This is a genomic window from Dietzia sp. NPDC055340, assembly GCF_053645335.1.
Genome location: NZ_JBSHML010000012.1, coordinates 1 through 115,343, shown reverse-complemented (window position 1 = coordinate 115,343; position 115,343 = coordinate 1). Strand labels below are relative to the sequence as shown.

100 protein-coding genes, 7 tRNA genes and 1 other RNA gene (1 of these 108 running past the window's edge) are annotated in these 115,343 nt (G+C 69.3%); 70 read left to right on the top strand and 38 right to left on the bottom strand.

Annotated elements, in window-relative coordinates:
- The 3 genes in view from ACWIFB_RS10900 to ACWIFB_RS10890 are tightly spaced (at most 46 nt apart) and all read left to right on the top strand, a layout consistent with a single transcriptional unit that may run on beyond the window.
- Window positions 1-585, top strand: the final stretch of a protein-coding gene (locus ACWIFB_RS10900) for an aldehyde dehydrogenase (protein WP_454058249.1). Its footprint begins 888 nt before the window's first position; only the last 585 of its 1,473 coding nucleotides appear in the window; the start codon falls outside the window, past its left edge; the stop codon is at window positions 583-585.
- Window positions 586-597: 12 nt separating this feature from the next.
- Complete coding sequence (locus tag ACWIFB_RS10895) at window positions 598-1,410, top strand: enoyl-CoA hydratase/isomerase family protein (RefSeq protein WP_452099260.1); 813 nt, start codon at window positions 598-600, stop codon at window positions 1,408-1,410.
- A gap of 46 nt (window positions 1,411-1,456) precedes the next feature.
- Window positions 1,457-2,629 carry an FAD-dependent oxidoreductase gene (locus ACWIFB_RS10890; RefSeq protein ID WP_454058248.1) on the top strand — a complete coding sequence of 391 codons (1,173 nt, stop codon included), beginning with the start codon at window positions 1,457-1,459 and terminating at the stop codon, window positions 2,627-2,629.
- A gap of 96 nt (window positions 2,630-2,725) precedes the next feature.
- On the opposite strand, the gene ACWIFB_RS10885 is transcribed toward ACWIFB_RS10890, so the two are convergent.
- A complete protein-coding gene (locus ACWIFB_RS10885) occupies window positions 2,726-3,886 on the bottom strand; it encodes an acyl-CoA dehydrogenase family protein (protein ID WP_452099262.1) in 1,161 nt (386 codons plus the stop codon).
- A 143-nt stretch (window positions 3,887-4,029) separates the two neighbouring features.
- Here ACWIFB_RS10885 and ACWIFB_RS10880 point away from each other — a divergent pair, with 143 nt between their 5' ends.
- A complete protein-coding gene (locus ACWIFB_RS10880) occupies window positions 4,030-4,644 on the top strand; it encodes a TetR/AcrR family transcriptional regulator (protein WP_454058247.1) in 615 nt (204 codons plus the stop codon).
- 132 nt (window positions 4,645-4,776) lie between these two features.
- The gene (locus ACWIFB_RS10875; RefSeq protein WP_452099264.1) at window positions 4,777-5,487 is read left to right on the top strand and encodes a peptidase S1; all 711 of its coding nucleotides are present in this window, start codon (window positions 4,777-4,779) and stop codon (window positions 5,485-5,487) included.
- 180 nt (window positions 5,488-5,667) lie between these two features.
- On the opposite strand, the gene ACWIFB_RS10870 is transcribed toward ACWIFB_RS10875, so the two are convergent.
- From ACWIFB_RS10870 to ACWIFB_RS10860, 3 genes are all read right to left on the bottom strand, one after another.
- Complete coding sequence (locus tag ACWIFB_RS10870) at window positions 5,668-6,873, bottom strand: acyl-CoA dehydrogenase family protein (protein ID WP_230930297.1); 1,206 nt, start codon at window positions 6,871-6,873, stop codon at window positions 5,668-5,670.
- 49 nt (window positions 6,874-6,922) lie between these two features.
- Window positions 6,923-8,329, bottom strand: coding sequence for an acyl-CoA dehydrogenase family protein (locus tag ACWIFB_RS10865; protein ID WP_454058246.1), 1,407 nt, complete (start codon window positions 8,327-8,329; stop codon window positions 6,923-6,925).
- Window positions 8,330-8,446: 117 nt separating this feature from the next.
- Window positions 8,447-9,256, bottom strand: a complete 810-nt coding sequence (locus tag ACWIFB_RS10860) for an inositol monophosphatase family protein (protein ID WP_454058245.1) — start codon at window positions 9,254-9,256, stop codon at window positions 8,447-8,449.
- A gap of 167 nt (window positions 9,257-9,423) precedes the next feature.
- Between ACWIFB_RS10860 and prfB the strand changes: the two genes are divergently transcribed.
- The 12 genes from prfB (at window position 9,424) to ACWIFB_RS10800 (ending at window position 19,149) form a co-directional block, all read left to right on the top strand.
- The gene (gene prfB / locus ACWIFB_RS10855) at window positions 9,424-10,545 is read left to right on the top strand and encodes a peptide chain release factor 2 (protein WP_230930300.1); all 1,122 of its coding nucleotides are present in this window, start codon (window positions 9,424-9,426) and stop codon (window positions 10,543-10,545) included.
- Window positions 10,542-11,438 carry a mechanosensitive ion channel family protein gene (locus ACWIFB_RS10850; RefSeq protein ID WP_454058244.1) on the top strand — a complete coding sequence of 299 codons (897 nt, stop codon included), beginning with the start codon at window positions 10,542-10,544 and terminating at the stop codon, window positions 11,436-11,438. Before prfB ends, ACWIFB_RS10850 begins: the two co-directional genes overlap by 4 nt.
- Window positions 11,438-12,040: a hypothetical protein gene (locus ACWIFB_RS10845; protein WP_454058243.1), complete on the top strand. Its 603-nt coding sequence runs from the start codon at window positions 11,438-11,440 to the stop codon at window positions 12,038-12,040. The genes ACWIFB_RS10850 and ACWIFB_RS10845 overlap by 1 nt, the downstream gene beginning before the upstream one ends.
- Before the next feature lie 202 nt (window positions 12,041-12,242).
- Window positions 12,243-12,932, top strand: coding sequence for a cell division ATP-binding protein FtsE (gene ftsE / locus ACWIFB_RS10840; RefSeq protein WP_454058242.1), 690 nt, complete (start codon window positions 12,243-12,245; stop codon window positions 12,930-12,932).
- Window positions 12,932-13,834 (top strand): permease-like cell division protein FtsX, encoded by a 903-nt coding sequence (ftsX, locus tag ACWIFB_RS10835; protein WP_230930304.1) that lies wholly within the window; start codon window positions 12,932-12,934, stop codon window positions 13,832-13,834. The genes ftsE and ftsX overlap by 1 nt, the downstream gene beginning before the upstream one ends.
- Window positions 13,835-13,942: 108 nt before the next feature.
- Window positions 13,943-14,452 (top strand): SsrA-binding protein SmpB, encoded by a 510-nt coding sequence (gene smpB / locus ACWIFB_RS10830; RefSeq protein ID WP_230930305.1) that lies wholly within the window; start codon window positions 13,943-13,945, stop codon window positions 14,450-14,452.
- Window positions 14,452-15,297, top strand: coding sequence for an EamA family transporter (locus tag ACWIFB_RS10825; RefSeq protein WP_454058241.1), 846 nt, complete (start codon window positions 14,452-14,454; stop codon window positions 15,295-15,297). Before smpB ends, ACWIFB_RS10825 begins: the two co-directional genes overlap by 1 nt.
- A gap of 123 nt (window positions 15,298-15,420) precedes the next feature.
- Window positions 15,421-15,794: a transfer-messenger RNA gene (ssrA, locus tag ACWIFB_RS10820) on the top strand.
- A 222-nt stretch (window positions 15,795-16,016) separates the two neighbouring features.
- Window positions 16,017-16,754, top strand: coding sequence for a DsbA family protein (locus ACWIFB_RS10815; RefSeq protein ID WP_454058240.1), 738 nt, complete (start codon window positions 16,017-16,019; stop codon window positions 16,752-16,754).
- A gap of 46 nt (window positions 16,755-16,800) precedes the next feature.
- Window positions 16,801-17,731 (top strand): IS5 family transposase gene (locus ACWIFB_RS10810; protein ID WP_454058239.1). Its coding sequence is split into 2 segments (ribosomal slippage): window positions 16,801-17,184 and window positions 17,186-17,731, totalling 930 coding nucleotides; the frame shifts between segments, so codons are not numbered across the junction.
- Between the two features lie 148 nt (window positions 17,732-17,879).
- Window positions 17,880-17,952 (top strand) — tRNA-Ala (locus ACWIFB_RS10805).
- Window positions 17,953-18,051: 99 nt separating this feature from the next.
- A complete protein-coding gene (locus ACWIFB_RS10800; protein ID WP_454058238.1) occupies window positions 18,052-19,149 on the top strand; it encodes a serine hydrolase domain-containing protein in 1,098 nt (365 codons plus the stop codon).
- Between the two features lie 40 nt (window positions 19,150-19,189).
- Here ACWIFB_RS10800 and nadE read toward each other — a convergent pair whose 3' ends face one another.
- Window positions 19,190-20,059, bottom strand: coding sequence for an ammonia-dependent NAD(+) synthetase (gene nadE / locus ACWIFB_RS10795; RefSeq protein WP_454058237.1), 870 nt, complete (start codon window positions 20,057-20,059; stop codon window positions 19,190-19,192).
- A 175-nt stretch (window positions 20,060-20,234) separates the two neighbouring features.
- Here nadE and ykgO point away from each other — a divergent pair, with 175 nt between their 5' ends.
- The 6 genes from ykgO to ACWIFB_RS10765 all read left to right on the top strand — a co-directional run bounded on the left by ykgO (window position 20,235) and on the right by ACWIFB_RS10765 (window position 25,737).
- Complete coding sequence (gene ykgO, locus ACWIFB_RS10790) at window positions 20,235-20,357, top strand: type B 50S ribosomal protein L36 (protein ID WP_010541956.1); 123 nt, start codon at window positions 20,235-20,237, stop codon at window positions 20,355-20,357.
- 667 nt (window positions 20,358-21,024) lie between these two features.
- Window positions 21,025-21,255 (top strand): redoxin NrdH, encoded by a 231-nt coding sequence (locus tag ACWIFB_RS10785; protein ID WP_230930366.1) that lies wholly within the window; start codon window positions 21,025-21,027, stop codon window positions 21,253-21,255.
- Between the two features lie 50 nt (window positions 21,256-21,305).
- Window positions 21,306-21,752 (top strand): class Ib ribonucleoside-diphosphate reductase assembly flavoprotein NrdI, encoded by a 447-nt coding sequence (nrdI, locus tag ACWIFB_RS10780; protein WP_452099274.1) that lies wholly within the window; start codon window positions 21,306-21,308, stop codon window positions 21,750-21,752.
- Window positions 21,749-23,899 carry a class 1b ribonucleoside-diphosphate reductase subunit alpha gene (gene nrdE / locus ACWIFB_RS10775; RefSeq protein ID WP_452099275.1) on the top strand — a complete coding sequence of 717 codons (2,151 nt, stop codon included), beginning with the start codon at window positions 21,749-21,751 and terminating at the stop codon, window positions 23,897-23,899. The genes nrdI and nrdE overlap by 4 nt, the downstream gene beginning before the upstream one ends.
- Window positions 23,900-23,954: 55 nt before the next feature.
- Window positions 23,955-24,971, top strand: coding sequence for a class 1b ribonucleoside-diphosphate reductase subunit beta (gene nrdF / locus ACWIFB_RS10770; protein WP_230930312.1), 1,017 nt, complete (start codon window positions 23,955-23,957; stop codon window positions 24,969-24,971).
- 229 nt (window positions 24,972-25,200) lie between these two features.
- The gene (locus tag ACWIFB_RS10765; protein ID WP_452099276.1) at window positions 25,201-25,737 is read left to right on the top strand and encodes a hypothetical protein; all 537 of its coding nucleotides are present in this window, start codon (window positions 25,201-25,203) and stop codon (window positions 25,735-25,737) included.
- Between the two features lie 20 nt (window positions 25,738-25,757).
- On the opposite strand, the gene ACWIFB_RS10760 is transcribed toward ACWIFB_RS10765, so the two are convergent.
- Window positions 25,758-26,885, bottom strand: coding sequence for an ABC transporter substrate-binding protein (locus ACWIFB_RS10760; protein ID WP_454058236.1), 1,128 nt, complete (start codon window positions 26,883-26,885; stop codon window positions 25,758-25,760).
- A gap of 253 nt (window positions 26,886-27,138) precedes the next feature.
- Between ACWIFB_RS10760 and ctaD the strand changes: the two genes are divergently transcribed.
- The 3 genes from ctaD to ACWIFB_RS10745 all read left to right on the top strand — a co-directional run bounded on the left by ctaD (window position 27,139) and on the right by ACWIFB_RS10745 (window position 31,112).
- Entirely contained in the window at window positions 27,139-28,899 is a 1,761-nt protein-coding gene (gene ctaD, locus ACWIFB_RS10755; protein ID WP_454058235.1) for an aa3-type cytochrome oxidase subunit I, read from the top strand.
- Between the two features lie 165 nt (window positions 28,900-29,064).
- On the top strand, window positions 29,065-30,294 hold the full coding sequence (gene serB, locus ACWIFB_RS10750) for a phosphoserine phosphatase SerB (protein WP_452099279.1): 1,230 nt from the start codon (window positions 29,065-29,067) through the stop codon (window positions 30,292-30,294).
- Window positions 30,291-31,112, top strand: a complete 822-nt coding sequence (locus ACWIFB_RS10745; protein WP_454058234.1) for an aminoacyl-tRNA hydrolase — start codon at window positions 30,291-30,293, stop codon at window positions 31,110-31,112. Before serB ends, ACWIFB_RS10745 begins: the two co-directional genes overlap by 4 nt.
- Here ACWIFB_RS10745 and ACWIFB_RS10740 read toward each other — a convergent pair.
- A complete protein-coding gene (locus tag ACWIFB_RS10740) occupies window positions 31,055-31,888 on the bottom strand; it encodes a helix-turn-helix domain-containing protein (RefSeq protein WP_452099281.1) in 834 nt (277 codons plus the stop codon). The genes ACWIFB_RS10745 and ACWIFB_RS10740 overlap by 58 nt on opposite strands.
- A gap of 156 nt (window positions 31,889-32,044) precedes the next feature.
- Here ACWIFB_RS10740 and ACWIFB_RS10735 point away from each other — a divergent pair, with 156 nt between their 5' ends.
- The 5 genes from ACWIFB_RS10735 (at window position 32,045) to ACWIFB_RS10715 (ending at window position 37,695) form a co-directional block, all read left to right on the top strand.
- Window positions 32,045-33,058 (top strand): ABC transporter substrate-binding protein, encoded by a 1,014-nt coding sequence (locus ACWIFB_RS10735; protein WP_454058233.1) that lies wholly within the window; start codon window positions 32,045-32,047, stop codon window positions 33,056-33,058.
- A complete protein-coding gene (locus ACWIFB_RS10730; protein WP_454058232.1) occupies window positions 33,055-34,752 on the top strand; it encodes a siderophore-interacting protein in 1,698 nt (565 codons plus the stop codon). Before ACWIFB_RS10735 ends, ACWIFB_RS10730 begins: the two co-directional genes overlap by 4 nt.
- Before the next feature lie 188 nt (window positions 34,753-34,940).
- A complete protein-coding gene (locus ACWIFB_RS10725; protein ID WP_454058231.1) occupies window positions 34,941-35,888 on the top strand; it encodes a FecCD family ABC transporter permease in 948 nt (315 codons plus the stop codon).
- Entirely contained in the window at window positions 35,885-36,916 is a 1,032-nt protein-coding gene (locus ACWIFB_RS10720) for a FecCD family ABC transporter permease (RefSeq protein ID WP_454058230.1), read from the top strand. Before ACWIFB_RS10725 ends, ACWIFB_RS10720 begins: the two co-directional genes overlap by 4 nt.
- Before the next feature lie 2 nt (window positions 36,917-36,918).
- Window positions 36,919-37,695, top strand: coding sequence for an ABC transporter ATP-binding protein (locus ACWIFB_RS10715; RefSeq protein ID WP_454058229.1), 777 nt, complete (start codon window positions 36,919-36,921; stop codon window positions 37,693-37,695).
- A 50-nt stretch (window positions 37,696-37,745) separates the two neighbouring features.
- Here the strand turns inward: ACWIFB_RS10715 and ACWIFB_RS10710 are convergent, their stop codons facing one another.
- Both ACWIFB_RS10710 and ACWIFB_RS10705 read right to left on the bottom strand, forming a co-directional pair.
- Complete coding sequence (locus tag ACWIFB_RS10710) at window positions 37,746-39,854, bottom strand: ATP-dependent DNA helicase (protein WP_454058228.1); 2,109 nt, start codon at window positions 39,852-39,854, stop codon at window positions 37,746-37,748.
- Window positions 39,855-39,954: 100 nt separating this feature from the next.
- A complete protein-coding gene (locus ACWIFB_RS10705; RefSeq protein WP_452099288.1) occupies window positions 39,955-41,310 on the bottom strand; it encodes a nicotinate phosphoribosyltransferase in 1,356 nt (451 codons plus the stop codon).
- A gap of 53 nt (window positions 41,311-41,363) precedes the next feature.
- On the opposite strand from ACWIFB_RS10705, the gene clpS reads away from it, so the two are divergent.
- The 7 genes from clpS to ACWIFB_RS10670 all read left to right on the top strand — a co-directional run bounded on the left by clpS (window position 41,364) and on the right by ACWIFB_RS10670 (window position 46,235).
- Window positions 41,364-41,708, top strand: coding sequence for an ATP-dependent Clp protease adapter ClpS (gene clpS, locus ACWIFB_RS10700; RefSeq protein ID WP_454058227.1), 345 nt, complete (start codon window positions 41,364-41,366; stop codon window positions 41,706-41,708).
- Between the two features lie 4 nt (window positions 41,709-41,712).
- A complete protein-coding gene (locus ACWIFB_RS10695) occupies window positions 41,713-42,342 on the top strand; it encodes a DUF2017 domain-containing protein (RefSeq protein WP_452099291.1) in 630 nt (209 codons plus the stop codon).
- A 10-nt stretch (window positions 42,343-42,352) separates the two neighbouring features.
- Window positions 42,353-43,018: a rhomboid family intramembrane serine protease gene (locus ACWIFB_RS10690; RefSeq protein ID WP_454058226.1), complete on the top strand. Its 666-nt coding sequence runs from the start codon at window positions 42,353-42,355 to the stop codon at window positions 43,016-43,018.
- 23 nt (window positions 43,019-43,041) lie between these two features.
- Entirely contained in the window at window positions 43,042-43,884 is an 843-nt protein-coding gene (gene murI / locus ACWIFB_RS10685; protein ID WP_454058225.1) for a glutamate racemase, read from the top strand.
- 74 nt (window positions 43,885-43,958) lie between these two features.
- Window positions 43,959-44,735, top strand: a complete 777-nt coding sequence (locus ACWIFB_RS10680) for an MBL fold metallo-hydrolase (RefSeq protein WP_454058224.1) — start codon at window positions 43,959-43,961, stop codon at window positions 44,733-44,735.
- A 60-nt stretch (window positions 44,736-44,795) separates the two neighbouring features.
- A complete protein-coding gene (rph, locus tag ACWIFB_RS10675; protein ID WP_452099295.1) occupies window positions 44,796-45,581 on the top strand; it encodes a ribonuclease PH in 786 nt (261 codons plus the stop codon).
- A gap of 3 nt (window positions 45,582-45,584) precedes the next feature.
- The gene (locus tag ACWIFB_RS10670) at window positions 45,585-46,235 is read left to right on the top strand and encodes a non-canonical purine NTP pyrophosphatase (protein ID WP_454058223.1); all 651 of its coding nucleotides are present in this window, start codon (window positions 45,585-45,587) and stop codon (window positions 46,233-46,235) included.
- 276 nt (window positions 46,236-46,511) lie between these two features.
- Here ACWIFB_RS10670 and ACWIFB_RS10665 read toward each other — a convergent pair whose 3' ends face one another.
- The 3 genes from ACWIFB_RS10665 to ACWIFB_RS10655 all read right to left on the bottom strand — a co-directional run bounded on the left by ACWIFB_RS10665 (window position 46,512) and on the right by ACWIFB_RS10655 (window position 48,733).
- On the bottom strand, window positions 46,512-47,363 hold the full coding sequence (locus ACWIFB_RS10665) for an endonuclease domain-containing protein (RefSeq protein ID WP_454058222.1): 852 nt from the start codon (window positions 47,361-47,363) through the stop codon (window positions 46,512-46,514).
- A gap of 414 nt (window positions 47,364-47,777) precedes the next feature.
- The gene (locus ACWIFB_RS10660) at window positions 47,778-48,152 is read right to left on the bottom strand and encodes a DUF3817 domain-containing protein (RefSeq protein WP_230930331.1); all 375 of its coding nucleotides are present in this window, start codon (window positions 48,150-48,152) and stop codon (window positions 47,778-47,780) included.
- Window positions 48,149-48,733, bottom strand: coding sequence for a hypothetical protein (locus ACWIFB_RS10655; RefSeq protein WP_452099298.1), 585 nt, complete (start codon window positions 48,731-48,733; stop codon window positions 48,149-48,151). Before ACWIFB_RS10655 ends, ACWIFB_RS10660 begins: the two co-directional genes overlap by 4 nt.
- Before the next feature lie 59 nt (window positions 48,734-48,792).
- On the opposite strand from ACWIFB_RS10655, the gene ACWIFB_RS10650 reads away from it, so the two are divergent.
- Window positions 48,793-48,877: transfer RNA gene (locus ACWIFB_RS10650), tRNA-Leu, on the top strand.
- 16 nt (window positions 48,878-48,893) lie between these two features.
- On the opposite strand, the gene ACWIFB_RS10645 is transcribed toward ACWIFB_RS10650, so the two are convergent.
- The 3 genes from ACWIFB_RS10645 to ACWIFB_RS10635 all read right to left on the bottom strand — a co-directional run bounded on the left by ACWIFB_RS10645 (window position 48,894) and on the right by ACWIFB_RS10635 (window position 51,960).
- Window positions 48,894-49,925, bottom strand: a complete 1,032-nt coding sequence (locus tag ACWIFB_RS10645; protein ID WP_454058221.1) for an esterase/lipase family protein — start codon at window positions 49,923-49,925, stop codon at window positions 48,894-48,896.
- 226 nt (window positions 49,926-50,151) lie between these two features.
- Window positions 50,152-50,289, bottom strand: a complete 138-nt coding sequence (locus ACWIFB_RS10640; protein ID WP_452099300.1) for a methionine/alanine import family NSS transporter small subunit — start codon at window positions 50,287-50,289, stop codon at window positions 50,152-50,154.
- 3 nt (window positions 50,290-50,292) lie between these two features.
- On the bottom strand, window positions 50,293-51,960 hold the full coding sequence (locus tag ACWIFB_RS10635; protein ID WP_454058220.1) for a sodium-dependent transporter: 1,668 nt from the start codon (window positions 51,958-51,960) through the stop codon (window positions 50,293-50,295).
- 160 nt (window positions 51,961-52,120) lie between these two features.
- Between ACWIFB_RS10635 and ACWIFB_RS10630 the strand changes: the two genes are divergently transcribed.
- From ACWIFB_RS10630 to ACWIFB_RS10615, 4 genes are all read left to right on the top strand, one after another.
- Window positions 52,121-52,654, top strand: coding sequence for a hypothetical protein (locus ACWIFB_RS10630; protein ID WP_452099302.1), 534 nt, complete (start codon window positions 52,121-52,123; stop codon window positions 52,652-52,654).
- A gap of 316 nt (window positions 52,655-52,970) precedes the next feature.
- Complete coding sequence (locus tag ACWIFB_RS10625) at window positions 52,971-62,429, top strand: fatty acid synthase subunit beta domain-containing protein (RefSeq protein ID WP_454058219.1); 9,459 nt, start codon at window positions 52,971-52,973, stop codon at window positions 62,427-62,429.
- A 56-nt stretch (window positions 62,430-62,485) separates the two neighbouring features.
- The gene (acpS, locus tag ACWIFB_RS10620) at window positions 62,486-62,950 is read left to right on the top strand and encodes a holo-ACP synthase AcpS (RefSeq protein ID WP_452099304.1); all 465 of its coding nucleotides are present in this window, start codon (window positions 62,486-62,488) and stop codon (window positions 62,948-62,950) included.
- Window positions 62,951-63,233: 283 nt separating this feature from the next.
- Window positions 63,234-63,464, top strand: a complete 231-nt coding sequence (locus ACWIFB_RS10615) for a hypothetical protein (RefSeq protein ID WP_454058218.1) — start codon at window positions 63,234-63,236, stop codon at window positions 63,462-63,464.
- Between the two features lie 99 nt (window positions 63,465-63,563).
- Here ACWIFB_RS10615 and ACWIFB_RS10610 read toward each other — a convergent pair whose 3' ends face one another.
- Window positions 63,564-64,292, bottom strand: coding sequence for a TetR/AcrR family transcriptional regulator (locus ACWIFB_RS10610; RefSeq protein ID WP_452099306.1), 729 nt, complete (start codon window positions 64,290-64,292; stop codon window positions 63,564-63,566).
- An 8-nt stretch (window positions 64,293-64,300) separates the two neighbouring features.
- Window positions 64,301-64,807, bottom strand: coding sequence for a peroxiredoxin (locus tag ACWIFB_RS10605; RefSeq protein ID WP_452099307.1), 507 nt, complete (start codon window positions 64,805-64,807; stop codon window positions 64,301-64,303).
- Between the two features lie 150 nt (window positions 64,808-64,957).
- Between ACWIFB_RS10605 and ACWIFB_RS10600 the strand changes: the two genes are divergently transcribed.
- Complete coding sequence (locus ACWIFB_RS10600; RefSeq protein ID WP_452099308.1) at window positions 64,958-65,230, top strand: DUF3618 domain-containing protein; 273 nt, start codon at window positions 64,958-64,960, stop codon at window positions 65,228-65,230.
- Here ACWIFB_RS10600 and ACWIFB_RS10595 read toward each other — a convergent pair.
- From ACWIFB_RS10595 to ACWIFB_RS10580, 4 genes are all read right to left on the bottom strand, one after another.
- Entirely contained in the window at window positions 65,191-66,183 is a 993-nt protein-coding gene (locus ACWIFB_RS10595; protein ID WP_454058217.1) for an FUSC family protein, read from the bottom strand. The two genes, ACWIFB_RS10600 and ACWIFB_RS10595, sit on opposite strands and share 40 nt — an antisense overlap.
- Before the next feature lie 2 nt (window positions 66,184-66,185).
- Window positions 66,186-66,809 carry a hypothetical protein gene (locus ACWIFB_RS10590; protein ID WP_454058254.1) on the bottom strand — a complete coding sequence of 208 codons (624 nt, stop codon included), beginning with the start codon at window positions 66,807-66,809 and terminating at the stop codon, window positions 66,186-66,188.
- A 32-nt stretch (window positions 66,810-66,841) separates the two neighbouring features.
- Complete coding sequence (locus ACWIFB_RS10585) at window positions 66,842-67,162, bottom strand: hypothetical protein (protein WP_454058255.1); 321 nt, start codon at window positions 67,160-67,162, stop codon at window positions 66,842-66,844.
- A 177-nt stretch (window positions 67,163-67,339) separates the two neighbouring features.
- Window positions 67,340-67,412: transfer RNA gene (locus ACWIFB_RS10580), tRNA-Lys, on the bottom strand.
- A 213-nt stretch (window positions 67,413-67,625) separates the two neighbouring features.
- Here ACWIFB_RS10580 and ACWIFB_RS10575 point away from each other — a divergent pair.
- The 4 genes from ACWIFB_RS10575 to ACWIFB_RS10560 all read left to right on the top strand — a co-directional run bounded on the left by ACWIFB_RS10575 (window position 67,626) and on the right by ACWIFB_RS10560 (window position 74,955).
- Window positions 67,626-68,864, top strand: a complete 1,239-nt coding sequence (locus ACWIFB_RS10575; protein WP_452099310.1) for a L,D-transpeptidase — start codon at window positions 67,626-67,628, stop codon at window positions 68,862-68,864.
- Between the two features lie 45 nt (window positions 68,865-68,909).
- Window positions 68,910-69,911 carry a DUF2804 domain-containing protein gene (locus ACWIFB_RS10570; protein ID WP_454058216.1) on the top strand — a complete coding sequence of 334 codons (1,002 nt, stop codon included), beginning with the start codon at window positions 68,910-68,912 and terminating at the stop codon, window positions 69,909-69,911.
- A 278-nt stretch (window positions 69,912-70,189) separates the two neighbouring features.
- Window positions 70,190-72,766, top strand: coding sequence for a YhgE/Pip family protein (locus tag ACWIFB_RS10565; protein ID WP_454058215.1), 2,577 nt, complete (start codon window positions 70,190-70,192; stop codon window positions 72,764-72,766).
- Window positions 72,763-74,955, top strand: a complete 2,193-nt coding sequence (locus ACWIFB_RS10560; protein ID WP_454058214.1) for a YhgE/Pip domain-containing protein — start codon at window positions 72,763-72,765, stop codon at window positions 74,953-74,955. Before ACWIFB_RS10565 ends, ACWIFB_RS10560 begins: the two co-directional genes overlap by 4 nt.
- A gap of 169 nt (window positions 74,956-75,124) precedes the next feature.
- Here the strand turns inward: ACWIFB_RS10560 and ACWIFB_RS10555 are convergent.
- The 3 genes from ACWIFB_RS10555 to cmrA all read right to left on the bottom strand — a co-directional run bounded on the left by ACWIFB_RS10555 (window position 75,125) and on the right by cmrA (window position 76,936).
- Window positions 75,125-75,200: transfer RNA gene (locus ACWIFB_RS10555), tRNA-His, on the bottom strand.
- Between the two features lie 75 nt (window positions 75,201-75,275).
- Entirely contained in the window at window positions 75,276-75,944 is a 669-nt protein-coding gene (orn, locus tag ACWIFB_RS10550; protein WP_454058213.1) for an oligoribonuclease, read from the bottom strand.
- Between the two features lie 173 nt (window positions 75,945-76,117).
- Window positions 76,118-76,936 carry a mycolate reductase gene (gene cmrA, locus ACWIFB_RS10545; protein ID WP_452099315.1) on the bottom strand — a complete coding sequence of 273 codons (819 nt, stop codon included), beginning with the start codon at window positions 76,934-76,936 and terminating at the stop codon, window positions 76,118-76,120.
- 198 nt (window positions 76,937-77,134) lie between these two features.
- Here cmrA and ACWIFB_RS10540 point away from each other — a divergent pair, with 198 nt between their 5' ends.
- Window positions 77,135-78,445 (top strand): MFS transporter, encoded by a 1,311-nt coding sequence (locus ACWIFB_RS10540; RefSeq protein WP_454058253.1) that lies wholly within the window; start codon window positions 77,135-77,137, stop codon window positions 78,443-78,445.
- A 46-nt stretch (window positions 78,446-78,491) separates the two neighbouring features.
- Here ACWIFB_RS10540 and ACWIFB_RS10535 read toward each other — a convergent pair whose 3' ends face one another.
- A complete protein-coding gene (locus ACWIFB_RS10535; protein ID WP_454058212.1) occupies window positions 78,492-79,196 on the bottom strand; it encodes an HAD family hydrolase in 705 nt (234 codons plus the stop codon).
- A 138-nt stretch (window positions 79,197-79,334) separates the two neighbouring features.
- On the opposite strand from ACWIFB_RS10535, the gene ACWIFB_RS10530 reads away from it, so the two are divergent.
- Window positions 79,335-80,324 (top strand): TIGR03557 family F420-dependent LLM class oxidoreductase, encoded by a 990-nt coding sequence (locus ACWIFB_RS10530; RefSeq protein WP_454058211.1) that lies wholly within the window; start codon window positions 79,335-79,337, stop codon window positions 80,322-80,324.
- A gap of 99 nt (window positions 80,325-80,423) precedes the next feature.
- On the opposite strand, the gene ACWIFB_RS10525 is transcribed toward ACWIFB_RS10530, so the two are convergent.
- Window positions 80,424-80,496 (bottom strand) — tRNA-Arg (locus tag ACWIFB_RS10525).
- A 108-nt stretch (window positions 80,497-80,604) separates the two neighbouring features.
- Between ACWIFB_RS10525 and ACWIFB_RS10520 the strand changes: the two genes are divergently transcribed.
- The 8 genes from ACWIFB_RS10520 (at window position 80,605) to ACWIFB_RS10485 (ending at window position 88,478) form a co-directional block, all read left to right on the top strand.
- Window positions 80,605-82,635, top strand: coding sequence for a cytochrome c oxidase assembly protein (locus ACWIFB_RS10520; RefSeq protein WP_454058210.1), 2,031 nt, complete (start codon window positions 80,605-80,607; stop codon window positions 82,633-82,635).
- Window positions 82,636-82,803: 168 nt separating this feature from the next.
- Window positions 82,804-83,373 carry a single-stranded DNA-binding protein gene (locus tag ACWIFB_RS10515; protein ID WP_454058209.1) on the top strand — a complete coding sequence of 190 codons (570 nt, stop codon included), beginning with the start codon at window positions 82,804-82,806 and terminating at the stop codon, window positions 83,371-83,373.
- 102 nt (window positions 83,374-83,475) lie between these two features.
- The gene (gene ettA / locus ACWIFB_RS10510; RefSeq protein ID WP_452099337.1) at window positions 83,476-85,149 is read left to right on the top strand and encodes an energy-dependent translational throttle protein EttA; all 1,674 of its coding nucleotides are present in this window, start codon (window positions 83,476-83,478) and stop codon (window positions 85,147-85,149) included.
- A 5-nt stretch (window positions 85,150-85,154) separates the two neighbouring features.
- Window positions 85,155-85,622, top strand: coding sequence for an acyl-CoA thioesterase (locus ACWIFB_RS10505; protein WP_454058208.1), 468 nt, complete (start codon window positions 85,155-85,157; stop codon window positions 85,620-85,622).
- Between the two features lie 9 nt (window positions 85,623-85,631).
- Window positions 85,632-86,093 carry an acyl-CoA thioesterase gene (locus ACWIFB_RS10500; protein WP_452099339.1) on the top strand — a complete coding sequence of 154 codons (462 nt, stop codon included), beginning with the start codon at window positions 85,632-85,634 and terminating at the stop codon, window positions 86,091-86,093.
- Entirely contained in the window at window positions 86,090-86,575 is a 486-nt protein-coding gene (locus ACWIFB_RS10495) for an acyl-CoA thioesterase (RefSeq protein ID WP_452099340.1), read from the top strand. Before ACWIFB_RS10500 ends, ACWIFB_RS10495 begins: the two co-directional genes overlap by 4 nt.
- Window positions 86,572-87,255: a hypothetical protein gene (locus tag ACWIFB_RS10490; RefSeq protein ID WP_454058207.1), complete on the top strand. Its 684-nt coding sequence runs from the start codon at window positions 86,572-86,574 to the stop codon at window positions 87,253-87,255. Before ACWIFB_RS10495 ends, ACWIFB_RS10490 begins: the two co-directional genes overlap by 4 nt.
- A 158-nt stretch (window positions 87,256-87,413) precedes the next feature.
- The gene (locus tag ACWIFB_RS10485; protein ID WP_454058206.1) at window positions 87,414-88,478 is read left to right on the top strand and encodes a site-specific DNA-methyltransferase; all 1,065 of its coding nucleotides are present in this window, start codon (window positions 87,414-87,416) and stop codon (window positions 88,476-88,478) included.
- Between the two features lie 6 nt (window positions 88,479-88,484).
- Here ACWIFB_RS10485 and ACWIFB_RS10480 read toward each other — a convergent pair whose 3' ends face one another.
- The 3 genes from ACWIFB_RS10480 to ACWIFB_RS10470 are packed head-to-tail and all read right to left on the bottom strand — an operon-like array spanning window position 88,485 to window position 91,230.
- Entirely contained in the window at window positions 88,485-89,228 is a 744-nt protein-coding gene (locus tag ACWIFB_RS10480; RefSeq protein ID WP_452099343.1) for an SDR family NAD(P)-dependent oxidoreductase, read from the bottom strand.
- Between the two features lie 20 nt (window positions 89,229-89,248).
- Entirely contained in the window at window positions 89,249-90,838 is a 1,590-nt protein-coding gene (locus ACWIFB_RS10475) for a glycoside hydrolase family 13 protein (protein ID WP_454058205.1), read from the bottom strand.
- A complete protein-coding gene (locus tag ACWIFB_RS10470; RefSeq protein WP_344989529.1) occupies window positions 90,835-91,230 on the bottom strand; it encodes a globin in 396 nt (131 codons plus the stop codon). Before ACWIFB_RS10470 ends, ACWIFB_RS10475 begins: the two co-directional genes overlap by 4 nt.
- Before the next feature lie 205 nt (window positions 91,231-91,435).
- Between ACWIFB_RS10470 and ACWIFB_RS10465 the strand changes: the two genes are divergently transcribed.
- Window positions 91,436-92,074: an HNH endonuclease gene (locus ACWIFB_RS10465; protein WP_454058204.1), complete on the top strand. Its 639-nt coding sequence runs from the start codon at window positions 91,436-91,438 to the stop codon at window positions 92,072-92,074.
- A 32-nt stretch (window positions 92,075-92,106) separates the two neighbouring features.
- Here the strand turns inward: ACWIFB_RS10465 and pepN are convergent, their stop codons facing one another.
- Entirely contained in the window at window positions 92,107-94,704 is a 2,598-nt protein-coding gene (gene pepN, locus ACWIFB_RS10460; RefSeq protein WP_454058203.1) for an aminopeptidase N, read from the bottom strand.
- Between the two features lie 110 nt (window positions 94,705-94,814).
- Here pepN and ACWIFB_RS10455 point away from each other — a divergent pair, with 110 nt between their 5' ends.
- The 3 genes from ACWIFB_RS10455 to ACWIFB_RS10445 all read left to right on the top strand — a co-directional run bounded on the left by ACWIFB_RS10455 (window position 94,815) and on the right by ACWIFB_RS10445 (window position 96,942).
- Window positions 94,815-95,441, top strand: coding sequence for a mycothiol-dependent nitroreductase Rv2466c family protein (locus tag ACWIFB_RS10455; protein WP_452099347.1), 627 nt, complete (start codon window positions 94,815-94,817; stop codon window positions 95,439-95,441).
- Window positions 95,442-95,573: 132 nt separating this feature from the next.
- Window positions 95,574-96,056 carry a ribose-5-phosphate isomerase gene (locus ACWIFB_RS10450; protein WP_452099348.1) on the top strand — a complete coding sequence of 161 codons (483 nt, stop codon included), beginning with the start codon at window positions 95,574-95,576 and terminating at the stop codon, window positions 96,054-96,056.
- Between the two features lie 34 nt (window positions 96,057-96,090).
- A complete protein-coding gene (locus ACWIFB_RS10445; RefSeq protein WP_452099349.1) occupies window positions 96,091-96,942 on the top strand; it encodes an Fpg/Nei family DNA glycosylase in 852 nt (283 codons plus the stop codon).
- Between the two features lie 44 nt (window positions 96,943-96,986).
- Here the strand turns inward: ACWIFB_RS10445 and ACWIFB_RS10440 are convergent.
- Window positions 96,987-97,060, bottom strand: a tRNA-Gly gene (locus ACWIFB_RS10440).
- Window positions 97,061-97,260: 200 nt separating this feature from the next.
- Here ACWIFB_RS10440 and ACWIFB_RS10435 point away from each other — a divergent pair.
- From ACWIFB_RS10435 to clpX, 5 genes are all read left to right on the top strand, one after another.
- Window positions 97,261-97,337: transfer RNA gene (locus tag ACWIFB_RS10435), tRNA-Pro, on the top strand.
- A 49-nt stretch (window positions 97,338-97,386) separates the two neighbouring features.
- A complete protein-coding gene (gene tig, locus ACWIFB_RS10430; RefSeq protein ID WP_454058202.1) occupies window positions 97,387-98,763 on the top strand; it encodes a trigger factor in 1,377 nt (458 codons plus the stop codon).
- Between the two features lie 261 nt (window positions 98,764-99,024).
- Window positions 99,025-99,666 (top strand): ATP-dependent Clp protease proteolytic subunit, encoded by a 642-nt coding sequence (locus ACWIFB_RS10425; protein ID WP_230930826.1) that lies wholly within the window; start codon window positions 99,025-99,027, stop codon window positions 99,664-99,666.
- 68 nt (window positions 99,667-99,734) lie between these two features.
- On the top strand, window positions 99,735-100,358 hold the full coding sequence (locus ACWIFB_RS10420; protein ID WP_452099351.1) for an ATP-dependent Clp protease proteolytic subunit: 624 nt from the start codon (window positions 99,735-99,737) through the stop codon (window positions 100,356-100,358).
- A gap of 146 nt (window positions 100,359-100,504) precedes the next feature.
- A complete protein-coding gene (clpX, locus tag ACWIFB_RS10415; RefSeq protein WP_230930828.1) occupies window positions 100,505-101,773 on the top strand; it encodes an ATP-dependent Clp protease ATP-binding subunit ClpX in 1,269 nt (422 codons plus the stop codon).
- A gap of 129 nt (window positions 101,774-101,902) precedes the next feature.
- Here clpX and ACWIFB_RS10410 read toward each other — a convergent pair whose 3' ends face one another.
- From ACWIFB_RS10410 to benA, 7 genes are all read right to left on the bottom strand, one after another.
- Window positions 101,903-103,171 (bottom strand): benzoate/H(+) symporter BenE family transporter, encoded by a 1,269-nt coding sequence (locus ACWIFB_RS10410; protein WP_454058201.1) that lies wholly within the window; start codon window positions 103,169-103,171, stop codon window positions 101,903-101,905.
- Window positions 103,168-106,020: a LuxR C-terminal-related transcriptional regulator gene (locus tag ACWIFB_RS10405; RefSeq protein ID WP_454058200.1), complete on the bottom strand. Its 2,853-nt coding sequence runs from the start codon at window positions 106,018-106,020 to the stop codon at window positions 103,168-103,170. The genes ACWIFB_RS10410 and ACWIFB_RS10405 overlap by 4 nt, the downstream gene beginning before the upstream one ends.
- Before the next feature lie 4 nt (window positions 106,021-106,024).
- Window positions 106,025-107,485: an MFS transporter gene (locus tag ACWIFB_RS10400; RefSeq protein ID WP_454058252.1), complete on the bottom strand. Its 1,461-nt coding sequence runs from the start codon at window positions 107,483-107,485 to the stop codon at window positions 106,025-106,027.
- Window positions 107,486-107,556: 71 nt separating this feature from the next.
- Window positions 107,557-108,390, bottom strand: coding sequence for a 1,6-dihydroxycyclohexa-2,4-diene-1-carboxylate dehydrogenase (locus ACWIFB_RS10395; RefSeq protein ID WP_452099354.1), 834 nt, complete (start codon window positions 108,388-108,390; stop codon window positions 107,557-107,559).
- A complete protein-coding gene (gene benC, locus ACWIFB_RS10390; RefSeq protein ID WP_454058199.1) occupies window positions 108,387-110,375 on the bottom strand; it encodes a benzoate 1,2-dioxygenase electron transfer component BenC in 1,989 nt (662 codons plus the stop codon). Before benC ends, ACWIFB_RS10395 begins: the two co-directional genes overlap by 4 nt.
- A 97-nt stretch (window positions 110,376-110,472) precedes the next feature.
- Complete coding sequence (gene benB / locus ACWIFB_RS10385) at window positions 110,473-110,982, bottom strand: benzoate 1,2-dioxygenase small subunit (RefSeq protein WP_452099356.1); 510 nt, start codon at window positions 110,980-110,982, stop codon at window positions 110,473-110,475.
- Between the two features lie 32 nt (window positions 110,983-111,014).
- Window positions 111,015-112,430: a benzoate 1,2-dioxygenase large subunit gene (gene benA / locus ACWIFB_RS10380; protein ID WP_454058198.1), complete on the bottom strand. Its 1,416-nt coding sequence runs from the start codon at window positions 112,428-112,430 to the stop codon at window positions 111,015-111,017.
- A 348-nt stretch (window positions 112,431-112,778) separates the two neighbouring features.
- Between benA and catA the strand changes: the two genes are divergently transcribed.
- The 3 genes from catA (at window position 112,779) to catC (ending at window position 115,234) form a co-directional block, all read left to right on the top strand.
- A complete protein-coding gene (gene catA, locus ACWIFB_RS10375; RefSeq protein WP_454058197.1) occupies window positions 112,779-113,645 on the top strand; it encodes a catechol 1,2-dioxygenase in 867 nt (288 codons plus the stop codon).
- A 109-nt stretch (window positions 113,646-113,754) separates the two neighbouring features.
- Complete coding sequence (locus ACWIFB_RS10370) at window positions 113,755-114,876, top strand: muconate/chloromuconate family cycloisomerase (RefSeq protein ID WP_454058196.1); 1,122 nt, start codon at window positions 113,755-113,757, stop codon at window positions 114,874-114,876.
- Window positions 114,877-114,949: 73 nt separating this feature from the next.
- Window positions 114,950-115,234, top strand: a complete 285-nt coding sequence (catC, locus tag ACWIFB_RS10365) for a muconolactone Delta-isomerase (protein WP_454058195.1) — start codon at window positions 114,950-114,952, stop codon at window positions 115,232-115,234.
- Window positions 115,235-115,343: the final 109 nt, after the last annotated feature.

Here is a 115,343-nt window from a genome sequence, read left to right as displayed (position 1 = left end):
AGCCGGGAGCGCCATGACGAGGTCGCCGAGGCATTGGCAGAGGGCATCGGCTCGATGGTCGTGGGCGACCCGCTGGACCCGGCCACCGAGATCGGCCCGATGGTCGCCCGACGGCAGCAGGAGCGGGTCAACTCCTACATCGAGATCGGCCGGCAGGAGGGGGCACGGCTGCTCACCGGCGGAACCGGGCGGCCGGACGGATTGGAGAGCGGCTGGTACGTGCGGCCCACAGTGTTCGCGGGGGTCGACAACTCCATGCGTATCGCGCAGGAAGAGATCTTCGGTCCGGTCCTGTCGGTGATCGCCTACGACGACGTCGACGACGCCGTGCGCATCGCCAACGACTCCGACTACGGCCTCGCGGGCACGGTGTGGACCGGTGACCGCGACGCGGGTCTGGGCGTGGCCCGCCGCGTGCGGACCGGCACCTACGGCGTCAACACGTACACCATGGATTTCGCCGCACCGTTCGGCGGATTCAAGGCCTCAGGCGTGGGCCGCGAGTTCGGACCCGAGGGGCTCGCGCAGTACACCGAACTCAAGTCCGTCTACCTCGGAGAGCCCGTCCCGGGCGCCGACAGCTGAGGAGCTCTCCACGTGACCACGCACGCCGACATTCTCGAGGTGCACGACGCGGACCGTGTCCGCACGCTCACCATGAACCGCCCCGAGGCGCTCAACGCCTTCAACGGCGCCCTGTACACCGCCGTGGCCGCCGCACTCCGTGACGCCGCGGTCGATCCGACGGTCGCGGTCGTCCTGCTCACCGGCACAGGCCGGGCGTTCAGCGCCGGGACGGATCTGATGGAACTGGCCGAGCAGGTGGCCGTCCCGGGGGCCGACGCCGAAGCGAGCACCGAGGAACACGGCTTCAACCTCCTGGTGGACGCGCTGATCGCGTTCGACAAGCCCCTCGTCGCGGCGGTCAACGGTCTCGGCCTGGGCATCGGGGTGACCCTGCTCGGGTTCGTGGATCTGGCCTTCATGGCCGAGGGGGCCCGGCTCAAGTGCCCCTTCACCAGTCTCGGAGTGGCTCCTGAGGCCGCTTCGAGCTACCTGATCCCGCGGCTCGTCGGCCACCAGAACGCCGCCTGGGTGCTGCTGTCCTCGGAGTGGATCTCGGCCGAGGAGGCGCACGAGATGGGTCTGGTCTGGCGGCTGTGCGCGCCGGAGGAGTTGATGGCCGAGGCCACCTCGCACGCCACCCGCCTGGCCGCGCTGCCGGTCTCGAGCTTGCGCGCGGTCAAGAAGGCGATGACCGAGCCGATCGCCCGCCAGGTCACCGAGGCGCGGCAGCGGGAGAACCGGATGTTCGCGGAATTGCTCGGTGGACCCGCGAACTCGGAGGCGTTGGCGGCATTCGCCGAGGGTCGAAAGCCCGACTTCACCTCGTTGCCGGACGGCGCCTGACCGGCAGGAGAGTCCCCGGGCGGCCCGGGTGGGCCAGGATGGCGGGGTGACCACCTCGCACCCGCCCGCGCCCCGCCCGGTCGACGTGGTGGTGATCGGCGCAGGCCAGGCCGGACTCGCGGCCGCCTACCACCTGAAGCGGCGGGACTTCGTGCCGGTGGGCCGGGCGAGGCCGGGGGAGCGCACCTTCGTGGTGCTGGACGCCGAGGACGGCCCCGGCGGCGCCTGGCGGCACCGGTGGGAATCACTCACCATGGCCACCGTCAACGGAATCTTCGAACTGCCCGGGATGGCCGTCCCGGGCGTCGACCGAACCGTCCCGAGTCGCTGGGCACTGCCCGCCTACTTCGCCGACTACGAGAAGTACTTCGACCTGGACGTCCGGCGGCCGGTCCGGGTCAGATCGGTACGGCGGGGCGGTGACGGGCCCGATGGCGGGGCGGGGGAGCACCTCGTCGTCGTCGCGGAACACGGCTCGGACATCCACGCCGGCACGGACCGCCCCGGCGGCTCCGGCTCCGGCTCCGGCGCCGAGCGTTGGGCGGCGGGGCACGTCATCAACGCCACCGGCACCTGGTCCCGGCCGTTCTGGCCCCGCTACCCGGGCCAGGAGACGTTCCGCGGCCGCCAACTCCACGTCCACGACTACGTCGCCGCTGAGGAGTTCGCCGGCCAGCGGGTGGTGATCGTGGGCGCTGGTATCTCGGCCACGCAGCTGCTGGAGGAGATCTCGCTGGTCGCCGACACGTTCTGGGTGACCCGCCGCCCCATCGAGTGGGAGACCGGGCCCGCGCCCGCGAACTTCTCGGCCGCGATCGACCGTGTCGCCGACCGGACCCGCCGGGGGCTGCCGCCGGAGAGCGTGATCAGCGTGACCGGCCAGTTCCGCGGCCCCTGGATCGAACGGGCCGAGGCGCGCGGTGTCCTGGTGCGCCACCCCATGTTCACCCGCATCGAGCCCGACGGCGTCCGGATGCCGGACGGGCGGCTCGAGGAGGCGGACGTCATCCTCTGGGCGACCGGGTTCCGGCCGGCGGTGGCGCACCTCGCGCCTCTCGGCCTGCGGACCCCCGAGGGCGGGATCCGCGTGGACTCCGGGCGGGCGCTCGACGAGCCCAGACTCTTCCTGATCGGCTACGGCCCGTCCCAGTCGACCGTGGGCGCCAACCGGGCGGGCCGTGACGCCGTACGCGCGATCGTCGCCGACACCCGCCCCTGACGTAGCAGATCCACTACCCGGCTGGGCGATGCGCTCCCCGATGGCGGGAAGCGGACCGTGCAGCCGGGCAGCGGCTCTGGCGGGCGAAGGGAGGGATCAGAGAGTGCGCGAGATCAGTTCCTTCATGATCTCGTTCGTGCCGCCGTAGATCTTCTGCACGCGCGCCGAGGCGTACATGCGGGCGATCGGGTACTCGGTCATGAAGCCGTAGCCGCCGAAGACCTGCAGGCTGCGGTCGATGATCTCGCACTGCTTGTCGGTGCAGTAGTACTTGGCCATGGAGGCGGTGGCCGGGTCCAGCTCGCCCCGCAGGTGCAGGCCGATGCAGTGGTCGAGCAGCGTGCGGGCGGCCATGGCCTCGGTCTTGCACTCGGCCAGCTCGAAGCGCAGGTTCTGGAACTTGAGGATCGGCTTGCCGAACGCCTCGCGATCCTTGGCGTACTCGGTGGCCAGCCGGACCGCGGTCTCGGCGGCGGCCACGGCGGTCACGGCGATGATGAGGCGTTCCTGGCCCAGTTGCTGCATGAGCTGGATGAAGCCCTGGCTCTCGCCGGCCTCGCCGCCGAGGATGTCGCCGGCGGGCACGCGCATGTCGTTGAAGAACAGCTCCATCGTGTCCTGGTACTTCAGGCCGATCTTGTCGAGTTTGCGGCCGCGATCGAACCCGGGCAGGTCGGCGGTCTCGGCGACCACCAGGGACAGTCCCTGGGCGCCCTCGCCGCCGGTGCGGGCCACGATGATGACCAGGTCGGCGTGCATGCCGTTGGAGATGAAGGTCTTGGAACCGTTGACCACGAAGCTGTCACCGTCACGGGTGGCGGTGGTGCGCAGCGCCTGCAGATCGGATCCGGCGCCCGGCTCGGTCATGGCGATCGCGCCGACCATCTCGCCGGTGGCGAGCTTGGGCAGCCAACGCTGCTTCTGCTCCTCCGTGCCGTACTGGAGGATGTAGTGCGCCACGATCGTCGAGTGGACCGAGTTTCCCCAGCCGTCGTCCAGTGCGCGGGTCTGCTCCTCGGCGATGACCGCCTCGTGGGCGAAGGTGCCGCCGCCCCCGCCGTACTCCTCGGGGATCGAGATGCACAGCAGGCCCGCGTCGCCGGCCTTGTTCCAGAACTCGCGGTCCACGGCGCCCTGCTCGGCCCAGCGCTCGAGGTTAGGGACGGTCTCCTTCTCGAGGAATGCCCGGGTGTGGGCGCGCAGAGCGTCCAGGTCCTCGGTCATCCAGGGGGAGCGGAAGGGGGCGGGCTCGAACACGGGGCGGCTCCAGAGTGATGCGTATCGGGGCCGTTGCGGCCTTGACTGCCGCCACTATACAACTGCATGGCATGCAAGTGTATGGTCGGTGTGCGAGTGGCGCCGTCGGCGCCGGGACACACAGGGGAGACGAGGTGGGGACCGTGGCCGGGGACGAAGCCGAGCAGGCGGCTTCCTGGACGAGCGCCGCCGCCGGAGATGCCACCGCGCGGTCGCGGATCCGCCGGGCCGCCCTGGAGCTGTACGCGGAGTACGGCGAGGACCGCGTCTCCATGCGTAGGGTCGCCGCGGAGGTCGGGGTGACGATCGGCCTCATCCAGCACCACTTCGGGACCAAGGACGGGCTCCGACGGGCTGTGGACGAGGTGGTGGTGGAGAGCGTGGTCCAGACACTGGCGACCGTCGACCACTCGGGGCCGGCCGCGGCTGTCGTGGCGGCCCGCGACGCGGCGGTCCGCGAGATGCTCGAGCGGAACCCCGTGATCGTGCAGTACCTCAACCGGGCGCTCCTCGAACCGGACGGACGCGGCGGACCGCTGCTCGAGGCGATCGTGGACCTCACCACCCGCGTGGTGGAGGGGCTGCGCACCGAGGGCCTGGCGTCCACGCGCAGCTCGGACAAGGTGCAGGTCGTACGAACCCTCATGGGTCAGGTCGGGGAGTTGTTCCTCGAGCCGGTGGTCTCCGCCATCTGGGCGCACATCGACGGCGACCCGGCACTGCGGCCGACGATCCGGATCACCGTCGAGGGTTCGTGACACCCGCAGCGGTTGTCAGACGGAGGTAGCGGGACGGAGTGACGCTGTGCGCTGTGCATACCGGCCGACCTGCCGCTACGCTGTCGGGAGCGTAGACCCCGTCATTTCGGCCGGGGTGGGAAGGACACGCTCATGAGGTTCACCCGTCTGGCGCGGTTCGCCGCGGCGACCGTGATGGCCGGCGCCACCGCCCTGGTCGCTCCTGCCGCGGCACAGGCTGCGGCCCCGGTCGGAGGCGGCACGCCCGTCCTCGTCGGCGGAACGGCGGGCTGCACGATCACCGCCGCGGGGTTCGATTCCACCGGCGCGCCGGTCGCGTTCACCGCTGCCCACTGCAGTGACCGTATCGATTCCCCGGTCATCCTCAAGGGCAACGAGGGCGCCGGCGTGATCGGCACCATCGTCACCCGCAACGAGATCCTCGACTACTCGGTGATCCGCCTGAACCCGGGCACCGCCTTCCCGGTGCGACAGCAGGGCGTCACGGGCCGCGGGCCGGCGCCGCAGTTCGGCGACATCGTCTGCAAGGACGGACTGTCGACCGGGCACACCTGCGGCATCACGTGGCAGCGTGAGGGCGTTCGGTTCTGGAGCCAGGCGTGCGCCGGTTACGGCGATTCCGGCGGTCCCATCACCCATGACGGCCGTCTGGTGGGTCTGGTCTCCGGTGGCCACATGCCCCCGGCCGCCGGTGCGGTCGGAAGCGTCGGCCCGATCCTGCCGTCGTGCGTCCACCCCGCCCAGTCGCCGTTCTTCCTGCCGGCCCTCGGCTATTCGTTCGACGCGATCGTCGACGATGCCACGGCCCGCGGCTGGCCCGGCCAGGGCTTCCAGATGGCCTGACACGTCCGCGGAACCGCCAGGACCCGGCACCGGACTCACGGTGCCGGGTCTTCGCGTCTGAGGCGCCTGCAGCGAGCGCCTTCACGTCGAACGCCGAGCGCCGAACGGGGAACGCCCCCACGGACTCGTGGTCCGTGGGGGCGTTCTGCGATCTGGATGCGGGCGGGCGCCCGCGTCAGCTCACTTGAGCTCGGCGCTCGACAGGTCCAGGATGCGACGCGCGATCACCAGCTGCTGGATCTGCTGCGTGCCCTCGAAGATGTCGAGGATCTTGGAGTCTCGCGACCACTTCTCCAGGAAGCTGCGCTCGGAGTAGCCGTACGTGCCGGCCAACTCGACCGCGCCGAGGGTGACGGCGGAGCCGGTTCGCCCGGCCTTGGCCTTACACATCGATGCCTCCTTGGTGTTGGGCATCTTGTTGTCCGCCATCCAGGCCGCGCGCAGCGTGAGGAGGTAGGACGCCTCCCAATCGGCTTCGAGCTCGAGGTACTTGGCCACGGCGGCGGGCTGGCTGGTGGCGGGACGGTCGTAATCGATCTCCAGCCCGGCCTCCTCGAGGAGCGTGCGGATCTCCTCGAGCGCGGCACGCGCCACACCCACGGCCATCCCGGCCACGAGCGGACGGGTGTTGTCGAAGGTCTGCATGGCGCCGGCGAAGCCCTTGTCCACGCGGATCTCCGGATCGCCCAGGAGATTCTCCTTGGGGACCCGGCAGTCGGTGAACGAGATCTGGGCGGTGTCGGAGGCACGGATGCCGAGCTTGTGCTCGAGCCGGTCGACCGAGACGCCGGGGTGGTCCCGCGGCACGACGAACGACTTGATGGCGGCGCGGCCCTTGCTCTTGTCGAGGGTGGCCCACACGACGATGTGGTCGGCGCGTTCACCGGAGGTGACGAAGATCTTGGTGCCGTTGATGACGTACTCGTCGCCGTCGAGTCGGGCGGTGGCCGACACCGCGGCCGAGTCGGAGCCGAAGTCGGGCTCGGTGATGGCCATGGAGGCCCACACGCGGCCGAACTTCTCCATCTGCTCGTCATCGGCCACCGCGGCGATGGCCGAGTTGCCGAGCCCCTGGCGGGGGATCGACAGGGTCAGGCCCACGTCCCCCCAGCAGGTCTCGATGATGTTGAGCAGCGACTTCATGTTGCCGCCGTTGGCCACACCCTCCCGCTTGGGGGCGCCGCCGGATCCCATGGTGGCGCCGGAGGCGGCCTGGCCGGCGTCCTCCATGGCTTCCATCATGGCCTTGAGGGTGTCCAGCTCGACGGGGTACTCGTGCTCGGCGAGGTCGTACTTGCGGGAGACGGGGCGGAAGATCTGTGTGGCCACCTGGCGGGCCTGGTTCGCACCCGCCTGGAGCTTCTTGGGCAGTTCGAGGTTGATCATCGCGTGGAGTCCTTGGTCCGGGTCGGGTGGGTGGCGGGGCGGTGGGTGGTCACAGGACCACCACGCCCTCGGCCACTCCGACGGCGCGCAGGTCGCGGTACCAGCGCTCGACGGGGTGTTCCTTGGTGAAGCCGTGGCCGCCGAGGAGCTGGACGCCGTCGAGGCCGATCTTCATGCCCTTGTCGGCCGCGATCTTGCGGGCCAGCGCGGCCTCGCGGGCGAAGGACAGGCCCTGCTCGGCGCGGGAGGCGCCGCGCCAGGTGACCAGCCGCATTCCGTCGAGCTCGGTGGCCATGTCGGCCACCGCGAACGCGACAGCCTGACGGTGCGCGATGGGCTCGCCGAACGCCTGACGCTCCTTGACGTACGGGGTGACGTAGTCGAGCACCGCGTGGGAGGTGCCCACGGCGAGGGAGGCCCAGCCCAGACGCGACAGCCGGATGACGTCGGCGTAGGCGTTGGCGCGATCCTCGGCGGATACCTCCGGGCCGCCCAGAACGGCGTCGGCGGGCACCGAGACGTCGGTGAGGACGATCCGGCCCAGGCCGCCGGCGCGCAGACCCATCGACGGATCGGCCTCGATGACCAGGCCGTCCGTGTCGGACTCGACGACGAAGAACGTCGGCGCGCCGTCCAGGGTCGCGGCGATGATGAAGAGCTCGGCGCTGCCGGCGGTGGGCACCATCGACTTCACGCCGTTGAGGGTGAAGCCGCCGGCGACGCGCGTGGCGGTGGTGGCGAGTGCGAACGGGTCGAACAGCGGACGCGGCTCGGTCACCACGACGGCGGCGGCCGGGACCTTCTCGGAGGCGAACGCTGGCAGGTAGGACTTCTGCTGCGCGTCGGAGCCGAACTGGGTCAGGGTGGTGGCCACGCCGGACGGGGCGAGGATCGGCAGTGCGAGCCCCATGTCTCCGTAGGCGAGGGCCTCGGCGACCAGCGAGTTGGTCACCACTCCGCGCTCGGAGGCGATGCCGTCGAACTCCTCGGGCACGTTCAGCATGGTGGCGCCGATCTCGGCCGAGCGCTCCAGCAGCGAGGCGGGGGCCTCGGCGGCGGCATCGGCGTCGTGGGCGGCCGGCCGGAGGACCTCGGCGGCGAAATCGCGCACGGTTTCGGCGATCATCTGCTGCTCGTCCTCGAGCGTCAGGTCGAACAGGTCGGTGCGCGAGCCGGTGTCGGCGTCGGGCAGGCGCTTGGGGGCGCCGCCGCCGGAGACCTTCTTGAACGACTTGGTCGCGGCGCCGAGGGTCTTGAAGCCGGTCCTGGTGGCCTCGTAGGTGACCCGGTCGACCTTCTGTCGAAGACCGAAGCGCTCGGCGAACTCGGACCCGGTGATGGTCGTGAGTGCGCGCATGGCGGCACCGATCGCGTCGATCCTGGTCGGGTTCAGGCCCGGTGTGGAGTTCTCACCGCGCCCGGTCGCGGACGGGGTCGTGGAGTTCTTGCTCATCATCACCAGCTGTTCTCGTGACGGAGTGGAAGGTGTGGTCGATGGAGACCTTACTCCGCAGTAAGTTACGAGCGCCAGACCTTCCCCCGAACCCGCTCCCGAGAGGATGAGAAGGCGAGGTCAGCCGCGTAGGAGCGACACGGCCTGTTCGACCGCACCGGGGCGTCCGGCGACAAACCAGTCGTACCCGTTGACCTCGACGGTCGTGCAGCTGCCGCCGGCGCCCTCGACGAGGGCGCGGCCGGGCAGCCAGTCCCATTCCGGGCAGGAGTGCTGGGCCCATACCGTGTGGACGCCGCAGGCGACCGAGGCGAGATCGACCGAGCCGGAGCCGAGCATCCGGATGGTCGCCGCGCCCCGGCTGACGCGGTGGAAGGGGTCGGCCAGGTCGGGGTCGTCGAAGAACGGCGGGTGTAGGTAGGTGGCGAGGCTGCCCGCGGCGAGATCGCCGGGGGCCAGGCGGGAGACGGGCACGCCGTTGCGGCGCGTGGGGACGTCGGAGCCACCGACGAACGTGTCGCCGGTGACGGGGCGGTGGACGGCTCCGAGCAGGTAGTCGTCGGGGCCGGTCAGGGCCACGGCCGAGCACCAGTAGTCCGAGCCGTTGACGAAGTTGTAGGTGCCGTCGACGGGGTCGACGGCCCAGCGCCGATCGTGGCTTCCGGCGACGAGGGTGCCCTCCTCGCCGAGGACACCGTCGTCGGGGCGGTGTCGCGCGAGTAGGTCGGTGATGTGGCGCTCGGCGGCGTTGTCCGCCTGGGTGACCACGTCCGAGACGGAGGTCTTGTGGTGGACGTCGAGGCCGTCCTCGCGCAGGCGTCGGGCCAGCGCGCCGGCGTCGACGACGAGGCGGGCCGCCAGGTCCGCGTCGGTCATCTCCGCGGATGACGTGTCGGGCGTATGTCGGGGAGTGCGGGTGTCGATTGCCATGAGCTACCTCCGCTGGGGGCCGTGTCGGCCCGCTGACCTCGGGCGGCAGCGGGCGTCCGGACCCGACGCTACCCCCGCCGGGCGACGATCGGACGTGGGGCGGGTCACGGGTGGGAGACGGGTGTGCGAACGCGAGAAGACGTCCGGGCCGCGTAGAGTTGGATACCGTGCATCCTGACGTCTCCGCTGATATCGCCGCCCTCGACGCCACCATGACCACAGTCGAGAAGGTCCTCGACATCGAGGAGCTCGCCCGACGGGTCGATGAGCTCGAGCAGATGGCCGCCGACCCCGACCTGTGGAACGACCAGGACCGGGCCCAGAAGGTCACCAGCGAGTTGTCCTATGTGCAGGCCGACCTCCGCCGGTGCCGCGATCTGCGTCAGCGGATCGAGGACCTGCCGCTCATGTACGAGCTCGCGGACGAGGCTCAGGCGGAGGGGGATTCCTCGGCCGTCGAGGAGGCGGATTCCGAGCGTGCCGCCCTGCGTGAGGACGTCGAGGCCATGGAGGTCAAGACGATGCTCAGCGGCGAGTACGACCAGCGTGAGGCCGTGGTCAACATCCGCGCCGGCGCCGGCGGCATTGACGCCGCGGACTTCGCCGAGATGCTGATGCGGATGTACATCCGCTGGGCCGAGAAGGCCGGGCACAAGGTCGAGGTGTACGACACCTCGTACGCGGAGGAGGCCGGCATCAAGTCGGCCACCTTCGTCGTGCGGGACCCCTACATGTACGGCACGCTGTCGGTCGAGCAGGGCACGCACCGCCTCGTGCGGATCTCCCCGTTCGACAACCAGGGCCGCCGCCAGACCTCGTTCGCCGAGGTCGAGGTGCTGCCGGTGGTGGAGACGGTGGACTCGATCGAGGTCCCGGAGAACGACGTCCGGGTTGACGTCTACCGTTCCTCGGGCCCGGGTGGTCAGTCGGTCAACACCACCGACTCGGCGGTCCGTCTCACCCACGTCCCCACGGGGATCGTGGTGACCTGTCAGAACGAGAAGTCGCAGCTGCAGAACAAGGTGGCGGCGATGAAGGTGCTGCAGGCCAAGCTGCTCGAGCGCAAGCGCCAGGAGGAGCGCGCCGCGATGGACGCCCTCGGTGCCGGGGGCAACGCGTCCTGGGGTAACCAGATGCGCTCGTACGTGCTGCACCCGTACCAGATGGTCAAGGACCTGCGGACCGAGTACGAGGTCAACAACCCGTCCTCGGTGCTCGACGGGGAGATCGGAGGCTTCATCGAGGCCGGTATCCGTTGGCGGATGCGGGAGGGGGCCGGCGCCGAGTGAGGCTACGCACCGACTTCAGTGGGATTCTCGACTGGCTCAGTAACCAGGGACTCGAGGTCGTCCTCCTCGTCCTGGGTGCGGCCCTGCTCACGAGGGCCATCGGCAAGGCCGGCCGGATGTGGCTGGCCCGGATCGATGCGGAGAACGCCGACAAGGAACTGTGGTCGGAGCGTTCGAAGCATCTCCACTCGGTGGTCCAGGTGGTCTCCTATGTCGCGATCGGTGTGCTCTACGTTGTCTTCGGGATCCAGATCCTGCTGAGGTTCGGTGTCAACCTCGTCACGCTGGTCGCGCCGGCCACCGTGCTGGGTGCGGCGCTGGGCTTCGGCGCCCAGCGGGTGGTCCAGGACTTCCTCGCCGGTTTCTTCGCGCTCGCCGAACGTCAGTACGGTTACGGCGACATCGTGGAGCTCACCACCTCGACCGGTGTCGCGGCGGGCACCGTCGAGGACGTCACGTTGCGCGTGACCCGCCTGCGAACGTTGGACGGCGAGGCGGTCATCGTGCCCAACGGGCAGATCGTCACCGCAGTCAACCAGTCCCAGGACTGGGCGCGCGCGATCGTCGACGTGCCGGTTCCCAACAGCGCTGACATGGACGAAGCGCACGACATCCTCGCCCAGGTCTGTCGCGACATCGTGCACGACGACGAGGTGGGCGTCTACATCCTCGACGAGCCGAGCGTCATGGGCGTCCAGTCCATCAAACTCGAGCAGACCGTGCTCCGTCTCCTCGCCCGCACCAAGCCCGGGATGCAGTGGGAGGTAGGGCGCCGCATGCGCGCGGTGATCCTGCGCCGGTTCCGCCAGGAGGGCATCGTGCTGGAACCGGAGGCGATGGCCGCGATCCGCGCCGGAATGGTGCGACCCGACGACGGGGAGGGGGACAGTTGATGTCCGAGAAGCCGAGTGACGTCCCCGACGAACCCGAGATGGCCGACCACACGTCCGTCAGCTATTCCTCCGTCGACGATGCCGAGCAGTCGGCTCCCGGCCAGCACGCCCAGTCGCACGCGGCCCGGCACCGGGCCCGCCCCGAGTGGCTGTCCGTGGTGATCGAGTTCTTCACGATGTCGCGTTCCACCCTGGTCCTGCTCGTCGCGTTCGTCCTCATCGCGGCGCTGTACAGCTTCGTGCGTCAGGACCCGGTCGTCGCGATCAACTCGCCGCCCCGGCCGGCCCCCACCCAGTCGGAGACCACGCAGTCCGAGACCACGCGGACCGACGCCACCGAGACGGCCGATCCGTCACCCACAGACCAGTCGACCGAGCCCACAGCGACGACCGACGCCGCGGAGACTTCCGGGACCGGCACTCCGCAGACGTCCGTGCCGAGAGATTCGCGTCTGGTCGAGCCGGGGCAGGGAACGGGCGCTCAGGGCACCGACGGGCAGCAGCCCCAGCAGTCGGCACCGGGGGTCACACAGGCACCGCAGGGGCAGCAACCACAGCAACCCCAGCTGCCCCAGCCGCAGACGCAGGTCCCGGCGCAGTAGCAGCTGTCCGGGGCCTGCCCGCGTCCCGTGATGATTGCCCGTGCGGTGGCGTCGTCGTCGTCACATGGCCAGTGGCGCAGCGGTGACAGCTCGCCGACGTCCCTCGCGCGGCGGGGCTCGTCGTCCTGACGTCTCCGGCACCAGAGACGAGTTTCTCCCGCCGGGGGGTGGCGTGTGACGGATGTGGCGCTAGGCTACGCGTGTGATCAGTGCTTCTCATGTGACCAAGTCGTACGCGTCATCGGCGCGCCCGGCTCTGTCTGACGTGAGCGTGGAGATCGACAAGGGCGAGTTCGCGTTCCTCATCGGCGCGTCCGGCTCCGGCAAGTCCACGTTCCTGCGGCTGCTGTTGCGGGAGGACAAGCCGGACACCGGCTCACTCGCCGTCGCCGGCCACGATCTCGTTCGGATGAAGCCGTCGAACGTTCCGCTGCTGCGGCGCTCTCTCGGCGTCGTGTTCCAGGACTTCCGGTTGCTGCAGGGCAAGACCGTCGCCGAGAACGTTGCGTTCGCCCTGCAGGTGATCGGCAAGTCCCGCCAGGCCATCGACAAGGTGGTGCCCGAGACCCTCGACATGGTGGGGCTCGGCAACAAGGCCAACCGGCGGCCGCACGAGCTGTCCGGAGGCGAGCAGCAGCGCGTCGCGATCGCGCGCGCGTTCGTCAACCGGCCGCTGCTGCTGCTGGCGGACGAACCGACCGGGAACCTCGACCCGGAGACCAGCGAGGACATCATGCTCCTGCTCGACAGGATCAACAGGATGGGGACCACGGTGCTGATGGCCACCCACGACCGACACATCGTGGACCGGTCGCGGCGGCGGGTCGTGGAACTCGTCGACGGTGAGGTCGTGCGCGACGACGCCCGCGGGACCTACGGGGTTGATCGATGATGGCCGCGAAGTTCATCGCCTCCGAGGTCGCCCAGGGGCTGCGGCGGAACCTGTCCATGACGCTGGCCATGATCATCACCACCGCGGTGGCGCTGGGGATGCTGGGCGCCGGCGTGCTCGTCGTGATGACCGCGTCGGCGAGCCAGGCCAAGTACGACTACCTCAACGAGTTCCGCGTCTACGTGGACCGGTCGATCTCCGCAGAGGACCCGGGCTGCGAAGCGGAATGCGCCACGATCCGGGAGGAGCTCGAGGCGACCGACGGTGTCGCGTCCGTGGAATACAAGAACCCGGACGAGACCTACTCGGAGTTCGTCGAGTTGTTCGCCTCCACCGACCCGGTGCTGGTCGAGTCGACCTCGCCGGACGCACTCGGTTCGCGATTCACCCTCACGCTGGCCGATCCGACGCGAGCGGAGTCCGTGGCCGCGAGCCTGGCCGAGGTGGAGGGCATCGAGGTCGTGCAGGGGCAGGGCGAACTGGTCGGGCGGGTCTTCTCGATTCTCGACGGGATCCGCAACGCGGCGTTCACCATCGCCGTGGTCCAGTTGCTGGCCACCGTGCTGCTCATCGCCAACATGACGCAGATCGCCGCGTTCACCCGCCGCACGGCGGTGGGGATCATGCGACTGGTCGGCGCGAGTCGTCTGTACACCGATCTGCCGTTCGTCCTCGAGGCCGTGGTCGCCTCGCTGATCGGGTCGGTGCTGGCCGTGGGCGGCCTGCTCGGGGCGAAGAGCGTCTTCCTTGACCGGGTGCTCGCGGAGGCCTACCGCGCCAACCTGATCGAACGCATCACCACCTCGGACATCCTGCTGCTCGCCCCGGTTCTGGTGGTGGCCGGTGCCGTGGTCTCGGCGGTGACCGCCATGGTGACGCTGCGGCTGTCCGTCCGGCACTGACCCGCGCCGGCGAGGCAGGTCCTGTCTCGGGGTAGCTACTGCTCCGAGAGCCTGCTCATCTACACTGTGGGGTCTGCCCGACCGCGGAAAACCAGGAGGTGAGCCGGCGTGGCCAAGAAGAACAAGAAGAAGGGTGCGTCGTCCCTCGGTACCGACGGCAGCATCGTCGCCAGCAACCGCAAGGCCAGGCACGAGTACCAGATTCTCGACACCTACGAGGCCGGCATCGCGCTCGTGGGAACCGAGATCAAGAGCATGCGCGAGGGGAAGGCCTCGCTCGTCGACGCCTTCGCCACCGTCGACGACGGAGAGGTCTGGCTGCGCGGGTTGCACATCCCCGAGTACTCGCACGGCAGCTGGACCAATCACGCGCCTAAGCGGGCCCGCAAGCTGCTGCTCCACCGCCGCGAGATCGACTCCCTGATCGGTAAGGTCCGCGACGGCAACGCGACCCTCGTCCCGCTGTCGCTGTACTTCGTCGGCGGCCGGGTGAAGGTCGAGCTGGCCGTCGCGCGCGGTAAGCAGGCGCACGACAAGCGGCAGGATCTCGCCCGTCGCACCGCGGAACGCGAGGCGGTCCGCGAGCTGGGCAGGAAGATCAAGGGCATGCGGGGATGATGCCGGTCGCGTTGGCGTCGACGTCAGCGGTGGCGTACGGCATCAGCGACTATCTGGGCGGCGTGGCCTCCCGGCGGGCGCGTGCGCTCCGGGTCGTCAGCATCTCCTACCCGGTATCGATCGCCCTGGTTGCGGTCGCCGCCATCGTCGCCGGCGGTTCCCCCGGCCTCGTCGGCCTCGCCTGGGGCCTGGCGTCCGGGGTGGCCTCGGGGGTCGCGGTATGGACGTTCTATGTGGCGCTCTCGCGGGGGCCGATGAGCGTGATCTCGCCGATCACCGCGATCCTCGCCGCGGCAGGGCCGCTGGCGTTCGGCCTGGCCGCGGGGGAGCAGCCGGGGTCGGTCGCGATGGCCGGTATGGCGATCGCGCTCGTCGCCACCGTGTTGGCCTCGATGGAGGGGGAGCACGGATCGTCCGTGCAGCACGGTCGGCTGACCCGGCACCTGCTGGTGCTGTCCGTGGTCTCGGGCCTGGCGTTCGCCGCCTTCTTCGTCCTGCTCGCCCAGGTGCCGGCCGGTCAGGGGCTGTGGCCGGTGGCGGCGTCGCGGGTCGGGGCGACGGTCATCCTCCTCGCCGCCGCCGTCGCGGCCGGGGAGTCCTTCCGTTTCTCACGGCGCCTCATCGCGATCGGCGTGGTGATCGCGGTCTTCGACGCGGTGGCCAACGGCGCCTTCTACTTCGCGGCGCAATCCGGGATGCTCGCACTCGTCAGCGTGATCGCCGCGCTGTATCCGGCGTTCACGGTCGCCCTCGCGGTCACCCACGGCGGCGAGAGGCTGAGGTCGGTCCAGATGGTCGGGCTCGCCTTGGCCGCCGTGGCAATCGTCCTGCTCGCGTTGGCGTGAGTAGCGGTTCGGTCGGAATCGTGCCCGTCGGGAGAGCAGTAGGGGAGATGCGCATCACCCTGGCGCAGCCCGGGGCGTGGATGTATGGTTGAGAGTCCGCCGGTGAGAACCGGTGGACCCTGAGGGGCTGATGTGGTTTCGACTACGTGAGTTGACGCAGGGGAAGCGTGCCGGTGCAGGCCAGAGACCACCGTGAGCGTCGTGGCAACCAATTACGCGCCGATACCAATCAGCGCGACTACGCCCTCGCTGCCTGATAGCGAGCCCGTAGTCTGTCGGTCCGGGGTAGCCCTCGCCCCGGTCCCCGGCATCATCTAGAGGGATCACCGGCTCACCCGGTCACGGGGTGGGTCGGGACATCACACAGTGACTGGGATCGTCATCACCAACACGTCCGCATGAGGGTGAGATCCGAGTAGAGGCCAAGGCGGACTGCGCACGGAGAAGCCCTGCCGAAGCTGCGGAGGACCCGGGTTCAATTCCCGGCAGCTCCACAATTCGGGCCCGCGTCCCCGGTCGATCATCGACCGGGGACGCGGTTCATTTCGGGGGACCCGCTCGGCGGCGACCACGGAAGCACCGCCCACGGCGCGGCACGGGGAATCCAGGGGCGTCACCACCTGCAAAGAGGGTGTGGGGCCGGGTTTCGGTACCCTCTCGATAGAGTCGGCCGCCGCGAGTGGCCGCGGATCTCCCAGCAGAGAAAGGCCCACGCACACGTGAACGCCAAGCCCCACAAGAGCGCCAAGGTGCTCCAGACGAAAAAGAACAACGGGATGCTCATCACCGTCATCGCGCTCATCGCGGTGGCCGTGGTGGTGTTGGGTGGTGTCGTCTGGATGGCGCAGCGGGGGTCGGACGCCAACCCCATCACCTTCGGTGAGACCCAGGACCAGCTCATCGAGATCACCGACGCGGGTGTGGTCGCCGTCGGCGAGGCGGACGCGCCGACCATCCAGGTGTGGGAGGACTACATGTGCCCCGCCTGCGGCAGCTTCGAGGCGCAGTACGGCGCATCGATCGCCGAGGCGGTCCAGAACGGCGACCTGCGGGCCGAGTTCCACACGCTGAACTTCCTCAACGGCCAGTCCGGCTCCGGCGAGTACTCCACCCGCGCACTGGCCGCGACCCAGTGCGTGGCGGCAAAGGACACGCTGCCGGTGTTCTTCGAAGTCAAGGCGTCGTTCTTCACCAACCAGCCGGGCGAGGGCGGCGGCGACCTCAGCACGCGCGAGCTCGCCTCCCTCGCCGAGGACGCCGGCGCCAACGGCGACGCCGTCGAGTGCATCAGCAACGTCGAGACCAACGGCGGGATGGACAAGGCCGCCGACAGCGCGGACAACGCCCAGCAGAGCATCCGCGACATCACCAGTCAGGTGTCGACCCCGACCGTCGCGCACAACGGCGAGGTCGTGGAGATCAGCAACGCCAGCTGGCTCGTCGACATCATCGGCTAGGGCGTGTCTCCCATAGATGAGCGGTGACCCGCGAGACCGTGGCCGTATGGGACAGACGAAGTCACGATTTCGCCAGTTCACCGACGAGCAGTGGGAGCGGATAGAGCCCCTGCTGCCCTCGAACGAAGGACGGCAGGGGCATCCCTTCCACGACAACCGCAAGGTCGTCGAGGGCATCATCTACCGCTATCGAGCAGGCATTCCCTGGCGGGACCTGCCCCGGGAGGAGTTTGGGGCGTGGCAGACCGTGTGGAAGCGACACGCCCGCTACGCCCGAGACGGCACCTGGGACCGGATCCTGCAGGTCATCCTGGCCGATGCTGACGCAGCCGGGCTGATCGATTGGAAGGTTTCAGTCGACGCCACCATCTGCCGCGCTCATCAACACGGCACGAACACTACCCGCCCCGACCAGGACACAGGGGGCACGATCGAATCACAAGAACCGCCCCTTCCGGGACTGTGAACCCGCAGGTCACGGCATCGGCCGCTCACGAGGTGGGCTGACGACCAAGATCCACAGTGCCGTCGACGGGCGCGGCCGCCCGCTGGCGAACGTGGTCACCGGCGGGCAGCGCAACGATGGCGCGATGCTCGAGCAGGTCTTGGCGGACATCTATGTTCCCCGCCACGGCCGGGGCCGACCTCGCACCCGCCCGGACGCGGTGATCGCCGACAAGGCGTATTCGTCCGGCACGATTCGCCGCCAGCTCCGCGGTCGCGGTATCGCAGCTGTCATCCCAGAGAAAAGCGACACGATCGCCGCCCGCGCACGCCGAGGCAGCCGCGGTGGCAGACCTCCGAAACTCGACGCTGACCTCTACAAAGACCGCAACGTCGTCGAGCGATCCTTCGCACTGGCCAAGCAGTGGCGAGCTCTGGCCACCCGCTACGACAAACTCGCTACCACCTACCGCGCCGCCGTCACACTTTGCGCGATCCTGACCTGGCTACGCCGATTGGGAGACACGCCCTAGGTCTCCGCGCGGGTACTGACCTGCGCGTATCGGTATGCCGGCCCCGCCCGCACGGGTGGGGCCGGCACCGATTTGGAACCTGTGCGGGTGGTCGTGTAACTTGAATCGGGCCGGTGACCGAGAGGGAAACGGCGGAGAAATCGAATACGGGGCTATGGCGCAGCTGGTAGCGCACCACACTGGCAGTGTGGGGGTCAGGGGTTCGAGTCCCCTTAGCTCCACCGGAACAGGATCCCGGGTCGTCATCGTGACGGCCCGGGATTCGTCATTTCGCAGGCATATTGCTGATCCGTGATGGGACGAACTCGTAGGGTCGGGGCGTGGACGCATTTGCCGCCGCCAGGAACGCTCTCGATCAGGCCGTCGACGACGACCGGTTGATCGGCTACGTGTGCGGGATCCGGGAAGCGGGGCGGTCCCGGATCGCCGCCGGCGGTTCGAGCGCGATCGGCGGCGCGGAGATGGACCCGGGGACCCTCTTCCCGCTCTCCTCCAACACCAAGCCGCTGGGTGGTGCGCTCGCGATGGCGCTCGTGGAGCAGGGCGTCGTCGGCCTCGATGAGTCAGTCGACCGGTATCTGCCCGAGTTGCGTGAGCTCCGTGTCCTGGCCCGCCCGGACGGGCCACTGGATCAGACGGTCCCGATGGACCGGCCCATCACACTGCGTCACCTGCTCACCATGACCGCCGGCTTCGGTTGGGTGGACGAGAACCCCGCGCTGGCCGAGGCGATGTCCGCGCGGGACGTCGGACCGGGGCCGTACGCCCCGCCCCTCGAGCCGGGAACCTACCTCGGCCGCCTGGCCGAGCTTCCGCTCGCGGGGCAGCCGGGTGAGGGCTGGTGGTATCACACGAGTAGCGACGTCCTCGGGGTGCTGCTCGCCCGCGCCTCGGGCCGGGCGGTGGCCGACCTGATGGCCGAGCACGTCACTGGGCCGCTGGGGCTGGCAGATACGGGCTTCACCGCCGATCCGAGTCGCCTGCCCACCTCGTACGGCGCGGGGGAGGGCGGCCGTCGCGCGCCTCTGGACACCGCGAGCAGGTTCGTCGGGCCGCCCGCGTTCGAGTCACTTGCCTGCGGCCTCGTCTCCACCGTCGGCGACTATCTCACGTTCCTCGAAGCGCTCGTCGACGGCGGCCGGGTGCTCGGCCGGGACAGCGTCGGGCTCCTGGCGACCGACGACCTCACCGAGCCTCAACGTCAGGTGGCGCAGGGGATCATCGAGCCGGGGTGCGGTTACGGCTTCCAGGTGGAGGTCCGCCCGGGCGGGGTCGTGGGTTGGGCCGGAGGTCTGGGCACGATCGGTTACGTCGACCGGCGCACGGGGCGGTCTGCGGCGGTGTTCACCCCGCAGTCCTTCGACATGCCGGGAACTGCCGAGGCGTTGGATCAGGTGTGGCGACTGCTCGCTGACTAGCTGTTCCGCCCACGCACGTCGTAGGTAGGCAGGCGGCGGGTCAGCGCCACCACGTGTCGAGCGGGGACGCCGGGGTATTCCGCTTGTGGCGCGAATTGAGGAAGAGCTGCTCGATCCGCTCCGCGGACGCGCCGGGGACGCCGTCGAGGCCCTCGAGGTAGTCGTCGATCTGTTCGTACGTCACGCCGAGCGCCACCTCGTCGGGCAGTCCGGGGCGGTCGTCCTCGAGGTCCGCGGTGGGGACCTTGCGCCAGGTCGACTCGGGGGCGCCGAGGTGGCGCAGCAGCGCCGCGCCCTGGCGCTTGGACAAACCGGTCAGGGGGGTGAGGTCGACGCCGCCGTCGCCGTATTTGGTGAAGAAGCCCGTCACCGCTTCCGCGGCGTGATCTGTGCCGACGACGACGAGGTTCAGCTGCCCGGCGACCGCATACTGGGAGATCATCCGTTCACGGGCCTTGACGTTCCCGCGGACGAAGTCGCGGAGCGGACCCGCCTGCTCCGGCAGCTCGGTGAGGGCTGCTGCGGCGGCCGCGGAGGACGCATCGGTGGCGGCCTTGACGTCGACCGTGACGCAGCCGTCGGGCCGGATGAACGCCAGGGCGGTCTGCGCGTCGTCCTCGTCGGCCTGGGTTCCGTACGGCAGACGCATGGCGACGAAGCGGGCATCCGTCATCCCGTCGGCGCGGAGGCGCTCGACGGCGAGCTGGCACAACCGGCCGGCGAGGGTAGAGTCCTGGCCTCCGCTGATCCCCAGGACGAAGCCCGTGGCGGGGGTCGAACGCAGGTAGTCCACGAGGAACGTGACCCGGTCCTCGACCTCACGGGCCGGGTCGATCCCGGGGCGGACCCCGAGCTCGGCGATGATCTCTGCACGGAGGCCGGTAGGGGTTCCGGTGGGGGAGGAGTCCATGGGGCCAGCATATGCGGCGGCCTCGTTCACGCCATTTGGAGTTCTGCTGGGCCCGTCCGTTACTATGGACCAGTTGTGTGTCGTGCATCCGACCCTCGGGACGGACGTGTCGCACAGTGAATCCCAGTCGTGTCGGCGGCCATCGCGGCCGCCCCGAGAGCCTAAGGAGCGCCAGATGAAGGTCCGTAAGTCCCTTCGGTCGCTGAAGAACAAGCCGGGCGCCCAGGTTGTCCGCCGTCGCGGCAAGGTCTACGTGATCAACCGCAAGGACCCCCGGTTCAAGGCCCGCCAGGGCTGATCAGCGTCGCGTGAATTCTCACGCACCCCTCAAGGGCCCGTCACCGGTTCGCCGGTGACGGGCCCTTGTCGTCGTCCCCGGGGCAGTGGGTTCCACGGCCGATGGGACCCCTCCCGGCAGCCCCTCCTGGTTCGTTTCCGGCCCCCGGGGCCGGCTCTCGGACAGGGGCGAGATTGTCCCTCGATGCGTCGGGCGGGGGTGGCCGCGTGGGGTCCCGGATCGGCGGAAAAGTGGTCAACCTGTGGATGAAATGGGGACGGGTTGTGAGGGCTTTGTGGGGGCGTTGGGAGCTTGTTGTGGGTTGCCCGAACGGTGTTTCGCAATGCTCTTCGGGGTGCAACGATGGTGTGGTGCACCCGCCGGGAGGGCCCCGGCGCGGTCGGTTCCAGACGGGGGCCGACAGCGTCCCACAAGGCGGGATCACGACCTGGGAATTCCAGCTATGTAAGACCAAAATGTTGTGGTCGGTTGACCTTCCAGACACTAGGGGTAGTGTCTAGAGGCGTTGCGGCACCGAAGAATGCCAACCATGTGATTCGGGGCCATGACCATCAGCAGACATTACGGCGACCCGCCGTCCGCGCCAGAAGCGTCGGACCGGATCGCCACCACGAGAAGAGCCCCTCGCGCCGCCGCGGCGCCTGTGCCGAAAGAGGTCCCCACACTCATGGTCACCGTCTACACCAAGCCCGCCTGCGTCCAGTGCAACGCCACTTACAAGGCGCTCGACAAGCACGGCATCGAATACCAGCTCATCGACATCTCGGTCGACGACGAGGCGCGCGAGTACGTCATGGCCCTGGGTTACCTCCAGGCGCCGGTCGTGGTGTCCGGTTCCGACCATTGGTCCGGCTTCCGCCCGGATCGCATCAAGGCCCTCGCCTCGGTCGCGGCCTGACTTTCCGACAAGAACAGCAACACCAGAGTTCATGTGACTAGGGGGCAGCCATGGCGGCTCCGGATCCGGCCGATACGCCGGTGAGGATCGTCTACTTCTCCAACGTGTCCGAGTACACGAAGAAATTCGTCGATCGGCTCGGTCTTCCCGCGGTGCGCATACCGGTGCGGAGGACCGAACCGATGCCGGCGGTGTCGGACCCGTATGTTCTGATCGTCCCGACCTACGGGGGAAGCCTCGAGATCACCGGGAAGAACGGGGCTGCGGTCCCGCGTCAGGTGGTCGCGTTCCTCAATGACGCGCACAACAGAAGTCTCTGCCGAGGCGTGATCGCCGGCGGCAACACCAACTTCGGAACCGACTTCGGTCGCTCCGGCGACGTGATTGCGAACAAGCTGGAGATCCCGTATCTCTACCGGTTCGAGTTGATGGGCACACAGGAGGACGTCATCCGCGTCCGAGAAGGATTGGAAGAGTTTTGGCAGCACCAACAATGACCCCCGAGAGCAGCGGCACCATGGCGACCGAGGGGCAGCGTCTGGACTACCACGCGCTCAACGCCATGCTCAACCTGTATGACGCGGACGGGAACATCCAGTTCGAGAAGGATCATCAGGCGGCACGCGAGTACTTCCTCCAGCACGTCAACCAGAACACCGTCTTCTTCCACAACCTGGACGAGAAGCTGGACTACCTGGTGGAGAAGGACTACTACGAGCGCGAGGTGCTCGACCAGTACACGCGTAACTTCGTGCGCGAGCTGTTCGACTACGCCTACGCCAAGAAGTTCCGCTTCCAGACCTTCCTCGGCGCGTTCAAGTACTACACCTCGTACACGCTCAAGACGTTCGACGGTAAGCGTTACCTCGAGCGCTACGAGGACCGCGTCTGCATGGTCGCCCTCACGCTCGCCGCCGGCGACGAGGTGCTGGCCCGGCAGCTCGTCGACGAGGTCATCGACGGCCGTTTCCAGCCGGCGACGCCCACGTTCCTCAATTCGGGCAAGAAGCAGCGCGGCGAGCCCGTGTCCTGCTTCCTGTTGCGTATCGAGGACAACATGGAGTCCATCGGTCGCGGCATCAATTCGGCCCTGCAGCTGTCCAAGCGCGGCGGCGGTGTGGCCCTGCTGCTGTCGAACCTGCGCGAGCACGGCGCGCCCATCAAGCACATCGAGAACCAGTCCTCGGGCGTCATCCCCGTGATGAAGCTCCTGGAGGACTCCTTCTCCTACGCCAACCAGCTCGGTGCGCGTCAGGGCGCCGGTGCGGTGTACCTGCACGCCCACCACCCGGACATCTACAAGTTCCTCGACACCAAGCGTGAGAACGCGGACGAGAAGATCCGCATCAAGACCCTCTCGCTGGGCGTCGTGATCCCGGACATCACGTTCGAGCTCGCCAAGCGCAACGACGACATGTACCTGTTCTCGCCGTACGACGTCGAGCGCATCTATGGCAAGCCGTTCGCTGACGTCAACATCTCGGAGCATTACCACGAGATGGTCGAGGACAGCCGCATCAAGAAGACCAAGATCAACGCGCGGCAGTTCTTCCAGACCGTCGCGGAGCTGCAGTTCGAGTCCGGCTACCCGTACATCATGTACGAGGACACGGTGAACCGCGCCAACCCGATCGCCGGCCGGATCACGCACTCCAACCTGTGCTCCGAGATCCTCCAGGTCTCCACGCCGTCGACGTACAACGACGACCTGACCTACTCCCACGTGGGCAAGGACATCTCCTGCAACCTCGGCTCGCTGAACATCGCCAAGGCCATGGACTCGCCCGACTTCGGGCGGACCATCGAGACCGCGATCCGCGGCCTCACCGCGGTGTCCGATCAGACCTCGATCGACTCGGTCCCCTCGATCGAGCGCGGCAACTCGGAGTCCCACGCCATCGGTCTGGGTCAGATGAACCTCCACGGCTACCTGGCCCGCGAGCGGATCTACTACGGATCCGAGGAGGGCATCGACTTCACGAACATCTACTTCTACACCGTGCTGTACCACGCGCTGCGGGCGTCGAACGCCATCGCGCGTGAGCGGGGCAGCTGGTTCGCCGGCTTCCCGGATTCGAAGTACGCCTCCGGCGAGTTCTTCGACAAGTACACCGACCAGGTGTGGGAGCCGGCCACCGACAGGGTGCGCCAGCTGTTCGCCGAGTCCGAGGTCGCCATCCCCACCCGGGACGACTGGCACGCCCTCAAGACGGACGTGCAGAAGTACGGCATCTACAACCAGAACCTGCAGGCTGTTCCGCCCACCGGATCGATCAGCTACATCAATAACTCGACCTCGTCGATCCACCCCGTGGCCTCGAAGATCGAGATCCGCAAGGAGGGCAAGATCGGGCGCGTCTACTACCCGGCGCCCTACCTGACCAACGACAACCTGGACTACTACCAGGACGCGTACGAGATCGGCTACGAGAAGATCATTGACACGTATGCCGCCGCCACGCAGCACGTCGACCAGGGGCTCTCGCTGACCCTGTTCTTCAAGGACACCGCGGACACCCGCGAGGTCAACCGGGCGCAGATCTACGCATGGCGCAAGGGCATCAAGACCCTGTACTACATCCGGGTGCGTCAGCTCGCGCTGGAAGGCACCGAGGTCGAGGGCTGCGTCTCGTGCATGCTCTGATCCAGCGGCCGCAGGCCACCGCCCCGACCCCCACCCGTCACCAGGAGGAGATCCGATGACCGCCGAGCTGCACGCTCCGGGTTCACACAGCCCCGCCGCGGGCATCCAGCCCAAGCTCGTCGACCGGGTGTCGGCGATCAACTGGAACCGCATCCCCGATGAGGTCGACGACCAGGTGTGGGGTCGCCTGACGACCAACTTCTGGCTGCCTGAGAAGGTGCCCGTCTCCAACGACATCCCGTCGTGGCAGACCCTGACCGAGTACGAGCAGACGCTCACCGCGCGCGTCTTCACCGGCCTGACCCTGCTGGACACCCTCCAGGGCACGGTCGGCGCCGTCAGCATGATCCCCGACGCCTCGACCCCCCACGAGGAGGCGGTGCTCACCAACATCGCGTTCATGGAGTCGGTGCACGCCAAGAGCTACTCGACCATCTTCTCCACGCTCTGCTCGACCCCGCAGGTCGACGACGCCTTCCGCTGGGCCGAGGAGAACCCGTACCTGCAGCGCAAGGCCAAGATCGTGCTCGGCTACTACGCCGGCGACGATCCGCTCAAGCGCAAGATCGCCTCGGTGATGCTCGAGTCGTTCATGTTCTACTCAGGTTTCTACCTGCCCATGCGGTGGTCGTCGCGCGCCAAGCTCACCAACACCGCCGACGTCATCCGGCTGATCATCCGCGACGAGGCGGTGCACGGCTACTACATCGGCTACAAGTACCAGCGCGCACTCGAGCAGGTCGATCAGAAGACCCGTGACGAGCTCAAGGACTACACCTTCGAGTTGTTGTTCGAGCTGTACGACAACGAGGCCGACTACACCGAGGACCTCTACGACCCGGTGGGCTGGACCGAGGACGTCAAGAAGTTCCTCCGGTACAACGCCAACAAGGCCCTGATGAACATGGGCTACGAGGGCATGTTCCCCAAGGACGAGACCGACGTCGATCCGGCCATCCTCGCGGCGCTGAGCCCCAACGCCGACGAGAACCACGACTTCTTCTCGGGCTCCGGGAGTTCGTACGTCATGGGCAAGGCCGTCGCCACCGAGGACGAGGACTGGGACTTCTGACCTCTCGTCGCGCGCGGTCAGCCACCTGACACCAGCCGGGCCCTGAGCACCTGTGACACCACAGGCTCGGGGCCCGGTGACGTTCCTGTACGCGGCATATCGGCGCGCAGGCGAAACCGCGTGCGGAGGTGGGCGTCCGTTTATCATCGAAGCGATCCCGCCGGTGTCCACGTCTCCTACGGTCGAGCGCGCATCCCCGGGTGATGTCCCCGCGTGAAAGGGAAGTGCCATGTCGTCGCATGCGGGAGGTGCCGAGGCCGAGGTCTCGGTCCGGCGAGAGCGTGACCTGCTGGCCGAGGTGCATCTGTCCACCGAGGAGGGGATCTACGGCCTGATCCTCGTGGCGGGGCTCATCGCGGTCGCCGGCAACACCGGTCTGTCCTCCATTCGGGCGCTGGCGTTCGTCCTCGTCACCGTCGGCGTGTTCTGGGTGGCGCACGTGTACTCGGGGACCGTGGCCGCGCACAGCAGTCACGCAGGACTGTCGCTGAGGGCGTCGCTACGGATGGCGCGTAAGCGTTCCAGGGGACTGCTCGCGGCCGTCGTCCCGCCCGCCGTCCCGCTGGTTCTGGGCGCAGTGGGGTTGATCGATGACCTCGTCGCCGACTGGATAGCGATGTGGACGATCGTCGCCGTCCTCGCCCTGCTCGGCTACCTCACCTATCGGCGTCGCGACGCGCCGCTGCGCATGTGTCTTCTCGCCGCGGTGTCCACGGCGGCGCTCGGGTTCGTCATCATCGTGGCCAAAGCACTGCTGCACCACTGAGCCCGCCGGCGCGGTGGCGACTATCCGTCGGGAGCGATCCCGTTGATCGACGTGCGGATGTCCTCCAGCACCGCGCGCGCCGCGACCGGTCCGGAGCCCTCCCACACGGCCCGATCCATCACGAAGATCCTGTTGGCGCCCACCGCGTCCAGGTCGGCCCAGCGGTCGGAGGCGAAAACCTCGCGCGCCGCGTCCGCCTCCGCAGGGCCTCCGCCGACGATCGCGAAGATCACGTCGCCGTCCAGTTCGTCGCCGAGCGCGGGGGACTCGGGCAGGGGAGGGACCCGCTCCCCGTCTCGCGTGCGCTGGGCCGGAGGCCGGCCGGCTTCCGCCGACTCGAGCAGCAACGAACCGAGCGTGGTCGGGTCCTGGACCTCCGCCCCGCCCGTGTCGGACACCGAGACCAGCGAGACCCGCGAGTCGGACGGGGTCGCCGCGCCGATCGTCATCCGCGTCCGCTCGATCACGTCCAGTAGTACATCGCCGCCCGCACGGGGCCTGCCGTAGGCGTCGGAGATCAGCTCGGTCGCGTCCGTCCAGGACAGGGGGTCGGCGTCGTAGACGACCGTGGGCGCGACGGTGCCCAGGGCCTCCACGACCGCGTCATCGAGTCCGTCCGTGCCCGCCAGCACGATCAGGTCCGGATCGAGGTTCCGCGCGGCCGAGGCGGCCTCCGACGGGCTCGGCACCGACAGATCGACCTCGGGGAGGTCGGTCAGAGACGTGGGGAGGTAGACGTCCGCGTCCCAGGGCAGCCCGGAGGTGCCGACGACGAGCTGCTGCAGCCCGAGGGCACAGGCGACGTCGACCGCTCCCACACCGAGCGCGAGGATTCGTTCCGGCGACCGCGGCACCTCGACCGAATCGCCGCCCGGCCCCTCGGACGGAACCTCACGAGCGCCCGTGCCCGGGAACTCGGCGGGGGCGGGCTCCTCGGCGCAGGACTCCTCCGGCTCGGCGGAGCGCTGCAGCTCCTCGCCGGCCATGCGCGAGGGCGTCGTCGTCACCGGCTGCTCGATCATGTCGACAGGGGAGGGGCCGCACGCGGAGAGCGTCAGCCCGAGCGCCAGCGGGGCAGCGAGGCCGGCGGTCAGTCGCCCGTACCCCCGCCCGGGGTGGCGGCGGAGTGATGGCGCGGAGTCGGTCATGGGAACACAGCCTAGGAGATCGCCCGACGGCTGCTGCCTCCGTGGAGGTCGGAGGCGTCTCGGAGACCGTGCGTGAGTGCGGCCTGGATCACCTTCGATGTGCCGGATGACCACCGGCGACGACTTCGGCGGGGTGAGTGGTTCGAGTTCTCAGGCGGGGGTTAGGATTGCGGTCACGCACTATTCCTATGCGTTCGACGTGGGGTCGGTGGTTCGACCCACGACGTCGGGTGAGGCGTTCAGGAGGACCCTTATGACCGCAGTGGCCCCCAAGCCGGTCCACGACCTCGACCACCCACCGGGCGAACCCACGGGTGACGCCCGGCCGGGTTCGTTCGTGTGGAAGATGTTGACGACGACCGATCACAAGATGCTCGGCATCATGTATATCGTCACGTGCTTCATCTTCTTCTTCATCGGTGGGCTCATGGCCCTGCTCATCCGGGCGGAGCTGTTCTTCCCGGGCATGCAGTTCCTGTCGAACGAGCAGTTCAACCAGCTGTTCACCATGCACGGCACAGTCATGTTGCTGCTGTACGGCACCCCGATCGTCGTCGGGTTCGCCAACTACATCATGCCGCTGCAGATCGGCGCGCCGGACGTGGCGTTCCCGCGACTGAACGCGTTCGGTTTCTGGCTGTTCAGCGCCGGCGGTGCCCTGATGCTCTCGGGCTTCCTCACCCCGGGGGGCGCTGCGTCCTTCGGCTGGACCATGTACATGCCACTGGCGGACAAGATCCACTCGCCCAACGTCGGCGCGGATCTCTGGATCCTCGGCGTCGGCATCGGCGGTATCGGCACCATCCTCGGCGCCGTCAACTTCGTCACCACCATCATCTGCCTGCGCGCGCCGGGCATGACGATGTTCCGGATGCCCATCTTCACGTGGAACATCCTCGTCGCCTCGATCCTCATCCTGCTCATCTTCCCGCTGCTGACCGCCGCGGCGCTGGGCGTGTTCTACGACCGCACCTTCGGCGGCCGTATCTACGACCCGGGCAACGGTGGCGCCATCCTGTGGCAGCACCTGTTCTGGTTCTTCGGTCACCCCGAGGTGTACGTCCTCGCGCTGCCGTTCTTCGGCATCGTCTCCGAGGTCTTTCCGGTCTTCTCGCGTAAGCCGCTGTTCGGTTACGCCGGCCTGGTCTTCGCGACGCTGGCCATCGCCGCCCTGTCGATGGCCGTGTGGGCGCACCACATGTTCGTCACCGGTGCGGTCCTGCTGCCGTTCTTCTCCTTCATGACGTTCCTCATCGCGGTTCCGACCGGCGTGAAGTTCTTCAACTGGATCGGCACCATGTGGAAGGGCAAGATGACCTTCGAGACGCCGATGGTCTTCTCCCTCGGCTTCATCGTCACCTTCCTGTTCGGTGGTCTGACCGGCATCATGATGGCCGCGGCGCCGATCGACTTCCACATCTCGGACACGTACTTCATCGTGGCGCACTTCCACTACACGCTGTTCGGCACGATCGTGTTCGCCACCTTCGCCGGCGTGTACTTCTGGTTCCCCAAGATGACGGGCCGGATGCTCGACGAGAAGCTCGGCATGTGGCACTTCTGGCTGATGTTCATCGGCTTCCACACCACGTTCCTGGTCCAGCACTGGCTGGGTAACCAGGGCATGGCCCGCCGCTACGCCGACTACCTGGCCACGGACAACTTCACGGTCCTCAACCAGATCTCGACCGTCGGCTCGTTCATCCTCGGCATCGCGATGCTGCCGTTCATCTGGAACGTCATCAAGAGCTGGCGCTACGGCGAGATCGTCACCGTCGACGATCCGTGGGGCGCGGGCAACTCGCTCGAGTGGGCCACGTCCTGCCCGCCGCCGCGCCACAACTTCGTGACGCTGCCCCGCATCCGCTCGGAGCGCCCCGCGTTCGAGCTGCACTACCCGCACATGAGCGAGCGCATGCGCGCCGAGGCCCACGTCGGTGGACGCGCCAAGTCCCACGACCCGCACTCGTCCAAGGACGTCGCGGAGCGCGGACCCTCGCCGCAGAAGGGCTGACCACCCCACCCGTACTCACCCACGGGCTCGGTTGACCGGAACCCCGTCGGTAGGCTTGTCCACCGGCGGGGTTCTCGCGTGTCCGCTGCACCTTCGTCTGTTGCGCACTCCTCAGGCGACCACCGGGTGGCCCAGGCCGCCCACGACCTCCCGTCAGGAGCATCCGTGAGCACCACCGGAACCCCGGCACTCCTCACCGTCACCGGTCCCGACCGCCCGGGCGTCACCGCCCGTGTCAGCGCCGTTCTCGCCTCGCACGGCGCCGATCTCGTCGATGTCGAGCAGGTTGTCGTCAACGGCCACCTGTCCCTCGGTCTCATGACGCGGGTCGACCAGGACGCCGACGCGGTCGCCGTCGTGCGGGAACTCACCGAGCAGGTGAGCGAGATGGGGATGCACCTCGACGTGCAGTTCGACGACATCGCGCCGGCGACCCCGCCGTCCACCCATGCCGTCGTGATCCTCGGCAGCCCCGTCACGGCGTCCGCGTTCTCCGCGGTCGCCGGGGCCCTGGCCACTATCGGCGCCAACATCGACTCCATCCGGGGGATCGCCGACTACCCGGTGACCGGGCTCGAGCTCCACGTCTCCACCGCGGGCCGCGACGCGGCCGACGACTCGCACCTGCGCGAGACCCTCGCCCCGCTGTCGGACGCCCACAGCGTGGACATCTCCGTCGACAAGGCCGGTCTCGGTCGCCGCTCCAAGCGGCTGGTGGTCTTCGACGTCGACTCCACCCTCGTGCAGGGCGAGGTCATCGAGATGCTCGCCGCGCACGCGGGCAAGGAGGAGGAGGTCCGGGCCGTCACCGAGCGCGCCATGCGGGGCGAGCTCGACTTCGCGCAGTCGCTTCACGAGCGGGTCGCGACGCTGGCGGGTCTGCCGGCGTCGGTTCTCGACGAGGTGGCCTCGAGCATCGTCCTCACCCCGGGCGCCCGCACCACCATCCGCACGCTCAAGCGACTCGGGATTCGGTGCGGCGTGGTCTCCGGCGGCTTCATCCAGGTGATCTCCGGCCTGGTTGACGAGCTCGGTCTGGACTTCGCGCGCGCCAACACGCTCGAGATCGTCGACGGCGAGCTCACCGGCCGGGTCATCGGTGAGGTGGTCGACCGCGAGGCGAAGGCCGAGTACCTTCGTCAGTTCGCCGACGAGCTCGGGATCTCGCTGAGTCAGACCGTGGCGGTCGGCGACGGCGCCAACGACATCGACATGCTCACCGCCGCCGGCCTGGGCATCGCCTTCTGCGCGAAGCCGGCCCTGCGCGAGGTGGCGGATGCGTCGCTGTCGAAGCCGTTCCTCGACACCGTCCTGTTCATCCTGGGGATCACCCGGGACGAGATCGAGGCTGCGGACACGGCCGCCGGAACTTACCGTCGGGTCCCGCTGGCGTGACAGATGGGGCTGCGGCAGGCCCCGCGGGCGTGGGTGACGGCCCGATCTCGGAGGGCACCGGCGTGATCGGGGGCCCGGGCACCGGCAGGGACCTCGACTGGTGCCACGACCGGCTGGCGGCGGGACCGTCCGGGACGGAGGATCCCGAGGACCGGAAAACGGTGCGGTCGATGCCGATAGTCCTGCACCTGCCCAGAGGCGACCTGCCGTCGCGGACCCCGCTTCTCGAGGCCGCGGCATGTGCGGTCGCCCTGGTGTGTGTGGACGTGCGCGTCGCGCCCGGCGAGCCGTGGCACGAGCCGTACTCCGGCTGGCTGGATGCCCGGATGCGCAAGATCGCCCGGCGGGCCAGGGGAGCGCAGTGGCGGGCGGCGCAGGACGTGGACGGCGTGACCGTCGAGGTCGACGGCTGCGAGGCGCGGGCGTTCGTCCCGGGCCCGGTCGACGACATAGATCCGCGCCTTGGGCGTCTGCAGATCGGCGGTACCGACCTCGAGCGTGATCATCCTGACCCGCCCCCGGCCGGCGTGCCGTTGATCTGGATCGATGAAGGCTTGGACATGTCCGTCGGTAAGGCGGCGGCGCAGGTCGGTCACGGCGTCATGCTGCTGATGGCGGGGATGTCACGCAAGCGGCTGGGGGAATGGGTCGGCAGCGGTTGCCCCGTTGCGGTTCGTGAGGCCGGTTCCGCGCGCTGGCAGGAGCTGTCGGCCGCGGTGGTCCGATCAGAGCCCGGCGTGGCCGCGGTCGTCGACGCCGGCTACACCGAGGTCGCCCCGGGCTCACTGACGGTGATCGCCACCGACGTCCGGGCATGATCGCCGCGGCCCGCGTCGGCAGGCGCCTCCTCGGGCCGCCGGAGGCAGGCCAGGGGATCGATTCTGAGGTCATCGATCGGCGTGCCGCATTCCCGGCTGAGTGCACGGAGGAGCCCGGCTCGGTTCGCGAAACCTGCGCTCCGGGCCGCACTCTCACCGCTGGAGCCCCCGCGTAGGGCCCGGATCGCCACGTTGAGTCGAGTCCGTGTGCGCCACTGCTGGAACGTGAGCCCGGTTTCACCCAGGAACAGGCGCTGGATCTGACGCGGGCTGATCGAGAACCAGCCGCAGAGCTCGGCCAGGGTGGCGGAGGAGTCGGTCGCGACCTCGGCGATCTGACGTGCCGTGGGATGGGCGGGCGTGGGAACGGCGAATGCTTCGGTGAGAAGTGCCGAGACGATGTCGTCGAGACTGTCGGTGAACAGTGTCACCTGCTCGTGTGTGTAGGGCTGGGCCGCGAGCCTGGCCAGCATCAGGTCGGTGAGGGCGGGGACGACCCCCAGTCTCCGGACTCGTTCGACCGGAGTGTTGCGCGGGGACAGGAACGGCCCCAGTGCGATCGAATGCTCGTCCAGGTCGAGCGCGTGGGGGACCCCCGGGGCGAGGAGTACCGATGCCCGCGGTTCGAGAGTGACCACCGAGCCGTCCACGGTCAGGCGGCCGCGACCCATGACCATATGCACGATGTGCGGAACCTCGTGACTGTGCTCGGAATGACCGAAGAATCGCACCCGACTCTCGGGAACCGCCATCGCCAGTGCTCGTGTGAATCCCACAGGTGACCTCATTCTCTTCTGGTCCGTGACAAGTGTCACGTTGTCGCCTTCGGACCGTGACTGTGTCGCATCAGGCCTTCCGGGAGCACCCGCGACGATCTACCCTTCTCCGGGGGATATTTGGTAAGCCTCACCTAATTTTGCACCGGAGGGCAGATGTCACACAACACCCGTGCGCTCACGCGCCCGATCATGGCCGCGGCGATGACACTCATGCTGGCCGCCACCGCGGCGTGTTCGGCCGGAGGAGGGGATCCGTCCGCCGGCGCAGCGAGCGAGCCGGGCGGAACGCGCACGGTCAGCACGCCGAAGGGGGACGTGGAGGTGCCGTCGGACCCGGAGCGCGTGGTCGTGCTCAACTACGCACTCGCCGGGTACCTGTACGAACTCGACATCCCGGTGGCCGCCACGATCCCGGAGGACGCGAGCCAGGCCAACGGGGAGTTCTCCGAACTCTGGGGAGACGCTCCGGAAGAGGACGGCACCGAGTTCCTCCCGTGGTCCGCTGACGGATTCGACCTCGAAGCCATTCTCGCCACCGATCCCGACCTCATCGTGGCCGGCGGATGGGGGTTCCCCAACTTCCAGGCGGACGCGGCCTATGAGGACCTGTCGGCGATCGCCCCGACGGTCATGGTGGACAAGTCCTTCGTCGACTGGCGTGAACAGGCCGAGTTCCTGGCCACGGACGTGTTCGACCGGCAGGACGAATTCGACGACATGGTCGCGACCTACGACGAGCGGGTCACCGAGGTGGCCGACGGGATCCTGGTTCCCCCGCAGCCGACGTCGTTCATCAGCGTGACCGCGGACGGGACCCCGTACCTGTTGTTCGAGGACACCGGCCTTTCCGTGATGTTCGGCGAGCTGGGATTCCGGACCGACGATCTCGTCGCCCGGCACAACCTCGAGCCCTACCAGCCGGGCGGCGACATGGCGGAGCTGTCCACCGAGCAACTCGGACAGATCGTCGACAGCGAGACGGTGTTCGTCATGGGGTTCAACGGGGAGACGACGTCGGTGGCCGAACTGGCCGACAACCCTGCCTGGCGCAACCTCCCCGCGTTCGTCGGGGACAACGCGTACGACCTCCCGTACTGGGCGGTGCGCCACGACTACAACGAGGCGCTCGCGATCCTCGACATCGTGCAGGCGGAGTTCCCTCGATGAGCCTGACCGATCTCGTCATCCATCCACTGGTGGTGCGGACTGCGCACGTGGTCTCGACGGAAGACGTTGACGGTCGCACTCGTCGTGTCCGCCTGGAAGGCGCCGAACTCGGCGCATTCGAGAGGGCGGGAATCAGCCACCCGGCGTTCGCCGCCCCCGGCTTCGACGATCACATCAAGCTGATCTTCGCCGCCGACGGAGACGTCGAGGCGGCGTTGCCCCGCCAACACGTCGACGGGATCGAGTGGACTCCCTCGGAGCACCGGTTGACCCGGGACTACACACCACACAGCGTGGATGGCCGGACCGGGGGCTTCACCGTGGATTTCGTCCTGCACGGGGACGGCCCGGCTGTGAGCTGGGCGCGTCAGGCGACGCCGGGGTCGACGGTGAGTTTCGTCGGACCGAAATCGTCCCAGGTGCTACCGGACGACGCCACGTCTATCGTCCTGATCGGCGACGAGACCGCGCTTCCCGCCGTCCGGCGGTTCCTGGACGAGCGGCCGCTGACGGTCCCGGCGCATGTGGTGGTGACCACCGGAGGCGACGGGGCATCGACGGATCTCAAGATCCGGGGGACGGATTCGATCCGGGTCGAGCTGATGCCGGAGCCGAGCGGGGAGGCGATCGCCGCGCTGTTCGACACGGTGGACGAGGCGGAGGCGCTCGGGGACCGTCCGTTCGTCTGGGCCGCGGGTGAGGCACGGTCGCTGCTCCCACTCCGGCGTCGTCTGGCGGGCCGCGTCGAGAAGTCTCACCGCAGTATCACCGGTTACTGGCACATCGAACGCGCGGAGAAGGCGGGGGAGAGCGTTCCCGAACTGCCCGAGTCGCCGGTGGCGTGGTTCGCGGTCCGGGCCGCCCTTCACACGGGTCTGCTCGACGTACTGCGGGACCGTCCGATGTCGGTCCCGGACGCATCGTCGGCGCTCGGCGTCCAACACGGACTCGACTCGCTCGTGGGCACGCTCGCCGCCGCCGGTCTCCTGGACGGTCATGCCGACGGACGCTGGGCCCTCACGGATCTGGCCGTATCCCTCGTCGACGACGCGCACTCACGGGACGAGTTCACGGGGACCGAGGCCGACCAGGTCCTCGCACTACGTCATCTGGCGGATTCGCTCCGCAGTGGGACCCCCGCCTGGCAATTGGACACCGGGCTGCCGTTCGCGGAGTCCGCGCTCACCGACCCCGAGGTGGCGCATCACCTCGAGCACGAATCCGAGTCGCTGGTCTTCCTCCAGCACGGCCTCCGGCGCGTTCTGACCGGGCTCGCGAGCCCGGGGGTCGTCGCAGTGGGCCCGGGGGCGGGCCTGGTGGCCCGGCTCGCCCACGGCGCCGGGGACGGCAGCGTCCACGTGGAGGTCGATGGAGAGCGCGGCGATGTGGTGGTCTCGGCAATGCTCCTGAGTCACCTCGATGACCAGTCGGCCCTGCAGCATCTGCGGGACCTGTCCGACATGGCCGGCCGCGCGCTGGTCATCGACTCGAGTACCCCCGACGGGCTGTCGCAGACCGCTGCTGACCAGGGGCTGCTCCGCTTCGTCACCACAGGGCGCGACCCTCGGACGCAGGACCGGGTCGGAGAGCTGGCCCGGGCGGCCGGATGGACCGCGCGGCAACGGCACACCCTCGGGTGGGGAGTCGTCGCGGACGAGTTCATCCGAGACGACGACGGTGCGTCCCGGCAGTGACCCCGACTCCGCCGACGACTGCCCAGCGTCCGGCGAACCGGCCCGCTCGGTCGGACGGGCGCACCGGCCGGTGGGCCGAGGGGGCCACCCGGTCGTTTTCTCCGCAGGCCATCCACACAGATCCGCCACGGAGCGGGCACCGGACCGGACGGCGGATCATCGGCCTCGCGATCGGCGTCGTCCTCCTGGTGGCCGTCTGCGCCCTGAGCCTGTTCGTCGGGTCGGCGTCACTCGGGCCCGGCGAGGTGATGTCGGCGTTGACGGGTAAGGCCGACCCGATCATCCACTCGACCGTTGTGGAGATGCGACTGCCCAGGGCTCTCCTCGGGGTCCTGGTGGGCGCGGCGCTCGGCGTGGCGGGCGCACTCGCCCAGGCTCTGACCCGGAACCCCCTCGCGGACCCGGGGATTCTCGGCGTCAACGCCGGTGCGGGGCTCGCGGTGGCGGTGGCCGTGGCGTTCTTCGGGATCACCTCGATCAGTGGCTACGTGTGGTTCGCGTTCGCCGGTGCGCTGCTGTCGTTCGTGCTCGTCTATACGATCGCTCTGCGCGGGCCACACGGAGCGACGCCGGTGCGCCTCACCCTGATCGGGGTGGCCCTGACAGCCGTGTGCACCGGCATCACCCAGTCACTCGAACTGGTGCTTCCCCGTGTCTTCGACCAGATGCGGTTCTGGGGTGTCGGGAGTATCGCCGACCGGCCCGAGGGGACCGTCGCGTTCGTCGCCCCGTTCATCGTGGTGGGGCTCGTGGTGGCCATGCTGACCGGGCGTGCGGTCAACGCCATCGCGCTCGGCGACGACCGGGCCCGTGCACTGGGGGTGCCGATCGGCCTCGTACGGGGCACCTCGGCCCTGGCGATCACGGTGCTGTGTGGCGCCGCCACAGCGGCCGCCGGGCCGATCGCGTTCGTGGGACTGATGATCCCGCACGCGGTTCGGCTGGTCACCGGCCCGGACCATCGGTGGATCATGGCCTACTCGGTGGTGGCCGCCCCGATACTGCTCGTCGTCGCGGACATCATCGGACGCCTCGTGGCCTGGCCGGCAGAGTTGCGCGTGGGAATCGTCACCGCATTCCTGGGAGCCCCGGTGCTCATCCTGCTCGTCCGCCGGGCGGAACGGGGAGGAATGTGACCGGCGAGCGGGCCGCCCGGCTGGGCCGATTCAGCCGTATCGTGACGCCCGGTGACATCCGGGTCGCGGGTCTTGTCGTCGTCGTCCTCGTGGCGCTGGTCCTGGCCTCGCTCATGGTCGGGGACCAGTTGATCCCCCTCGATCGTGTCGTGCGGGCGTTCGGCCCCGAGGCCACCAGAGTGGACTCTATGGTCGTGGTGCAGTGGCGGGCGCCCCGCGCGTTCGCCGCCGCGGTGTTCGGCGCCTGCCTCGGGATCAGCGGCGCCGTCTTCCAGTCGCTGACGCGCAATCCGTTGGGGAGTCCCGACATCATCGGCCTCAACACCGGCGCATTCACCGGGGTCCTGGTGGTCATCAGTCTGGGCGGGATGGGTTACGCCGCGGTCTCCGCGGGCGCCGTGGTCGGGGGAGTGGCCGCGGCCGGATTGGTGTATCTGTTCGCCTACTCCTCCGGGCTCCAGGGATTCCGCCTGATCATCGTGGGGATCGCCGTCAGCGCGTTCCTCGGGTCGATCAACTCATGGCTGGTCGTCTCATCCGAACTCGACGTGGCGCTGCGGGCCGCGGTCTGGGGCGCGGGGTCCCTGAACGGCGTCCGATGGCCACAGCTGCTCGGAGCAGGCGCGCTGGCCCTGGCTCTCGTGGCGCTGGTCCCGTGGCTGGCCCGACGAATCGCCCAGCTCGAGTTGGGCGATGACGCCGCGAAGACGCGCGGGGTCCGGACAGAGCCGGTGAAGGCCGTCGCCGTCGTGGTGGGAGTAGCGCTGACCGCGCTGGTGACCGCGGTGACCGGGCCGATCGCGTTCATCTCGCTGGCCGCGCCGCAGATCGCGCGGCGGATCCGACGCCGGTCGGGTGGCTTCGACCCGGTCGGCGCAGCCCTCGTCGGAGCGGTCCTGCTCGCCGGGTCCGATCTGATCGCCCAGCACGCGATCCCCGCCGCCAGTGTGCCGGTCGGCGCGGTGACGGTCTGTCTGGGCGGGATCTATCTGGTGTACCTGCTGGTGCGGGAGAGTGACAGGAGTTGAGTGTGGAATCGGCACTGGAGGCGCGCGGGGTATCCGTGGCGTACCGGCGGGGCGAAAACGTGCTGTCCGAGGTCTCGGCGAGCGTGCCGGCCGGCGAGTTCACCGCGATCATCGGACCCAACGGATGCGGAAAGTCCACCCTGCTCAGGGTGTTCACGAGACTTCTCACCCCGTCGTCAGGTCAGGTCCTCCTCGGCGGTGAGGACCTCGCCCGCGTGCGTACGGCCGACGTCGCGCGCCGTTTGAGCCTGCTCCCCCAGGACTCGCCGATCCCGGACGGGATCCGGGTGGCCGAGCTGGTGCGGCGAGGTCGCTATCCGCACCAGACCCTGTTCGCCCAGTGGAGCGCCCGCGACGAGGAAGCGGTCACCACCGCCATGGAGCTGACCCACGTGGACGAACTGGCGGACCGACTCGTCGGCACCCTGTCGGGCGGGCAGCGCCAGCGCGTGTGGATCGCGCTGGCACTGGCACAGGATGCGCCCTGCCTGTTGTTGGACGAGCCGACGACCTTCCTGGACATCGCGCATCAGGTGGAGACGCTGCGCCTGCTCGACGATCTTCGCGCGCGGGGCCGGACGATCGTGGCGGTGTTGCACGAGCTGGGGAACGCCGCCAGGTTCGCGACGCATCTGATCGTGATGAAGGACGGGCGGGTGGTGGCGACCGGGCCTCCGGCCGAGCTCCTGACCGAGGAACTGGTGGGAGAGGTGTTCGGCCTGCGGTGCCGGGTGATTCCCGATCCGGACACCAGGGTGCCGGTCATCCTGCCGCGGTGAGACCGGGCCCTGCGCGGCGCTGATGCCCGGTCGGCGCCGCCTCCGACGGCTCAGGAGTCGCGAAGTCGCTCCAGGGCGCCGAGCACCACGTCGCGGTTGGTGGTCTGCCAGAACGGGGGCAGTGAGGCGCGGAGGTAGCCACCGTAGCGGGCGGTGACCAGCCTGGAGTCGAGTACGGCCACGACGCCCCGGTCCTCGGTACGACGGAGGAGGCGCCCGACGCCCTGCGCGAGCAGGAGGGCGGCGTGGTTACCGGCGACGGCGAGGAAGCCATTGCCACCGCGGGCCGCCACCGAGCGCTGCCGCGCCGACAGCAGCGGGTCGTCCGGGCGGGGGAACGGGATCCGGTCGATGACGACGAGCGACAGTGTCTTGCCGGGGACGTCGACCCCCTGCCAGAGCGAGAGCGTCCCGACCAGCGTGGTCTCCTCGTCCTCCGCGAACTGAGCGACGAGATTGGCCGTCGAGTCCTCGCCCTGGCACAGGACCGGGGTGTCCAACCGTTCGCGCAGGAGCTCGGCGGCGGCCTTGGCCGCCCGCATCGACGAGAACAGTCCCAGTGTGCGCCCACCGGCGGCGACGACGAGATCCACGAGTTCGTCCTCCGCGTCGGACGAGGTCCCGTCGCGGCCGGGGGCGGGCAGGTGCGCGGCCACGTAGAGGATGCCGTTGCGGCGGTAGTCGAACGGCGATCCGGCGTCCATGCCCGACCAGCGCAGTGCGGCGGCGTCCTCGTCGGACGGCGGCTCGAGGGAGACGGCCGTCGCCGGGTCCGGGCGCGCGGCGGAGGCGGGCGGCAGACCCCAGCTGGCGGCCAGCCCGTCGAACTTCCCACCCGTCGTGAGGGTGGCGGAGGTGAGGATCACCGTGGACTCGGCGAACAGGCGGGTACGCAGGAGTCCCGCCACGGTCAGCGGCGCGACCCGCAGGATGCGTCCGCGTCGGTCCTCCTGGCTCATCCAGACGATCTCCAGGCGTTCGGCCACGGGCTTGTCGTAGGACCCGAGCATGCGGTCGGCGGCCTCGGCGATCTCGTCGAGTGCCGCCAACGTCTTCTGTCGGTCCGAGGCCCCCTGCGGGTCGCCGGCCGCCTCCCCGGGCTTGGGGCCGGGCACCGCGCTGCGGCAGTTCTCCGCGGTGTGGCGGACGGCGGCCAGCGCCAGGTCCGCCCCCTCGGGAAGGATGTCCCAGCGCCCCTCGGGGCAGATCTCGAGTAGCCCGGCCAGGCCCTCGCCGGCGGCGACCATACGGTCCGCGGTCTGCTGGTCGACGAGCTTGGCGGCCCGGCGTGCGGCCTGGATGACGGCGGCGCCGGTGAGTTCCGCGGTGGAGACCCCGGTGACCCGGTCCGACAGTTCGTGGGCCTCGTCGATCACCACGGCGTCATGCTCCGGGAGCACCGACACGTCGGTCATGGCGTCGATCGCCAACAGCGCGTGGTTGGTCACCACCACGTCCGCGCGTCCGGCCTCCTGCCGGGCCTGCTCGGCGAAGCACTCGGAGAACTCGGGGCACAGCTGCCCCAGGCATTCGCGGCTCGTCACCGAGACCTGGCGCCACGCCGCGTCCGATACGCCGCGGGGCAGATCGTCCCGGTCGCCGGTGTCGGTCTCCTGCGCCCAGTCGTGCAGCCGCGCGATCTCCCGCCCGAGCCACGAGGACGGGCCGGTGTCGCGGGGCGAGGCCTGCCGCGGGGTGCGTGCGGCCGTGGACTCGCCGCCGAGAGGGAGATCGAACAGCTCCTCCGTCTCGATCTCCTCCGGGTCGGCCTCGTCGACCGGCCCGGTGCTCACGCGGTGGAGGCACAGGTAGTTGCCGCGGCCCTTGAGGATCGCGTGGGAGGGCGCCACGCCGAGCGACGGACGTAGTGCGGCGGCCAGGCGCGGTAGGTCCCGGTCCACGAGCTGGTTCTGCAGGGCGATCGTGGCGGTGGAGACGACGACGGTGCCGCCCGTCTCCACGGAGTGCCGCAGCGAGGGTACGAGATACGCCAGCGACTTACCCGTGCCGGTGCCGGCCTGCACGGCGAGATGCTCGCCGGTCGACAACGCGTTTCCCACCGCCTCGGCCATCATCAGCTGGCCGTCGCGTCGACTTCCGCCGAGACCCTCGACAGCGGTGTCGAGGAGCTCGGAGACGGAGGGAAGCGAGTCGGTCACGCGGTAACCCTAGCCGCCCGATCCGACACGAGGTCAGCGGCCGGTGGGCGCGGACGCGGTCGTCGTCGGTCCTGCCCTCGGGGGACGGGCGACCAGCGTTCTACGAGGGGGTGCCGTGCGGCGCGACGGTACGAACGGGGATGGCCGGATCCCCGGCACTGAGCGCGAGTCCCTCCCACGGCAGGCTCACCATCACGGCCGCGTGGTGGTCGCGGGACTGCTCGAGTGAGGGCAGATCCGGCACGGGCTCGCCGTCGCGGAGCATGGGGATCATCAGCTCGCGCTGCTCGAGACCGGGCTCGTCGGGCGCACTGCCGGACGCCGGGAAGAGCACTTCCTCGACCGCGGTACCCGAGGCCCGGTGGTACCGGACCGCGCGCTTGGCACCGGGCAGCGTCTCCTTGTGCGTGGAGCGTTTGGCCACCGGGATGCCGTCGACCTCCACCAGCTTGTAGACCATGCCCGCCGTCGAGGCGCCGGAGCCGGTCACCAGGCGCGTGCCGACGCCGTAGACGTCGACGGGCTCGGCGCGGAGCGCGGCGATCGCGTACTCGTCCAGGTCCCCGGAGACGACGATCTTCGTGCGCTGCGCCCCGAGGGCGTCCAGCTGGTCCCGCACCTGCCTGGCGAGCACGCCGAGGTCGCCGGAGTCGATCCGCACGCCCCCGAGTTCGGGGCCTGCCACCTCGACCGCGGTGGCCACGCCGGAAGTGATGTCGTAGGTGTCGACCAGCAGCGTCGTCCCCACCCCGAGGGTGGCGACCTGCGAGCGGAAGGCGGCCGCCTCGTCGGGGCCGTCGGGCCCGGTGTGGAGCAGCGTGAACGCGTGCGCCGAGGTGCCGGCGGAGGGGACACCGTGGCGCCGGGTGGCCTCGACATTGGAGGTGGAGTGGAAACCGGCGAGGTAGGAGGCGCGGGCCGCGGCCACGGCCGCCTCCTCGTGGGTGCGGCGTGAGCCCATCTCGATGATGCGGCGGCCGCGTGCGGCGGAACTCATCCGGGCGGCCGCGGCCGTGATCGCGCTGTCGTGGTTGAACACGGACAACACCAGGGTCTCGAGCACCACACACTCGGCGAAGCCGCCGCGGACACTGAGCACGGGGGAGCCGGGAAAGTAGAGCTCGCCTTCCCGGTAGCCGTCGATGTCGCCGCTGAACCGGAAGTCCCGGAGCCATCGGATGGTCCGCTCGTCGAGGGAGTCCGCGACCACCGCGACCTCCTCCTCGGTGAACCGGAAGTCGGCGAGCCGGTCGAGCAGACGGCCGGTGCCGCCGACGACGCCGTACCGGCGGCCCGCGGGCAGGCGGCGGGCGAACACCTCGAAGACGCAGGGCCGGTCGGCTGTGCCGTCGGCCAGTGCCGCGCTGATCATGGTGAGCTCGTACTTGTCCGTCAGCAGCGCGGTGGAGGGCCGCCCCGACCGGGGTTCGGAGGCGGGCGATGTCGTCGAGGTCACGCGGCCGACTCTACGTCGTGGCCGCGGGGGCGGGAATCCGTATCCTGGGATGCATGCACCCAGTGACGACACCGCTCGCGGCCGTCCGGAGCACCGTCCCGCACATGGCGATGCCTTCGGCGGTGCCCGTGGAGTCCACGGATACGGAGCTCGACGGCGGGATCGACACTCCCTGGCTCACCGTGGTCTGGGACGATCCGGTCAACCTCATGAGCTACGTGACGTTCGTCTTCCAGCGGGTGTTCGGTTACACCCGCGAGCACGCGCACGACCTGATGCTCAAGGTGCACAACGACGGCCGGGCGGTCGTGTCCTCCGGGGGTCGGGACAAGGTGGAGAACGACGTGCGGAAACTGCAAGAGGCCGGGCTGTGGGCCACCATGCAGCGGGAGGCGTGAGTCCGTGAAGGCCTGGCAGCGAAAGTCCTCCCTGGGCGGCCCCCGTATCAAGTCGGTGATGGAGAGCCACGAGGTGCAGATCCTGCACGCGCTGGTCTCCAACGTCGTGGACATGCTCGAGCAGCGCCGCGACTCGGCGCCGCGGGACGAGCTGGCCGAGCTCACGGGTATGCGCAGTGGGCATTCCGCACTGCCGGACCAGGCGCCGCTCGCGAGACTGCTGCCGGACTTCCACCGACCCGAGAAAGCGGACGGGCCGCAGGGACCGTCCGGGTCGGGGTCGGACGCCGGGGCCGTGGCGCGCGCCCACAACTCGGGCATGCGGATGATCCACGAGCCGGAGATCATCGACGCCAAGCTCGCGTCGGCGGCGGTGCTTCTGCGCTCGCTGCCGGCCCGCGGCGGAACCGTCTCGCTGACCATGGACCAGGCGCAGGCCTGGATGGGCTGTCTCAACGACGTTCGCCTGGGGTTGGGCGCGGTGCTGCTCGAGGCCGGCGACGCGGATGGCACCCCCGCGACCGATATCCCGGAGTTCGTGCCGGAGGACGATCCGCGCTCGGCGCAGCTGGACGTCTACCACTGGCTGACGTTCATGCAGGACTCCCTGTGCACCGCCCTGACCGGGGAATGAGGAGAACACCGTGTACCACGACCCCCGAGCCCCGATGACGCCCGGCGTCGGCGACCCGGCGCCCGCCAGGCAGGGCCCCCGGCGCGGGCCGGCGCTCATCCTGTTGTTCTGTTTCGTCGCCCTGATGTGGGTGGTCGAGGCGGCCGACCAGGTCCTCATCGCGGTAACCGGCAACCGGCAGGTCCTGGACGCCCACGGCGTGGAACCCCTGTCGACCGACGGCCTCCTGGGGATCCTCTTCCAGCCCCTGTTGCACGGTGACTGGGCGCACCTGATCGGCAACTCGGTAGCCCTCCTGATCCTCGGCTCGATCATCGCGATGTCCGGCGTCCGTCCGCTCATCAGCGTCACGCTCATCTCCTGGGTCGCCTCGGGCGTGGTGTCCTGGCTGCTCGGTGGCGTCGGCACCGTCCACATCGGCGCGTCCGGAATCGTGTTCGGCTACGTGGCGTACGTGATCCTCCGCGGCTTCTTCACCCGCAGGTTCCTGCACCTGGTGATCGGGGTGGTCATCGGGATCTTCTACGGCGTCGAGACCCTCGCCGGTCTGTCACCGATGCTCGAAGGCGTGTCGTGGCAGGGCCACCTCGGCGGCGCGATCGGCGGCCTGGTGTCGGCGTACGGGCTCAAGCGGGACCGCGGGTCGAAGCACCTCCCCGCCGGGCAGCGCGGGTGACGGGCCGGAGACTGGGCGCCTCGGTGACCTCCCGCGGCCGCGGCACGCCGGGCACGCCGCCGGACCGGAATGCGCCGATCGGGGTCTTCGACTCGGGGGCGGGCGGATTGACCGTGGCGCGCGCGATCATGGACCAGCTGCCCGACGAGTCGGTGGTCTACGTCGGCGACACCGCTCACGGGCCGTACGGGCCGTTGCCGATCGCGGAGGTCCGCGCGCACGCGCTGGCGATCGCCGACCAACTCGTCGAGCGGGGCGTCAAGGCGTTGGTGATCGCCTGCAACACGGCGTCGGCGGCCATGCTGCGTGATGCCCGCGAGCGCTACCCGGTGCCCGTGGTGGAGGTCATCCAGCCGGCGGCCCGCCGCGCGGTGGCCACCACGCGGTCGGGGAAGATCGGCGTGATCGCCACGCGGGCCACGGTCGCCTCCCGGGCCTACGACGACGCTGTCGCCGCCGCGGCCGGCATCGAACTCACGTCGGTGGCGTGCCCCAAGTTCGTGGAGTTCGTGGAGCGCGGCGTCACCAGCGGCCGCCAGGTTCTCGGCCTGGCCGAGGCCTACCTCGCCCCGATCCGCGACTCGGACGTCGACACCCTGGTGCTGGGCTGCACCCATTACCCGCTGCTGTCGGGCGTGGTTCAGCTGGCGGTGGGGGACAACGTCACTCTGGTCTCGAGCGCGGAGGAGACGGCCAAGGACGTGCTCCGGGTGCTCACCGCCGAGGACCTGTTACGACCGCACGATCAGGAGCATCCGGCGACGCGGGAGTTCCTCGTCACCGGCGATCCGGATGCCTTCCGCAGAGTGGCGTCGCGCTTCATCGGTCCCGGGCTGGTGGCGGTCGGGCGGACGGCGGTGGGTTGAGCCGTGTGGGACACGCGTCGCGGGTAGGGGCGCAGTCGGCACGACACGCGGCCCGGCGTGGCACGATGGTGCCCATGTTTCTGACAGTCCTCGGGTGCTCGGGAAGTATCGGCGGACCCACCTCGCCGGCGTCCGGGTACCTCGTGGAGGTCGAGGGCGTGGCCCCCGTGGTGATCGACATGGGGCCGGGGGTGTTGGGCGCGCTGCAGCGCCACGCCGTCCCCGAGGACGCCGCGATCCTTCTGTCGCATCTCCACGCCGATCACTGCCTGGACGTGCCGAGCCTGTTGGTGCTGCGCCGGTACGGGCCGCACTCGGCCACGGCCGGCAGGGTGCCGCTGGTCGGGCCGTCGGGGACGGCCTATCGGATCGGCGTGGCATCGGCGGAGGAACCCGGTGCGGTCGACGACCTGTCGGACACGTTCGAGGTGTCGACGTGGGATGTCACGCCCGAGCTGGAGTTCAAGGACGACGACGAGGTGGTCCTGCATGTGCGGGCCGGACGGGTGGACCATCCGCCCGAGTCGTACGGCCTACGCCTGACCTCGGCCGACGGTCGCGTGCTGGTCTACAGCGGTGACACGGCTTATGGCGAGTCGGTGGTCGAGCTCGCGGCCGGCGCCGACGTCCTGCTCTGCGAGGCGTCCTGGACGCACGAGGAGGGGCACCCGCCGGGCATCCATATGTCGGGAATCGAGGCGGGACGGGTCGCGGCGCGCGCCGGGGTCGGTCGGCTCGTGCTGACCCACATCCCGCCGTGGACGGATCCCGAAGCCATGCGTGCCGAGGCCGCGACCGAGTACTCCGGCGAGATCCTGCTCGCCGAGCCGGACCTTCGTCTGGAGATCTGAGGACCGGCGCAGGGGCCGTCGCCACGCGGTGTCGGGCGTCCGCCGCTAGGATCGGCGCTCGTGACCTCTTCGAACATCAGCAGAGCAGACGGGCGCGCGGACGGCGATCTGCGCGACGTGACCATCACGCGGGGCTTCACCTCGCATCCGGCGGGTTCGGTTCTCGTCACCTTCGGGCAGACCCGGGTGATGTGCACGGCCAGCGTCACCGAGGGGGTGCCGAGGTGGCGCAAGGGCTCGGGACTGGGCTGGCTCACCGCCGAGTACGCGATGCTGCCCGCGGCCACGCACGAACGTTCGGGCCGTGAGTCGGTGCGCGGCAAGGTCGGCGGCCGCACCCACGAGATCAGCCGCCTGGTGGGCCGGTCGTTGCGTGCCTGCATCGACCTGTCGGCGCTGGGGGAGAACACCATCGCGCTGGACTGTGACGTGCTCCAGGCCGATGGCGGTACCCGCACCGCGGCCATCACCGGCGCGTACGTCGCCCTGGCGGATGCGGTGACCTGGCTGCAGTCCAAGGGCGCGGTCACCGGCAATCCGCTCACCGGGGCGATCGCCGCGGTCAGCGTCGGCGTGGTCGACGGTCGCGTCCTGTGCGACCTCCCGTACGAGGAGGACTCGCGGGCCGGGGTGGACATGAACGTGGTCTGTACGGACGCGGGCGCGCTCGTCGAGGTGCAGGGCACGGCCGAGGGGGCCGCGTTCGGTCGCGACACGCTGAACGAGATGCTCGACTCGGCCCAGGCCGGTTGCGAGAAGCTGTTCGAGTTGCAGCGTCAGGCGCTGGCCGCGCCGTACCCGGGCGAGCTGCCCACGCCTCCCGGCGTGCCGGCGCGGCGGAAGTAGACGGTGACCGTGCGCCTGCTGGTCGCCAGCCGGAACGCCAAGAAGCTCGCCGAGCTGCGGCGGGTGCTGGACGCGGAGGGGATCGTCGGCATCGAGCCGGTGGGCCTGGACGAGGTCCCCGAGTTCGCGGAGGAACCCGAGGACGGCGCGACCTTCGGCGAGAACGCCCTCATCAAGGCGCGGTCGGGCGCGCGGGCCACGGGCCTGGCGTGTCTGGCCGACGACTCCGGTCTGGCCGTGGACGCGCTCAACGGTATGCCGGGCGTGCTCTCGGCGCGCTGGGCAGGCAGCCACGGCGACGATGCCGCGAACAACGCCCTGCTGCTGGGCCAGCTGACCGACGTGCCCGATGAGCGACGGGGAGCGGCGTTCGTCTCCGCCTGCGCGCTGGTCTGGCCGGGCGGGGTCCCCGGGTCGGGTTTCACATCCGGGCCGGACGGCGCCGAGATCGTGACGGAGGGGCGCTGGCAGGGTTCGGTCCTGCGCGCGCCGCGCGGGGAGGGCGGGTTCGGCTACGACCCGCTGTTCCAGCCCGAGGGATCGGACCGCGCCGCCGCCGAACTCACGCCGGCCGAGAAGGATGCGGCCTCGCATCGCGGCCGCGCGCTGCGTGCCCTGGCACCGGCACTGCGAGTGCTCGCCGAACAAGCCTGACCCGGCCGTTGCTCGGGCCTCAACCCGGCGATCGCCCGTCCCTCAACCCGGCGCTCGCCCGGCCCCACCCAGCCTCCACCCGGCACTCACTCACTCGTCCTCAGTCCCGCCTCCGCCAGCCCGTCCGCCGAGTGGTCGCACCGCCTCACGAAACGCCAAGACCAGGCCCGGCGCAGGCGGGATTCTCGACCACTCGCCGCGAGCCCGCGAGCCCGCGAGCCTGTGAGGTCGCGAACGCACGGCTCCACGACCCCGCGGCCCGCGAGGCGCGTCCGCCTAGCTGAAGGCGCGGAGCAGTTGCCCGGCGAGTTCCTGGCGGGTGAGGTAGAACTGCCGCTTGGTTACCTGGATGAACCGCCACCCCAGCGCTTCGAGACGATTCCGGCGCTCGACGTCCCTGGCATGTTGTCGAGGCTCGTAGTGGTGGTCGCCGTCGTACTCCACCGCGATCATGCGTTCCGGGTCCGCGAAGTCCAGACGATACGGAGTCCCCCGAACTTTGAACTGCGAGATGAGGTGGGTGATTTCCAGATCCACGAGGAACAATCTCAGTCGCGTCTCCATGGCGGACTGCGACTTCGGGTCGACCAACGTGCACCGGTCGAGTGCGATGCGCCGCCCCCTGAGTCCCGGGTACTGGTCGAGGAGCGAGGGCATCGCGAGCCGGGCATCGATTCCCGGACCCATGCGCCAGGCACCGTCGAGCGCGACTACTGCCTCGTCGCGGTCAAGGTTCCGGGCTAGATCGAACAGCGCCCATTCGGGAGAGGCGACCAGCAGAGGATTGCGATCTGCATCGAGAACGGTCTCGACCCGGTCGATCGGCACGTCGTAGCGGCGAGCGGTGATCCCCGGTCGTCGCACGCGCCGGAGACCGACGGCCAACTCGACGGGGTACTCGCGTGGTAGCCACGGGTGGCCGTGGATCGCGACCGCCAGCCACCCGGTCGCCACCGCGCAGGGGACCGCGACAGTCGCCGCGGCGAGGCGGGAGACCGGGGTCTGGCGCGTTTCTCGTGGCTCCCATACTCCGTGATGGGTACGTCGGTAGTGGTCGGTGGCGCGATGGGCGCCGAATTCGGAGAGCAGATGGCCGTAGCGTCGCGGCCCGCCGGGAGATGTGGTCACGCGTCGACCATCGCGCATCGTCCGATGAGGTCAGCAGATCTGTCCTGGCGAAACTTCTCGGTCTGTGGACACCGAGAGGCCCTGTGGAATGCGGGCGGCGACGCCGTCGACTACCCGGCCGGCCCGGGCATACGTCGACGACACGGTTCCGCCGAGTGGTCCCACCGCCTCACAAATCCCCAAGACGCGGCCCCGCGTCACCGTGATTACCGACCACTCGGCGGGATTTGCGACCACTCGACGGGGAGGCGGCAGCAGAACCGAGGAGACGACCACTGGTCGGGGAGGCGGCTGCAGAGCCGGCGAGGCGACTACTCGACGGGATTTGCGACCACTCGGCGGGAAGATCACAGCAGAGCCGGGGGAGGCGCGCGCGGGTGGCGCTACTCGGCGTGAGCGCTCGGGGCGAGAGCTTCAGACGGCGAACTCCTCGCGGACGTCCTTGGTGCGCTTGTGCTCGAACCAGAACGACAAGAACGGGATCGTGCCCGCCAGCGCCGTGGCCAGGGTCCGCGAGGCCTTCCACCGGGCCTTGATCGCCAGGTCGAGGGTCATGAACAGGTACAGGATGTAGAACACGCCGTGCGCCTGGCCGATGTAGGTGAACCAGTCCGGGGCGTCGCTCGAGCTCGCCAGGATCAGGTACTTGTAGATCATCTCGGCCGTGAGCACGAGCAGCCACACACCGGTGATCCAGGCCAGGATGCGGTAGCGCTTGAGCGCGCCGGAGATCTTGCCGTTCGGGTCCGGCTTGCGATCGTCGGTGGTCGCGGCAGTGGTGGCGGTCATGAAGCGGGCTTCTCCTGTGAACGATCGACGACGCCGTCCTGACGGGCCAGCTCGGCGAGATACGAGTTGTACGCGGCCAGGCCCTCGTCTCGGGGCCCGCTGTCCACCACGGGTCGGCGCGTGGGCAGCAGGTCGGACGGGATCTCCGTCATGACCGGGCCCCGACGGCCACCGCGCCCGCCCGATCCGGCACGAGAACCGGCTGCGGGTGGGTGGGAGCCTGCGGCGGGGTTGTCGTCGTCGTCCTCGTCGAGAGGGAACGAACCGACGGCGCCGGCGCCCGCGACGTCGTACCCGCCAGCGGCCCGGTCCTGCTCGTCGGCCTCGAGGCGCACGTACTTGTAATAGGCGTAGACCAGGAACCCGGCCAGAAACGGCCACATAAACGTGTAGCCGAGGTTCTGGACGGTCCCGGTGGCCTCCTGGTAACGGGCCAGCTGCCAGAACCCCATCCCCAGGCAGAAGATCGCACCCAGGACGACGAACGCGATCCACGACGGGCGGTGCCGGATTTTCGGCGGGGCCGAATCTCCGGAAGCGGAATCGCCTCCGGCCGCGCGGGGAGTCGGGTTGACGGACACGACTCCACGGTACCGCCGACCGCAGGCTAAACTCACCTCGCGGTACCCCCGGGTATCACGCGCCCGTGGCGGAATTGGCAGACGCGCTGGATTTAGGTTCCAGTATCTACGGATGTGGGAGTTCAAGTCTCCCCGGGCGCACCACACTGCGCCCCCGGGTCTAGGTCACCCAGGGCGCGAACGGCGCGACCGGGAAGCACTCGACCGGCGCCGTCTCACCGGGTTCCAGAGCGTTGAGGGCGTACCGCAGCGCGCGCTCGCTGTAGAGGGTCGAGACGTGCTCCGAGTGGTCGGCCTCGCATTCGTCCTGGAGGAGGATGTTGGTGACGCCCGGCCCGGCGTAGTACTGCCGGACGAACGGGGTCACGACCTCGTCGTATTCACTGATCACGGAGTACATCTCGACGCCCGGCACCCCGGCGGCCCCCTCCGGGTAGACCTGCCGTGCGATCTCCGAGTCGTACACCTGCTGGGTCAGACCGGGCGTGGTGTCCTCGATGCTGCCGTACACGTGCGGCCCGATCACCGGGATCAGAGAGCGCAGCCACACGAGCGTGCTGAGCGTGGTGCCCGTCGACGGCGAGATGCCGACCTTGGTGTGGACCTTCTCCGCCCCGCCGAGCTGTGTCAGGTAGTAGTCGGGCAGGAGGCCGCCGCCCTGGGAATGGCCCACGAGGTCGACCTCGTGGGCGCCCGTCGCGGCCAGCACGCGGTCGACCATGTCTGCGAGTGTGTGTGCGGCCTCCGGGATGTCGCCGACCGCCTGCGCGGGGAATCGCGGATCCGGGGTGACGTTGCCGTGGTTGAACGTGAACACGCAGTACCCGGCGTTGCTCAGCAGGGGAGCACCGGCCTGCCACGCCAGGGCCTGGGTGGTGAAGGTGGGGTTGACCAGGATCACGGGGCGCGGCCGCTCCGGGGTGGGGGTGCAGTCCCAGTTGTTCGCGCCTGGCGGCGGTGTGAGCGGGTCGAGCGCCGCGAGGACGCCGGCCTGGATCGAGAACGGCACCGGTAGCGGGCCCTCGGTCGGGTCGGCAGCGGCCGGAGATGCGATGGCGACGCCCAGGAGGACGGCCGAGACGGTGGCGATCGCCGCCTCCATCCGACGACGACGTCGTCCGTTCGCCGGACCCGTGCCCTCCTCGGGGGTGCGCTCTGTGGTCGTGTCGTCGGGGGCGGTCGTCGAGCTCATCGTCGGCCCTCCTCACTGCGCCAGAGGTGCTACTCGTGGCACGTTCAGCGAACGGTGGTGTGAGGTGGATCATATTCTCGCGCCGGGGAGTGACGGACGAATCGCCCCGACTGCCGTCCGGCCACGGTCAGCGGACCCGGGCGAAGACGGCTCCGCGAGACGACGCGACCCCGGCACCCCTGGCGGCGGGGTGTCGGGGCCGGGTCCGCTGTGGTCGTGGGTCGCGTCAGGCGTCGCGCGAGGTCACCGCGCGGGGCTCGTCGATCACGTCCGGGTGCGTGACGAAGTGCCAGATACTGAGCGCGAGACCTCCCCAGATCACGAGCAGGAACAGCACCATCATGATGATCGCCGTGGTGTCCATGGCTCAATCCTCCTTCGGGCGGTCGGTCGGGGGCGTGACGCGGGTGGCGCCGCCGTTGGCGGTGCCCGCTGAGGTGTCGGCCGAAGCGGCGACACCCGGGTCGAGTTCGTCCTGGTAGCTGAAGTCGCTGGGGTCGTCGTCGGTCGCCGGCGGGCCGTCGAGATGACGTGCCCCGCGCCAGGGCAGCAGCGACAGGATGACCGACAGCACGAGGATCGCGGCGATCATGCCCCAACCCCAGACCCCCAGAACGGCGGCGTCGTACCCCTCGTACGGCTCGGAGATGAGGCTCCGGATCTCGCCGAAGAGCGCGTAGGCCAGGACGATCGGGGTGATGACCGCCATGCAGATGATCCAGATCGGGCCGACCTTGAACGAGGACACCGAGTTCAGGTGGTCGCGCAGCGTCGGACCCAGGCGCAGGGCGAACATCACCACGATCAGGGCGATCAGCGCGATGCCGACGATCCCGATGCTGTTGGCGAACTTGTCCATGATGTCGAGGTTCTGTAGGCCGGTCTCGGTGGGCATGAGCAGGACCGAGACGACGGCCATGGGGACGCCCACGGCGAGGACGGCGGTGGTGCGTGAGACGCCCACCTTGTCCTGGAACGACGAGATCACCACTTCGACGATCGAGATCATCGAGGTCAGTCCGGCCAGAATGAGGCAGATGAAGAAGACGACGCCCCAGATCGGGCCGCCCGGCATCTGGGAGACGAGTGCGGGGAAGGCGATGAATGCCAGCCCCGGCCCGCCGCTGACGTCGTCCCAGCCGGCCCCAGCGGCAGACGAGACCAGGAAGCCGAGGGTGGCGAACACGCCGATGCCGGCCAGGACCTCGAACGCCGAGTTGGAGAAGCCCACCACGAGGCCGGAGCTGGTGAGGTTGGACTTGCGCTTGACGTACGAGGAGTAGGTGATCATGATGCCGAAGCCGACCGAGAGCGAGAAGAAGATCTGGCCGTACGCGGCGATCCACACCCCCGGGTCGGACAGCACGCCCCAGTTGGGCGTGAAGAAGGTGTTGAGGCCGTCCAGGGCGCCCTCGAGGAACAGCGAGCGGATCACCAGGGCGGCGAACAGGACCACCAGAAGCGGGATGAAGAACAACGCGGTCCGGCCGATGCCCTTCTGGACGCCGGCGATGAGGATTCCCAGTGTGACGACCCAGACCACGACCAGCACGGTCGTGATCAGCGGGACGAAGTCCAGGCCGAATCCGGATCCCGCCTGCAGGAACTCCTCGGCGAAGAACGAGGATGTCTCTTCGTAGGTTTCACCCCAGCGCATGTCGACGGAGAACCAGGCGTAGCAGGCCGCCCACGCGAGGATCACGCCGTAGTAGATGGCGATCACGAGAGCGACGAGGACCTGGATCCAGCCGACTGGCTCGGCGAACCTGTTCATTCGACGGAAACTCAACGGCGCGGAGCCGCGGAAGCGGTGTCCGATCGCGTAGTCGAAGAACAGTAGCGGGATGCCCGCGGACAGCAGGGCGACCAGATACGGGATGAGAAAGGCGCCGCCCCCGTTGTCGTACGCGACAAAGGGAAATCGCCAGATGTTGCCCAGGCCGACGGCCGAGCCGATCGCGGCGAACACGAATACGGAGCGCCCGGAGAACGCCTCCCGTTTTCTCGTACCGCCTGTGGTGGCGGGTGTGGACATGAGTTCCTCCTCGGCGGGGGTGGCGGCATTTCGGTGCCGTAGATCCCCTACTTCTAGTCCGGTAGTTGCTGATTGGTGACCATTTCGACGCAAGTCGGGTATCGAGTTCGACGCAAGTCGGGTATCGAGGCCACGTGACTGGTGGGATTAGAGTAGGCCCATGAGGCCTCCCCGTGGTGGACAGACGGCAAGACGCGCGGTTCTCGCCGCGGCGTTCGTCGTGACCACGGCCGGCGCTGCGGCTGTCGCCGCACCGGGCCCGGCTCTTCCCGGAGTGCCGATCGAGGTCTCCGCGCAGTCGGGGATCGACGTTGTCCCGCCGCCGGCGGAAGTGGTCCGGGAGACCGGTTCGTGGTTCGCGCACGGCTCGACTCTCGAGCTTCTGCCTGACGGCTCGGGCATGTTCGCGAGGTGGGTCGGCGCGTTCGACGGTGACCGGATCTCCCTGCGTCTCATCCCGGCGCCGGGAGAGGCGACCGTCGCGGAGATCGTCGGGATCGAGACCGTCGGGGAGGGCGCGCTCGCGCCCGGTGTCCGTCCGGGGATCGGCGGGCTCGTCACGATCTCGTTCGGAGAGGGCGTCCGAACCGCGCACGTCGAATGGTCGTCCGGCCCCGAGCGTCATTCGGCCGATCTCTGCCCCGCGGAGGGGCTCGACGCGGCGACGATGGAAGCACTGCGCTGCGGCGCCTGACGTCGATTCAACGTGACGCGTCGCCCTTGGCAACACGCCGTGAGGGTGGGGTGCACGCCTGAGCGACACGTAACGATTCGGTAACGGCGTTGAGCGGAAACCTGAGGGAGCCCTCACCTGTGGATATGAGGCAAGCGTCACGTCCCACTGTGGTGAGCGTCACCGCTCCGAGGGGGGTTCGGACCCGTCAAATGGTCGGGTGGAGGCTGTCAATCTGAGGGGCGCCTCAACTTTCTGTGGCAATCTGTGCGCTGCGCCGTTCCGGGACACCGTGACACGGCGCTGCCACTGACGAGAGTGCCAAGGAGTTCCCCACGTGACGATCGATGACCGCGACCTCACCCCCCGACCGATCGAGACCGGACTCGCGGCCCGCCGTGCCTCCCGCGCTCTTGCGGACGAGCTGCGTGACGGCACGGCCTATGCTCTCGCCTTCGGCGGGCAGGGGATCGCGTGGCGTGACGCACTCAGCGACCTCATCGACGGCACCGGCATCGGCCCGGACCTGCAGGAGCTCGTCGACGCCTCCGTCGCGCTGACCGAACCCGTCCACGACGAGATCGCCGTCGTGCGCACCCACGGCTTCCGGCCCATCGAGTGGGCCAACACCACCACCGGCGAGGACGAGGACCACGGCAGCCTGCCCGACGACGCCTCTCTCTCCTCCGCAGCGGTCTCGCTGCCGGCGGTCCTGCTCACCCAGATCGGTGCCCTGCGCGCGCTCGCCGCCGAGGGCTTCGACACCAACGACACCCCGCCCGCGGCCGCGGTGGGTCACTCGCAGGGCATCCTCGCGGTCGAGTCGGTGGAGACCTTCGGGTCCGTCGACGACCGGCTGTTGGCCGTCGCCGAACTCATCGGTGCCGCCGCGACCCTGGTGGGTCGCCGCGTCGGCCTGTTCCGCAAGGGCGAGGCCAGCCCGATGACGGGCGTGTCCGGCATCGACGGCGACAAGCTGCGCACTCTCGTCGACGAGCTGTTCTCCGAGGTCGACGCCTCGATCCGTCCCCGCGTCTCCATCCGTAACGCCCAGCGCCGCCACGTCGTGGTCGGCCGCCCGGACGACCTCGAGGACCTGCGCCGTCACTGCGCCGACCTCGAGGCCGGGTCCCGTCGTCGTCGCGAGGCCAAGCTCACCGGCGGCGAGGTGTTCGCCCCGGTCTTCGATCCGCTCGACGTCGAGGTGGGATTCCACCACCCCGCGATGGCCCCGGCCGTCGACGTCGTCTCCCGCTGGGCCGCCCGCTGCGGACTCGACGTGGACCGCGCCACCGAGCTGGCACGTCAGATCTTCACCGAGCCCGTCGACTGGGTCGAGGATCTGGCCGAGACACTGCACGCCGGCGCCGAATGGGTCCTCGACATGGGCCCCGGCGAGGCGCTGACCCGCCTCAACCGCTCGATCGTCCGCGGCCAGGGCGTCGGCGTGGTCGCCGCCGCCACCCGAGGCGGTCTGCGAAACCTGTTCACCCCGGGCGCCACCCCGGAGATCGAGCGCCCGTGGACCGCGTTCCAGCCGCAGCTGATCACGCTTCCCGACGGCAGCATCCACGTCGAGACCTCGTTCACCCGCCTCACCGGCTGCTCGCCGATCCTGCTGGCCGGCATGACCCCGACCACCGTCGACCCGGAGATCGTCGCGGCCGCCGCCAACGCCGGCCACTGGGCCGAGCTCGCCGGCGGCGGACAGGTCTCCGAGTCGATCTTCGCCGAGAACACTCAGCGCATGGCGGAGCTGCTCGAGCCCGGCCGCAGCGCCCAGTTCAACTCGCTGTTCCTCGACCCGTACCTGTGGAAGATGCAGGTCGGCGGAAAGCGCCTCGTCCAGAAGGCCCGCGCGGCGGGCATCCCCTTCGACGGCGTGATCGTCACCGCCGGCATCCCCGAGCTCGACGAATCGGTCGCCCTCATCGAGGAGTTGACCGAGGCCGGACTGCGTCACGTCAGCTTCAAGCCGGGCACGGTCGCCCAGATCCGCCAGGTCGTGCGGATCGCCGCCGAGGTGCCGCACATGCCGGTGATCGTGCAGGTCGAGGGCGGCCGCGCCGGCGGCCACCACTCGTGGGAGGACCTCGACGACCTCCTGCTGGACTCCTACGCGATGCTGCGTGAGCGCCCCAACGTCGTCCTGTGCGTGGGCGGCGGCATCGGCACCCCCGAGCGGGCCGCCGACTACCTCACCGGCTCGTGGGCCAACGCCCACGGCTACCCGGCCATGCCGGTCGACGGCATCCTCGTCGGGACCGCCGCCATGGCGACCCTCGAGGCCACCACCAGCCCCCAGGTCAAGCAGCTCCTGGTGGACACCGTCGGCGTGGACGCCTGGGTCGGAGCCGGTCAGGCCGAGGGCGGCATGGCCTCCGGCCGCAGCCAGCTCGGCGCGGACATCCACGAGATCGACAACACCGCGGCCCGCACCGGCCGCCTGCTCGATGAGGTCGCCGGCGACGCCGAGGCCGTGGCGGCGCGTCGCGCCGAGATCATCGCCGCGGTCGATGGCACCGCCAAGCCGTACTTCGGCGACCTCGACTCCATGACCTACGAGCAGTGGCTGCGCCGCTTCGTCGAGCTCTCGCTCGCCCCCGGTGCCTCCGCCGATGGCTGTGTCTCGCGCGACGGCAACGGGTTCGACCTGGGCGGCGATTTCGCCGGAGACGTGGCCGACGGCACCCGCTCGGTGTGGCTCGACCCCACCATCCGCGACCGCTTCCACCGCATGGTGCAGCGCACCGAGGCCCGGCTCGACGAGGTCGACAGCGGCGCGATCGTCTCCGCCTTCCCGCGCGTGGAGTCCATGGAGCGTCCCGCCGACGTGATCGACGCACTCGCGGCCCGCTACACCGAACTCGGTGACGCGGTGCTGCACCCGGCCGACGCCGCCGAGTTCCTCGACATCTGTCGCATGCCCGGCAAGCCCGTCCCGTTCGTCCCCGTGATCGACGCCGACGTGCGCCGCTGGTGGCGCTCGGACTCGCTGTGGCAGGCCCACGACGCCCGCTACGACGCCGACGCCGTGTGCGTCATCCCCGGCACCACCTCGGTCGCGGGCATCACCCGCGTCGACGAGCCGGTGGGCGACCTGCTCGACCGCTTCGAGGCCGTCACCGCTGAGCGCGTCCGCGGTTACCTGCCGACCGCCGAGGCCGTCTCCAGCCGTCGCCGCGGCACGGTCACCGCCGCCAGCGGACCCGTCGCCGACGTGCTCAACAGCCCGGACGTGACCTGGGCCGGACGCCTCGTCGTCAACCCCGTCCACCGCCTGGGCGTGCTGCACGCATGGGAGATCGACGCCGAGGGCGTCGGCCGCCACCCCGTCTCCGGTGCCGCGCTCACCCCGGCCGCCGACGGCCGCACCGTGGACCTCACGCTGCCCATCGGCGCAGCCGAGATGACCATCGAGATCACCGTCGACGCCTCCGTCGCCACCGGCGCCGCTCCGGTCGTCACCGACGAGGCCGCCGAGGCCGCCATGCGCACCCTGCTCGCCACCGCCGCCGGCGTCGGCCGCGGGGGAGCGGGTGGCGTCGAGATCGCCGAGCTGCCCGAGGTGAAGGACGGCGTCGCCACGGCCCGCTTCCTCTTCGAGCCGACCCTGGCCTCCGACCACACCGGAGTCACCGCCGGCAGCCTGCCCACGACGCTGGTGGCGTCCGCCGGCGTCCCAGACGCACTCGTCGGCGCCGCCTGGCCCACCGTGTTCGCCGTGCTCGGCGAGACCCGTCGCCCGAGCGGTCAGGGCACCGTCGTCGAGGGACTGCTCGACCTCGTGCACCTCGACCACGGTGTCCGCATGCACGCCCCGCTTCCGCAGACCGGGGCCGAGCTCGTCGTCGTCGCCCGCTCCGGCGGGGTTCGTGACACCGACCTGGGCCGCGTCGTCGAGGTGACCGTCGAGGTCGCCACCGAGTCCCCCGACGGGACCCGCGTCCCGCTGTGCACCCTGTCCGAGCGGTTCGCCATCCGCGGCCGCACCGGCCGCGCCGAGGTGGGCGACCCCCGCCCGGCCGGTGGTGCTCTGGTCAGCACGTCCGGGGGAGTCGTGGAGCCGGCGGAGACCAGCCGCCAGCTGCGCGTGTCGACCTCCCTCACCGCCCCGCACGACATGACCGCGTTCGCGCTGGTCTCGGGCGACCACAACCCGATCCACGTCTCCGACACCGCGGCCGAGCTGGCCGGGCTGGGCGGCGTGATCGTCCACGGCATGTGGCTGTCCGCCGCCGCGCAGCACGCGGTGCAGTCCTCCGACGGCCGTGATCCCGCCCTGCGCATCGCCGGCTGGACCGCCCGCATGCTCGCCCCGGTCCGCCCGGGTGACCGCATCCGCGTGCGCGCCGTGCAGACCGGGCGCCATGCCGGCGGCCAGGTCCTCGAGGTCACCTGCACCGTCGACGGCGCGACCGTCATGGCCGCGACCGCGCTGACCGAGGCGCCGCGCACCGTGTACGCCTTCCCCGGCCAGGGCATCCAGGCCAAGGGCATGGGCATGGAGGGCCGCAACCGCTGCCCGCGTGCCCGCGAGATCTGGGACCGCGCCGACAAGCACACCCGTGCCGCGCTCGGCTTCTCGATCCTGGCGATCGTGCGCGAGAACCCGACCGAGGTCACCGTCCGCGGCGAGGTGCACCGTCATCCGGACGGCGTCCTCTACCTGACGCAGTTCACCCAGGTCGCCATGGCGTGCCTCGCGGTGGCACAGCGTGCCGAGCTCGAGGCCGACGGGCTGTTCATCGACGATGCCTACTTCGCCGGCCACTCGATCGGCGAGTACGACGCCCTGGCCGCCATCTCCGGCGTGCTCGAGCTCGAGCCGCTGCTGGAGATCGTGTTCCAGCGTGGCTCGACCATGCATCAGCTGGTCCCGCGCGACGAGCAGGGCCGTTCGGACTACCGCATGGCCGCGATCCGTCCGTCCCAGATGGGGATCTCCGACGACGAGATCCAGCAGTGGGTCGCTGACGTCGCCGCGCAGGCCGGTGAGTTCATCGAGATCGTCAACTACAACCTCGCGGGATCGCAGTACGCCTTGGCCGGCACCGTCGCGGGCTGCGAGGCGCTGGAGAACGCCGTCAACCGCGAGCTGGAGACCTCAGGCGGCAAGAACGCCTTCATCCTGGTCCCCGGCATCGACGTGCCGTTCCACTCCACCGTCCTGCGCGGCGGCGTCCCGGACTTCCGGGCCACCCTCGACGCGCTGATCCCGCACGACATCGACATCTCGGTGCTCGTGGGCCGCTACATCCCGAACCTGGTCCCGCGCCTGTTCAGCCTCGACCGCTCCTTCGTCCAGGAGATCGCCGACCTCGTGCCGGCGGAATCCCTGTCCGAGGTGCTCGCGAACTGGGATGCCTGGTCGGCCACCCCGACCCGCCTCGGCCGCCTGCTGCTGGTCGAGTTGCTGGCCTGGCAGTTCGCAAGCCCGGTCCGCTGGATCGAGACCCAGGAGCTGCTCTTCACCCCCGTGGAGCGTGGCGGGCTCGGCATCGAGCAGTTCGTCGAGGTGGGCGTGTCCAATGCCCCGACCGTGGCGAACCTGGCCTCCAAGACCCTCGATCTCCCCACCCACCGCGGCCCCCGCGCCCGGGTGCTCAACGTCGAGCGCGACTCGGCGACGCTGTACGGCACCCTGCCGCCCAGCGTGGAGGACAGCGACGACGACTTCGACACGGTGAGCGCCGCAGACGCGTCCGCCGCCACTGAGTCGTCCATCCCGGCCGCCGACCAGGCGGCCCCCACAGACCCCGCACCGGCCGTCAACACCCCCGGCACGGCCGGTGCGGACCGATCCGCCGCACCCGGTGACAGCAGCGCGGCCCCGGCCGCAGCCGCCCCCGGTGCGCCCCGCCCGGACGACCTCGAATTCGGCGCCCCCGCGGCCACCCGCATGCTGGTGGCGCTGCGTACGAAGGTCCGTCCCGAGCAGATCGCCCCCGGCGACTCCATCGAGACCCTGTGCGACGGCGTCTCCTCGCGCCGCAACCAGCTGCTGCTGGATCTGGGCACCGAGCTGAGTCTGGGCGCCATCGACGGCGCCGCCGAGGCCGATTTCCCGACGCTGTCCGACCAGGTCTCGCGCCTGGCCCGCGGCTACGCCCCCTTCGGCCCCGTCCTGTCGGACGCGGTCGGCGAGGGACTCCGTGCCGTGCTCGGTCGCACCGGCAAGCGCCCGGCGTACATCGCCGAGCGAGTGACCGGCCCGTGGGAGCTCGGCGCCGGCTGGGCGCAGCACGTCACCGCCCAGATCGCCCTGGGCACCCGTGACGGTGCCTCGATCCGTGGCGGCGACCTCGCCAGCCTCGACGCCTCCGGCGTCAAGGACGTGGCAGGGCTGGACGCCCTCATCGACGCGGCTGTCCAGGCCGTCGGTGCCGCGAACGGCATCGCCGTGGCCATGCCGGCGTCCGCCTCCGGTGGCGGTGGCGTCGTGGACTCCGCGGCGCTGACCGAGTTCGCCGACGAGATCACCGGCGCCGACGGCGTCTTGGCGCAGGCCGCCCGCGGCCTGCTCACCAGGCTCGGGCACCTCGAGCCCGAGGCCGTCGACCTGCTCGCCGAGGCCGACCCGGACTCCGAACTGGCCGACCTGGTCGCCGCCGAACTCGGCACCGACTGGCGCCGCGTGGTCGCCCCGGTCTTCGACTCGGGCCGCGCGCTGCTGCTCGACGACCGCTGGGCCTCGGCCCGCGAGGACCTGGCCCGCCTCTGGACCCGCACCGACGTACCGGCCGATGCCGCGGAGGCCTTCCTCGGCGCCGGCGAGATCGTCGCCGAGCAGGCCCGCTGGTGGGCGGCCCGGGCGGTCGACGCCCGACGCGACGCCCTCGCGTCCGCCTACCGGGAGATCTCCGAGACCGCGGTCGAGGAATTCGTCGGGGAGTACGCCGGCGACGTCGCCGTCGTCACCGGCGCCGGCAAGGGTTCCATCGCCGCGGCGGTCACCGGACGCCTCCTCGCGGGCGGGGCCACCGTGGTGGCCACCACCTCCAACCTGGACCAGACCAAGCTGGCCTTCTTCAAGGACCTCTACCGCACCCACGCCCGCGGCGCGGCAGCACTGTGGGTCCTGCCCGCCAACCTCACGTCCTACTCGGACGTGGATGCGCTGGTCGAGTGGGTCGGCTCCGAGCACTCCGAGTCGGCCGGTGGCCAGACCACCGTGCTCAAGGCGCCGCTCACCCCGACCATGCTGTTCCCGTTCGCGGCACCTCGCGTCCAGGGCTCGATGGCCGATGCGGGCCCGCGCGCCGAGACCGAGATGCGTGTCCTGCTGTGGGGCGTGGAGAAGCTCGTCGCCGGCCTCGGCGCGATCGGCGCCGACACGGACGTCGACTCCCGCCTGCACGTGGTCCTGCCAGGATCGCCCAACCGCGGCATCTTCGGCGGTGACGGTGCCTACGGCGAGGCCAAGGCAGCGCTGGATGCCATGATCGCCAAGTGGTCCTCCGAGAAGTCCTGGTCCGAGCGCGTGACCTTCGTCCACGCGATCATCGGCTGGGTCCGCGGCACCGGCCTCATGGGCCACAACGACCCGCTCGTCGAGGCCGTCGAGGCCGCCGGCGTGTCCACCTGGTCCACCACCGGGATCGCCGGTGAGCTGCTGCGCTGGTGCACCCCCGAGTTCCGCGAGGCCGCCGACAACGCCCCAGTCACCGTCGACCTCACCGGCGGACTCGGCACCGCAGACCTCGACATGTCCGCGCTCGCCGCGGACCGGCCGGGGACGTCGACCGAGGCCGTGGCCGACGAGGCCACGGGCACGATCGCCGCGCTGCCGTCGCTGCCCACGGTGGCCGCCGACGAGCGCCCCGAGTGGGGCGAGGTCACCCAGCAACTCGAGGACATGGTCGTGATCGTGGGCGCCGGCGAGGTCGGCCCCTACGGCAGCGCCCGCACCCGCTTCGAGGTGGAGACCACCGGCGAGCTCACCGCCGCGGGCATCGTCGAGCTGGCCTGGTCGACCGGGCTCATCACCTGGGAGGACTCGCCGCGCGCCGGCTGGACCGTCACCGAGTCCGGTGACCCGATCGCCGAGGCCGAGATCGCCGAGCGCTTCGGAGACGAGGTACTGGGCCGTGTCGGCGTGCGCCGCTACGCCGACGACGCCCGCGCCGAGATGTTCGACAATGCGGCCCCGCAGCTGACCTCGGTGTTCCTCCCGGAGGACCTGTCCTTCGTGGTGGACGACGAGGCCCAGGCCCGTGCCTACCAGGAGGACGACCCGGAGAACACGGTCGTCACCCGTGGTGAGGGCGGCGAATGGACGGTCACCCGCAAGGCCGGGACCGAGATCCGCGTGCCACGCCGGACCATGCTGACCCGCGTTGTCGGCGGCCAGATCCCGACCGGCTTCGACCCCACGACCTGGGGCATCCCGGCCGACATGGTCTCCGGCATCGACCGGGTGGCGGCCTGGAACCTGGTGGCCACCGTGGACGCCTTCATCTCGTCGGGCTTCACCCCGGCCGAGCTGCTGGCGCACGTCCACCCGGCCGACGTCGCCAACACGCAGGGCACCGGCATGGGCGGCATGACCAGCATGCGCTCGCTGTACATCGACGGCATCCTCGGCCGCAGCCGCGCCAACGACACGCTGCAGGAGGCGCTGCCCAATGTGGTGGCCGCGCACGTCATGCAGTCCTACGTCGGCGGCTACGGCCCGATGGTCCACCCGGTCGCGGCCTGTGCCACCACCGCGGTGTCCGTCGAGGAGGGCTTCGACAAGATCCGCGCGGGCAAGTCCGACTTCGTGGTGGCCGGCGGATTCGACGACCTGTCCATCGAGGGCATCCAGGGCTTCGCCGACATGTCCGCCACCGCCGATTCCGCGGCCATGGCGGCCAAGGGGATCGACGAGCGCCACTACAGCCGGGCCAACGACCGGCGGCGCGGCGGGTTCGTCGAGTCGGCCGGCGGCGGCACCATCCTGCTGGCCCGCGGCGACGTCGCGGCCCGCATGGGCCTGCCGGTGCTGGGCGTGGTCGCGTGGGCCGGCTCGTACGCCGACGGCGCGCACACCTCCATCCCGGCGCCCGGCCTCGGCGCCCTGGGCGCCGGCCGTGGCGGTAAGCGCTCGCCGCTGGCCCGCGGCCTGGCACAGCTGGGTCTGACCGCCGACGACCTGGCCGTGGTGAGCAAGCACGACACCTCGACCAAGGCGAATGACCCCAATGAGTCGGACCTGCACGAGCGGCTCGCGGCGTCGATCGGCCGGTCGGCCGGGAACCCGCTGTTCGTGGTCTCGCAGAAGACCCTCACCGGGCACGCCAAGGGCGGAGCCGCCGCGTTCCAGCTCATCGGGCTCACCCAGATGCTGCGGTCGGGCACCATCCCGCCCAACCGCGCGCTGGACTGCGTCGACGACGTGCTGGACAAGCACCCGCACCTGGTGTGGCTGCGCGAGACCCTGCAGCTGGGCGGCGACATGGCACTGAAGGCCGGTCTGCTCACGTCGCTGGGCTTCGGGCACGTCTCCGGCCTCATCGCGGTGACGCACCCGGAGGCCTTCCACCGGGCCGTGGCCGCCGCTTACGGCACCGAGGAGGCCGAGCGGATCCGCGTGGCCGGTATCGAGCGCGAGCGCTCCGGCGCCCGCCGCCTCGTGGACGCCCTCTACGGCGGTGAGCCGCTCTACGCCCGCCCGGAGGCGCGTCGGCTCGGCGAGGGCTCGGCCGACGAGGTGAAGGAACGCGAGGCAGCGGTGCTCCTCGACCCGGCCGCCCGGATCGACGACGACGGTGTGCTGTCCGCGTCAGCGGGCGACACCGCAGCTGACGCGTGAGCGGGCCGTGTGGGCGAGAAGTTCGAGCGGTTGAACGTACTCGGGAGCGCTGAGGCGTGAGCGGGGGCGTTCGGGGCGTCGGGGTCGACACTGTCGACCTCGGCGCCTTCGCCGCGTCTCTGGCAGAGCCAGGCACGCGGTTCGCCGAGGCCTTCTCGGCCACCGAACGTCGGCAGTGCAGCGACCGGGCCGCTGCCCGCGGGGCCGACACGGGCACGGCGGGGGAGAACCCGCTGGCTCGTCATCTCGCGGGCCGGTGGGCCGTCAAAGAGGCGGTCGTCAAGGCATGGTCGGCGGCGTTGTACGGTTCGCCTCCGCCCATCGCACCGGATCTGCTGCGATGGTCGGAGATCGAGACGGTCTGTGACGCGTGGGGCCGGCCCGCCGTCCGGCTCAGCGGGGAGGTGGCCCGTCAGGTCGCCGCGACGGTGGGGGAGGACGCGCGCTGGAACGTCTCGCTCAGCCACGACGGCGATGCGGCCGTGGCGTTCGTCGTGCTCGAGGCTCCCGCCGCGCGGTAACAGTGCACGCGTGCGATCGATCGGCGCTTCCGATGGCCCTGGGCCCCGGCCCCCCGGGAGTGCGACGCAAAGTGACGTGCTGATCGGTGGTGCGAGCCAATCGGAGGGGTGGATCGCCTCGTGCCCCTCGGTTTGGAGGGCGGATCGGAATCGGCACCTCGAATTGGAGGGCGTAACGAGGAGCGGGGCCGATCTAGCTGAAGGTCGTCTGACTGAAGGGCAGATCGGTTTCTGGTGCGGCCGGGCCGTGCGTAGTTCGTCCATCAGCCATCGGTCCGCCGCCATGATCCACGGACTTCCGGAACCCGAGACCCAGGTCGACATCGTCGACGGGGAGGGCCGCTTCATCGGCCGGGTCGACTTCCTGTGGCGGGAGTTCGACGTCATCGGTGAATGCGATGGGCTCGGCAAGTATCTCGACGGCGCCGATGCCGCGGAGGCGCGTTGCAGGCTCGATGTCGAGAAGGATCGTGACGCCCGTCTGATGGCTCTCGGATACCGGCTCGTCCATTGACGGTGGACTGATCTCGAGCGGCCGTGGACGTTGATCCAGCGGATTCGGGATGTGCTGACCGCGGCCGCTGCGTGAGTGTGGCGATCCGACCGGGCTTGCTCAGCCGGACTGTGCCTCTTTCTCCGCCAGCCACAGGTAGGCAGTGAGCATCCGCTTGAGCTCCCTGACCGTGGCGTCATGGAGGGTCTCGCCGTCCTCCGCGCCCGCGCTGGTGCCGTGGCCGGCGCTGACGGAGAAGTTGAGCATCGAATAGGAGGCGTGGACCAGGACCTCGGCCATGAATGCGCGGCGCTCCCGGTCGGTCGCCGGCATGAGCGGGGCCAGGACGCTGGCGATCATGCGGGCGATCTCGCGCTCGTTGACCGCAGCGGTGGCCCGGGTCGCCGGGGTGGCCTGAGTCGCCAGCCACACGGCGCGGCGGGACGGGTCACGCAGCCACATGTCGGCCAGGTGATCCAGGAAATCATTGAGCAGCTCGGGCCAGTCCAGGGCGGGGATCTTCTGCGCGAACCGCTCGATCTCCTCGATCACCCCGTGCGCATCCTGACGGTCCAGCTCGCACACCAGCACGTATTTGTTGGCGAAGAACTGGTAGAGCGTGCCGATCGGGACACCGGCGCGAGAGGCGACCTCCTCACAGGTGAACGAGTCGAAACCCACTTCGACGAGGACCTCGCGGGCAGAGGCCAGCAGCGCCTGGAACTTCCGCCTGCTCCGCTCCTGGATGGGGCGGCGGCGGGGAACCAGGATGTTGGGTTCGCTCTGGGCGGACTCGTCCTCTGAACCTATAGTCGAGCTCAGAGAGTCCTCGGTCGGCTCGAATGTCATCCGCGGTCTCAGCCCCCGGCGGACGCGGACTCGGGTAGCTCCACGCCCAGCAGCTTGGCGACCATGGCGACATGGCCCTTGGCGCGGACGTTGTACCGGGCCATCGACAGTGTGCCGTCCGCATCGACGACGAATGTCGAGCGGATCACGCCCATCACGACCTTGCCGTAGTTCTTCTTCTCACCGAACGCGCCCCATTCGGTGAGCACCGTCTTGTCCGGGTCCGACAGCAGCGGGAAGGTGATCCCGTGCTTGTCGCGGAAGCGCGCCAGCTTCTCTGGCATGTCGGGAGAGATGCCCACGACGCCGATGCCGGCGTCCTTGAGCTGTTGGAGGGCGTTCTCGAAGTCCACGGTTTCCGTGGTGCATCCGGGCGTCATCGCCGCCGGGTACACGTACACCAGTACCTTGCCGTGCTCCGCGATCAGATCGGCGAGCGCGATGGGCGTCCCGTCGGCGTCCGGGAGGGTGAAAGCGGGGGCCGTCTGGCCCACCTCGAGCCGTGGTGTACTCACCGGTGCTCCTGGTGTCGAGTCTGGACTTCGGACCCCACCAACCTATCCGATGCGTCGGCGCATCGGCGCGGATCCTTCGCGGGTGCAGTAGCGTGGGCGGGGTCAGAAACCCGCGGGGTGGCCCGCGGTCGTGCGATCGACGGAGGTCTCGTGTCCAGGAGTTACGACAGCATCGAGGGCGATATCGCCAAGGCCCGGGACGATCTCGCCACGACCTTGGACGAGCTCGCCGACCGGGTAAACCCCAAGAATCTCGCGGCCGAAGGCAAGGATCGCGCCACCGCAGTCCTCAAGGACCCGCGCGTGCTCGCGGCCATCGGGGGCGTCGCAGCGCTGGTTGTCGGCGGGATCGCCTTCTCCATGGCCAACAAGCGCAAGGAGCGTCAGCGTATCGAGGCGTATCTGGCGGCCCGCCGGGGCTGACCTGGCCTCAACGATCGGCTTCCACCGGCTCCACAAGTGATGTCAGGTGGGCCAATTCCCCGGAGATTCCCGTGAGGGGACCATCGGTCTCGGAGGAGTTGATCTCCGCCGGGGGCCGGTCGGGGGGCACCGCCGGCCTCGGAGATCTCCCAGGCCATCTCGGTGCCCGAGATCGGATCGGCGGGGATCGCGCCCTCACGGCGTTGACCGGCATAGGCGGTCACGAGGTCGGCGAGTCGATCGGCGGCTGAGACCGCTGGAATCCAGGCCGCCGCGGTACGGCCACCCACTCCCGGCTCGGCAAGTGCCCGCCGAAGCCGGAACTGCAGGTCGGACAAGGCGCTGTAGGCGGCCCGACGTGCCCCCACCAGATCGTCGTGTCGTCGTGCCGCATCGGCAGGGCTGTCCGGGATCGGGCTCGCCGCCAGCTGGAGATGGTCGGCGATCCGGTTCATAGCCGTGGCGAAGGTCTCGGAGATCCAGACCCGTCGGCTGTGTGGCCAGATGAGGTAGCCGAAGACCAGGACTATCGCGCCACCCACGATGGTGGCGCCGATACGCTGGATACTGAAGTTGGCCGAGGCGTCCCCGGGCTGGATGACGTCGACCAGCAGGATGACCGCCGGGGCTATCGCGACGGCCTGTAGGGTGTAGGACCGCATCATGAGATACGGAACGCACGCCGACAGCAGCCCGATCACGATTCCGATCGCCCACCCCTTGGGCACCACGAGGAGCACCACGGTCGCAAAGGCCGCTCCGACGGCCGTCCCCAGGACGCGCAGCACGGCTCGGGAGAACACCGAACCGAAGTCGGGTTTCATCACCAGGCAGACGGTCAGCGGAACCCAGAACCAGTGGCTGAACGGGAAGTACATCTTGGCGGCCACCGCGATCGCGTAACACAGCGACAGTCGGCACGCGGCCATCATCACCTCGTGACTGAGCGTCATTGTCAGCAGTGGCTCGTGGGGGATCTTCGCCGACCCACCGGAATGCAGCAGTCTGTCCAGCTCATCGATGTGCCGGCCGAGTAGGTCCACCGTCGAACCGCCGTCGGTCGGGTGTCGCGACGGTGTGAACGCGCCGTGGCCGCCACTTCGGAGGCCAGGGCGGAGAGCCGGGCTCGGGCAGCCTCTACCGCTGCCATATCGGACGCTGCCACCAGGAAGGCCTGGACGCGGTCGGCGGCGGACAGTACCTCACCGTCCATCACCCACACCCGCGTAGACCACGACGGCCGGGCGGCGAGCTCCGAGGCCCGGCCGACCGCGTTCTGATACGCCGACGTCGCCTGTCGGCGCGCCGCGACGGTGCGGTCGCCGCCGTCGACCAGGTCTGCCGCGCGAGCGGCCGCGAGGTCGGAGAGCGCGCCGAGTAGCGAGACCAGGACGATCCGCTGCGGACGACGCGGGTTGACGAGCATCTCGATCGCCAGCAGTAGCGCGTAGAAGACACCTCCGACGAAGTACAGCCACATCGCTGTCCACCAGTCCACGTGGGGGACACCGAGGGCGATGGCGGCGACGAGGAGAAACTGCATGCCGGCAACCGAGAACGCGGGCCCGAGGCCGGCGATCGCCCCGGCGGCGCAGGCGACGACAGCGGCGATCAGGACGAGTGCGGGTAGGGGAGGTTCTGCGCGAACCCCAAGAGATAACCGCAGGCCGCAATGGGTGTGGAGACAGCGATGATCGAGAAGTTGAGACGGTAGCTGCCCTCGCGCTCGCCCGCCGCGAGGAGAAGCGTGGCCAGTCCCACCCACATGCCGTTGAGCGTCTGGCCGAGTAACGCACCCACCACGAACGGCAACCCCACGGCCAGTCCGGCACGGAGACTGTGGCCGACCGGGAACTGCGCTGGCGCGACTCGGAGGACGGCGCGGATCCAGTCCGCAGGAGCGCGATTCGCGGGGATGGTGGGAGCGGTCACGACGGGCCCTTCTGTACGTGTGCTCCACCTTATGAGGGCAGGCCGGAGAGGGGGCCGGATCGCCGACACCGATGATTGCCTCTGCCAGCTGTCGCGGAGGGGACAGCCCGGACGTGCTGTCCCGACCGAACGAGAAGACCCCCGGCCCGCATTGCTGCAGACCGGGGGTCTTGATTGTGCGCCATCAGGGACTCGAACCCCGAACCCGCTGATTAAGAGTCAGCTGCTCTGCCAATTGAGCTAATGGCGCTTGCCTTGCTTGCCTGGTGCGAGAGAAACAGTAACAGGGCGTCCGTCGAATCACGAAATCGCCTGGTCAGTGCGAGGGTCCCCCAGGTAATTGACAGGCCACCCTTTACCGTTTCGATATGGAATACAAGCATTCTCCCAGGCATAATGGCGGAGGACATCCGCTCGACCGTGGCCGCGGTTGGGGGGAGGCGATATTCGGAAGGGGCCATCAGTGAACCTGCGCACATCGGATCGGACGGGGCGACGATCGACCGGAAACCGGTCCCGGGCTCGTCTCGCGCTGGCCGCTGTGTTCACCGGGGCGCTCGTGCTCACCGGCTGCACCATCGGGGACGGTGGGTCGGGTTCAGGTGGAGAGCAGGCCGCCGAGGCCCCCGCGGGGCCGGCTGCGGTGATCGACCTCTCGGTCGCGGACGGCGCGCGCGACGCCAATCCGGCCGAGCCACTCGTCCTGACGGCCGAGAACGGTCGGCTGGATTCGGTCGTCGTTCGCAATCCGGAGGGCGTCCAGGTCCAGGGTGAGTTCAACGCCGAGCTGACCGAATGGCGGTCCACGGAGGACCTGGGGTACGGCCGGCAGTACACGGTCGAGTCCACCGCGTTGGACGAGGAAGGTCTGGTCACCCGGAACAACGTCACGTTCAGCACGCTGACGCCGAACATCATGACCGCGGCGTACCTCACGGTGGGCGAGGGCTCGGTCGTGGGGATCGGTCAGCCGGTCGCGGTGATGTTCGACGAGCCGATCAGCGACCGGCAGGCCGCGCAGGACAACATCCACATCACCACCACCCCCGAGGTGGAGGGCGCGTTCTACTGGGTGTCCAATCAGGAAGTGCGGTGGCGTCCGCAGAACTACTGGGCGCCCGGCACCGAGGTCGAGGTGGATGTCGACATCTACGGCGAGGACCTCGGCGGCGGCATGTACGGCCAGCAGAACAACCAGGCGACCTTCGAGATCGGGGACGCCGTGATCTCCAAGGTCGACGATTCGACCAAGCAGATCGTGATCGAGCGTAACGGCGAGGTCATCAAGACCATGCCCACCTCGATGGGTAAGGCCGGGACGCCGACCCCCAACGGCACGTACGTGATCGGCGAGAAGCACGCGTCGATGATCATGGACTCCTCGACCTATGGCGTGTCCGTCGATTCGGCGGATGGTTACCGCACCCCGGTGCAGTACGCGACGCGGATGTCCTACAGCGGCATCTTCATCCATGCCGCGCCGTGGTCGGTGTGGGCGCAGGGATCCCAGAACACCAGTCACGGCTGCCTCAATGTCACCACCGCCGATGCGAAGTGGTTCTACGACAACGCCAAGCGTGGTGACATCTTCGAGGTGTCCGGGACCGTCGGTGGCACGCTCCCCGGTTGGGATGGCCTGGGCGACTGGAACGTCCCGTGGGAGACCTGGAAGGCCGGCAACGCAGACCAGGGTGTCGCCTGACGCGCTCCAGCTGACGGATGTCAGCCGGCGTGCGAGAGTGCTCGCATGACCGTCGAGCGCGAGATCACCAGCATCACAGACCTGGCCCACGGCCGCCGTCTCAACCCGGCGGCCGTGGGCTGGTCCCGTTCTCCGGTGTTCCGCACCGCTATCTCCGGGTGGGGCCGCACCAAACGGTGGGAGTACTGGGGCATCGTCACCGACCGCTTCGTCGTGGGACTTACCGTCGCCGGGTTGGACTACCTCGCGAACTGCGCCGTGTACGTCCTGGACCGCAGCACAGGCGTGGAGACGGTCCGCAGTGGAATCCAGCCGTTCGGGGCCCCGGCCTTCGGCGACCAGCCGGGCGACGGCACCATCCACTTCGCGGCGGGTCTCGGGTCGACGCGAGTGGCGATCACGATCGTCGACGACGACAACGCCGCCGACACCGCCACCACGATCCGCGTGCGGGCGAAGGGGCTGCAGGTGGATCTGGCGGTCCGTCGACCACCCCACGACAGCCTCGGTGTGGTGGTGCCCTGGGGCGAGAAGCGCTTCCAGTACACGCTCAAGGATCTGGCCAACCCGGTCGGCGGCAGCGTGACGATCGACGGCCGACACCACTATCTGGGGGAGGGTTGGGCGGTCCTCGACCGGGGGCGTGGTCGCTGGCCGTACTCGAATGTGTGGAATTGGGGTGCGGGCAGCGGCGTGGTGGGCGACTCGGTCCGCGCGATCCAGGTCGGCGGGAAATGGACAGACGGTACCGGGTCGACCGAGAACGGGATCCTCGTGGACGGCCGGATGCACAAGCTCGGTGACGATCTCGAATGGACGTACGAGGCGGATTCGCCTACGTCGCGTTGGCGGGTGCGGGGCGAGCGCCTGGACGCTTCGCTGACGCCGTTCCATCTCCGCCGCGACATCACCGAGCTGGGCGTCCTGGCGGTGAAGACGCGGCAGGCCTTCGGCACCTGGAACGGCAGCGCGGTGCTGGACGATGGAGCTACCGTTTCGCTGAACGGGCTCGTGGGCTGGGCGGAGGAGTCTCGCAACAGGTGGTAACCGCTTGTCCTGCACGTGTGGTCGACGTGTCGCCCACGGCATCCCGTTGCCGTCGCACCGTGCCCCGCCACGTCCCGCCGCGGAGATTTCAGGGGGTTGACGCACCGTTGCGGAAACGGTTTCGTAACGACCGAGTAGGCTAAGTAAGGTTTCATCCCTGTGGGTGAGGCGAGGCCCGTGCCGATCGCCTTCCGGTCCCGGGGATCGGCATGTCGCCTGGCCGTCTATCCACGGTGCGATCCGCGTGGATGCCCCTCGAGCAAAGCGGGAGAATGTGTATGCGCAATGCCTTCACGGTGCTGGGTCGTGACCTCAGGAGGATCCGCCGGGCACCGAAGTCGTGGGCCATCATCATCGGGCTGCTCGTGTTGCCTTCCCTGTACGCCTGGGTCAACATCGTGGCGTTCTGGGATCCCTATGGAAATGCTGATCACATCAAGGTCGCCATCGTCAATCAGGACGAGGGGGCGAGTACGGACCTCACCGGTGAGGTGAACGTCGGCGAGCAGGTGGTCGATCAACTCAAGACGAACGACCAGCTCGGGTGGCAGTTCATGGATCACGACGAGGCGATGGAGGCGGTCCGGTCCGGGTCGAGTTATGCCGCTATCGTCATGCCGCCGGAGTTCAGCCGTGACCTGCTGACCATCACGACCGGGGACTTCGTGCGACCGGAGCTCGAGTACTACACCAACGAGAAGGCGAACGCGATCGCCCCCAAGCTGACCGAGGTCGGCGCGTCGACACTGGATACCCAGATCAACTCGAACTTCATCGGCACGGTCGCGAAGACCCTCGCGCAGAAGGCCGAGCAGGCGGGGGTCGATGCGGGGGATTGGCTGATCGATTCCCGCAGCGAGACGCTGACGGCGCTGGACCAGGCTCTCGCCACGGTCCAGGCGGCTCGTATGAGTATGACCGAGCTGGACGGTGCGATCGGACCAGGTACTGAGGCCGTCGCCGATGCCAGGAGGGCCCTCGAGCGGGTCGACGCCACGATCGGTGATGTGACAGATGCGGCCACCGAGGCGCAGGACCTCGTCCACGAGGTGCAGGAGGACCTGGTCGACTTCTCCGGGACGTTGACAGACGCCTATGTCTCCGGCGCGACGAATATCACCGGTGCCACCTCTCGTCTGCGTGAGAGCGTCGGGCAGGTCTCCGGTGGTGCGGATGCCGCCCGGTCGGCGCTCGCCACGGCGCAGCGTGATGTGCAGGCCGTGATCGACGCCAACCAGGCGCTGCTCGGTGCGCTGCGGCCGCTCGCGGCGGCGGTCCCCGCCGGGGTGCCCCTCAAGGCCCAGATGGAGCAGGTGATCGGCGAGCTCGAGGCACAGACGGTCCGCGACCGGGAGCTCCTGGGCACGCTCGGAGCCGCGCAGTCCACCGCGTCGACGGTGTCCGACCAGACGGCTGCGGCGTCGGAGGCGATGAATGCGGTCGAGAGGTCGTCCGCCGCCTTGCAGAGCATGATGGCCGGCACTGTCCCGGGCCTCAACCAGTCCATGGCGTCGCTGTCCGCCAGTGTCGGCGCCTTCTCCACGGCCCTCGATTCGCAGCGGGTGCTCGTGGGCGAGGCCGTGGGCATGCTGACCGAACTCGAATCGCTACTCGGTGAGACCGGGACGGCCCTGTCCTCGCTGGACGGCAATCTCGAGGACGTGCAGTCGGACCTGGTCACCCTGCAGACCGACCTGAGCGCGATCACCGCTGCGGAGATCTGGGATCAGTTGAGCACGCTGACCTCACTCGATCCCGATTCGATCGCGGCGTTCATGACGGGGCCGGTGACGGTTCACGAGAACGATCTGTTCCCGGTCCCGGCGTACGGCTCGTCCATGGCGCCGCTGTTCACCAACCTGTCGTTGTGGATCGCCGGGTTCGTGCTGATGGTGTTGTTCAGGTTGGAGGTCGACACCGAGGACGTCGACGGGTTGACGGTGCGACAAGCGTACTTCGGCCGATGGTTGCTGTTCGCGGTGATGAACGTCATCCAGGCGCTGCTGGTAAGCATCGGCAACGTGGTGATCGGTGTCCAGACGGTCAACCCGGTGGTCTACGTGGCGACGTGTGTCTTCATCGGCCTCGCCTATATGTCGATCATCTACGCCCTGTCGGTGTCGTTCGGCTATATCGGTAAGGGCATCGCCGTGTTGCTGGTGATCATGCAGATTCCCGGAGCCTCCGGTATCTACCCGATCCAGATGATGCCGGACTTCTTCCGGTCGTTGTTCCCGTTCTTTCCCTTCACCTACGGCATCGACGCGATGCGCGAGACCATCGGCGGTTTCTACGGCCTGAACTATCTCCGGTATATGGCGGCTCTCGCTCTCTTCGCCGCGCTGGCATTCGCCCTCGGCATCTTCCTACGTCGACGTCTCGGTAACTTCGCCCGCCTCTTCAACAGCAAGTTGGCCGACACCGGCCTGTTCCTCAGCGAGGATGTGCAGATTCTGGGTTCGCGGCGCCGCCTCACACAGCTGGTGCGTGCCCTGACCGACCGGGAGCGGTTCCGGGCGGAAAACGCCCGACGCCGACGCTGGTTGGATATGAATCACAAGGTCGTGCAGCGCGGCGCGCTGATCGTCGGAGTGATCGGAACCGTGGTGCTCTTCGTGATCGGGGCCAGCTTCCCGGACGCGAAGGCCACCGTCCTCGGTCTGTGGGGTCTGCTCTGCCTGCTGGTGATGGCCACGATCGTGGCGGTCGAGTACATCAATCAGAGCGTCCTCTACGGCACAGAGGTCAGCAACCTTCCCGACGACGCGCTGAAGCGGGCGTTGGCGCAGGAGGAACTGGCGATCCGGCCGGGTGCCCGGCTCGATCAGATCGAGAAGCAGGGGCAGAACGCGTGAGCAACATCGTTACTCTGATCCGTCATGACTACAGGCAGGCCACTCGTAACGTCGTCTCCGCGGTGGTACTGGTCGGCGTCATTCTGATCCCCTCCTTTTTCGCGTGGTTCAACGTGCTCTCCAGCTGGAAGCCGTTCGACAATGTGGACAACCTCAAGGTTGCGGTGGCCAGTGCGGATGAGGGGTTCGAGAGCAGTCTGTTCCCGATGCGGATGAACGTCGGCGAGCAGGTGGTGTCGCAGCTCCGGGCCAACAGCGACATCGACTGGCAGTTCGTCTCCGAGGACGACGCCATCGAGGGCACCAAGTCAGAGGAGTACTACGCAGCGATCGTGCTGCCGAAGGACTTCAGCCAGAAGATGATGACCTTCCTCTCCCCGGGAGCCACGCCGGTGGAGATCGACCTCTACGTGAACGAGAAGAAGAACGCACTCAACTCGTTGATCACAGGTGAGGCAGCCTCGGACGTCTCGACCCAGATCAACACTAGCTTCACGCAGACCCTCGACGAGGTCGGACTTGCGCTGGTGTCGTCCCTGGCCACGCATCTCGAGGACTCCGATGCGCAGGAGACCATCACAAGTCTCGAGTCGGCGGTCGGGCGGATCTCGGTGCAAATGGACTCGGGAGCGGACACGGCAGAGGTCTTCGCGGGATTGCTCTCGTCCGGTGAGGCACTCCTGTCGAGTGCGGGCTCGCTCGCCTCGTCCTCATCCGACGCCCTGCGCGACACCGCCGGTGCGATCGGCCAGGGTGCGGGAGCCGTGGGTTCGGCAGAAGACGTGCTCAGGCAGGCGTCGGAGCGACTGTCCACGGTGTTCGCGATGAATGCCGAGAGCTACGAGACCCTCCGCGCCGAGATCAATCGGATCTTCGGCAACGCCGCTACTGCGCCGTCCGGGGCCGGTCTCTCGCAGGCCTCAGGAATGGTGGATCAACAGGTCGCGGCGTACACGCAGCTCCGCGGTCAGTTGCGCGACCAGGCAGCGACGTCGGGCCTCGACCCGGTGACCAGGGACGCGGTGAACCTACTGGCGGACCAGGTCGATGGAGTGATCGCGCGCCAGGAAGCCCTCAAGCAGCGACTCGACGCGGCTGCGTCGCCCGCTGTCCAGGGCACGGTCGACCGCGGGGCGACGCGAGATGCGATCCTGCAGGACGTGGACGCGGCCCAGGCAGCGATCCTCGGTGCACGTGACCAGTACACGAATAGCCTGCGCCCGAAGCTCGAGAGCCTGGCGGCAGACCTGGCGTCGGTGCAGGATAATTTCGCCGGGATCGGTCAGGACCTGCGCGCGGCAGAACAGTCGTTGGCCGACGGCTCGGGTTCGTTGAGTGCCGGACTGGCGGACGGTGAGACCGCGGTGCGTCTGCTCGCGAGCGACCTCCGCGGCTCCGCGGAGACCTTCGCCGAGCTCGAGACCGCACTCGGCGATGCCGCTAGTACCGGCGATCTGAGCGAGGTTCAGAAGATCATCGGTTCGAATCCGGCTGCCTTCGCCGCGGAGCTGGCCTCCCCGGTGAGCCTCGAGACGATCCCGGTGTTCAAGGTCGATAACTTCGGCTCGCAGATGGCGCCGTTGTACACGGTGCTCGGACTCTGGGTGGGGGCGCTGCTGCTCGCGGTGCTCATCCGCACTGAGATCGATCGTGACGCGCTACCGTCGCTCGCGAGGCCGCTGAAGCCGTGGCAGGAGTACTTCGGGCATTACGCGATCTTCGGTGGGCTCGCGTTCCTGCAGAGCACTATCCTGTTCGTGGGCCTCATCGGCTTCGTCGGGGTGCGACCGGCCCATCCGTTCCTGCTGATACTGGCCGGTTGGGTGATGTCGTTCGTCTTCTCGCTGATCACCTACACGCTCGTGTTGACGTTCGGTGAGGCGGGCAAGGCGATCGGCGTCCTTCTTCTGGTCGTGCAGATCTCCGCTGGCGGTGGAGCGTATCCGTTGTCGGTCCTGCCGCAGTGGTTCCAGAGCATCAGTCCGTTCGTCCCGGTGTCGCATGCGACGAACGCGGTTCGCGCGGCCATCGGCGGGATCTACGAGGCCGATTATTGGAAGGCTCTCGGCTGGTTGCTCCTGTTCACTGTGCCGTTCCTGTTCATCGGACTCGTGTTGCGCCTGGCGGTGAGGAAGTTCAACGATGACCTGAACTCCTCACTGGAGGGCACCAAGCTCATGAGCGTGTGATCGAATTCCGCACTGGTATCAACTGACGAGATCAGCCGCCTCATTCGGGGCGGCTGATCTCGTATTTCAGGCCGGCGCCCGCACTCGGGTGTCGGCGGAAAAAAGAAGGGTCAGGTGGGAACTTCCTCCAAGGGCGGACCCTTGGCCTGAAGTTCCCACCTGACCCGGGTGGGGTGGCTGACGGGGCTCGAACCCGCGACATCCAGAATCACAATCTGGTGCTCTACCAGCTGAACTACAGCCACCATCGCCGTCCTCGCGGACAGCGTCATCGACCTTACCCTGAGGGGGGTCGAGTCGGGAAATCGGCTGGTGGGCCGTCAGCCGACCGGGGACAGCCCGGCCGCCGCCTGCTTGACCTCGTCGGTGGTGGGGCCGGGCTGGGACACGAACGCAGTCGAGCGGTAGTACTGCAACTCACGGATCGATTCCTTGATGTCCGCCAGCGCGCGGTGCGACATGCCCTTCTCGGGCTGGCCGAAGTAGATGCGCGGGTACCAGCGCTTGCACAGTTCCTTGATGGAGCTGACGTCGATCATCCGGTAGTGGAGGTAGCTGTTGAGCTCCGGCATGTCCCGGGCGATGAACCCGCGGTCGGTAGCGATCGAGTTGCCGGCCAGGGGAGCGGAGCCGCCCACGGGCACCCACTGGCGCACGTAGTCCAGCACCGCCTTCTCGGCCTCGGCCAGCGTCACGGTGGATTCGCGGATCTCCTCGGTCAGGCCGGAGGAGGCGTGCATATCGCGGACCACGGGCAGCATCGCGTCGAGCTTGGTATCAGGGGCGTGGATGACGATGTCCACGCCCTCGCCCAGGATGTTGAGCTCGGAATCGGTGACCAGCGCAGCGATCTCCACCAGCGCGTCGGAGCTGGTGTCCAGGCCGGTCATCTCACAGTCGATCCAGACGATCCGGTCGTTCTTGGACTCCTGGTGGGGCGTGGACGCGGACGACGGACTTGACGGCTGGGAAGAGGTCGATTCTGGCATTATTCGACTATATCCGCCGACCACGGACGTCCCTCGTCGTGCAACAGCTCGACGACCGCGTCTCCGCTCAGCTCGCCTGTCCGAGGACGACCGGCCCGCGCGCCCCCGCAGGTCAATCGCAATCGGACAGGCCGATCGTCGGCCGGCAGGTGAATCGGGCCCCCCAGGGCCGATCAGGCCTCGGCCTGGCCCTCGCCGAGCTTGGCGTAGAAGCGACCCACGACGGGCGCCATGATCCCGCGCGGGGTGTAGTTGCCGGCCACGGACATGACCTGCCCGAGCGGCCCCGGCACGACACGCATCTTGTTGCGCGCGAGGGCGTCGAGCGACACCCGGGCCGTGTAGGCGGTGTCCACCCAGAGACGGTCGGGAACCAGGCGGTCGACGAAGGTCTTGTCCTCCTCGGCGATCTCCTCGGTGCGCACCGGGCCGGGCGCCAGCAGCGTGACGTTGACGCCGGAGCCCTTGAGTTCGCCGCGCAGCGATTCGGAGAAGGTGTTGAGGAACGCCTTGCTGGCCGCGTAGGTGGCGTTGTTGGGGACGGGCATGTTACCCGCGGCCGAGCCGACGTTGAGGATGGCGCCGGAATGCCGCGCGACCATTCCCGGCAGCACCGCCAGCACGAGGTCGTGGCAGGCCACGGCGTTGACCTGAACCTGGTGCTTCTCGTACTGCGGGTCGAGTGAGGCGATGGGCCCGAAGGTGGCGATGCCGGCGTTGTTGCACAGGATCGAGATCTCGCGCCCGGCCAGCTCGTCGAGCAGCGGCTGCCGCGCGGCGGGGTCCGCGAGATCGCAGGAGCGCACCTCGACGGACACGGTGAACTCGGTCTCGAGCCGGGTCTTGAGCTCCTCGAGCACCTCGCCGCGCCGCGCCACCACGATGAGCGAATGCCCGCGGCGGGCGAGTTCGGTGGCCAGTGCCATGCCGATGCCGGAGGAGGCGCCGGTCACGACGGCACGGTTCGACGCGGTGGGCAGGGGCAGCGACATGGTGCGTCCTCGGTTCTCAGGAATGTGCGGGGCAGTGCCCGAGCGTACCGCCAAAGCCCCGTCCCGCCGGATAGCGTGGCCCCTGTGAATCAATCGAAGCCCGCAGGTTCGTCGCCGGTGAACGCGCACTCCGCCGCTGCCTCGTCGTCGTCGACTCGCCCCCACGCAGCGACCCGCGGTCAGGTCTTCGCCTGGGCGATGTGGGACTGGGGTTCGGCCGCGTTCAACGCGGTGATCGTCACCTTCGTGTTCTCGGTCTACCTCACCGATTCGGTCGGAAAGGACCTGGCGGAGCCGTTCTCGGCCGCGACGTGGCTGTCGATCGCGATCGCAATGGCGGGCCTGGTCATCGCGCTCACCGCGCCGGTGATGGGGCAGCGTGCCGACCGCGGCGGGCGTCGGCGCCGGTCGTTGGCCCTGTGGACGTACCTGACGATCGCGCTCACCGCGCTGATGTTCCTCGTCGACTCGGGCTCGCCCCATCCGTGGTTCTGGGTGGGACTGGTGCTGCTGGCCGTCGGATCCATCACCTTCGAGTTCGCCGAGGTCTCATACTTCGCCATGCTGCGGCAGGTGTCCACGCCGGCCACTGTCGGTCGGGTGTCCGGCTTCGGCTGGGCGATGGGCTACTTCGGCGGCATCTTCCTCCTGCTCGCCGCGTTCCTCGGTTTCATCTCCGGCGAGGGCGACGAGCGTGGCCTGCTCGGTATCCCGGTCGACGGCGGCCTCAACGTGCGGATGGTGTGCCTGGTCGCCGCCGTGTGGTTCGCGGTGTTCGCGCTGCCGGTGCTGTTGACTGTGCCCGAGAACCGGCCGAAGGAGAGGAACGACGACGACAACGACGCCAACTCCGGCTTCCTCGAGTCGTATCGCATCCTCTGGGCCGATCTGAAGGCGCTGTGGGCGCGCGATCCGCGGACGGTGAAGTTCCTCATCGCCAGCGCGATCTTCCGGGACGGGCTCGCGGGGGTGTTCACCTTCGGTGCGATCCTCGCGGTGACCGTGTACGGGCTGGCGCCTGGAGACGTGCTGATCTTCGGAGTGGCGGCGAACGTGGTGGCGGCGCTCGGGGCGGTGGCGGCCGGTTACCTCGACGACCGGGTCGGGCCCAAGGCCGTGATCGTCGGCTCGCTGGTGGCGATGCTGGTGACCATGGCCGTGCTGTTGTTCGTCGACGGCACCGCCATGTTCTGGATCTTCGGTCTGCTCATGTGTCTGTTCGTGGGGCCGGCGCAGTCGGCGTCGCGCTCGTTCCTCGCCCGCCTGGTCCCGCCCGAAAGTGACGGTCAGATGTTCGGGCTCTACGCCACCACCGGGCGCGCGGTCTCGTTCCTCGCGCCGGCCCTGTTCGGGCTGTTCACCTGGGCGTTCAGCGCCGACCGGGCGGGTATCGCCGGGATCGCGCTCGTGCTGCTGGTGGGGTTGCTCCTGCTGCTACCGGTACGTACCCCGACCAGTGTCGAGACCTCGGAGCACTGGGCCGAGGACCCCTCGACGCCGTCGGCCTGACAGTGCGCCGCCTCGTCTGGCCTGCCGCTGCCAGGGCCAGCGAATGTCAGTCGAGGTCGTCGAGGCGGGCGAAGACAGCGGCGGCGTCGTCGACGATGTCGGAGAAGCCAGCGGCGCGGAGTTCGTCGTCGCCGATCCCGCCGGTGCGCACCGCGATCGAGCGGATGCCGAGCTTGGTGGCGGCGATCGCGTCCCAGGTGGCGTCGCCGACCATGACAGCATCTGAGGCGTCGACACCCGAGCGCTCCAATGCGATCGCCACGATGGTCGGATCCGGTTTGGCCTGGTCCACGTCCTCGCCCGTGGTCACGGCGTCCACGAACTCGTCCACGTCCAGCAGTGCGCGTGCCTCGCGGAACTCCGACGGCGGAGCGGATGTGGCGAGCACAGTGATCCATCCGCGCTCACTGGCCGCGCGCACGAGATCGCGGGCCCCCGGAAGCAGGCGCAACGATTCAGCGGCCTCGGCGTAATACCGGCTGTGCAGATCCTTGGCCCGGCTCGCTATGCGGTCGCGTTCCTCGTCGTCGTCGACCCCCGCCGCCTCGAGCAGCTCCGCGACCAGGGTTCCGCCGTCCTTGCCGATCCGACGATGAACCTCGACGTGGGGGACCGTTGCGCCCGCCTCGTCGAGGGCACGGTGCCACGTCGACACGTGCACGTACGTGGAGTCGACCAGGGTGCCGTCGACATCAAGGAGGAGAGCGCGGCGACCCGCGCCCCGGGACCCGGTGGGCGCTGACTCTGACATGTCACGACCGTGCCTCCGTGCGGGGCCGCTGGCAACCGGTGGAGGACTGGTTCGGCGGCGACGTTGCCGCGAGCGGCATCCGAGCTGGATCAGTGCCGACCGGTGGCAGGGGACCGGCGGCGCGCGCACGCTCGGGACATGACACGTTTCGGCTACACCCTCATGACCGAACAGTCCGGCCCAAAGGAGCTCGTGCGCTATGCCGCGGCCGCCGAACAGGCGGGATTCGATTTCGAGGTGGCGTCCGACCACTACTTCCCGTGGCTGTCCTCGCAAGGACACGCTCCGTACGTCTGGAGCGTGCTCGGGGCAGTCGCGCACGTGACCGAGCGCGTGGACCTGTGCACCTACGTGACGTGCCCGATTCTGCGGTACCACCCGGCCGTGGTGGCGCAGAAGGCCGCGACCGTGCAGATCCTCGCCGACGGACGGTTCATGCTCGGGATCGGCTCCGGCGAGAACCTCAACGAACATGTGGTGGGGCAGGGGTGGCCTGCGCTGGATGAGCGGCACGAGATGACCGTCGAGGCGTTGGAGATCATCCGCGAACTGTTCGACGGCGGTCTCGTCACCTACTCGGGCGAGCACTACCGCGTCGATTCGGCCCGCCTGTGGGACCTGCCCGAGAAGCGTGTGCCGATCGGGGTAGCCGCGGGCGGGGAGAAGGCGCTCGAACGGTTGGCGCCGCTGGCCGATCACCTCATCGCCACCGAACCCGAGGCCGCGTACATCGAGGGATGGAACGCGATGGAGGAGCGGCCGAAGATCGGGGACGGCGCACGGGCGATTGCCCAGATCCCGATCAGTTGGGATCCGGACTCCGAGAAGGCGGCGGTCGAGCGAGCGCACGACCAATTCCGGTGGTTCGCTGGCGGGTGGGCGGCCAACGCCGATCTGCCCACGACTGCCGGGTTCGCCGCGGCGACGAAGTTCGTGCGGCCCGAGGACGTTGCGGACCAGCTGGCCTGCGGGCCGGATCTCGATGCGATCGTGGAGAAGGTGCGGCCGTACTGGGAGGCGGGGTACACCGATATCGCGCTGATCCAGATCGGTGACTCGACGCTGGACCGGTTCCTGGCCGAGGCGGCGGACCCGCTGCTCGCGCGGTTGCGGGAGGCGTCGGTCTGACCGCAGGCTCTGTCGACAAGAGGGTTCCGCGCACTCCTCACTCGACCGATGTGCGCTGAACGCTCTTCGCGATGGCGACGGCGATGGCGACGGCAGTCGCGCCCCCGAGAGGATTCGAACCCCTGACCAGCCGGGTAGAAACCGGATGCTCTATCCACTGAGCTACGGAGGCATGCGGCGCCTGCAGGAGGCGTCGCCGGAAGAATGGTAGCCGATGCAGGGGGACCGCCGAGAAGGAGCGAATCGCCGTCGAGGCATCGGGCTTCTTACGATGGAGGTCATGACGTCGTCGAAGTCCACTCCCGCCATTCTCGGACGGCTGGGAGCCCGCGGTGCGGTTCTGCTGGTGCTGCTCCTAGCGGCCGTCGCCGCGGCGGTGGTCATTCCGCTGTCGGCCATGTCCACCGATGTGGCGCTGGAGATGATCGGCGTGCCCGACCCGGGGGTGCTGACCACCGCCGGGCTGCCGGCGATCCGCGCGATCGGTGAGCTGCTCGCGTCCGTCGCGGTGGGCACCGCGTTGTTCGCGGCGTTCTTCACTCCGCCGCAGAAGGACAAGACGCTCGACGTCGACGGCTACCGCATGCAGCACATCTCGTCGTGGGCGAACATCGCCTGGGCGGTCGCGGCGGCGCTTCTCATCCCGCTGACCCTGTCCGATGTCTCAGGTCGGACCTTCGTCCAGTCCCTGCCGCCGGACCAGTGGCTGGTGGCGATCAATCAGATCGACGTCGCGTCCTCGTGGCGCTGGGCCGCGGTGATCGCCGTGGTCGCCGCCATCGGCCAGCGACTCACGTTGAGTTGGCGCTGGTCGACGATCTGGCTGGCCGTCACGGTGCTGTCTCTGCTGCCCGTGGCGGCCACGGGCCACGCCTCCGGCAGCACGGCCCACGACATCGCCACCAACTCGCTGATCATCCACCTGTTCAGCGCCACGTTCTACGTCGGCGGTCTCGTCGCGGTGATCATCCACACCATGCGCGGCGGCACCCGGGTGGCGTTGGCCCTGCGCCGGTACTCGGTGGTCGCGACCGTGGCGATCGCCGCCCTGGCGTTCACCGGTGTGATCAACGCGATGGTCCGCCTGCACCCGGCCGACCTGTTCTCCTCCACCTACGGCCTGTTGGTGGTGGCCAAGGCGCTGTTGTTGTGCCTGTTGGCCCTGTTCGGGCTCGCGATCCGGCGCCGCATCATCGCCAAGATCGAGTCGACGAACGCCAATGCGCCGGTCGACCGCGGCACGCTGCTGCGGATCGTCCTGGTCGAATCCGCCGTGATGGCGGGGACCATCGGCCTGTCGGTGTCGTTGGGTCGCACCCCACCGCCCGCGCCGTTGTACGTGCCCACCCGCCAGGAGGCGCTGCTCGGCTTCGAGCTTCCGGGACCGTTCTCGTTCGAGACGGTCTTCGGCCTCTGGCGCTTCGACCTCGTCCTTGGCCTGGTGTCCGTGGTGCTACTCGGCCTGTACCTGTGGGGCGTGATCCACCTGCGTCGGCGCGGGGACTCGTGGCCCGCGGGCCGGACGTTCTTCTGGGTGGCGGGCTGCGTGACGTTGTTCATCACCACCAGCTCCGGCCTGGGGATGTTCATGATGGCCGACTTCGCCAGCCACATGGTGGGCCACATGCTCATCTCGATGTTGGTGCCGGTCCTGCTCGCCCTCGGTGGTCCGCTGACCCTGGCGCTTCGTGCGCTCCCGGCGGCCGGTCGCGGCAATCCGCCGGGGCCGCGCGAGTGGATCGTCGAGTTCATCAACAACCCCATCTCGCGCTTCCTCACCCACCCGATCGTGGCGTCGATCCAGTTCGTGGCCGGCTTCTACCTCATCTACTTCGGCGGGTTCTACGAGACGCTGGCCTCCGAGCATCTGGGCCACATGTTCATGAACGTGCACTTCCTGATCAGTGGCTACCTGTTCTACTGGGTGATCATCGGGGTCGACGCGGCGCCGCGGCAGTTCACGTCGATGTACATGATGATGGTCCTGCTGTCCTCGCTGCCGTTCCACGCCTTCTTCGGCATCCTGCTCATGAATTACCCCACGGTCCTGGGAGAGGGCTGGTACTCCGGCATCGGGCTGCCCTGGATCCCCGACCTTCTGCAGAGTCAACGGGTCGGCGGCGGCGTGGCCTGGGCGATGGGGGAGATACCCCTGTTCATCGTCATGATCGCGCTCGCCTGGCAGTGGTACCAGAGCGATATGCGCGAGGCGCGGCGCTCGGAGCGACAGGCCGAGCGCGACGATGACGCCGAGCTCAAGGCCTATAACGAGATGCTCGCGCAGATGGCCAAGGCGGACCGCCGGCACTGAGGACGCGCACTTCGTCGTCGTCGGGGTCCGTTCTTCCACACCCGTCGTCCCTGTCCACAGGGACGTCACCACGAGCGGTGAGGGCAAGGGGTGACGACGACGACGTCGTGCACTGTTGCGGTCAGGTGGCCGGCGCCCGGTCGGTCCCGACGACACAGGAGAGTCCCCATGAACGAGACCCAGACGACCGTCCGCGGCACCATCATCACCGATCCCGTCACCCGGCGCGTGGGCGACGACGAGGTGTTCACATTCCGCGTCGCCAGCAACACCCGCTACCAGGACCGTAGCTCGGGGGAGTGGAAGACCGGCGGCACGCTGTACTTCTCCGCGAACTGCTGGGGCAAGCTCGCGCAACGCACCGCGGGGCGGCTGTTCAAGGGGGACGCGGTGCTCGTCCACGGGCGGCTGCTGACCAACGAGTACGAGCGCGAGGGGCGTGTGCAGCGGGACCTGGAGATGCGGGTCAGCGCGATCGGGCCGGACATGTCGCGCATGGACGTCTCGGCCCGACGATTCCGGTTCGGTCCGGTCGAGCCCGGGCCCGGCGGTCCTCAGGAGGATGGCGAAACCGGGGCGGATGCGATGTCGCTCGGATCGGTGTCGGGCGACGACGCGGACGGAGAGTCGTCCGGAGACACGGACGCGCTGGGTCTGCGCGGGCTGGACGCTGCCGCCCCGGACCTCTCGGAGGAGCGGTCCGAGATGGACGAGATGGCAGCGGCCACACCCGCCTGACTCCGCTGTGCGAGCCGGGCCGCGGGCAGCCACGTAATATGGGGGTCGTGCCCGCGGCCCACCCGCGGCGATGAGAACTGTTTTCGCAGGTGAGAGGGTAGAATGGCCGAGTTTATTTACACCATGAAGAAGGTCCGCAAGGCGCACGGGGACAAGGTGATCCTCGACGACGTCACGATGGCCTTCTATCCCGGTGCGAAGATCGGCGTCGTGGGGCCGAACGGCGCCGGTAAGTCCTCCATCCTCAAGATCATGGCGGGGCTCGACCAGCCGTCCAACGGCGAGGCGTTCCTCGACCCGGAGGCCACCGTCGGCATCCTCATGCAGGAGCCGGTTCTCGACGAGTCCAAGACCGTCAAGGAGAACGTCGAGGACGGGCTCGGCGAGACGATGGTCAAGCTGCGCCGGTACAACGAGGTCGCCGAGGAGATGGCGACCAACTACACCGACGAGCTCATGGAGGAGATGGGCCAGCTCCAGGAGTACCTGGACGCCGTCGACGCCTGGGAGGTCGACTCGCAGATCGAGCAGGCCATGGACGCCCTTCGCTGCCCGCCCGGGGACTCGCCGGTCACCAACCTCTCCGGTGGCGAGATGCGCCGCGTGGCGCTGTGCAAGTTGCTGCTGAGCAAGCCCGACCTGCTGCTGCTCGACGAGCCCACCAACCACCTGGACGCCGAGTCCGTGCTCTGGCTGGAGCAGCACCTGGCCGCCTACCCGGGCGCCGTCATGGCCGTCACACACGACCGCTACTTCCTCGACCACGTCGCGCAGTGGATCTGTGAGGTCGACCGCGGCAAGCTGCACCCCTACGAGGGCAACTACTCCACCTACCTGGAGAAGAAGGCCGAGCGTCTGGAGGTCCAGGGCAAGAAGGACCAAAAGCTGCAGAAGCGCCTCAAGGCCGAGCTCGAGTGGGTTCGCTCCGGCGCCAAGGCCCGGCAGACCAAGTCCAAGGCCCGTCTGGCCAAGTACGAGGAGATGGCCGCGGAGGCGGAGAAGCACAGGAAGCTGGACTTCGAGGAGATCCAGATCCCCACGCCGCCGCGCCTGGGCAACGTCGTGGTCGAGGTCAACGACCTGAAGAAGGGCTTCGACGACCGCGTCCTGATCAAGGACCTGACCTTCACGTTGCCGCGCAACGGCATCGTCGGCGTCATCGGCCCGAACGGCGTCGGTAAGACCACGCTGTTCAAGACCATCGTGGGCCTCGAGGAGCCGGACGCCGGCACCGTGCGCATCGGCGACACGGTCAAGCTCAGCTACGTCGACCAGAACCGCGCCAACATCGACCCGGAGAAGTCGGTGTGGGAGGTCGTCTCCGAGGGCAACGACTTCATCGAGGTCGGCCAGAACGAGATGCCGTCGCGCGCGTACGTGAGCGCCTTCGGATTCAAGGGCCCGGACCAGCAGAAGAAGTCCGGCGTCCTGTCCGGTGGTGAGCGGAACCGCCTCAACCTGGCGCTGACCCTCAAGGTCGGCGGCAACCTGATCCTCCTGGACGAGCCGACTAACGACCTGGACACCGAGACGCTCGGCAGCCTCGAGAACGCGCTCGAGGACTTCCCCGGCTGCGCCGTCGTGATCTCGCACGACCGATGGTTCCTGGACCGCACCTGTACCCACATCCTCGCGTGGGAGGGCAACGTCGAAGAGGGCCAGTGGTACTGGTTCGAGGGCAACTTCGAGGGTTACGAGAAGAACAAGGTCGAGCGTCTCGGCGCGGACGCCGCACGCCCGAGCCGCGTCACCCACCGCAAGCTCACACGGGACTGAGCGCGATGAGTGCCCCCATCGCGGCCGACGCGGACGGAACGAACACGGCCGACGCCCCGGACGGGACGTCGGGTCCTGTGCACCGGGTCCGGATCCCGTTGCGTATCTCGGATTTTGTGGGGATGCACGTGAACAACGTGCGTTTCCAGGAGTTCTCGCAGGACGCCAGGCTCATGTGGTTCCGCGAGAAATTCGACGTCCCCGGCTCGCGCGTGCCGATCGCGTTGGCCCGGTGGATGGAGATCGACTTCCGGCGCGTCATCGGGATGGGCGTCCCGGAGGTGTGGGTGGACGTCCAGGTCCTGCGGGTGGGACGGACCTCGTTCACCATGCGGACCGCTATCGGCTCGGAGGACACGGGGCCCGAGCCGTGCGCGATCGTAGACACGGTTCTCGTGGTCGCGGCCGCTGACGAGGTCACGACAATGGAGATCACCCCCGAGGAGCGTCGTGCGCTCCTCGGGGCAGGCTAGGGGGCGGGTATGAGTACCGGCGACGAGGCGACCGACAACGGAGTCTTCCGCTGCACCCTGCAGGTGCGGTGGGCTGACTTCGACCAGTTCGGTCACGTCAACAACGTCAAGTACATCGAGTACGCGCAGGAGGCGCGGATCCTGTTCTCGCGCAGCCGCTTCAGCCCGTTCGGCCTGGGCAACCTCGCCCAGGTGGTGCGCCGGACCGAGATCGACCATCTTCGCCCGGTGCTCCGGGACTCCGCCACGGTTGACGTGGAGATCGAGGTCGTGCACGTCGGGACCTCCTCGTACCAGATCCGGCAGACGATCCTGGATGCCGCGGGCGACGTGTGCTGCACGTTGCACGTGGTGATGGTCGCCTACGACGTCGCCTCGTCGTCGTCCGTCGAGATCCCGGCCACGGTGCGCAACGTGCTCGAAGCGGCCCGGCAGCGGGCCGCGATCACCGAGAAGGAGTCGGCCGGATGAGCGAACAGCTCGTCTTCGACACCGGCGGACCGCTGGGCGTCTCGGGCGAGCCCGGCCGCATGGTCTACACCGCAGCGATGCCCGTCCGGTGGTCGGACCAGGATCTTTATCACCATGTCAACCACGCACGGATGATCACGCTCATCGAAGAAGCGCGCATTCCGTGGCTCTTCGAGGAGGGCACCCCCACGTCGACTCTCGCCGCGGGAGCGGTGATGACCGATCTCGCGGTGAAGTACCGCGGGCAGATCAAGCACGCCGATGGCCCGATCCGCGTGCGCATGTGGTGCGAGAAGGTCGGGGGAGCGCTGTTCGTGGCACGCCATGAGGTGCGCGGACGTCACACACCCGACTCCGAGCCCCCGTCGGTGGACTGCACGGCGAGGATCGCCGCGTTCGACCTGCAGACCCAGCGGCCCCGGCGGTTCACCCCGGCCGAGCGCGAACACCTACTGCGGTTCCATCACAAGGACCCCTCGTGACGGAGGCCGGTCCGCGAGACGGCATGATCCGTGTTCCCGCGCCCGCCGACCGCGACGACCTGCGTACCCTGCTGCGCCGGGTGCTCAGGCTGGACGAGGCGGCGGTCGTCCGGCTCACCACGGCCGGTGACGGACGGATGCGGGTGTGGGCGCGCACCCCGTTCGGGCCGCTGGTCGTGCGTGTACTCGCTGGGGACTGCCCCGGTGGTGACGTGGTGTGCGGCGCGGACCACCTTCTCACCGAGCTGGATCTCCTGCCCCGTGGGGACAGCGAAGGCCGGGTCGACCCCGGTTTGCCGCTGCTGTCCGCGTGGCAGGGGCTGCTGCCTCCGACGGACGGGTTCCAGTTGGTCGAGGACGTCCCCGCCCAGGTGCTGCTGGACCTCACCGAATCCGGCCGCACCGTGGCGCAGGAGAACGCCGGACCCGCCGGGTTGCCGCCGTCACTGCTCGACCAGGAGGCGCTCACGGTTCGCTCGGACGGCAGTAGTCCTCTGGGCATCGATATGCGAACCGTGTTCTCCCTGGTCATGTGTGGCTTCGTCCCCGAGCGGGGTGGCCGCGCCCCGGAGGGCGAGCCGGTCAGGGTCAGCGAGCGTGGGGCGTGGCTGCGCATCGACGCGCGCTACGGCACGGTGTACCGCCGCACCGACTCACTCACTCTCGAACCACTGAGATGACTCCGCAGGGGTTCTCGGTCGCCTGGCCGGGCCGGGGCGAGCCGTCGCCACCGGGCGCACACGGGCCCGCCCCGCGCCTCTGTGCTGCCCTCCCGGCGCAGGTAGGCGGCCCGACGGGCCGTTCTGCCGAACGATCCGCTGCACCGGCTCGGGGGGCCGTGCTCGTAGGCGACGGTGCTCGGCTCGCCGAGGCCGCCGGTGACCTACAGGAGCTCGGGCTGGGGCCGGTGGGCACCACCCAGCTGGCGTATCTCGACCCGCCCTATAACCGCGGCGGCAGCTTCAACGGTTATGACGACAACATGCCCCGGCACGAGTGGCTCGCCTACATCGAAGAACGCCTCGTCGTGGCGCGAGAACTCCTCGCCGAGACCGGGACCATCTGGGTGCACCTCGACGACGCGGAGGCGCATCGGGTGAGATGCCTGCTCGATGAGGTGTTCGGCGTCGAGGCGTTCATCGCCGACCTCACGGTGGAGAGCAACCCGAAGGGCCGCCAACTCGATCGATTCTTCGCCGGTTCCCACGACCGCCTGATGGTGTACGCGCGGAACCCGGAGAAGGTGGTACTGGACGGGGGTATCGCCGCCGCGGTCAACCCGGCGGACTTTCCGCACGTGGACTCCGACGGGGTGAACTTCCGGCTTCTGCCGCTACGAAACACCAACAAGCGCTTCAACCCGCTGACGACCCCCACCATGACGTACCCGCTCTACGGGGATCCGGAGACCGGTGCCGTCGCGGTGGATCCCGGGCCCGGAAAGGTCGAGATCCTGCCGGTGTTCGGCGACCTCACGCCGGCGGTGTGGCGTTGGTCCCGGGATCGCGCCGTCGAGCGCGTGGACGAGCTGGTGTGCCGGACGGTGCGAGGCCGCTCGGGCACACGCATCGACATCTATCAGCGGGACCGGCACGAGGTGGGTCGGATCAAGAAGCTCAAGACCATCTGGCTGTCCCAGGAGGTGGGTTCGACGGACACCGCCCGCGCCGAGTTGCGCGCGGCCGGCGTCGACGGCTTCCGCACCCCCAAGCCCGAGGCGCTGATGCGACGCATTATCGAACTGTCGACCAGGCCCGATGATCTGGTGGTGGACCTGTTCGCCGGGTCGGGCACGACCGCGGTCGCCGCCCGGGACCTCGGCAGGCGCTGGATCGTGGTCGAACGTAATCCGGACACGGTCCGCGACGTCGTCCTGCCGAGGCTCGGCCTCCAAGGATCATGACCGGGCTCAGCGGAGCATGACGCTGCCACCGTCCACCATCAGGGTCTGCCCCGTCATGTAGGAGGCATCCTCGGATGCGAGGAAAACGGCCACCCGGCCGATGTCGCCCTCCGGGTCACCGAACCGGCGCATGGGGGTGCCGGCGAGGAGCTTCTTCTCGATTCCCGGGTTGGCCTCGATGTAGCTCTCCACGCCTTCGGTGAGCGCCAGCGGCGAGATCACGTTGACGTTGATCCCGTCCCGGGCCCACTCGTTCGCCGCGACGCGGCTGATGGCACGGATCGCCTCCTTGGCCGCCGCGTACGAGCCCTGGGTGGGATGGCCGTTGATCCCGGCGCCGGAAGCGAAGTTGATCACCGACCCACCGCGCTCCGCCAGCTGGGCGTGCGCGGCCTTCATCAACCAGAACGTGGGGTAGAAACCGGTGTTGAACGACAGGTCGAGCATGTCCTGGGTCGTCTCCAACAGCGGGGCCTGCTGAGAGGCGTGCGCGTTGTTGACCAGGATGTCGACCCCGCCGAACTCCTCGACCGCGGCGGCGACGATCTTCTCGGCGTTCGCCTCGACCGAGATGTCGACACTCAGGAAGCGGACCTTCTCGCCGAGCTCGTCGACGAGCGCCGCGCCGGCTTCGTCGTTGATGTCCACGGCGAGGACGGAGGCGCCCTCCTTGACGAACGCGCGGGTGATGCCGCGGCCGATCCCGCCGGCCCCGCCGGTCACGATGGCGGTCTTGCCCGAAAGTCGCATCTCTCGATTCCTTCTTCGTCTCAGTTCCGGAGCCACACGGCGGTGTCCGGTGGCAGGTGGTCCCCGTCGAGCGGTCCCGAGGACAGGACCACATCGCCGGTCGGAAGTGGCACCGATCGACGGGATGTGTTGATCATGCACACGACCGGGCCGTCTTCGCGCCGGAATTCCAGACACCCGTCAAGTTTCCTGGTCCAGTGCACATCGGGTGTGGTCGGGGCGGGCCAGGAGTGGCGGATCCGGATGGCCTTCCGGTACAGCGCCAGCGTCGAGTCGGGGTCGGAGTCCTGGGCCGCGACGGTGAGACCCGCCCAGGTCTCGGGCATCGGCAGCCACGTCTCGTCGGCGGCGGAGAAACCGTAGGGCGGACGCAGCCCGGCCCAGGGCAGCGGCACGCGGCAGTGATCGCGTCCCAGCTCGGCGTGGCCGGTGCGTTCCCAGGTCGGGTCGGTGAGGCGGTCGTGCGGGATCGAGAAGTCGCTGGGCAACCCGAGTTCGGCACCGTTGTAGACGAACGCGATGCCGGGCAGTGCCAGCGTGACCAACAGCATCGCGCGGGCCCGGGAGAGCCCCACGTCGCCGTTGCCGTAGCGGGTCACCTCGCGCACGACATCGTGGTTGGACAGTGCCCACGTCGGGGCCGCCCCGGAAGCACGCGCGGCCTCGAGGCCGGAGTCGATAGCCGTGCGGATGGCATCGGCCTCGAACGGCGCGTCGGTGAGGGCGAAGTGGAAGGCGAAGTGCAGTTCGTCGGACCGGAGGTAGCGGGCGAACCTCTCGACTGGGCCGACCCACACCTCGCCGAACGCGGCGGTGCCGGGGTACTCGTCGAGGACGCGACGGATGTGGCGGTGCACGTCGTGGACGCCGGGGCGGTCCCAGCGGGCGTCACGGGCGTCGACGACGAGCTGGGCGATCTCCAGATCGTCGGGCAGGTCCGCGAGTTCCGCCGGTTTGGCGAGTCCGTGGGCCACATCGATCCGGAACCCGTCCACCCCCAGATCCAGCCAGAACCGCAGAGTGCGCTCGAGGTCGTCGGCGACCTCCGGGTTCGACCAGTCCAGATCCGGCTGCTGCGGGGCGAACAGGTGGAGGTACCACTGCCCGGGCGTGCCATCCTGATCGGTCACGCGGGTCCAGGCCGGCCCCCCGAAGACTGACGGCCAGTTGTTGGGCGGTTGCGTGCCGTCCTCTCCTCGGCCGTCGCGGAAGATGTAGCGGGATCGCTCGGGGCTACCCGGTCCGGCGGCGAGCGCCTCGATGAACCAGGGGTGCTCGGAGCTGGTGTGGTTCGGCACCAGGTCCATGATGAGGACCATCCGCCTGGAGTGCAGGGCATCGACGAGGCGGCCCAGCGTGTCGACGTCGCCGAACAACGGGTCGACGTCACGGGGATCGGAGACGTCGTAGCCGTGGTCGACGCCGGGGGAGCGCATGATCGGCGAGAACCACACGCCGTCCACGCCCAGGGACTCGAGGTGGCCGATGCGGTCGATGACGCCCTGCAGGTCACCGACACCGTCGCCATCCGAGTCGGCGAATGACCGTGGGTAGATCTGGTAGAGAACCATCTCCTCCCACGGGCGCGGCGCGTGGGGCCCGGGATTCATGCGATGTCGGGGCTGTTGACCAGCATTGCGGCGGCCCGCGTGAGGTAGTCGACCAGCGCCGCGCGGTGCTCGTCATCCAGTGTCTCGCTGTCGATGGTGTCGACCGCGGCCATCATGTGCTTCAGCCAGGTGTCGTGCGCGGTCCGGTCGATCACGTAGGGGTGGTGCCGCATCCGTAGCCGCGGGTGCCCGCGCTGCTCGGAGTAGGTGGTGGGCCCGCCCCAGTACTGCTCGAGGAACATCCGAAGTCGGTCCTCGGCGGGTCCGAGATCCTCCTCCGGGTACATCGCCCGGAACTCCGGATCTTCTCCCACGCCCCGGTAGAACTCGTGGACTAACTTGCGGAAGGTCTCCGCGCCGCCGACCTCGTCATAGAACGTGCTGCTGCTCATGGGCTCCATTGTCCAGATCGGGAGCGGAACGGGGGCCGGACGTCCGTCACGGGTGTGGGGCGTCCGGGGGCGGGCTCCTCCGGATCTCCGACGCATAAGTCGTACGAAGAGTTCACCGAAGGTGCATCATCGTTGCAGGCGAGGTTCATCGCGGGCCCGGTCGACCATGGTGCACTGGGCTCGAAGAGACGAGCGGAGACCACACATGGGCACTGCAGTGCGCGAGAACTCGGAGTACCGACAACGGGTGTCACGACGCCCCGGCCGGCTCGAACCCGTGCCCGATGCCCGCTCCGAACCCTCCGCGCGCGCCCGGCCGGTCACGCTCGCGGCGGCCCCTCGTGTCCTCCTGCTGAACGCGAGCTACGAGGCGCTCACCGCGCTGCCGGCCCGTCGCGCGGTCGTGATGCTGATCGGCGGCAAGGCCGATGTGGTCCATGACCACCCGACCGAGGTCGTGGTCCGATCCGTGGGGACGTCGGTGAAGGTGCCCTCGGTGATCCGGCTTCGCGAGTACGTCCGGATCCCGTACCACGCGCAGATCCCCATGACGCGCGCGGCGCTCATGCACCGGGACTCACACCGCTGCGGGTACTGCAACGCCCGCGCCACCACGATCGACCATGTGATCCCGCGTAGTCGGGGCGGGGCACACGGCTGGGAGAACTGCGTGGCCTCGTGTGCGCCGTGCAACCACCGCAAGGCCGACAAACTGCTCTCGGAACTCGGCTGGGAACTGCGGGCGCCGCTGGTCGCACCTCGCGGTCGTACCTGGCGGCTGGTGTCCCAGTTGCGGGAGATCGGCCCCCACTGGGAGGACTACCTCTACCTCGACGCCGCCTGATCCCCGCGGCGTCCGACGGCCCCGGGGCCGGGTCAGTCGGACTCGGCGGTGTCGACCGTGCGCGCTGCCAGGGCCCGGGTCATGTCGGCGGACTGCTCGGCGATGATGCGGCGTAACGCGGCCGGCTTCGTCGCATCGGCGATCACCGACTCGAACCGTGCGACGGTCTGGGTGTCCACGGCCCACGACGGGAAGATCCCCTCGGCGACGGTCTGCGCGAGATCGCCCGGGCGTGCGGCCCACAGTGTGGTCACGTCCTCGAGATAGCGCTCGCACAGCCCGGACAGCAGGTGCTCGTGCCCGGGCAGGTCGATGCCGAGCAGCGTCGCGCGCACGATCGCATTACTCGGGGCGTCGGCGCCGGTCGCCAGCAGCAGCTGCTCGGCCTCCTCCTTGGCCCCGACGGTGGGCCGGGCGGCGCGCGCCGTGGCGGCCCGTCGGGCGCCACCTGCGGTGTCATCGGCCGCGAGTTCGGCATCGATCCGCTCGGAGTCCTCTGCTCCCGCGGCCACCAGCGCGGTGAGCGCGGTCCACCGCAGGTCCGTGTCCACGACGAGACCGGGCAGTCCCGCCTCGTCGGCACCGGCGTCGAGGAGTGTCTCCAGAGCCCGGCACTGGTCGGCCCCGATGGGACAGGCGCACAGTGCGGTGAGGAACGCGAGCTGATGGTCTGACCCCGGCTCGGCGGCCCGGGCGGCCTCGAGCATCGCGCGGGAGAAGGTCTTCCAGCCGGTGGCCGCGGCCCAGTCGGGGTCGGCGTAGCGGGCCAGTGCGGTCTGCGCCTGCGTGAGCACCCGCTGCACCACGCCGATGTGAGGTTCGCGCGGCGCGGCACGAGAGACCACCTCGACGAACCTGCGCGCCGGCAGTCGTGCCTCCCGGGTCATCTCCCACAGCGCCGACCAGCACAGCGTGCGGGCCAGGGAATCGGAGATGTCCTCCAGCGAGTCGAGGACGGTGGCCACCGAGCGATCGTCGAGGCGGACGGAGCAGTACGTGAGGTCGTCGTCGTTGGGCAGGATCAGGTCGGGGACGGGCTGGCCGGCGAGGTCGCCCACGACCGTGCGCTCGTCGTGGATATCCAGCTCGGCGCGGGCGGTACGAACCAACTCGCCGGAGTCGTTACGGCTGTAGAGGCCGACGCCCAGCCGGTGTGTGCGCAGCTCCCCGGCGCCGGGGGCGGCCGGGCTCTGGAGCACGGCGAGCTCGGTGATGGCGCTGCCGGAGTGGGCGACCTCCACCGAGATCGGGTTGATGCCGGTCGTGCGCAGCCACTGGTCGGCCCAGCCGGAGAGGTCGCGACCGGAGGACTTCTCGAGCGCCGACAGGAGGTCGTCGAACTGGGCGTTACCGAAGGCGTGTTCGGTGAAGTACGTGCGGAGGCCGGTGAGGAACGGCTCGCGACCCACGTACGCCACCAGTTGCTTGAGTACCGAGGCGCCCTTGGCGTAGGTGATGCCGTCGAAGTTGGCCTCGACCGTCTCCAGGTCCGTCATGTCGGCGGCCACCGGGTGGGTGGACGGCAGCTGGTCCTGGCGGTACGCCCACGACTTCTCGACGTTGGCGAAGGTGGTCCAGGCGTCCGTGTACTGCGTGGCGTCGACCTGGGCGAGCACCGAGGCGAAGGTGGCGAACGACTCGTTGAGCCACAGGTCGTCCCACCAGCGCATGGTCACGAGATTGCCGAACCACATGTGGGCCATCTCGTGCAGCAGTGTCTCGTTGCGGCGTTCGTAGCGGTAGCCGGTGACCCGGGACCGGAACACGTAGTCCTCGAGGAACGTCACCGCGCCGGAGTTCTCCATGGCGCCGGCGTTGAACTCGGGCACGAAGATCTGGTCGTACTTGCCGAACGCGTACGGCAGTCCGAACTCGCGGTGATAGAAGCCGAAGCCCTCCTTGGTCTCCGCGAACAGTCGCTCGGAGTCGAGGTGTTCGGCCAGCGACGCCCGGCACAGCAGCCGTAGAGGGATGGTTCCGTGCTCGTCGCGGTAGGAGTCCTCCACCACGTGGTACGGGCCCGCGATGAGCGCCACCAGATAGGTCGACATGACCTCGGTGGGCGCGAAGTGGTGCACGACGCCGCCGCCGTCGGCCGGCGACTGCTCGGCCGCGGTGTTGGTCACGACGACCCAGTTCTCGGGCGCGGTGACCGTCAGCGTGTAGCGGGCCTTGAGGTCCGGCTGGTCGAAGCAGGCGAAGACCCGCTTGGCATCCGCCGTCTCGAACTGCGAGTAGAGGTAGACCTCGCCGTCGGCCGGGTCGACCATCCGGTGCAGACCCTCACCGGTGGTCGTGTACTTCAGATCCGCATCGACGACGAGTTCGTTCGAGGCCTGCAGGTCCGGGAGCGTGAGGCCCACCTCGTCGTCGTAGTTGTTCCCCTCCCCGGCCGGGAACAGTTCCCGGCCGTTCAGTACCGCCGACCGGATCACCGCGGAGCGCAGGTCGACGAACGTCTCGGCACCCGGTCGGTTGCAGGAGAACCGCACCACGGTGCGCGAACGGAACCGGTCCGATCCCGGGCCGCCGTGCCCGTCGGTCAGGTCGACCTCCACCTCGTACGACTCGACGGAGAGCAGCTCCGAGCGGGCGGCGGCGTCGGCGCGGGTGAGGTTGAGCGAGCGCATGGTGGGGATCCTCGGTTCCTTCGGAAGACGGCTACGGCATCAGGTCTACCACTCGCCCCCGAACGAAACCGGTGGTGGCGGCGACCGGGGTGGACGGGGAAGATGGGGTCATGACCACCAGCACGCAGTCCGCGCCCGTCTCCGTCGACTTCTGGTTCGACCCGTTGTGCCCCTTCGCCTGGGTGACCAGTCGGTGGATCCTCGAGGTGGAGAAGGTCCGCGACATCACGCTGACCTGGAACGTGATGAGCCTGTCCGTCCTCAACGATGGACGCGACCTGCCCGAGGACTACCTGGAGAAGATGAAGCTCGGCTGGGGCCCGGTGCGGGTGGCGATCGCCGCCGCGAAGCGCCACGGCCAGGGGGTTCTCGGAACGCTCTACACCGAGCTCGGCACCCGCATCCACGACCAGGGCCGGGGGATCGGGGACCCGGCCGTGATCGCCGAGGCGCTCGAGGCGGCCGGCCTGGACGCCGACCTCGCCGTCGCGGCGGGGACCGACGAGTACGACGACGAGCTGCGCGCCTCGCACCACAGGGGAATGGACCCGGTCGGCGACGAGGTCGGTACCCCGGTCCTGCACGTCGACGGAACGGCCTTCTTCGGCCCGGTGCTCACGCGCATCCCGCGTGGCGAGGAGGCCGGCCGGGTCTTCGATGGCGCCGCGCTGCTCGCCGACTTCCCGTACTTCTTCGAGCTCAAGCGCAGCCGCACCGAGGACCCGCGGTTCGACTGAGCGGGTCCGGCGTGATCTCGGGGGAGGACCTGCTCGCCGGGGACACTGGCTATCGGCCTCCGACCCTGAGTGCACCGGGCGTCGCCTCCACCGCGCGTTCCCGGCACGGCAGCACGTGGCAGAATCTTCCGCATGCGCATCTACCTGGGAGCGGACCACGCCGGCTTCGAGACCAAGAACGCCATCGCCGAGCATCTGAACGCCTCCGGGCACGAGGTGATCGACTGTGGCGCCCACATCTACGACGCCGAGGATGATTACCCGGCCTTCTGCATCGACGCCGCCGCCAAGGTCGTCGCCGACCCCGGCAGTCTCGGCATCGTGCTGGGCGGCTCCGGCAACGGTGAGCAGATCGCCGCGAACAAGGTGCCCGGCGCCCGCTGCGCTCTGGCCTGGAGCGTCGAGACCGCTCGACTGGCCCGCGAGCACAACAACGCGCAGCTGATCGGCCTCGGTGGCCGCATGCACTCCCGCGAGGAGGCGCTCGCGATCGTCGATGCGTTCCTCGACCAGGAGTGGTCCGGGGTCGAGCGCCACCAGCGCCGCATCGATATCCTCGCCGAGTACGAGCGCACCGGGGTCGCTCCCGAGGTCCCGTCCGCGCCCGGAGCCTGAGGCACGGAGACAGAGAACCGGAACCCGATACACCGTGCCCGAGGGGCATACCCTCCACCGACTGGCCCGCCTGCACACCCGGTACTTCGCAGGCGGGCCCGTCCGTGTGTCCAGCCCACAAGGGCGGTTCGTCGACCATGTCGTCGTCGACGGACGGTACTTCGACCACGCCACGGCGACGGGCAAGCACCTCTTCCACCACTACGAGGGTGGCCTGGCGGTACACATCCACCTGGGCCTCTACGGCTTCTTCGACACCCACCTCGTCGAGGACGGGGCCGAGCCGCCCGCGCCTGTCGGGCAGGTGCGGATGCGCGTCGGTGGGTCGGGGGAGGCAGCTAGGGGCGGCCCGGCCCACGTCGTGGACCTGCGGGGCCCCACGAGGTGTGAGGTGGTCGACGACGACGGCGTCGCCGACGTCCGCGACCGGCTGGGCCCCGACCCGCTCGACCCCGACGCCGACCCGGAGCGGGCGTGGGCGCGGATCCGCCGCAGCTCCCGCCCGATCGGCGCGCTGCTGATGGACCAGAAAGTCCTGGCCGGTGTCGGCAACGTCTACCGCGCTGAAGTGTTGTTCCGTGCGGGCATCGACCCGTTCCGGCCGGGCACCGCGATGCGCGAGGCCGAGTTCCGTGCGATGTGGGACGACCTCGTGGCCCTCATGGCGGTGGGCGTCGACACCGGCGCGATCCACACGATCCGTGACGAACACGACCACGGGGACCTGCCGCGGCGCGGAACCGACCGGCCGCGGAACTACGTCTATCAGCGCGACGGCTGGGAGTGCCGGGTCTGCGGGACAGAGATCGCGCTGCAGACGATGGAGGCCCGCACGCTGTTCTGGTGTCCCACCTGTCAGGCGGGGCGGGGGAGCGCGTCCAGATGACGGATGCCCCGCGCGGTCGGCGATCGACCGGGCGGGGCATCGTGTGGAGCGGGTGACGGGAATCGAACCCGCGTATTCTGCTTGGAAGGCAGAGGCTTTACCATTAAGCTACACCCGCATCGGCGGCGTGACCTGGTGTTTCATCCCCGGTCCCGCGCGTGCTCCGCCAACACTACCGGACGGTCGCGAAGCCCCCAACTCCCGGGCCGCGAACTCGGAATCGGCGCCACGTCGGGCCTGTCGTACACTGGGAGAGTTGGTTTAACGGCCCGGCAGGTTTCCCGCGCGCGACGTGGGGTGGCCGGCCGCGCGACTCACCGGGATGTGGCGCAGCTTGGTAGCGCATCCGCTTTGGGAGCGGAGGGTCGCAGGTTCGAATCCTGTCATCCCGACCAGCGGAGAACGACGTACGAATCCCCGAAGACTTTCTAGGAGAACATCACCGTGAAGAGCACTGTCGAGCAGCTGAACCCGACCCGGGTCAAGGTCACCGTCGAGGTGCCGTTCGCGGAGCTCGAGCCGGACTTCGACAAGGCGTACAAGGCGCTCGCAGGTCAGGTCAACATCCCCGGTTTCCGTAAGGGCAAGGCCCCGGCCAAGCTCCTGGAGTCGCGGATCGGCCGCCCGGCCGTCCTCGAGCAGGTCATCAACGACATGATCCCCGCCCGCTACTCGGCGGCCATCGAGGAGCACGACCTCAAGGTCCTGGCGCAGCCGGAGATCGAGGTCACCAAGCTGGAGGACAACGACGTCGTGGAGTTCACGGCCGAGGTCGACGTCCGCCCGGAGATCACCCTGCCGAAGTACGAGGAGCTCGAGGTCACCGTCGAGGCGCTCGTGGCCGACGACAGCGCGGTCGACACCGAGCTGGACAACCTGCGCGCCCGGTTCGGCACCCTCAAGGGTGTCGAGCGTGGCGCCGAGGAGGGTGACTTCCTGTCGGTCGACCTGGCCGCAACCGTCGACGGCGAGGCCGTCGAGGAGGCCTCCACCGAGGGGCTGTCCTACGAGCTCGGTTCCGGCACGCTCGTCGAGGGACTCGACGACGCCGCGAAGGGCCTCAAGGCCGGCGAGTCCAAGGAGTTCCCCTCCTCGCTCGTCGCCGGTGAGTTCGCCGGCAAGGAGGCGCTCATCACCGTCACCGTGCAGTCCGTCAAGGAGCGCGAGCTGCCCGAGGCCGACGACGAGTTCGCCCAGATGGCGAGCGAGTTCGACACCCTCGAGGAGCTGCGCGCCGACCTGGTGGAGAAGGTCGCCCAGCAGGCAAAGGCCGGCCTGGCCGGGGAGATCCGCGACAAGGTGCTCGACGCCCTGATCGAGGCCACCGAGGTCCCGACCCCCGAGGCCGTCGTCGACGCCGAGGCCCACGCCCAGATGCACCAGCTGGTCGACCAGTTCGGTGGCGACACCGCGATCCTCGACCAGGCCCTGGCCGCCGAGGGCACCGACCGCGAGACCTTCGAGTCCGAGACCCGTGAGGGTGCCGCCCGCGCGATCCGCAGCCAGCTCCTGCTGGACGCGGTGGCCGAGGAGGCCTCGACCGAGGTCTCGCAGGAGGAGCTCACCCAGCACATCCTGTTCCAGGCGCAGCGCTACGGCATGGACCCGAACCAGTTCGTCCAGCAGATCCAGCAGGCCGGCCAGCTCGGCTCGCTGTTCGCCGACGTGCGTCGTTCCAAGGCCCTGGCCGATGTGATCGAGAAGGTCACGGTCAAGGACACCGAGGGCAACGCCGTCGACACCAGCGAGTTCTTCGGCACCGGCGAGGACGCCGAGGCCGAGTCGACCGAGGCGACCGACGAGCAGACCTCCGAGGACTGACCTCCGCCAGACGGGCCCGAGTGATCGGGGCCCGTCCCGTGCCGACGGCCGGCCACCGCGAGACGGTGGTCGGCCGTCGGCTATTTGGTCGGGTCCTCGGGGGAGGGCAGCCGGGTCGGGTCGACGCTGAGAGCGAACACCCGCCCCGGCGGGACGGTTCCGTCGGTGTAGTTGGTTAGTGTTTGACGTAACGGTTTCCCGGCCACCGGCCGGCCGGGCGCCGCGGTAGCGGCGAAGACGATGAGCGAAGGTAGGTTCCCCGTGGCACAGAACGGTTCAGCGGCTACGCCCAGTTCGACGCAGCCCGCCCTCAACTCCCCGGGTTCGCACGGGCTCACCCTCGGCGACTCGGTGTACGAGCGCCTCCTGCAGGAGCGGATCATCTTCCTCGGCTCCCAGGTGGATGACGACATCGCCAACCGGCTGTGCGCGCAGATCCTCCTGCTGGCCGCCGAGGACCCCACCCGCGACATCGCGATGTACATCAACTCGCCGGGAGGCTCGGTCACGGCCGGCATGGCGATCTACGACACGATGCAGTTCGTCGAGTGTGACGTCGCCACGTACGGCATGGGGCTGGCCGCCTCGATGGGCCAGTTCCTGCTGGCCGCCGGGGCAAAGGGCAAGCGCTACGCCCTGCCGCACGCCAAGATCATGATGCACCAGCCCTCCGCCGGTGTCGGTGGCTCCGCGGCCGACATCGCGATCCAGGCCGAGCAGTTCGCCGCCACCAAGCGGGAGATGGCCGAGCTCATCGCGCAGCACACGGGCCAGACCTTCGAGCAGGTCACCGAGGACTCCGATCGCGACCGGTGGTTCACCGCGCGGGAGGCCAAGGAGTACGGCTTCGTCGACCACGTTATCGCGCGTGCGTCGCAGTCCGGCGGAACCTCCCCGTCGTGATCGATCCCGCTCCCCGCGGGACCGTTCCCGCCGTCCGCCCATTCCAGACCACGACCACGGAGTCCCAGATGACCTCAATGCCGTCCTCCCGGTACATCCTTCCGTCCTTCGTCGAGCACTCCAGCTACGGCGTCAAGGAGTCCAACCCGTACAACAAGCTCTTCGAGGAGCGCATCATCTTCCTGGGCACCCAGGTCGACGACGCCTCGGCGAACGACATCATGGCCCAGCTGCTGGTCCTGGAGGGCCAGGACCCGGACCGTGACATCACGATGTACATCAACTCGCCGGGTGGCTCGTTCACCTCGCTGATGGCGATCTACGACACGATGCAGTACGTCCGCCCGGACGTCGTGACGGTCTGCCTGGGCCAGGCGGCCTCCGCCGCCGCCGTCCTGCTCGCCGCCGGCACGCCGGGCAAGCGCGCCGCCCTGCCGAACGCGCGCATCCTGATCCACCAGCCCGCCACCGGCGGCATGCAGGGCCAGGTCTCGGACCTCGAGATCCAGGCCGCCGAGATCGAGCGCATGCGTCGTCTCATGGAGACCACGCTGGCCCGCCACACCGGTCGTGATGCAGATCAGGTCCGCAAGGACACCGATCGCGACAAGATCCTCACCGCCGAGGAGGCCAAGGAGTACGGGATCATCGACACCGTCTTCGACTACCGCAAGCTGTCGGCGACCAACTGAGGCGGTGGCGGCGCGCCGCTACGGGTAGCGGCGCGCCGTCGGGTGCAATGAACTGACCGCGCAGGGGTCGGCTTTTCGGTCTGCTGCGCGTACCGTCGACGTGGGGGCGTGCATCGGCGCCCCTGGATTGCGAGGACGTAGAACTCATGGCACGTGTGGGTGAGAGCGGCGACCTGTTGAAGTGCTCCTTCTGTGGGAAGAGTCAGAAGCAGGTCAAGAAGCTGATCGCCGGTCCCGGGGTCTACATCTGCGACGAGTGCATCGAGCTGTGCAACGAGATCATCGAATCCGAGGTCGAGGACGCGCAGGAGTCCGGCTTGGAGGAGTTGCCCAAGCCGGCGGAGATCCACTCGTTCCTCGACGAGTACGTGGTGGGACAGGATGCCGCGAAGCGGAACCTGGCCGTGGCTGTCTACAACCATTACAAGCGCATCCGCGTGGGGGCGACCCTCGGCCGCGGGGACAGCGTCGAGTTGGCCAAGTCCAACATCCTGATGCTGGGCCCCACGGGCTGTGGCAAGACGTACCTCGCGCAGACGCTGGCCAAGATGCTCAACGTTCCGTTCGCGATCGCCGACGCCACCGCGCTGACGGAGGCCGGCTACGTGGGCGAGGATGTCGAGAACATCCTGCTCAAGCTCATCCAGGCCGCGGATTACGACACCAAGCGCGCCGAGATGGGCATCATCTACATCGACGAGGTCGACAAGATCGCCCGCAAGGCCGAGAACCCGTCGATCACCCGTGACGTCTCCGGTGAGGGCGTCCAGCAGGCGCTGCTGAAGATCCTCGAGGGCACGCAGGCCTCGGTGCCGCCGCAGGGCGGTCGCAAGCACCCGCACCAGGAGTTCATCCAGATCGACACGTCCAACGTGTTGTTCATCGTGGCCGGTGCGTTCCAGGGGCTGGAGAAGATCGTCGGCGACCGTGTGGGCCGCAAGGGTCTGGGTTTCGGAGCCGAGGTCGCGAGCAAGAACGAGCTCGACACCACGGCCAACTTCTCCGAGGTCATGCCGGAGGACCTGGTCAAGTTCGGTCTAATCCCGGAGTTCATCGGCCGGTTGCCGGTGGTCGCCACCGTCACGAGCCTGGACCGCGAGGCGCTCGTCAACATCCTCGCCGAGCCCAAGAACGCGCTGGTCAAGCAGTACGCCCGGCTGTTCGAGATGGACGGCGTGGAGCTCGAGTTCACCCAGGACGCACTCGAGGCCGTGGCCGATCAGGCGATCCTGCGCGGCACCGGTGCCCGCGGCCTGCGCGCGATCATGGAGGAGGTCCTCCTCCCGGTGATGTACGACATTCCCGGTCGCGACGATGTGGCCCGCGTCGTGGTCAGTGGCGAGACGGTCCGAGACAATGTCCTGCCCACCATCGTGCCGGTCTCCGACGAGGAGCCGCGCGAGAGGTCCGCGTAGTCAGCTGCGCGTCACACACCAGCGACCCAGGCCGTCCCGCATCGCGGGGCGGCCCGGGTCATTTCCGGGTTGTCCCCCGGGGAGCGTAGACGGCCGACATCCCCGAACAGCCCGTCCCGCGGCAGGCCGTCAGGACATCGAACGGCGTTCGAGCAGTGCGGTCACGAGCATGCCCAGGACGATGCCCCAGAACGGCGCCGAGATGCCCATCAGCGAGACGTCGGCGACAGTCACCAGGAAGCAGATGAGGGGGCCGAGTGCGCGGTCGGTCCGGAACGCGGTGACGAACGCCCCCTGGAGTGGGGCGAGCATCGCCAGCCCGCCGAGGGCCGCGATGAACGCGGCGGGGGTGCCCAGGATGAGCCCGACGAACGCCGGCGAGAGGATGCCCACGACCAGCGCCAGCGCGCCGTTCGCGATCGCGGCCGCGTAGTGGCGCTCGCGCTCGCCGGAGGACACGAGCAACGCGTTGGTCGGGCCGGTCAGGCATGTGGAGACGGCGCCGATGGAGGCGACCAGAAGCGACCACACGCCGGAGGCGGTGGCACACGCGGACACCGGCGGGTGATGGCCGCGGCCGCGCAGGACGGCGATGCCCTGGCCGTTCTGCACCACCAGCACGGTGATGGCGAGCGGGACCACCAGTTCGGTGATCGCGCGGAGGGTGAACTCGGGTGCCTGGAACACGGGGGCTGCCACGAGGCCTCCGTCGAGTACCCCGCGGGACAGGCCGCCGGTCAGGACCACGGCGATGATCCCGGCGACCATCGCCGCGAGGATCGGGGGGAAGACCCGGGCGAGCCGAGGTACTGCGCCGACGACGACGAAGGCCATCGCCATCGGCAGGGCCACAGTCAGGGAGGTCCACACGGCGTCGACCAGTCCGAGCCCGAACTGGAGGAAGACACCGGCGACCATCGCCATGATGATCGGCATGGGGATCCAGTCCATGAGCCGTCGGGCGAGCCCTGACAGGCCGACCGCCACGATCAGCAGACCCGTCACCACGTATGCGCCGAGGACCTCGGACCAGCCCAGGTGTCCGAGGGAGTTTCCGACGATCACGGTGCCGGGGATGGTCCAGAAGAACGCGAGCGGGGTGCGGTAGACCCAGCTCATGAGGATCGTGAGCAGTCCGTTGGCGAAGAACACGCCGAAGATCCACGACGACAGCTGCGCGGGGGAGAGTCCGCCCTGGGCGCCTGCGGTGAGGATGACCGCCACGGGGCCGGTCGCGGAGAAGATGAGCGCGATGAGGGCGTTGGCGAACTCGCGGGGGCCGAGATCGGTGAGGACCTGACGGGGCGAGGGCCGGCCGGGCGGGGCGTCCGGGTCGTTCTCCCCGGTGGACACACCGGTGGGGGTTCCGGGCGTGCGGACGTCGGGGCGGTTACTCATTGGTCTCCCGGGGGGTCGGGTCTGAAGGGCTCGGCGTTGCGCGAGACGTAGACCGCGAGTTCGGTCCGGCCGCTGATGCCGAGCTTCGAGTAGATGCGGGTCAGGTGGTACTGCACGGTCTTGACGGACAGGAACAGTTCCTCGGCGGCCTGGGCGTTGGTGCGGCCGTCCGCCACTAGCGTTGCCACGGCCCGCTCCTGAGGGGTCAGCGTGCTGTTCCCGCCGGTGCGGGTGACGTCCACGCCACCGGCGCGGCGTTCGCGGTCGCACCGCTCCACGTATGCGCGGGCGCCGAGCTGCTCGTAGATGTCGCGGGCGGTACCCAGCGCCAGGTGCGCCTCACGACGTCGTCCCGCCCGGCGCAGGGTCTGCCCATAGCCGAAGTGCATGCGCGCCGAGTAGTAGGGCATCGCCAGGCCGTCGAGGTGCTCGAGGCTGCGCCGGAAGATCCGATTGCACTCGTCGACGTCCCCACGTACCGCGGCGATGCGGGCGCGGACGGCGCCGAGACGGGCGAGGGTGGAGCGGTGCCCCTGGGCCTCGGCCCGGGATTCCGAGGGGCCGATGAGCCCCTCGGCCTCGTCCAGCCTGCCGCCCAGCACGAGGGCGTGGGCGTACAGGTCGTGCCAGGGCCAGAACCCGGGCTGATCGATGTCCATCGCATGGGACAGCGAGACGATCGGCTCGGCGGCCAGCCGGACGGACGTGTAGTCGCCGCTCGCGGCGGCCACCTGCATGCGGGCCATCGCAGACGGGATGATCTGCATGGGGTAGGCGTCGCTGCTGGTGGTTAGGCTGCGCAGGTGGGCGGCGGCCCCGAGGTGGTCGCCGCGCATCGAGCGGATGACGGCGCCGGACCAGTGGATGACAGGGGCGAGCAGATCCAGTTCCAGATCATCGACTCGTCGGGCGGCGGTATCGACCACCCGCAGGGCGTCGTCCCACTCCCCGCGGATCGTGAGCGTCCGGGCGAGCCATGCTTGGGCGAAAAGCGAAATGCGGGCCGAGCCGGAGACATCGGCGGTCGGGACGGCCGAGCCGAGGTGCCGGCGGGCGGTCTCGAGATCGTCGCGGGCCAGGGCGATCCAGCCTGTCGCCATCTCGAAGCGCTGGGCCACGGCCGGGGCGAGCCCGGCCAGCCGGTCATCGATCGCGGGGCCGGTATAGGTCCCGCCGTCGATCGCACTGCCCAGCAGTTCGACGGCGCGGGCCTCCTCGATCTCGGGGCGGTCCCGGGCGGGGCTGGAGATGACCACCGCCGCCCAGTGCCGGATCCGGTCGGGACGCCATTCGCACAGTGAGTGGACGACGTACTTCTGCGCGAGTGCGAGCGCGACGGACGGCTCTGCCGGTGCGTGCGGGTCCTTGTCCGCACCGGCGGTGAGGGCGCGGCCCAGCTGGGCCTCTGCCTCACGGGCGTGGCCGAGATGCAGAGCGAGCGACCCCAGGACGGCGTCGCGCCGAGCGTTCTTGCGTACCCGCTCGAGTGCGTGGGACAGGGCGCGGGCCTCGCTGATCCGCCCGGAGTTGATGAGCGCGTCGATTCCGTCGACGTGCAGCTCGCGTGCGGCATCGGCATCTGGATTGAGCGCCGCAGCGGTGAGGAAAGCCCGGCCCGCGTCGCTCCAGTGGCCGGCGCGGGCGTGCTCGAGCGCGCGGATGCGCAGGTTCTCGGACAGGTCCGGGTCCGGCCCGGTCGACGCCGACGCGCGGTGGTCCAGCGCCGCGTCTGTGTCGTGGAGCTGTTCGGCCACGCCGGCTGCCAGTGTGTGTAGTTCCAGCAGGAGGCTCGGCGCGAGGCTGCGCAGCACCGACGTGCGCAGGAGGGGCGAGCGGAAGAGGATCCCGGCGGCACCTGGGGACAGGTCCATCCGCATCAGGCCGGCCTCGTGGGCGGCGTCGAGCGCGGACGAGACCACGGCCTCGTTCGGGGTGCTCCCCGTCCGCGCGGTGATGAGGGCGGCCAGGGAGGTGAGCGTGACCGGCGGCGCGAGCACCGCGGCGGCCTCCAGTACAGCGCGCTGGTCGGGGTCCATATCGGCGAGCAGCGCGACGGTCTCCCGCTCGACGGAGGCGGGTAGGGGAGGCACGGAGAACGGGGACCCCCACCACGAGTCGGGGGCCTCGTCGACCACCGTCGCCACCGCTCCCGCCTCGCCACCGGTGAACTCGAGCAGTTGACGGGCCGCGGCGGCGGAGGGTTCCCGGCCTGTCCGGGTGGCCACCAGTTCGCGGATCTCGGACTGATCGAGTGGGCCCAGGCGCACCGTCTCCCGGGCGAGCTGTGCGCACAGCGTCGCGGACGGGCCGCGGGCGGGGCTTCCGAGGGTGACGACGAGCAGCACCGGGGTCGGGCCGGCCGCCTCCAGTGCCGAGGCGAGCACCCGCAGGGAGTCGGGATCGCAGTACTCGGCATCGTCGATCACGATGACCGTGCCGGGACCGGCGGCGGTGAGAGCGCGCGCCAGGGCGTCGACAAGGACGGCGAATCCGCCAGGCGCGCCCCCGGGTGCGTCACCGGGCGAGTCGGACTCCGGCTGCTCGGTGGCAGGGGGATCGAAGCCGGGCTCGGGCCGACGCGGCAGATCGGCCTCCGGCCGTGGCAGCCGGTCCAGGACGCGGGCCGCCACCACCCATCGCGCGTCTTTCTCCCACGGCAGAGCCCGGACCAGCACCGCGGTGATGCCGGTCAGCTGGACGAGCACGGAGTCGACGAGATGACTCTTGCCGCCGCCGTCGGTGGCGGACACCACGACGATCGAGGAGGTCGAGCGCGCCACCGCGCCGTGGATCGCCCGGAGACGGTCCACGGCGCGGTGGCGGCTGTGACGCGGGAGGGAGGTGGTCATTCCGTCAGCCTAGGGTCGACTCCGACCGCGAGTCCGGTGTCGCGACAGAGTCGACCGATGCGGTCCCGGGCTCGAATACCAGCGGCGCCTCGGGCTCGGCGGGGGCCGCCGGCTCCTCCGTGACCGGCGATCGCGGGACGGCCAGGGTCAGGCCGGCGCCGACCAGCGCGATACCGCCGAACACCAGGAACGAGGTCTCCGCCCGGAGACCACCGGCGACGAGCAGCCCGCCAATGACCGGCCCCAGGATGCCGCCGAGGCGACCGAAGCCGGCACACCAGGCCACCCCCGCCGCGCGGGCACCCGTCTCGTAGTAGTTGGAGACGAAGCCGTACAGCAACACCTGGGTGCCGATCGTGCCCATCCCGGCCGCCGCCACGAGCAGCACCATGAGCGCGAACGGGGGGGAGATGGTGATCACGACCAATGCCAGTGCGGCCAGGACGAACGAGCAGGCCACGATCACGCGCGGGCCGTGACGGTCAGCGAGCCACGAGGCGGCCAGGCCGCCGATGATCGCACCGCCGTTGAGGACCAGCAGGAAGCCGAGCGAGCTCGTGGCGTCGACACCGTAGGTCTTCATGATCGTCGGTAGCCACGTGTTGAGTCCGTAGGTCAGCAGCAGGCCGGCGAAGCTCATGAACCCCAGCAGGAGCGTGCCGAATCGGTAGTCGGGGGACAGCAGGGCGGCGAAGCCGGTACGTGAACGGGCCCGGGTGGGCGCGTTGTCGTCGTCGCTCCCGGGTGCGGCCGGCTCCACGGCGCCGGGTGCCTCGACCACGGCCATCGCCCGCGGCAGACCGTAGGCGTCGCACACCGTGCGGGCGCGCTCGACACGGCCACGGGAGGCCAACCACCGCGGCGACTCCGGGAGCGCGAACCACGCGTACGGCAGCACCGCCACCAGTGGCAGCGCGCCGATGAGGAACAGCCCGCGCCACCCGATGTGGTCGCGCAGGATCATCGCCAGTGCCGAGGCGACCACACCACCGGCGGGGATGCCGCTGTAGACCACGGCGTTGAACAGGTTCCGTCGCCCGGCGGGCGCGAACTCGGCGATCACCGCGCCTGCGGTCGCCACGATCGCACCGATCCCGACACCGGTGAGCAGGCGCAGGATGCCGAACGTCGTGATATCCCGCGCCAGGGCGGTGGCGGCCATACCGACCGAGAACCAGGCGACCGCGCCGAGAATGATCCTGCGTCGGCCGATCCGGTCACCGATCGCACCGGCGCTGAGCGCGCCGATCATCACGCCGACCAACGCGTACGAGCCGAGAGCACCGGCCTGGGCCGCACCGAGCGCGCCGATCTGCGAAGGGTCGTTCATCAGGGTCGGCAGCACGGCACCGTAGACGACGAGGTCGTAGCCGTCGAACAGGATGGTCAGCGCCACCACGGCGAGCACGCCGTACACGGTGCGCCGATGCGCCGGGGACTCCCACACAGGCTGGGCAGGGGCGATGGACACGGAAGAGCTCCGTTCGGTGGGGTACGGGGAGGGCAGGGCTACGGCCCGGGTCGGGGTGGGAGGCGTCAGCCCTGGTCGCCACCGGCGACGGGCAGGACTGATCCGGTGATGTAGGAGGCCTCGTCCGAGGCGAGGAAGCAGATGGGCGCGGCCTGCTCGTGCAGCGTTCCGTAGCGGCCCAGCGCGGTGGACTCGACGGTCTGGTCGACGATCTGCGAGTACCAGGCCTTCTCCTGCTCGGTGCGGGCGTCACCGCCGCGGGAGATCCGACGCTCGGGGGCGAGCGTGCCGCCGGGGGCGGTGGCCACCACCCGGACCCCGTGGGGTGCGGCCTCGAGCGCGAGGGCCGAGGTCAGCCCGTTGACACCCCCCTTGGCCGCCGCGTACGGCACGCGGTTGACACCGCGCGTGGCCACGGAGGAGACGTTGACGATCGTGCCGGCACCGCGGTCGACCATGTCTGGCAGCACGGCGCGGCACATCCACAGCGTCGGGAACAGCGAGCGCTGTACCTCCGCCTCGATCTGGTCGGCGGAGTACTCGTGGTACGGGCGCGCCCAGATCGTGCCGCCCACGTTGTTGATGAGCACGTCGATCCGGCCGTGCGCCGTCAGCGCGGCGTCGGCTGCGGCCCGCGCCCCTTCGAAGGTCTCGAGGTCGGCCTCTACAGGTGTCACCCGGATCGATTCCGGCGAGACGGTGGTCAGCTCGTCCGCGACGGAGGTGATGAGGTCGGCGCGGTCCACCACGGTGACGGCGCCGCCCTCGCGGACGACCCGGTCTGCGACCGCGCGGCCGATGCCCTGCACGGCTCCGGTGATGAGGACCGACCGGCCGGCGAAGCGGCCCGGCGAGAGGACGGGGGGCACGGCATCGTGCTCGCCGACGGGCGCGCTCACGACGCCGCCCCCAGCCCCTGACGGTCCATGGCGGTCCGCATGGTGGCCTTGGCGTGCGCGGTGTGCCGCCGGATCAGGTAGCGGGCCGCGTCACGGTCGCCCGTTTCGAACGCGTCGACAATCTCGAGATGCTCGGGGACGATGTCCTGAGACACCCAGCGCGCGTCCGGCAGGACGCTGTTCATCACCTGCGTCACCTCCAGCAGTCGGTAGGCCTGCAGCAGCGAGTCGTTGCCGGTGCAGCGGAACAGGAACTCGTGGAACTGGGAGTTGGCGGCGGTGAACTTCTCCGGGTCGAGGAAGCGGTCGCCGTCGATGTACTGGTTGGCGGATTCGGCCAGCATCCGGAACTCGGACAGCCGCGCCCGGTCGAGGCGTCCCATGGTCAACTCGACCACGCCGAGCTCGAGCGCCATGCGGGCGTCGAACTGGGCGTCCGAGTGGCTGATCGCGGGGTGGATCTCGCCGCTGACGACGCCGGGCCCGGACGTGATGGTCTCCGAGCGTGGGGTCGCCTGTGTCGCCGCGGTGGGGAGGGCGACCGGCGGCGGGGTGTACCCGTCCGGACGCGCGGCGATGGGCGCACGGGGCTCGGCGACAACACCCGGGGCGGGGAACAGGCCGGGAGCGGGCGGGGTGTGGCCGTCGGGTCGCGCGGCGATCCCCGCGAGCGTGTCGGGCGTGTGGGCGACGGCCGGGTGGGTACCCGGGGCGGGCGGGGTGTAACCGCGCGGGCGGGCTTCGATCGAGGGGATCGGGTCGCCGGGCAGCCGCGAGACGCGCTTCGCGCCGGCGGACGGGAGGGGCGTGACGGGTGCGGTGGCCGGGGCGGGAGCCGCCGGCGCCGCGGGGGAGGACTCGCCGACCGGGGCGTCGACGACGAGAACGGCATCCACCTCGCCTTCGTCCGCGGCGACGACGCCGGTCTCGGAAGCGGCGACCTCCTCCGCCGGAGCGGCCTGCTCACCGGCCGGCGCACTGGCCGGGGTGAACTTCTCGTAGTAGAAGTGCGTGACCTCCAGGCCCTCGGCGTCCAGGTGGCCGCGTACGGCCTCGACCATCGGGGGAGGACCGCAGAGGTAGATGTCGGCGGCGCCGTCGTGGAGGTGATCCGGAGTGATCAGGCTCGTCACATAGCCGGAGTTGGGGTGCACGGTCTCCGGGTCGGCCACGACGAGGTCCCACGTCATGCCCGGGATGCGGGTCGTGTACTCGTCCAGCAGATCGGTGTACACCACGTCGGTGTCGAAGGAGGTGCCGTAGACGAGGTGGATCGGGCGGCCGGTGGTGCCGGCCGCCGCGAGGGTCTCCAGGATCGACAGGACCGGCGCGAGGCCGGTGCCGCCCGCGAGCAGCAGGAGGGGACGGGTCGACTCGCGGAGGAAGAACGAGCCCATCGGCCCGGTCAGCTCCAGCCGGTCGCCGATCGCGCACCGCTGCGCGAGGTACTCCGACATCGCGCCGCCCTCGGCGTACTTGATGAGGAACGACAGCCGGGCCGCGTCGGCGCCGGTGGAGAAGGAGTAGGAACGCGTCTGGTCGGTGCCGGGGACCGAGATGTTCACGTACTGGCCCGGCAGGAACGCCAGGGCCGCGCGGTCATCGAGCTCCACGGTCAGGGCGAACGCACCCTCGGCCAGCCGATCCACGGCCGTGACCGTGGCGGGGTGCGCGGCGGCCGTCGTCTTGGCCACGTCCGAGGTGGTGGGGATCTGCACCACCAGGTCGGAGGTCGGGACCATCTGACACGGCAGGCAGTAGCCTGCCGCGGCCTCGTCCTCGGTGAGGGCGTCGTCGATGTAGTCGCCGCCGTCGAACTCGCCGGACTCGCAGAGGGACTTGCAGGTGCCGCAGGCTCCGTCACGGCAATCGAGCGGGATGTTGATCCGCGCCTTGTACGAGGCGTCGGCGACGGTCTCCGTCGGGCCGCAGTTGACGAAACGCGTCACTCCGTCCTCGAAGCTCAGGGCCACCTTAAAGCTCATGGGTTTCACTCCTGGTCACTGGCGATATCGGCCGCTGAGGCGCGGCCCCTGGTCAGGGGGCCGGCCCGGCAGACGACCGGGCCGGCGCCGGGGTGGGTCACACCATGTAGACGTCGACGATGTGATGGATGTAGTCGTTCTTCAGCACGACCTTCTTGTACGTGATCAGCGGGGACTCGCCGGTCACGTCGAGCGTGTAGAAGGAGGTGCCGAAGTACTGGTCCGTGGTGTTGTACCGGAAGTACGACGACAGCCAGTTGAAGCGGATGTCGACCTCGCCCGGGCGGCGCTCGAGAACCTCGATGTTGCTGATGAGGTGATTCGTCCTCGGCTCGGGTAGGGACGTGGCCGAGGAGCGCTCGGTCCGGATCCGGAACACGCGGTCCTCGATGCCAGCCCGGTTGGGGTAGAAGATCAGGCTGATCTCGGAGTACGGATCGGTGGTGAGCTCACCGCCGTCGTCCCAGGCGGGCATCCAGTACATCGCGTCCTCGCGGTAGCACTCGATCCACTGCTCGAACTGGCGGTCATCGAGCAGCCGGGCTTCACGGAACAGGAAGGCGGAGATCTCGTCGACCGTGATCGACGCCGTCGCAGGTGCGGACATGGTCAGTCCTTTCTCGCTGTAGTGGGCGGGGATCAGGCGTCGGCGGTGATTGCGGCGCGGTCGGTCACGCCATTGGCGGCCGGGGCCTTCGCGGAGGGCTTCTCCTCCGCGTCGACGGCGCGACGCATGGTCTCGAGCCAGTAGCCGTGCTGGACCGGGTACAGGCCCTCGTCCTCGGTCTTGGCGCCGGAGGACAGCACGTTGTTCATGCCGAGCCCGCGGGCGGTCTCGTCCGGGCCGTTCAGCTGGTGAGTGCTGCCGCGGGTCATGTCGTTCCACGGGGCGGCCTCGGCGAGGTAGGTCTTCTGGCAGGAGCGGAACTCCTCCAGGTCGTCCGGGGTCGCCATGCCGGTCGCGTTGAAGAAGTCCTCGTACTGGCGGATGCGCGCGGCGCGGGCCTCGGCGCTCTCGCCCTTGGGGGCGATGCAGTAGATCGTGACCTCGGTCTTGTCCACGGAGATCGGCTTGAAGTGCCGGATCTGGCTGGAGAACTGATCCATCAGGTACACGTTCGGGTACAGGCACAGGTTGCGCGAGGCGCCCACCATGAACTCGGCCTTCTTGGTGCCGATCTGGTCGGCCAGCTCCTGACGCCGCTCCCACAGCGGGCGGTCCTCGGGGTTGCCCCACCACATCCACAGCAGCAGGTGGCCATGGTCGAAGGACCAGTAGCCGCCGCCCTGCTTGCCCCAGGTCCCGGCGTCCATGGCCTTGGTCTCGTTCTTGGACTCGCCCGAGCCGCGTCGGGCGGTGGTGGCTGCGTAGTTCCAGTGTGTGGCCGACACGTGGTAGCCGTCGGCGCCGTTCTCGGCCTGGAGCTTCCAGTTGCCGTCGAAGGTGTACGTGGACGAGCCGCGGAGCACCTCAAGGCCCTCGGGGGACTGGTCGACCATCATGTCGATGATCGTGCGGCTGTCTCCCAGGTGCTCTTCGATCGGCAGCACGTCCGGGTTGAGGCTGCCGAACAGGAAGCCGCGGTAGTTGGCGAACTTGGCGACGCGCCGCAGGTCGTGGGAGCCGCCGGAGTTGAACTGCTCCGGGTAGCCGGCGTCGCGGGGGTCCTTGACCTTGAGCAGTTCGCCCGAGTTGGAGAACGTCCAACCGTGGAACGGGCAGGTCAGGGTCGTGCGGTTGTCGGTCTTGCGGCGGCACAACATCGCGCCGCGGTGCGAGCACGCGTTGACGAGGAGGTTGAGCTCCCCGTCCTTGCCGCGCGTGATCACCACGGGCTGGCGACCGATGTCGGTGGTGAAGTAGTCGCCCACCTCCGGGATCTGGCTCTCGTGGGCCAGGTACACCCAGTTGCCCTCGAAGATGTGCTTCATCTCGAGTTCGAAGATCTCCTCGTCGGTGAAGATCCGACGGTTGGCGCGGACGATGCCGTCTTCGGGGCGGTCCTCGAGAGCGGTGTCGAGGGTGTGCTGCAGGTGATCGAGTCGCTCCGACATCGAATCCTCCTCGCGTGGTCGGGGCCGGCCGATGGTGGCCTGTTGCCGGTTTCACACAACAGTGCCCAATTGTGGGTCGGGTCACACTAGGGCAATGCCTAGTCGTGCCTAGGTGCTCGGCGTTCGGTGGGCGAACGCACGCGCAATCTCCGCACGTCCACCTGCGGAAACGATCCTTTACGGTTCGACATGCGCACAATGTGCGTTCTACGTTTGTAGATTCAGTGATTGACGACACAGATGCGCGGGGGCACAGTGTGGACATCGGTCAGACGGAAAACAGCGCCGAGACCAGGCGAGGTCCCTCCGCTCCGATCCACCTCACCCCCCACGTCACCAGGGAGCGTCATGTCCACCACCGCAGTCCCCACCGCCGCCGGCTCCGGCAGCGCAGCCACCGACAGGTTCAAGGGCAACCGAGTCAGCTCGGACACATCGAAGGAGCGTGCCGCCGCGATCTACAAGGACGTCCTGACCAAGCTGTCCGAGGTCATCTTCGAGCACGAGGTCACCTACGCCGAGTACCGCGTCCTCAAGCAGTGGCTCATCGAGGTCGGCGAGGGCGGCGAGTGGCCGCTGTGGCTCGATGTTTTCCTGGAGCATTTCATCGAGGACTCCAACAGCCGGATCTTCACCGGCACCAAGGGTTCGATCGAGGGTCCCTACTACGTGCCGGGCGCCCCGAACCTCGGCTCGAAGGGCACCATGCCCATGCGCGAGGACGAGAAGGGCACCGCGCTGGTGTTCAAGGGCCAGGTCCGTGACCTGGACGGTAAGGGCATCGAGGGTGCGAGCGTCGAGCTCTGGCACGCCGACTCCGACGGCTACTACTCGCAGTTCGACGACGGCATGGGCATTCCCGAGTGGAACCTGCGCGCCACCTTCTCCACCGACGCCGAGGGCAACTATGAGATCACCACGATCCAGCCCGCGCCGTACCAGATCCCCCACGACGGGCCGACCGGCGAGTTCATCGCCAGCTACGACGGCCACCCGTGGCGTCCCGCGCACCTGCACCTCAAGGTCACCGCCCCGGGCAAGCGACTCATCACCACGCAGCTCTACTTCCAGGGCGGTCAGTGGGTCGACGACGACGTCGCCGGCGCCGTCAAGCCCGAGCTCACCCTGGATCCGAAGCCGAACGCGGCCGGTGTCGACGAGGTCACCTACGACTTCGTCCTCGACCCGGTCTCCGACGCCCGGTACGTCGCCTGATCAGGGCGCGCGCCCGACCCACGACCCCGTGACGGGGTTTCCCACCGCCCGCCCCGGCCGCCACACGCGGTCGGGGCGTCGGTGCCAGCAGCGAAACGAGGACCGATCCATGCCCGATATGACCATCCGTTCCGTCGAGACCCGCATTCTCGACGTCCCGCTGATCCGGCCGCACAAGTTCGCCACCACCACCGCGACCAGGCAGTCGATCCTGCTCGTGTCGGTGACCACCGACGACGGCGTGGTGGGTTACGGCGAGGGCGTCACCCCCGGCGGGCCATGGTGGGGCGGTGAGTCCGCGGAGACCATGCAGGTGCTGGTGGAGAAGTACCTCGCCCCGGTCGCGGTGGGGCGTCGGGTCGACGAGGTGCCGGCGGTGCTCGAGGCGATGGAGGGCGTGGTCGCGCGCGGCCGGTTCGCCAAGGCGGCCCTCGAGATCGCGATGTTCGACGCCTGGGCCCGCACGCTCGACGTCCCCGTCCGGTCGCTGCTCGGCGGCGCGGTCCGCGACTCGATCGAATGCACCTGGGCGCTCGGCGCGATGCCGCTGGACGAGATGGTCGAGGAGATCGACGAGCTCATGGCCTCCGATCGCCACCGCACCTTCAAGCTGAAGATGGGCGCCCTGGACCCGGCCGAGGACGTGGCCCGGATCGCCGCTCTCGCCGAGCGGCTCGACGGCCGCGCCGGCCTTCGGGTGGACATCAACGCCCGGTGGGACCGCTTCACTGCCAACGTGCACCTTCCGGCGCTGGTGGAGGCGGGTATCGAGCTCATCGAGCAGCCCACGCCGACCGAGCAGTTCGAGGTGCTGGCAGAGCTCAACCAGACGCTGCCGGTGCAGTTCATGGCCGACGAGTCCGTGCAGTCGCCGCACGACGCGCTCGAGATCGTCCGACGCGATGCCGCCGGCGTCATCGCGGTGAAGACCACCAAGCTCGGCGGCCTGACCCGGAGTAAGGAGGTCGTGGCCATCGCGCGCACGGCGGGCGTGGCCTGCCACGCGGCGACCTCGCTCGAGGGCCCCATCGGCACGATGGCCTCGCTGCACCTGGCATGCGCCGAGCCCGGCTTCAACTACGGCTCGGAGTTGTTCGGCCCGCTGCTGCTGGCCGAGACGTACGTGACCACCCCGATCCGTTACGAGGCCGGCCGCGTGCACCTGCCGGAGGGCCCGGGCCTGGGCGTGGAGCTCGACCACGACGCCGTGGAGAAGTTCACCCGCCACTGATCACCCGGGTCGCGGGCCGAACGGGCCGCGACCCCCGACGGACATCACCGCTCAACCCCAGGAGAGAAACGACATGGCACTGTTCCACGTACGCATGGACGTCAATATTCCGCACGACCTGGACCCGGAGGTCCGCGCCGAGACCGTCGCCCGCGAGAAGGCCTACAGCCAGGAGCTACAGCGCTCCGGCAAATGGCGCGAGCTCTGGCGCATCGTCGGCCAGTACTCCAACATCAGCATCTTCGACGTGGAGTCGGCCGACGAACTGCACGAGATCCTCCAGGGGCTGCCCCTCTTCCCGTACATGGACATGGAGGTCATGGCGCTGACCCGTCACCCGTCGCGGGTCGACGACTGACGTAAGGGAGCTCGCACAGGCGCACGCTCAGGCGCCGACGCGCCGGGCCAATCGAGACGTCGAGGCCGGCACCCACAGCGGGTGCCGGGCGCGGCGGTAGTGAGCGGGG

What these genes read in the sequence shown, in the direction of transcription:
- ACWIFB_RS10465 (WP_454058204.1), top strand. Translation starts at nt 91,436, where the DNA reads ATGGGCACTGCAGTGCGCGAGAACTCGGAGTACCGACAACGGGTGTCA.
- ctaD (WP_454058235.1), top strand. Translation starts at nt 27,139, where the DNA reads ATGACCGCAGTGGCCCCCAAGCCGGTCCACGACCTCGACCACCCACCG.
- ACWIFB_RS10480 (WP_452099343.1), bottom strand. Translation starts at nt 89,228, where the DNA reads ATGCGACTTTCGGGCAAGACCGCCATCGTGACCGGCGGGGCCGGCGGG.
- cmrA (WP_452099315.1), bottom strand. Translation starts at nt 76,936, where the DNA reads ATGTCGCTGCCCCTGCCCACCGCGTCGAACCGTGCCGTCGTGACCGGC.
- ACWIFB_RS10615 (WP_454058218.1), top strand. Translation starts at nt 63,234, where the DNA reads ATGATCCACGGACTTCCGGAACCCGAGACCCAGGTCGACATCGTCGAC.
- pepN (WP_454058203.1), bottom strand. Translation starts at nt 94,704, where the DNA reads ATGCGCTCGCTCAACCTCACCCGCGCCGACGCCGCCGCCCGCTCGGAG.
- ACWIFB_RS10495 (WP_452099340.1), top strand. Translation starts at nt 86,090, where the DNA reads ATGAGCGAACAGCTCGTCTTCGACACCGGCGGACCGCTGGGCGTCTCG.
- ACWIFB_RS10505 (WP_454058208.1), top strand. Translation starts at nt 85,155, where the DNA reads ATGAGTGCCCCCATCGCGGCCGACGCGGACGGAACGAACACGGCCGAC.
- ACWIFB_RS10610 (WP_452099306.1), bottom strand. Translation starts at nt 64,292, where the DNA reads ATGACATTCGAGCCGACCGAGGACTCTCTGAGCTCGACTATAGGTTCA.
- ACWIFB_RS10865 (WP_454058246.1), bottom strand. Translation starts at nt 8,329, where the DNA reads ATGATGAGCAAGAACTCCACGACCCCGTCCGCGACCGGGCGCGGTGAG.
- ACWIFB_RS10565 (WP_454058215.1), top strand. Translation starts at nt 70,190, where the DNA reads ATGCGCAATGCCTTCACGGTGCTGGGTCGTGACCTCAGGAGGATCCGC.
- ftsX (WP_230930304.1), top strand. Translation starts at nt 12,932, where the DNA reads ATGGCCGCGAAGTTCATCGCCTCCGAGGTCGCCCAGGGGCTGCGGCGG.
- ACWIFB_RS10785 (WP_230930366.1), top strand. Translation starts at nt 21,025, where the DNA reads ATGGTCACCGTCTACACCAAGCCCGCCTGCGTCCAGTGCAACGCCACT.
- ACWIFB_RS10535 (WP_454058212.1), bottom strand. Translation starts at nt 79,196, where the DNA reads ATGTCAGAGTCAGCGCCCACCGGGTCCCGGGGCGCGGGTCGCCGCGCT.
- benC (WP_454058199.1), bottom strand. Translation starts at nt 110,375, where the DNA reads ATGAGCTTTAAGGTGGCCCTGAGCTTCGAGGACGGAGTGACGCGTTTC.
- ACWIFB_RS10410 (WP_454058201.1), bottom strand. Translation starts at nt 103,171, where the DNA reads ATGAGTAACCGCCCCGACGTCCGCACGCCCGGAACCCCCACCGGTGTG.
- ACWIFB_RS10475 (WP_454058205.1), bottom strand. Translation starts at nt 90,838, where the DNA reads ATGAATCCCGGGCCCCACGCGCCGCGCCCGTGGGAGGAGATGGTTCTC.
- ACWIFB_RS10370 (WP_454058196.1), top strand. Translation starts at nt 113,755, where the DNA reads ATGCCCGATATGACCATCCGTTCCGTCGAGACCCGCATTCTCGACGTC.
- clpX (WP_230930828.1), top strand. Translation starts at nt 100,505, where the DNA reads ATGGCACGTGTGGGTGAGAGCGGCGACCTGTTGAAGTGCTCCTTCTGT.
- nrdE (WP_452099275.1), top strand. Translation starts at nt 21,749, where the DNA reads ATGACCCCCGAGAGCAGCGGCACCATGGCGACCGAGGGGCAGCGTCTG.
- ACWIFB_RS10450 (WP_452099348.1), top strand. Translation starts at nt 95,574, where the DNA reads ATGCGCATCTACCTGGGAGCGGACCACGCCGGCTTCGAGACCAAGAAC.
- ACWIFB_RS10595 (WP_454058217.1), bottom strand. Translation starts at nt 66,183, where the DNA reads ATGACGCTCAGTCACGAGGTGATGATGGCCGCGTGCCGACTGTCGCTG.
- ACWIFB_RS10765 (WP_452099276.1), top strand. Translation starts at nt 25,201, where the DNA reads ATGTCGTCGCATGCGGGAGGTGCCGAGGCCGAGGTCTCGGTCCGGCGA.
- ACWIFB_RS10530 (WP_454058211.1), top strand. Translation starts at nt 79,335, where the DNA reads ATGACACGTTTCGGCTACACCCTCATGACCGAACAGTCCGGCCCAAAG.
- catA (WP_454058197.1), top strand. Translation starts at nt 112,779, where the DNA reads ATGTCCACCACCGCAGTCCCCACCGCCGCCGGCTCCGGCAGCGCAGCC.
- ACWIFB_RS10470 (WP_344989529.1), bottom strand. Translation starts at nt 91,230, where the DNA reads ATGAGCAGCAGCACGTTCTATGACGAGGTCGGCGGCGCGGAGACCTTC.
- ACWIFB_RS10845 (WP_454058243.1), top strand. Translation starts at nt 11,438, where the DNA reads ATGTCCGAGAAGCCGAGTGACGTCCCCGACGAACCCGAGATGGCCGAC.
- orn (WP_454058213.1), bottom strand. Translation starts at nt 75,944, where the DNA reads ATGCCAGAATCGACCTCTTCCCAGCCGTCAAGTCCGTCGTCCGCGTCC.
- benB (WP_452099356.1), bottom strand. Translation starts at nt 110,982, where the DNA reads ATGTCCGCACCTGCGACGGCGTCGATCACGGTCGACGAGATCTCCGCC.
- catC (WP_454058195.1), top strand. Translation starts at nt 114,950, where the DNA reads ATGGCACTGTTCCACGTACGCATGGACGTCAATATTCCGCACGACCTG.
- ACWIFB_RS10645 (WP_454058221.1), bottom strand. Translation starts at nt 49,925, where the DNA reads ATGAGCTCGACGACCGCCCCCGACGACACGACCACAGAGCGCACCCCC.
- nrdF (WP_230930312.1), top strand. Translation starts at nt 23,955, where the DNA reads ATGACCGCCGAGCTGCACGCTCCGGGTTCACACAGCCCCGCCGCGGGC.
- ACWIFB_RS10825 (WP_454058241.1), top strand. Translation starts at nt 14,452, where the DNA reads ATGCCGGTCGCGTTGGCGTCGACGTCAGCGGTGGCGTACGGCATCAGC.
- ACWIFB_RS10630 (WP_452099302.1), top strand. Translation starts at nt 52,121, where the DNA reads ATGAGGCCTCCCCGTGGTGGACAGACGGCAAGACGCGCGGTTCTCGCC.
- ACWIFB_RS10570 (WP_454058216.1), top strand. Translation starts at nt 68,910, where the DNA reads ATGACCGTCGAGCGCGAGATCACCAGCATCACAGACCTGGCCCACGGC.
- ACWIFB_RS10405 (WP_454058200.1), bottom strand. Translation starts at nt 106,020, where the DNA reads ATGACCACCTCCCTCCCGCGTCACAGCCGCCACCGCGCCGTGGACCGT.
- ACWIFB_RS10640 (WP_452099300.1), bottom strand. Translation starts at nt 50,289, where the DNA reads ATGGACACCACGGCGATCATCATGATGGTGCTGTTCCTGCTCGTGATC.
- ACWIFB_RS10635 (WP_454058220.1), bottom strand. Translation starts at nt 51,960, where the DNA reads ATGTCCACACCCGCCACCACAGGCGGTACGAGAAAACGGGAGGCGTTC.
- nadE (WP_454058237.1), bottom strand. Translation starts at nt 20,059, where the DNA reads ATGGACTCCTCCCCCACCGGAACCCCTACCGGCCTCCGTGCAGAGATC.
- ykgO (WP_010541956.1), top strand. Translation starts at nt 20,235, where the DNA reads ATGAAGGTCCGTAAGTCCCTTCGGTCGCTGAAGAACAAGCCGGGCGCC.
- ettA (WP_452099337.1), top strand. Translation starts at nt 83,476, where the DNA reads ATGGCCGAGTTTATTTACACCATGAAGAAGGTCCGCAAGGCGCACGGG.
- ACWIFB_RS10860 (WP_454058245.1), bottom strand. Translation starts at nt 9,256, where the DNA reads ATGGCAATCGACACCCGCACTCCCCGACATACGCCCGACACGTCATCC.
- ACWIFB_RS10680 (WP_454058224.1), top strand. Translation starts at nt 43,959, where the DNA reads ATGTTTCTGACAGTCCTCGGGTGCTCGGGAAGTATCGGCGGACCCACC.
- ACWIFB_RS10420 (WP_452099351.1), top strand. Translation starts at nt 99,735, where the DNA reads ATGACCTCAATGCCGTCCTCCCGGTACATCCTTCCGTCCTTCGTCGAG.
- ACWIFB_RS10735 (WP_454058233.1), top strand. Translation starts at nt 32,045, where the DNA reads ATGTCACACAACACCCGTGCGCTCACGCGCCCGATCATGGCCGCGGCG.
- ACWIFB_RS10500 (WP_452099339.1), top strand. Translation starts at nt 85,632, where the DNA reads ATGAGTACCGGCGACGAGGCGACCGACAACGGAGTCTTCCGCTGCACC.
- nrdI (WP_452099274.1), top strand. Translation starts at nt 21,306, where the DNA reads ATGGCGGCTCCGGATCCGGCCGATACGCCGGTGAGGATCGTCTACTTC.
- clpS (WP_454058227.1), top strand. Translation starts at nt 41,364, where the DNA reads ATGCACCCAGTGACGACACCGCTCGCGGCCGTCCGGAGCACCGTCCCG.
- ACWIFB_RS10515 (WP_454058209.1), top strand. Translation starts at nt 82,804, where the DNA reads ATGAACGAGACCCAGACGACCGTCCGCGGCACCATCATCACCGATCCC.
- ACWIFB_RS10520 (WP_454058210.1), top strand. Translation starts at nt 80,605, where the DNA reads ATGACGTCGTCGAAGTCCACTCCCGCCATTCTCGGACGGCTGGGAGCC.
- ACWIFB_RS10455 (WP_452099347.1), top strand. Translation starts at nt 94,815, where the DNA reads ATGACCACCAGCACGCAGTCCGCGCCCGTCTCCGTCGACTTCTGGTTC.
- ACWIFB_RS10870 (WP_230930297.1), bottom strand. Translation starts at nt 6,873, where the DNA reads ATGATCAACCTCGAACTGCCCAAGAAGCTCCAGGCGGGTGCGAACCAG.
- ACWIFB_RS10875 (WP_452099264.1), top strand. Translation starts at nt 4,777, where the DNA reads ATGAGGTTCACCCGTCTGGCGCGGTTCGCCGCGGCGACCGTGATGGCC.
- ACWIFB_RS10660 (WP_230930331.1), bottom strand. Translation starts at nt 48,152, where the DNA reads ATGACCGCCACCACTGCCGCGACCACCGACGATCGCAAGCCGGACCCG.
- ACWIFB_RS10730 (WP_454058232.1), top strand. Translation starts at nt 33,055, where the DNA reads ATGAGCCTGACCGATCTCGTCATCCATCCACTGGTGGTGCGGACTGCG.
- ACWIFB_RS10760 (WP_454058236.1), bottom strand. Translation starts at nt 26,885, where the DNA reads ATGACCGACTCCGCGCCATCACTCCGCCGCCACCCCGGGCGGGGGTAC.
- ACWIFB_RS10540 (WP_454058253.1), top strand. Translation starts at nt 77,135, where the DNA reads ATGTGGGACTGGGGTTCGGCCGCGTTCAACGCGGTGATCGTCACCTTC.
- benA (WP_454058198.1), bottom strand. Translation starts at nt 112,430, where the DNA reads ATGTCGGAGCGACTCGATCACCTGCAGCACACCCTCGACACCGCTCTC.